General features: G+C 70.6%; 98 protein-coding genes, 1 tRNA gene, 2 pseudogenes and 1 riboswitch (2 of these 102 cut by a window edge). Of the genes and pseudogenes, 57 read left to right on the plus strand and 44 right to left on the minus strand.

Annotated features, from left to right (window positions below; genetic code table 11):
- The 5 genes from K318_RS0102145 to K318_RS0102165 all read left to right on the plus strand — a co-directional run.
- A protein-coding gene (locus tag K318_RS0102145; RefSeq protein WP_029088258.1) for a sarcosine oxidase subunit beta family protein crosses the window boundary here: on the plus strand, window positions 1-903 show its 3' portion. The gene continues 315 nt to the left of window position 1, outside the view; only the last 903 of its 1,218 coding nucleotides appear in the window; its start codon lies beyond the left edge, outside the window; the stop codon is at window positions 901-903.
- 40 nt (window positions 904-943) lie between these two features.
- Window positions 944-1,327, plus strand: coding sequence for a sarcosine oxidase subunit delta (locus K318_RS18720; protein ID WP_051297342.1), 384 nt, complete (start codon window positions 944-946; stop codon window positions 1,325-1,327).
- Complete coding sequence (locus K318_RS18725) at window positions 1,324-5,046, plus strand: sarcosine oxidase subunit gamma family protein (RefSeq protein WP_084499508.1); 3,723 nt, start codon at window positions 1,324-1,326, stop codon at window positions 5,044-5,046. The genes K318_RS18720 and K318_RS18725 overlap by 4 nt, the downstream gene beginning before the upstream one ends.
- Before the next feature lie 128 nt (window positions 5,047-5,174).
- Window positions 5,175-6,041 (plus strand): formyltetrahydrofolate deformylase, encoded by an 867-nt coding sequence (purU, locus tag K318_RS0102160; protein WP_029088259.1) that lies wholly within the window; start codon window positions 5,175-5,177, stop codon window positions 6,039-6,041.
- Between the two features lie 274 nt (window positions 6,042-6,315).
- Window positions 6,316-7,791 (plus strand): iron-sulfur cluster-binding domain-containing protein, encoded by a 1,476-nt coding sequence (locus K318_RS0102165; RefSeq protein WP_029088260.1) that lies wholly within the window; start codon window positions 6,316-6,318, stop codon window positions 7,789-7,791.
- A 212-nt stretch (window positions 7,792-8,003) separates the two neighbouring features.
- On the opposite strand, the gene K318_RS0102170 is transcribed toward K318_RS0102165, so the two are convergent.
- Both K318_RS0102170 and fdhA read right to left on the minus strand, forming a co-directional pair.
- Window positions 8,004-9,338, minus strand: a complete 1,335-nt coding sequence (locus tag K318_RS0102170; RefSeq protein ID WP_029088261.1) for an MFS transporter — start codon at window positions 9,336-9,338, stop codon at window positions 8,004-8,006.
- Complete coding sequence (fdhA, locus tag K318_RS0102175; RefSeq protein WP_029088262.1) at window positions 9,335-10,549, minus strand: formaldehyde dehydrogenase, glutathione-independent; 1,215 nt, start codon at window positions 10,547-10,549, stop codon at window positions 9,335-9,337. The genes K318_RS0102170 and fdhA overlap by 4 nt, the downstream gene beginning before the upstream one ends.
- 387 nt (window positions 10,550-10,936) lie before the next feature.
- Here fdhA and K318_RS0102180 point away from each other — a divergent pair, with 387 nt between their 5' ends.
- Together K318_RS0102180 and K318_RS0102185 are read left to right on the plus strand one after the other, a co-directional pair.
- Window positions 10,937-12,241 carry an aromatic ring-hydroxylating oxygenase subunit alpha gene (locus K318_RS0102180; protein WP_029088263.1) on the plus strand — a complete coding sequence of 435 codons (1,305 nt, stop codon included), beginning with the start codon at window positions 10,937-10,939 and terminating at the stop codon, window positions 12,239-12,241.
- The gene (locus K318_RS0102185) at window positions 12,238-13,773 is read left to right on the plus strand and encodes a ferredoxin reductase (protein WP_029088264.1); all 1,536 of its coding nucleotides are present in this window, start codon (window positions 12,238-12,240) and stop codon (window positions 13,771-13,773) included. Before K318_RS0102180 ends, K318_RS0102185 begins: the two co-directional genes overlap by 4 nt.
- A 160-nt stretch (window positions 13,774-13,933) precedes the next feature.
- On the opposite strand, the gene K318_RS0102190 is transcribed toward K318_RS0102185, so the two are convergent.
- The gene (locus K318_RS0102190; protein WP_051297343.1) at window positions 13,934-16,708 is read right to left on the minus strand and encodes a GcvT family protein; all 2,775 of its coding nucleotides are present in this window, start codon (window positions 16,706-16,708) and stop codon (window positions 13,934-13,936) included.
- Between the two features lie 234 nt (window positions 16,709-16,942).
- Between K318_RS0102190 and K318_RS0102195 the strand changes: the two genes are divergently transcribed.
- Complete coding sequence (locus K318_RS0102195) at window positions 16,943-17,674, plus strand: IclR family transcriptional regulator (RefSeq protein ID WP_029088266.1); 732 nt, start codon at window positions 16,943-16,945, stop codon at window positions 17,672-17,674.
- Between the two features lie 15 nt (window positions 17,675-17,689).
- Here the strand turns inward: K318_RS0102195 and K318_RS0102200 are convergent, their stop codons facing one another.
- Complete coding sequence (locus K318_RS0102200; protein WP_029088267.1) at window positions 17,690-18,046, minus strand: iron chaperone; 357 nt, start codon at window positions 18,044-18,046, stop codon at window positions 17,690-17,692.
- Between the two features lie 201 nt (window positions 18,047-18,247).
- Window positions 18,248-20,488, minus strand: coding sequence for a RecQ family ATP-dependent DNA helicase (locus K318_RS0102205; protein WP_084499658.1), 2,241 nt, complete (start codon window positions 20,486-20,488; stop codon window positions 18,248-18,250).
- A gap of 122 nt (window positions 20,489-20,610) precedes the next feature.
- A riboswitch (FMN riboswitch) is annotated at window positions 20,611-20,744 on the plus strand.
- Between the two features lie 136 nt (window positions 20,745-20,880).
- Between K318_RS0102205 and ribD the strand changes: the two genes are divergently transcribed.
- The 11 genes from ribD to K318_RS0102265 all read left to right on the plus strand — a co-directional run bounded on the left by ribD (window position 20,881) and on the right by K318_RS0102265 (window position 31,349).
- Entirely contained in the window at window positions 20,881-22,056 is a 1,176-nt protein-coding gene (gene ribD, locus K318_RS18730; RefSeq protein ID WP_051297344.1) for a bifunctional diaminohydroxyphosphoribosylaminopyrimidine deaminase/5-amino-6-(5-phosphoribosylamino)uracil reductase RibD, read from the plus strand.
- Window positions 22,057-22,059: 3 nt separating this feature from the next.
- On the plus strand, window positions 22,060-22,887 hold the full coding sequence (locus K318_RS18735; RefSeq protein WP_084499509.1) for a riboflavin synthase: 828 nt from the start codon (window positions 22,060-22,062) through the stop codon (window positions 22,885-22,887).
- The gene (gene ribB / locus K318_RS0102220) at window positions 22,884-24,332 is read left to right on the plus strand and encodes a 3,4-dihydroxy-2-butanone-4-phosphate synthase (RefSeq protein WP_029088269.1); all 1,449 of its coding nucleotides are present in this window, start codon (window positions 22,884-22,886) and stop codon (window positions 24,330-24,332) included. The genes K318_RS18735 and ribB overlap by 4 nt, the downstream gene beginning before the upstream one ends.
- Window positions 24,333-24,496: 164 nt before the next feature.
- On the plus strand, window positions 24,497-25,027 hold the full coding sequence (ribH, locus tag K318_RS0102225; RefSeq protein ID WP_029088270.1) for a 6,7-dimethyl-8-ribityllumazine synthase: 531 nt from the start codon (window positions 24,497-24,499) through the stop codon (window positions 25,025-25,027).
- Between the two features lie 132 nt (window positions 25,028-25,159).
- Complete coding sequence (locus K318_RS23325) at window positions 25,160-25,951, plus strand: hypothetical protein (protein WP_051297345.1); 792 nt, start codon at window positions 25,160-25,162, stop codon at window positions 25,949-25,951.
- Window positions 25,952-26,025: 74 nt separating this feature from the next.
- Window positions 26,026-27,186, plus strand: coding sequence for a phytoene/squalene synthase family protein (locus K318_RS18745; RefSeq protein WP_051297346.1), 1,161 nt, complete (start codon window positions 26,026-26,028; stop codon window positions 27,184-27,186).
- Window positions 27,183-28,916, plus strand: coding sequence for a phytoene desaturase family protein (gene crtI / locus K318_RS18750; RefSeq protein WP_035280178.1), 1,734 nt, complete (start codon window positions 27,183-27,185; stop codon window positions 28,914-28,916). The genes K318_RS18745 and crtI overlap by 4 nt, the downstream gene beginning before the upstream one ends.
- The gene (locus tag K318_RS18755) at window positions 28,913-29,290 is read left to right on the plus strand and encodes a lycopene cyclase domain-containing protein (protein WP_035280181.1); all 378 of its coding nucleotides are present in this window, start codon (window positions 28,913-28,915) and stop codon (window positions 29,288-29,290) included. The genes crtI and K318_RS18755 overlap by 4 nt, the downstream gene beginning before the upstream one ends.
- On the plus strand, window positions 29,287-29,766 hold the full coding sequence (locus K318_RS24150; protein ID WP_084499510.1) for a lycopene cyclase domain-containing protein: 480 nt from the start codon (window positions 29,287-29,289) through the stop codon (window positions 29,764-29,766). The genes K318_RS18755 and K318_RS24150 overlap by 4 nt, the downstream gene beginning before the upstream one ends.
- Window positions 29,766-30,665: a prenyltransferase gene (locus K318_RS0102255; protein WP_051297347.1), complete on the plus strand. Its 900-nt coding sequence runs from the start codon at window positions 29,766-29,768 to the stop codon at window positions 30,663-30,665. Before K318_RS24150 ends, K318_RS0102255 begins: the two co-directional genes overlap by 1 nt.
- 171 nt (window positions 30,666-30,836) lie before the next feature.
- Entirely contained in the window at window positions 30,837-31,349 is a 513-nt protein-coding gene (locus K318_RS0102265) for a GNAT family N-acetyltransferase (protein WP_035280183.1), read from the plus strand.
- Between the two features lie 15 nt (window positions 31,350-31,364).
- Here the strand turns inward: K318_RS0102265 and K318_RS0102270 are convergent, their stop codons facing one another.
- From K318_RS0102270 to K318_RS18765, 3 genes are all read right to left on the minus strand, one after another.
- On the minus strand, window positions 31,365-31,679 hold the full coding sequence (locus K318_RS0102270; protein ID WP_029088273.1) for a DUF2516 family protein: 315 nt from the start codon (window positions 31,677-31,679) through the stop codon (window positions 31,365-31,367).
- 155 nt (window positions 31,680-31,834) lie between these two features.
- Window positions 31,835-32,176, minus strand: a complete 342-nt coding sequence (locus tag K318_RS0102275; RefSeq protein ID WP_029088274.1) for a hypothetical protein — start codon at window positions 32,174-32,176, stop codon at window positions 31,835-31,837.
- 1 nt (window position 32,177) lies between these two features.
- Window positions 32,178-33,062, minus strand: coding sequence for an AzlC family ABC transporter permease (locus K318_RS18765; protein WP_051297349.1), 885 nt, complete (start codon window positions 33,060-33,062; stop codon window positions 32,178-32,180).
- Between the two features lie 67 nt (window positions 33,063-33,129).
- Here K318_RS18765 and K318_RS0102285 point away from each other — a divergent pair, with 67 nt between their 5' ends.
- Window positions 33,130-33,807: a helix-turn-helix domain-containing protein gene (locus K318_RS0102285; protein ID WP_084499512.1), complete on the plus strand. Its 678-nt coding sequence runs from the start codon at window positions 33,130-33,132 to the stop codon at window positions 33,805-33,807.
- Window positions 33,808-33,984: 177 nt separating this feature from the next.
- Here the strand turns inward: K318_RS0102285 and K318_RS18770 are convergent, their stop codons facing one another.
- Complete coding sequence (locus K318_RS18770; protein ID WP_245579735.1) at window positions 33,985-35,187, minus strand: FUSC family protein; 1,203 nt, start codon at window positions 35,185-35,187, stop codon at window positions 33,985-33,987.
- Window positions 35,188-35,326: 139 nt separating this feature from the next.
- On the opposite strand from K318_RS18770, the gene pepN reads away from it, so the two are divergent.
- Complete coding sequence (gene pepN / locus K318_RS0102295) at window positions 35,327-38,161, plus strand: aminopeptidase N (protein WP_029088276.1); 2,835 nt, start codon at window positions 35,327-35,329, stop codon at window positions 38,159-38,161.
- A 279-nt stretch (window positions 38,162-38,440) separates the two neighbouring features.
- Here the strand turns inward: pepN and K318_RS0102300 are convergent, their stop codons facing one another.
- From K318_RS0102300 to K318_RS0102335, 7 genes are all read right to left on the minus strand, one after another.
- On the minus strand, window positions 38,441-39,550 hold the full coding sequence (locus K318_RS0102300) for a C40 family peptidase (protein WP_029088277.1): 1,110 nt from the start codon (window positions 39,548-39,550) through the stop codon (window positions 38,441-38,443).
- 169 nt (window positions 39,551-39,719) lie between these two features.
- Window positions 39,720-40,808, minus strand: a complete 1,089-nt coding sequence (locus K318_RS0102305; RefSeq protein ID WP_029088278.1) for an LLM class flavin-dependent oxidoreductase — start codon at window positions 40,806-40,808, stop codon at window positions 39,720-39,722.
- A 134-nt stretch (window positions 40,809-40,942) separates the two neighbouring features.
- A complete protein-coding gene (gene gabT / locus K318_RS0102310) occupies window positions 40,943-42,307 on the minus strand; it encodes a 4-aminobutyrate--2-oxoglutarate transaminase (RefSeq protein WP_029088279.1) in 1,365 nt (454 codons plus the stop codon).
- Window positions 42,308-42,509: 202 nt separating this feature from the next.
- Entirely contained in the window at window positions 42,510-43,814 is a 1,305-nt protein-coding gene (ygfZ, locus tag K318_RS18775; protein ID WP_084499514.1) for a CAF17-like 4Fe-4S cluster assembly/insertion protein YgfZ, read from the minus strand.
- Between the two features lie 32 nt (window positions 43,815-43,846).
- A complete protein-coding gene (locus K318_RS0102320; RefSeq protein WP_029088280.1) occupies window positions 43,847-44,716 on the minus strand; it encodes a hypothetical protein in 870 nt (289 codons plus the stop codon).
- On the minus strand, window positions 44,713-45,498 hold the full coding sequence (locus tag K318_RS0102325; protein WP_029088281.1) for a heme-binding beta-barrel domain-containing protein: 786 nt from the start codon (window positions 45,496-45,498) through the stop codon (window positions 44,713-44,715). The genes K318_RS0102320 and K318_RS0102325 overlap by 4 nt, the downstream gene beginning before the upstream one ends.
- A 172-nt stretch (window positions 45,499-45,670) precedes the next feature.
- Complete coding sequence (locus K318_RS0102335) at window positions 45,671-46,450, minus strand: hypothetical protein (RefSeq protein WP_029088282.1); 780 nt, start codon at window positions 46,448-46,450, stop codon at window positions 45,671-45,673.
- 234 nt (window positions 46,451-46,684) lie between these two features.
- On the opposite strand from K318_RS0102335, the gene K318_RS18780 reads away from it, so the two are divergent.
- From K318_RS18780 to pstB, 8 genes are all read left to right on the plus strand, one after another.
- Window positions 46,685-47,560: a response regulator transcription factor gene (locus K318_RS18780; protein WP_084499515.1), complete on the plus strand. Its 876-nt coding sequence runs from the start codon at window positions 46,685-46,687 to the stop codon at window positions 47,558-47,560.
- On the plus strand, window positions 47,553-48,614 hold the full coding sequence (locus tag K318_RS0102345; protein WP_211233257.1) for a GNAT family N-acetyltransferase: 1,062 nt from the start codon (window positions 47,553-47,555) through the stop codon (window positions 48,612-48,614). The genes K318_RS18780 and K318_RS0102345 overlap by 8 nt, the downstream gene beginning before the upstream one ends.
- A 1-nt stretch (window position 48,615) precedes the next feature.
- Window positions 48,616-50,778, plus strand: a complete 2,163-nt coding sequence (locus tag K318_RS0102350; protein ID WP_029088284.1) for an RNA degradosome polyphosphate kinase — start codon at window positions 48,616-48,618, stop codon at window positions 50,776-50,778.
- Window positions 50,775-51,749 carry an NUDIX hydrolase gene (locus K318_RS0102355; RefSeq protein WP_029088285.1) on the plus strand — a complete coding sequence of 325 codons (975 nt, stop codon included), beginning with the start codon at window positions 50,775-50,777 and terminating at the stop codon, window positions 51,747-51,749. The genes K318_RS0102350 and K318_RS0102355 overlap by 4 nt, the downstream gene beginning before the upstream one ends.
- Window positions 51,750-52,048: 299 nt before the next feature.
- Window positions 52,049-53,140 carry a phosphate ABC transporter substrate-binding protein PstS gene (locus K318_RS0102360; protein WP_029088286.1) on the plus strand — a complete coding sequence of 364 codons (1,092 nt, stop codon included), beginning with the start codon at window positions 52,049-52,051 and terminating at the stop codon, window positions 53,138-53,140.
- 303 nt (window positions 53,141-53,443) lie between these two features.
- A complete protein-coding gene (gene pstC / locus K318_RS0102365) occupies window positions 53,444-54,376 on the plus strand; it encodes a phosphate ABC transporter permease subunit PstC (RefSeq protein ID WP_029088287.1) in 933 nt (310 codons plus the stop codon).
- A complete protein-coding gene (gene pstA / locus K318_RS0102370) occupies window positions 54,376-55,545 on the plus strand; it encodes a phosphate ABC transporter permease PstA (RefSeq protein ID WP_029088288.1) in 1,170 nt (389 codons plus the stop codon). Before pstC ends, pstA begins: the two co-directional genes overlap by 1 nt.
- 41 nt (window positions 55,546-55,586) lie before the next feature.
- The gene (pstB, locus tag K318_RS0102375) at window positions 55,587-56,366 is read left to right on the plus strand and encodes a phosphate ABC transporter ATP-binding protein PstB (RefSeq protein ID WP_029088289.1); all 780 of its coding nucleotides are present in this window, start codon (window positions 55,587-55,589) and stop codon (window positions 56,364-56,366) included.
- A 128-nt stretch (window positions 56,367-56,494) separates the two neighbouring features.
- Here the strand turns inward: pstB and K318_RS0102380 are convergent, their stop codons facing one another.
- From K318_RS0102380 to K318_RS18785, 3 genes are all read right to left on the minus strand, one after another.
- Window positions 56,495-57,505 (minus strand): inorganic phosphate transporter, encoded by a 1,011-nt coding sequence (locus tag K318_RS0102380; protein ID WP_029088290.1) that lies wholly within the window; start codon window positions 57,503-57,505, stop codon window positions 56,495-56,497.
- A 13-nt stretch (window positions 57,506-57,518) separates the two neighbouring features.
- Window positions 57,519-58,139, minus strand: coding sequence for a DUF47 family protein (locus K318_RS0102385; RefSeq protein WP_029088291.1), 621 nt, complete (start codon window positions 58,137-58,139; stop codon window positions 57,519-57,521).
- A gap of 521 nt (window positions 58,140-58,660) precedes the next feature.
- Window positions 58,661-59,353, minus strand: a complete 693-nt coding sequence (locus tag K318_RS18785; RefSeq protein WP_051297351.1) for a hypothetical protein — start codon at window positions 59,351-59,353, stop codon at window positions 58,661-58,663.
- A 145-nt stretch (window positions 59,354-59,498) separates the two neighbouring features.
- Here K318_RS18785 and K318_RS18790 point away from each other — a divergent pair, with 145 nt between their 5' ends.
- Both K318_RS18790 and K318_RS18795 read left to right on the plus strand, forming a co-directional pair.
- Window positions 59,499-60,629, plus strand: coding sequence for a hypothetical protein (locus K318_RS18790; protein ID WP_211233258.1), 1,131 nt, complete (start codon window positions 59,499-59,501; stop codon window positions 60,627-60,629).
- Between the two features lie 257 nt (window positions 60,630-60,886).
- Window positions 60,887-61,969, plus strand: coding sequence for a hypothetical protein (locus K318_RS18795; RefSeq protein ID WP_156913741.1), 1,083 nt, complete (start codon window positions 60,887-60,889; stop codon window positions 61,967-61,969).
- A gap of 207 nt (window positions 61,970-62,176) precedes the next feature.
- Here the strand turns inward: K318_RS18795 and K318_RS18800 are convergent.
- Window positions 62,177-63,575: pseudogene (locus tag K318_RS18800) on the minus strand (thiamine pyrophosphate-dependent enzyme).
- 279 nt (window positions 63,576-63,854) lie between these two features.
- Window positions 63,855-64,658, minus strand: a complete 804-nt coding sequence (locus tag K318_RS0102420; RefSeq protein ID WP_029088295.1) for a DUF1206 domain-containing protein — start codon at window positions 64,656-64,658, stop codon at window positions 63,855-63,857.
- 88 nt (window positions 64,659-64,746) lie between these two features.
- Here K318_RS0102420 and K318_RS0102425 point away from each other — a divergent pair.
- Window positions 64,747-64,819, plus strand: a tRNA-Lys gene (locus K318_RS0102425).
- A gap of 138 nt (window positions 64,820-64,957) precedes the next feature.
- A complete protein-coding gene (locus tag K318_RS25855; RefSeq protein WP_169721433.1) occupies window positions 64,958-65,302 on the plus strand; it encodes a DUF5615 family PIN-like protein in 345 nt (114 codons plus the stop codon).
- Here the strand turns inward: K318_RS25855 and bla are convergent.
- Both bla and K318_RS0102435 read right to left on the minus strand, forming a co-directional pair.
- The gene (bla, locus tag K318_RS18805; RefSeq protein WP_035280185.1) at window positions 65,250-66,173 is read right to left on the minus strand and encodes a class A beta-lactamase; all 924 of its coding nucleotides are present in this window, start codon (window positions 66,171-66,173) and stop codon (window positions 65,250-65,252) included. The genes K318_RS25855 and bla overlap by 53 nt on opposite strands.
- A gap of 17 nt (window positions 66,174-66,190) precedes the next feature.
- Entirely contained in the window at window positions 66,191-66,982 is a 792-nt protein-coding gene (locus K318_RS0102435) for an NAD(P)H-dependent oxidoreductase (RefSeq protein ID WP_029088296.1), read from the minus strand.
- A 164-nt stretch (window positions 66,983-67,146) separates the two neighbouring features.
- On the opposite strand from K318_RS0102435, the gene K318_RS0102440 reads away from it, so the two are divergent.
- Window positions 67,147-67,530: a winged helix-turn-helix transcriptional regulator gene (locus K318_RS0102440; RefSeq protein WP_029088297.1), complete on the plus strand. Its 384-nt coding sequence runs from the start codon at window positions 67,147-67,149 to the stop codon at window positions 67,528-67,530.
- Between the two features lie 102 nt (window positions 67,531-67,632).
- Here K318_RS0102440 and K318_RS18810 read toward each other — a convergent pair whose 3' ends face one another.
- From K318_RS18810 to K318_RS18820, 4 genes are read right to left on the minus strand one after another with little or no spacing between them, the layout of a single operon-like run.
- Window positions 67,633-68,736, minus strand: a complete 1,104-nt coding sequence (locus K318_RS18810; RefSeq protein ID WP_035280459.1) for a DNA alkylation repair protein — start codon at window positions 68,734-68,736, stop codon at window positions 67,633-67,635.
- Window positions 68,737-68,779: 43 nt separating this feature from the next.
- Window positions 68,780-70,330, minus strand: a complete 1,551-nt coding sequence (locus K318_RS0102450; RefSeq protein WP_029088298.1) for a tripartite tricarboxylate transporter permease — start codon at window positions 70,328-70,330, stop codon at window positions 68,780-68,782.
- Between the two features lie 3 nt (window positions 70,331-70,333).
- The gene (locus K318_RS18815) at window positions 70,334-70,945 is read right to left on the minus strand and encodes a tripartite tricarboxylate transporter TctB family protein (RefSeq protein WP_051297353.1); all 612 of its coding nucleotides are present in this window, start codon (window positions 70,943-70,945) and stop codon (window positions 70,334-70,336) included.
- The gene (locus K318_RS18820) at window positions 70,942-72,033 is read right to left on the minus strand and encodes a tripartite tricarboxylate transporter substrate binding protein (RefSeq protein WP_084499518.1); all 1,092 of its coding nucleotides are present in this window, start codon (window positions 72,031-72,033) and stop codon (window positions 70,942-70,944) included. The genes K318_RS18815 and K318_RS18820 overlap by 4 nt, the downstream gene beginning before the upstream one ends.
- 125 nt (window positions 72,034-72,158) lie before the next feature.
- Between K318_RS18820 and K318_RS25395 the strand changes: the two are divergent.
- From K318_RS25395 to K318_RS0102475, 4 genes and pseudogenes are all read left to right on the plus strand, one after another.
- A pseudogene (locus tag K318_RS25395) lies at window positions 72,159-72,548 on the plus strand (hypothetical protein); the annotation flags it as partial.
- Between the two features lie 79 nt (window positions 72,549-72,627).
- Window positions 72,628-73,566, plus strand: coding sequence for a sensor histidine kinase (locus tag K318_RS18825; protein WP_051297355.1), 939 nt, complete (start codon window positions 72,628-72,630; stop codon window positions 73,564-73,566).
- Window positions 73,559-74,416 (plus strand): response regulator transcription factor, encoded by an 858-nt coding sequence (locus K318_RS0102470; RefSeq protein WP_051297356.1) that lies wholly within the window; start codon window positions 73,559-73,561, stop codon window positions 74,414-74,416. Before K318_RS18825 ends, K318_RS0102470 begins: the two co-directional genes overlap by 8 nt.
- 82 nt (window positions 74,417-74,498) lie before the next feature.
- Complete coding sequence (locus K318_RS0102475; RefSeq protein ID WP_029088300.1) at window positions 74,499-74,888, plus strand: VOC family protein; 390 nt, start codon at window positions 74,499-74,501, stop codon at window positions 74,886-74,888.
- 105 nt (window positions 74,889-74,993) lie between these two features.
- Here the strand turns inward: K318_RS0102475 and K318_RS24155 are convergent, their stop codons facing one another.
- Genes K318_RS24155 through K318_RS18830 form a run of 4 tightly spaced genes read right to left on the minus strand, consistent with a single transcriptional unit; the run spans window position 74,994 to window position 78,700 of the window.
- Window positions 74,994-76,163 (minus strand): CaiB/BaiF CoA transferase family protein, encoded by a 1,170-nt coding sequence (locus K318_RS24155; protein WP_084499519.1) that lies wholly within the window; start codon window positions 76,161-76,163, stop codon window positions 74,994-74,996.
- Window positions 76,164-76,166: 3 nt separating this feature from the next.
- A complete protein-coding gene (locus tag K318_RS0102480) occupies window positions 76,167-76,649 on the minus strand; it encodes a MaoC/PaaZ C-terminal domain-containing protein (RefSeq protein ID WP_029088301.1) in 483 nt (160 codons plus the stop codon).
- 21 nt (window positions 76,650-76,670) lie between these two features.
- Window positions 76,671-77,519 carry a MaoC/PaaZ C-terminal domain-containing protein gene (locus K318_RS0102485; protein ID WP_029088302.1) on the minus strand — a complete coding sequence of 283 codons (849 nt, stop codon included), beginning with the start codon at window positions 77,517-77,519 and terminating at the stop codon, window positions 76,671-76,673.
- A complete protein-coding gene (locus K318_RS18830) occupies window positions 77,519-78,700 on the minus strand; it encodes a CaiB/BaiF CoA transferase family protein (protein ID WP_084499520.1) in 1,182 nt (393 codons plus the stop codon). Before K318_RS18830 ends, K318_RS0102485 begins: the two co-directional genes overlap by 1 nt.
- A 207-nt stretch (window positions 78,701-78,907) precedes the next feature.
- Here K318_RS18830 and K318_RS23335 point away from each other — a divergent pair, with 207 nt between their 5' ends.
- The 6 genes from K318_RS23335 to K318_RS18840 all read left to right on the plus strand — a co-directional run bounded on the left by K318_RS23335 (window position 78,908) and on the right by K318_RS18840 (window position 85,451).
- On the plus strand, window positions 78,908-79,549 hold the full coding sequence (locus tag K318_RS23335) for a TetR/AcrR family transcriptional regulator (RefSeq protein ID WP_051297358.1): 642 nt from the start codon (window positions 78,908-78,910) through the stop codon (window positions 79,547-79,549).
- Between the two features lie 224 nt (window positions 79,550-79,773).
- Window positions 79,774-81,411 carry an ABC transporter substrate-binding protein gene (locus K318_RS0102500; RefSeq protein ID WP_029088303.1) on the plus strand — a complete coding sequence of 546 codons (1,638 nt, stop codon included), beginning with the start codon at window positions 79,774-79,776 and terminating at the stop codon, window positions 81,409-81,411.
- A 1-nt stretch (window position 81,412) separates the two neighbouring features.
- Window positions 81,413-82,420, plus strand: a complete 1,008-nt coding sequence (locus tag K318_RS0102505; RefSeq protein WP_029088304.1) for an ABC transporter permease — start codon at window positions 81,413-81,415, stop codon at window positions 82,418-82,420.
- A gap of 20 nt (window positions 82,421-82,440) precedes the next feature.
- The gene (locus tag K318_RS0102510) at window positions 82,441-83,364 is read left to right on the plus strand and encodes an ABC transporter permease (RefSeq protein ID WP_035280189.1); all 924 of its coding nucleotides are present in this window, start codon (window positions 82,441-82,443) and stop codon (window positions 83,362-83,364) included.
- 9 nt (window positions 83,365-83,373) lie between these two features.
- Window positions 83,374-84,396 (plus strand): ABC transporter ATP-binding protein, encoded by a 1,023-nt coding sequence (locus K318_RS0102515; RefSeq protein WP_029088306.1) that lies wholly within the window; start codon window positions 83,374-83,376, stop codon window positions 84,394-84,396.
- Window positions 84,393-85,451, plus strand: a complete 1,059-nt coding sequence (locus K318_RS18840; protein ID WP_035280191.1) for an ABC transporter ATP-binding protein — start codon at window positions 84,393-84,395, stop codon at window positions 85,449-85,451. Before K318_RS0102515 ends, K318_RS18840 begins: the two co-directional genes overlap by 4 nt.
- 124 nt (window positions 85,452-85,575) lie before the next feature.
- Here K318_RS18840 and K318_RS24160 read toward each other — a convergent pair whose 3' ends face one another.
- The 3 genes from K318_RS24160 to K318_RS0102535 form a co-directional block, all read right to left on the minus strand.
- The gene (locus tag K318_RS24160) at window positions 85,576-87,096 is read right to left on the minus strand and encodes an amidohydrolase (RefSeq protein ID WP_169721435.1); all 1,521 of its coding nucleotides are present in this window, start codon (window positions 87,094-87,096) and stop codon (window positions 85,576-85,578) included.
- Window positions 87,097-87,209: 113 nt separating this feature from the next.
- Window positions 87,210-88,931, minus strand: a complete 1,722-nt coding sequence (locus K318_RS0102530; RefSeq protein ID WP_029088308.1) for a tetratricopeptide repeat protein — start codon at window positions 88,929-88,931, stop codon at window positions 87,210-87,212.
- Window positions 88,932-88,948: 17 nt separating this feature from the next.
- A complete protein-coding gene (locus K318_RS0102535; protein WP_029088309.1) occupies window positions 88,949-89,287 on the minus strand; it encodes a carboxymuconolactone decarboxylase family protein in 339 nt (112 codons plus the stop codon).
- Between the two features lie 187 nt (window positions 89,288-89,474).
- Here K318_RS0102535 and K318_RS0102540 point away from each other — a divergent pair, with 187 nt between their 5' ends.
- Complete coding sequence (locus tag K318_RS0102540; protein WP_029088310.1) at window positions 89,475-89,876, plus strand: DUF1801 domain-containing protein; 402 nt, start codon at window positions 89,475-89,477, stop codon at window positions 89,874-89,876.
- Here the strand turns inward: K318_RS0102540 and K318_RS18845 are convergent.
- Genes K318_RS18845 through K318_RS18855 form a run of 3 tightly spaced genes read right to left on the minus strand, consistent with a single transcriptional unit; the run spans window position 89,836 to window position 93,184 of the window.
- Window positions 89,836-90,657 carry a glycosyltransferase family 2 protein gene (locus tag K318_RS18845; RefSeq protein ID WP_051297361.1) on the minus strand — a complete coding sequence of 274 codons (822 nt, stop codon included), beginning with the start codon at window positions 90,655-90,657 and terminating at the stop codon, window positions 89,836-89,838. The two genes, K318_RS0102540 and K318_RS18845, sit on opposite strands and share 41 nt — an antisense overlap.
- Window positions 90,654-92,150, minus strand: a complete 1,497-nt coding sequence (locus K318_RS18850; protein ID WP_051297363.1) for a bifunctional PIG-L family deacetylase/class I SAM-dependent methyltransferase — start codon at window positions 92,148-92,150, stop codon at window positions 90,654-90,656. The genes K318_RS18845 and K318_RS18850 overlap by 4 nt, the downstream gene beginning before the upstream one ends.
- Window positions 92,147-93,184, minus strand: a complete 1,038-nt coding sequence (locus K318_RS18855) for an acyl-CoA dehydrogenase family protein (protein WP_035280194.1) — start codon at window positions 93,182-93,184, stop codon at window positions 92,147-92,149. The genes K318_RS18850 and K318_RS18855 overlap by 4 nt, the downstream gene beginning before the upstream one ends.
- A 298-nt stretch (window positions 93,185-93,482) precedes the next feature.
- On the opposite strand from K318_RS18855, the gene K318_RS0102560 reads away from it, so the two are divergent.
- Window positions 93,483-94,028 carry a hypothetical protein gene (locus K318_RS0102560; RefSeq protein ID WP_084499524.1) on the plus strand — a complete coding sequence of 182 codons (546 nt, stop codon included), beginning with the start codon at window positions 93,483-93,485 and terminating at the stop codon, window positions 94,026-94,028.
- A 72-nt stretch (window positions 94,029-94,100) separates the two neighbouring features.
- Here K318_RS0102560 and K318_RS18860 read toward each other — a convergent pair whose 3' ends face one another.
- Together K318_RS18860 and K318_RS0102570 are read right to left on the minus strand one after the other, a co-directional pair.
- Entirely contained in the window at window positions 94,101-95,537 is a 1,437-nt protein-coding gene (locus K318_RS18860; RefSeq protein WP_051297365.1) for a sodium:solute symporter family protein, read from the minus strand.
- Window positions 95,538-95,611: 74 nt separating this feature from the next.
- Window positions 95,612-96,472, minus strand: coding sequence for a MurR/RpiR family transcriptional regulator (locus K318_RS0102570; protein ID WP_029088312.1), 861 nt, complete (start codon window positions 96,470-96,472; stop codon window positions 95,612-95,614).
- Window positions 96,473-96,540: 68 nt separating this feature from the next.
- On the opposite strand from K318_RS0102570, the gene K318_RS0102575 reads away from it, so the two are divergent.
- Together K318_RS0102575 and K318_RS0102580 are read left to right on the plus strand one after the other, a co-directional pair.
- Window positions 96,541-97,767, plus strand: a complete 1,227-nt coding sequence (locus K318_RS0102575; protein ID WP_051297368.1) for a metal-dependent hydrolase family protein — start codon at window positions 96,541-96,543, stop codon at window positions 97,765-97,767.
- Window positions 97,768-97,969: 202 nt separating this feature from the next.
- Entirely contained in the window at window positions 97,970-98,719 is a 750-nt protein-coding gene (locus K318_RS0102580; RefSeq protein ID WP_029088314.1) for an IclR family transcriptional regulator, read from the plus strand.
- A 33-nt stretch (window positions 98,720-98,752) separates the two neighbouring features.
- On the opposite strand, the gene K318_RS0102585 is transcribed toward K318_RS0102580, so the two are convergent.
- Window positions 98,753-99,634 (minus strand): methylenetetrahydrofolate reductase, encoded by an 882-nt coding sequence (locus tag K318_RS0102585; RefSeq protein WP_051297371.1) that lies wholly within the window; start codon window positions 99,632-99,634, stop codon window positions 98,753-98,755.
- 156 nt (window positions 99,635-99,790) lie between these two features.
- Between K318_RS0102585 and K318_RS0102590 the strand changes: the two genes are divergently transcribed.
- Window positions 99,791-101,194, plus strand: a complete 1,404-nt coding sequence (locus K318_RS0102590; RefSeq protein ID WP_084499663.1) for a glycine cleavage T C-terminal barrel domain-containing protein — start codon at window positions 99,791-99,793, stop codon at window positions 101,192-101,194.
- Window positions 101,195-101,237: 43 nt separating this feature from the next.
- On the opposite strand, the gene K318_RS18865 is transcribed toward K318_RS0102590, so the two are convergent.
- Window positions 101,238-101,714: an OsmC family protein gene (locus tag K318_RS18865; protein WP_169721436.1), complete on the minus strand. Its 477-nt coding sequence runs from the start codon at window positions 101,712-101,714 to the stop codon at window positions 101,238-101,240.
- Between the two features lie 19 nt (window positions 101,715-101,733).
- Here K318_RS18865 and K318_RS0102600 point away from each other — a divergent pair, with 19 nt between their 5' ends.
- From K318_RS0102600 to K318_RS0102615, 4 genes are all read left to right on the plus strand, one after another.
- Window positions 101,734-102,162, plus strand: a complete 429-nt coding sequence (locus K318_RS0102600) for a hypothetical protein (RefSeq protein WP_029088317.1) — start codon at window positions 101,734-101,736, stop codon at window positions 102,160-102,162.
- A 160-nt stretch (window positions 102,163-102,322) separates the two neighbouring features.
- A complete protein-coding gene (locus K318_RS18870) occupies window positions 102,323-103,195 on the plus strand; it encodes a methionine ABC transporter ATP-binding protein (RefSeq protein WP_084499527.1) in 873 nt (290 codons plus the stop codon).
- Window positions 103,192-103,866, plus strand: coding sequence for a methionine ABC transporter permease (locus tag K318_RS0102610; protein WP_029088318.1), 675 nt, complete (start codon window positions 103,192-103,194; stop codon window positions 103,864-103,866). The genes K318_RS18870 and K318_RS0102610 overlap by 4 nt, the downstream gene beginning before the upstream one ends.
- A 40-nt stretch (window positions 103,867-103,906) precedes the next feature.
- The gene (locus K318_RS0102615) at window positions 103,907-104,707 is read left to right on the plus strand and encodes a MetQ/NlpA family ABC transporter substrate-binding protein (RefSeq protein ID WP_029088319.1); all 801 of its coding nucleotides are present in this window, start codon (window positions 103,907-103,909) and stop codon (window positions 104,705-104,707) included.
- A 27-nt stretch (window positions 104,708-104,734) separates the two neighbouring features.
- On the opposite strand, the gene helR is transcribed toward K318_RS0102615, so the two are convergent.
- A complete protein-coding gene (helR, locus tag K318_RS0102620; RefSeq protein WP_029088320.1) occupies window positions 104,735-107,053 on the minus strand; it encodes an RNA polymerase recycling motor ATPase HelR in 2,319 nt (772 codons plus the stop codon).
- A 272-nt stretch (window positions 107,054-107,325) separates the two neighbouring features.
- Between helR and K318_RS0102625 the strand changes: the two genes are divergently transcribed.
- The 4 genes from K318_RS0102625 (at window position 107,326) to K318_RS0102640 (ending at window position 111,233) form a co-directional block, all read left to right on the plus strand.
- Entirely contained in the window at window positions 107,326-108,000 is a 675-nt protein-coding gene (locus K318_RS0102625; protein ID WP_084499528.1) for a TetR/AcrR family transcriptional regulator, read from the plus strand.
- A gap of 154 nt (window positions 108,001-108,154) precedes the next feature.
- Window positions 108,155-109,294 carry a bile acid:sodium symporter family protein gene (locus tag K318_RS18875; protein WP_245579736.1) on the plus strand — a complete coding sequence of 380 codons (1,140 nt, stop codon included), beginning with the start codon at window positions 108,155-108,157 and terminating at the stop codon, window positions 109,292-109,294.
- A 98-nt stretch (window positions 109,295-109,392) separates the two neighbouring features.
- The gene (gene lepB / locus K318_RS0102635) at window positions 109,393-110,163 is read left to right on the plus strand and encodes a signal peptidase I (RefSeq protein ID WP_029088322.1); all 771 of its coding nucleotides are present in this window, start codon (window positions 109,393-109,395) and stop codon (window positions 110,161-110,163) included.
- Window positions 110,160-111,233: a heparan-alpha-glucosaminide N-acetyltransferase domain-containing protein gene (locus K318_RS0102640; protein ID WP_029088323.1), complete on the plus strand. Its 1,074-nt coding sequence runs from the start codon at window positions 110,160-110,162 to the stop codon at window positions 111,231-111,233. Before lepB ends, K318_RS0102640 begins: the two co-directional genes overlap by 4 nt.
- A 116-nt stretch (window positions 111,234-111,349) precedes the next feature.
- Here the strand turns inward: K318_RS0102640 and K318_RS23350 are convergent, their stop codons facing one another.
- Together K318_RS23350 and K318_RS0102650 are read right to left on the minus strand one after the other, a co-directional pair.
- Entirely contained in the window at window positions 111,350-112,489 is a 1,140-nt protein-coding gene (locus tag K318_RS23350) for a TlpA family protein disulfide reductase (RefSeq protein WP_029088324.1), read from the minus strand.
- A gap of 26 nt (window positions 112,490-112,515) precedes the next feature.
- Window positions 112,516-113,029, minus strand: the 3' portion of a protein-coding gene (locus K318_RS0102650) for a hypothetical protein (RefSeq protein ID WP_029088325.1). Its footprint extends 317 nt past the window's final position; 514 of the gene's 831 nt are visible here — the last part of the coding sequence; its start codon lies off the right edge, out of view; its stop codon occupies window positions 112,516-112,518.

Raw genomic sequence — 113,029 nt, forward strand, 5'->3', positions numbered from 1 at the left:
GGCGTGCTCAACGTCGCCCACACCCTCCAGGACGTCCGCGAGTCCCGCCGCCGCGTGAACGCCAATGTGCTCAACGGGGTGGACGCGGAGTGGCTCGACCCGCAGCAGGTCAAGGAGGTGTGCCCCATCATCAACATCTCCGACGACATCCGCTACCCCGTCATGGGCGCCACCTATCAGCCGCGCGCCGGCATCGCCAAGCACGATCACGTCGCCTGGGCGTTCGCGCGCAAATGCGATGAGATGGGCGTGGACATCATCCAGAACTGCGAGGTCACCGGCTTCGTCAAGGACGGCGACCGCGTGGTGGGTGTCGAGACGAACCGCGGCAGGATCGCCGCGGGCAAGGTGGGCCTCGCCGCAGCCGGGGACTCCTCCACGCTCGCGGACCTCGCCGGCTTCCGCCTGCCCATCCAGACCCACCCGCTCCAGGCGCTCGTCTCCGAGCTGTTCGAGCCCGTCCACCCCACCGTCGTCATGTCCAACCACGTGCACGTCTACGTCTCGCAGGCGCACAAGGGCGAACTCGTCATGGGGGCGGGCGTGGACTCCTTCAACGGCTACGGCCAGCGCGGCGGCTTCCACATCATCGAGGACCAGATGGCGGCCGCCGTCGAGCTGTTCCCCATCTTCTCCCGCGCGCACCTGCTGCGCACCTGGGGAGGGAACGTGGACACGACCTTCGACGCCTCGCCCATCGTCTCCCCCACCCCCATCGACGAGCTCTACGTCAACTGCGGCTGGGGCACGGGCGGCTTCAAGGGCACCCCCGGTGCGGGCTTCACCTTCGCCCACACCATCGCCACGGGCAGCCCGCACCCGCTCAACGCGCCCTTCGTCCTCGACCGCTTCGAGACCGGTCACCTCATCGACGAGCACGGCGCCGCCGCCGTCGCCCACTGACGCGCGCCCGGCAGCACGCAGATCCCAGAAAGGCCAACCCATGCTTCTCATCGACTGCCCCCACTGCGGGCCGCGCGACGAGGTCGAGTTCCACTACGGCGGCCAGGCGCACATCGCCTACCCCGAGGACCCGAAGGCTCTCAGCGACCGCGAATGGGCGGAGTACCTCTTCTACCGAGACAACCCGAGGGGCCCCTTCGCCGAGCGCTGGCAGCACTCGGTGGGCTGCCGCAAGTGGTTCAACGCCGTCCGCGACACCGCGACGTACGAGTTCCTCGCGATCTATCCGATGGGCGAGCCGGCCCCGGACCTCGTCTCGCTCGCCGCCGCGCGGGGCTCCGCCGCCGGTGCGCAGCCGTCCGGCGCAGGCAGCTCCGCCGCAGCCCCTCACCAGCCCGCACCTCTCGGGAGTGACAACGCATGACCACAACACGTCTGGGAGCCGAGCTCTCCCCCGGGCACGGCATCGACCGCAGCCGCCCGCTCACCCTCACGGTCGACGGACAGGCCGTCGAGGCCTTCGCCGGTGACACCGTGGCGAGCGCGCTCATCGCCGCCGGCCGCCCGCAGTGCGGCCCCTCCCTCTACCTCGCGCGCCCCCGCGGCATCCTGGCCGCCGGCGTCGAGGAGCCCAACGCCCTCCTCCGGGTCGAATCCACCGCACCCGGAGCGCCCTCGGAATCCATGCTCCCGGCCACGACGGTCGAGGCCCGTGACGGGCTCGAGGCGCACTGGCTGCAGGGCATGGGCGTGCTCGACCCCGCGGGCGACGGCGCCGTCTACGACCGCAAGTACGTCCACACCGACGTCCTCGTCGTGGGCGCCGGTCCTGCCGGTCTCGCCGCTGCGCGCGAGGCCGCCAAGACCGGCGCACGCACCCTCCTGGTCGACGAGCAGACCGAGGCCGGAGGCTCCCTGCTCTCCGGCCGCGGCGAGGAGATCGACGGCGGCGGGGCCGTGGACTGGGCGCGGAGCACCCTCGAGCGCCTGCACGGCCAGGAGGAGTTCACCTACCTCCCCCGGACCACCGCGATCGGCAGCTACGACGCCAACTACATCGTCGCGGTCGAGCGCCGGGCCGATGACGCCGAGGCCGCCGCCCGCCCCGGCTTCTCGCGTCAGCGGGTGTGGCACATCCGCGCACGCCGCGTCGTCCTCGCCACCGGGGCGCACGAGCGTCCCATCGTGTTCGCGGACAACGACCGGCCCGGCATCATGCTCGCCGGCGCGGTGCGCACCTACCTCAACCGCTATGCGGCCGCTGCGGGCGAGAGCGTCGTAGTCGCGACCACCAATGACAGCGCCTACGTCCTCGTCGAGGACCTCCGCGCGGCCGGCATCGCCGTCGCCGCCGTCGTCGACTCCCGCCCCGAGCTCTCCTCCCGCGCCCAGCAGGCGCTCGAGGCCACCGGTGTCCGCGGCGTCCTCGGCTCCGCCGTGGTCGGCACGGATGCCGCTCCGGGCGAGGCCTCCGGGTCCGGGGGCGCAGGCCGCCTCGGCGCGGTGCGGATCGCCCCGCTCGACGCCTCGGGCACGCCCGCCGGCCCCATCGAGGTCCTCGCGGCCGACACCCTCGCCGTCTCCGGCGGCCACTCCCCCGTCCTGCACCTCCACACGAACCGGAAGGGCCGCGTGGTCTGGGACGAGGAGATCGCCGGCTTCGTGCCGGAGGCCCCCGTACGGGACCAGGCCGTGGCCGGTGCCGCCAACGGCACAGGCACCCTCGCCGGTGCGCTGGCCGAGGGTGCGCGCGCAGGCTACGAGGCCGCCTCGGCGACCGGTCACACCGCCCCCCTCGTGGTGCCCGAGGCGCCCGCCGAGGCCCCTGCTGCGATCCGCCCCCTCTGGCTCGTGCCTGCGGTGGACGAGTCCGGTGCGGTCGCCGCGGGCGAGGAGCAGCTCTCCCCTGAGCTCTGGCTCTCCCACTTCGTGGACCTCCAGCGGGACCAGACCGTCGCGGACGTGCTGCGCGCCACGGGCGCCGGCATGCGCTCGGTCGAGCACATCAAGCGGTACACCTCGATCTCGACGGCCAACGACCAGGGCAAGACCAGCAGCGTCCTCTCGATGGGCGTCATCTCCTCGATCCTGGCCGGCGCCGGGGTCGCGGATGCCTCGCCCGGCTCCGTGGGCACCTCGTCCAACCGCCCGCCCTACACGCCGGTGCCCTTCGCCGCTCTTGCCGGGCGCCGCCGTGGGGAGCTGTTCGATCCCGCGCGCGTGACGAACATCCAGCCCTGGCACCTCGCCCACGGCGCGGAGTTCGAGGACGTGGGCCAGTGGAAGCGACCCTGGTACTACCCGCAGCCGGGTGAGGACATGGATGCGGCCGTGGCTCGCGAGTGCCTGGCCGTGCGCACCTCGGTGGGCTTCCAGGACGCCTCCACGCTGGGCAAGATCGAGATCCGCGGCGAGGATGCGGCCGAGTTCGTCAACCGCATCTACACCAACGGCTTCAAGAAGCTGAAGCCCGGCAAGGGCCGCTACGGGCTCATGTGCACCCCGGACGGCATGCTGTTCGACGACGGCGTGACCCTGCGGATCGCGGACAACCGCTTCTACATGACCACCACCTCCGGCGGTGCGGCCAAGGTCCTCGACTGGCTCGAGGAGTGGCATCAGACGGAGTGGCCCGAGCTGGACGCCGTCTTCACCTCCGTCACGGAGCAGTGGAACACCATCGCCGTCGCCGGCCCCCGGTCCCGCGAGGTCATCCGCCGCATCGCCCCGGAGCTCGACGTCTCCAATGCGGGCTTCGGCTTCATGGAGTTCCGCGAGACGGTGCTCTCCAACGGCATCCCCGCCCGGATCGCCCGCGTCTCCTTCTCCGGCGAGCTCGCATACGAGGTCAGCGTCGAGAACTTCTTCGGCCTGTCCGCCTGGAAGCTCGTCGCCGAGGCCGGCGCAGAGTTCGACATCACCCCCTACGGCACGGAGACCATGCACGTCCTCCGCGCGGAGAAGGGCCTCGTCATCATCGGCCAGGACACGGACGGCACCGTGACCCCGCAGGACGCGGGCATGGAGTGGGCCGTGTCGAAGCTGAAGAGGGACTTCATCGGGATGCGCTCGTACTCGCGTGAGGACACCGCGCGCAGCGACCGCAAGCACATGGTCGGCGTGCTGCCGGTGGACGGGCGGACCCGCCTGGACGAGGGCGCGCAGCTCGTGGCCGCCGGCACCCCGATCACCCCGGAGGCCGGACCGGTCCCCATGATCGGCCACGTCACCTCCTCCTACCACTCCCCCGTGCTCGGCCGGCCCTTCGGTCTGGCGATGGTGGAGAACGGCTTCAACCGCATGGGCGAGATCGTGCAGTCACCCGTGCTCACCGCCGGCGGCGTGGAGCTCGTGGACGTGGAGATCGTCTCCTCCGTGCTCTACGACCCGGAGGGGAAGCGCCGCGACGGCGATCCCGAGGAGGTGGCCGCCGAGACCGCCGCGCGCGAGGCGGGCGAGGCCCCGGCTCCTGCCGGCGAGCCGGTCTCCCACGACGCCGAGGCCGTGAGAGCCCTGCGCCGCTCCCCGGCCCAGGATCTCGCCGAGGAGATGGCCGCCGCTGCAGTGGCCGGCCCCTCGGGCGTCGCACTCCGCGAGCTGCCCTTCCTGCCGCAGTACGGTGTGCGGGCGGTGCCGGGCTCGGCCTCGGGAGCGCGTGTGGAGCGGGCGCTGGGCGTGGCCCTGCCCACCCGCGCGGGCCAGGTGACCGGGGACGCCGCCGGCCTCCACTGCATCTGGATCTCGCCGGACGAGTTCCTCGCGGTGGACGCCTCGCGGGAACAGGTCCACGGCGAGGCTGAGACGGTCGCCGCCGCTCTCGACGACGACCGCCCGGGCGCCGGGCGCCTGCCCGGCCAGGTCATGGACCTCTCCGGCAACCGCACCGTCCTCGAGCTCTCCGGACCCAGCGCGCGCGGGGTGCTGGAGAAGGGCGCTCATGTGGACCTGCACCCGCGCGCCTTCGCGGTGGGACAGGCCGCGTCCACACTCCTCGGCCCGGTTCCCGTCATCGTGCACCGGACCGGCGAGGAGACCTTCCGCATCCTGCCCCGCTCGTCCTTCGCCGAGTACATGGTGCGCTGGCTGCTCGACGGCATGCACGAGTACCGGACCGCAGCGGAGCAGACCGCGGCCGCCGGCTGACCGCTGACGGCCGGGGCGGTGCCCGGCGGACCTCTGCTCCGCCGGGCGCCGCCCCGGTCCCCTCCCCTTCTCCCTCCGACCCGGACGATGCTGTCCGGACACCACACCTCTCACCCAGGAGAACCGACATGGCTGCACAGACCGCCGACCGCGACTACGTCCTCACCTTCGCCTGCCCGCAGAGGGCCGGCCTTGTCCATGCGCTCACCGGCGTGCTCGTGGAGCACGGCGGCGACATCATCGAGCTCAAGCAGTTCGACGACCCGCGGACCTCGCGGTTCTTCTCCCGCATCCGCTTCTCCCTGGGCGAGGACGCGGATCCTGCGCGGGTGAAGGAGCAGTTCGCCGCACTGGCCGAGCAGATGGATGCCGAATGGAGCCTGCGGCCCACCGAGGAGAAGCGGCGCGTCCTCATCATGGTGTCCAAGTTCGGCCACTGCCTCAACGACCTGCTCTACCGCGCCCGAATGGGTGAGCTCAATGCGGAGATCGTCGCCGTCGTGTCCAACCACCCGGACCACCGCCAGACGGTCGAGTGGCACGGCATCCCCTTCTTCCACGTGCCCGTCACGAAGGACACCAAGCCCGAGGCGGAGCAGCGCCTGCTCGACCTCGTCGACCGCTTCGAGGTGGACCTCGTGGTGCTCGCCCGGTACATGCAGATCCTGTCGGACGAGCTCTCGCACGAGCTGACCGGCAGGGCGATCAACATCCACCATTCGTTCCTGCCCAGCTTCAAGGGGGCCAAGCCCTACCACCAGGCGTACGAGCGCGGCGTGAAGACGGTGGGCGCCACCGCCCACTACGTCAACGACGAGCTGGACGAGGGCCCGATCATCGCCCAGCAGGTGATCCCCGTGGACCACACCTACGGACCCGAGGACCTCGTGGCCGCCGGCCGCGGCTCCGAGTCCAAGGCGCTCGCCGACGCCGTGAAGTGGCACTGCGACTCCCGCGTGTTCCTCAACGGGGCGCGCACCGTCATCCTCTCCTGAGACACCATCCGCCGAGTGAGCGGTTCCTGTCGGCCCGAGCGCCGCAGCACGTCAGAAACCGCTCAACCGGTGGGTGAAGGAGGGCCCGAGGGCCCCTCCGGCCGCGTCTGTGACGCGAGTTGGAGGGGCCCTCGGCGTTCTTCACTCGCACGTCGTCCTGATCCTCGAGCGTGTACGCGGATTTGACGATGGCAGGCAGAAACTTTCACTTCTCTCGCACGTTCGCGGTGCGTACGGTGGCACCAGGAGGCCGGCGCAGGGAGGAGGACCGACGATGACGGTCAGCACCACGATGATGGCGATCCCCACGGCGGAGCGCATCCGCGGGCTGGAGATGCCGTGGAACCGCGTGCTCGGAGGGCTCGCCGCGGACGGCGCCGCGCTGGCCCTGGGGCCCTGGCAGCCGCAGGAGTTCACGGCCGAGTGCGTGGAGACCCGGCCGGAGGCCGGCAGGATGCTCAGCTGCGTCTTCCGCCGGACGGACGGGCTGCCGCTCACCTTCCGGGCGGGCCAGTACCTCAACATCGCGTTCCCGGTGCACGGACCGGACGCCGAGCCCGTCGAGCGCAGCTACTCCCTCTCGAGCTCGCCGACGGAGCCCTGGACGTTCACCCTCACCGTCAAACGGGAGGAGGGCGGACTGGTCTCCCGCTGGATCCACGAGCACCTGCACCCCGGGACGGTCCTCGAGGTGCTCGGTCCCGTGGGAGCCTTCCACCTGCCGGACGCGGACAGCCGCGCGCGCTATCTCCTGCTCGCGGCGGGCTCCGGCATCACTCCCCTCATGTCGATGGTCCGCGCCATCCGCTCGCTGCCCGGCCAGGCCGATGTCGTCATGCTCTACCACGGCACCGAGCCGGGCGCCTTCGCCTTCGGCAGCGAACTCGAGCACTGCGCGTACATGGATTCGCGCATCGACGTCTACTACTCCCTGGGCGACAGGCGGATCAGCGGCACCTGGGAGGGCATGGCGGGCAGGCTCACGGCCGACATGATCCGGGAGGTCGCCCCGGATGCGGCCGAGCGCGAGGTCTTCGCCTGCGGTCCCGGCGGCTACCTCGACGCCGCGGGCGCCCTGCTCCGCGAGATCGGCGTCGACGATGCGCGCGTCCACATGGAGTTCTTCACCGGCGGCGCACGGACCCGCGCGGAGTACCGGAAGGAGATCGCCTGGGCGAGCGAGTTCGCCGGGGATGCCGCCGAGGCCGCGGCACGGGACGGGAACTGGCAGCCGGCTCCGGAGGTCTACGGTCCGGAGGCCGAGGTCCCGGCACCGTGCGGCCTCGGCGCCCCGCTGGTTGGGACAGACCGCACAGGCTCAGGAGACGACGCGACTCGGAGGGACGGCGGAGACGGCTCCGCAGGCGTCGCGGACCGCGCGGTTCAGGGAGGCGCTGCGAAGCCCGCGGGCGGCGCGGGCTCCGGAGAAGACGCGGCTCGGACGGACGGTGCGGGCCCGGCGGACGGCTTCGAGACGGTGGGCGAGGGGTCGCTGACCATGACGTTCACCCGGACGCGGAGGAACGTCCGCGTCGATCCGGGGCAGACGGTCCTCGAAGCGGCTCTCGCCGCCGGGGTGCCCATCGGCGCGAACTGCGAGGAGGGCATGTGCGGCACGTGCAAGTCCGTCAAGGTCTCCGGCGAGGTGGACATGCACCACCAGGGCGGCATCCGCGCCCGTGAGATCAAGGCGGGCAAGTTCCTCCCCTGCTGCTCCACTCCCCTCACGGACCTCGTCATCGAGGCGTGAGCGGGCCGCGCAGCACTCGAGTGCGCAGCGCTCCCGCTCAGGCGCAGACCCCGCCGCCGGGACCGCATGGTGCCGTCGCACTGACACGTTTCCTCCGGGATACAGCACTCGGCCTCCGCACCGACACGCTGCAGCATGTCAGTGCGGAGGCCGAGTGCGCGGGACCGGAAGAGGCCCGCATGGACGGCGCACCGGACGCCGTACCCCGGGACTCAGTCCCCGTCGAGCGAGGCGAACTTGGTCTCCGGCGCCCAGAGGAACGAGGCCGCCAGGCCCACCGCCGGGAAGACCGCGGCGATGAGGAGCGTGGTCGTCACGCCCATCGTCTCGAGCGTGAAGGGGAACAGATACGTCGCCGAGGCCGCGCCCACACGGCTGATCGCCGCGGCGAAGCCCACGCCCGTGCTCCGGTAGCGGGTGGGGAACATCTCCGGCGGGTACACGTACTGGATGCTGTTGGAGGCGGTGATGATGAGCACGAACGCCCCGAACACCACCAGCGTGAGCATGAGCGGCTGATCGGGCCAGAGCCCCAGGTACAGCAGGAGGGCCGTGATCACCGCGAACGTCGAGATCACGAACGTGCGGCGCGGCAGCGCCCAGAGCAGCCACAGACCCACGGCCGCACCGGCGAGCTGCAGCCCGTTCATGACCAGGTCCGCGGAGAACCCGCCGCCCAGCCCCAGGCTGTCCAGCACCGGCCCGATGAAGGTGAAGATCGCGAACAGCGGTCCCACCTGGCAGAACCAGAACAGGCCGGAGTACAGGACCCGCCGCCAGTCGTTGTCCCGGAAGAAGCTCCGCAGCGAGGTCTCCTCGTCCGTCCCGCCCACGACCTCGGGCAGCGCGTACTGCTCGCCGAAGTGCCGCGTGACGATCTCCTGCGCCTCCGCATCACGGCCGCGGCTCTGCAGCCAGCGCGGGGACTCCGGGATGGCGAACCGGATGAGGAGCGTGATGAAGGCCGGGACCGCCGAGGTCGCGAGCAGCAGGCGCCACTGATCCGCGGGCCAGAAGTGCGCGACGACGAAGGCCGCGATGAAGCCCACGAACCAGAACGGGGCGATGCTGCCGAGGAACACGCTGCGCTTGAGCCGGGGCGTGAACTCCGCCAGCAGCGCGGTGCCCACCGCGTACTCCACGCCGATCAGCAGGCCGAGCAGCAGCCGCAGCGCCACGAGGTCCCAGGTCCCCACGACGAAGAGCTGGGCCAGCGAGACGACCACGAACCCCACGAGGTTCCAGAAGAACACGCGCTTGCGGCCGAACCTGTCCGCGATCCGCCCGAAGAACATCCCGCTCACGAAGATCCCGATGAGAGCGCTCGCCGCGATGAGGCCCTGATCCAGGGCGGAGAGCCCGAGTTCCTCGCCGGCGGGCCCGACGGCGCCGCCGATCACGCCGAGGATGTAGCCGTCGACGAAGATCCCGCCGAACGCCCCGATCGCCACGAGGACCACGAGCCGGTTGACCGGCGCGTCCTCGACCGAGATCGCCCCGGACGGGAGAGCACCGGTCCGGGGCGATGTGGTGGTGCGATCGCTCACCGCGCGATCATCCCGTGCGGGTCGATGACGAACTTGCGGGCGGCACCCTCGTCGAACGCGGCGTACGCGGACGGCGCCTCGTCCAGGGAGATGGGCGTGGCGCGCACGTTCTTCGCGATGCTCACCTTGTCGTGGAGGATCGCCTGCATGAGCCCGCGGTGGTACTTCATGACCGGGCACTGGCCGGTCACGAAGGTGTGGGACTTCGCGAAGCCGAGGCCGAACCGCATGGACAGCGAGCCCTGCTTGGCCGCCTCGTCCACCGCGCCCGGGTCGCCGGTCACGTAGAGGCCGGGGATGCCGAGGCTGCCGCCTGCGCGGGTGATCTCCATGAGGGAGTTGAGCACGGTGGCCGGCGCCTCGGTCCCGGCATCGCTGCCGTGGCCGCGAGCCTCGAAGCCCACCGCGTCGATGCCGCAGTCCACCTCGGGCACGCCGAGGATCTGCTCGATCTGCTCGATCGGGTTGCCCAGCGAGACGTCGACGGTCTCGCAGCCGAAGCTGCGCGCCTGCTCGAGGCGGTCCTGGTTGAGGTCGCCCACGATGACGACGGCCGCGCCGAGGAGCTGCGCCGAGGTCGCTGCGGCCAGGCCCACCGGGCCCGCGCCCGCCACGTAGACGGTGGAGCCCACCGTCACACCCGCGCCCACGGCGCCGTGGAAGCCCGTGGGGAAGATGTCGGAGAGCATCGTGAGATCGAGGATCTTCTCCAGCGCCTGGTCCCGGTCCGGGAACTTCAGCACGTTCCAGTCCGCATAGGGCACCAGCACGTACTCGGCCTGGCCGCCCACCCAGCCGCCCATGTCCACGTAGCCGTAGGCGGAGCCCGGCCGGTCAGGGTTGACGTTGAGGCAGATGCCGGTCTGGCCCTCCTTGCAGTTGCGGCAGCGGCCGCAGGAGATGTTGAACGGCACCGAGACCACGTCGCCGACCTTGACGAACTCGACGTCGCGGCCCACCTCGACCACCTCACCGGTGATCTCATGGCCCAGGACGAGCCCTGCCGGTGCAGTGGTGCGGCCCCGGACCATGTGCTGGTCGGAGCCGCAGATGTTCGTCGCGATGGTCTTGAGGACGACCCCGTGGTCCACCTTCCGGCCCACGTTCGCCGGGTTGACGCCGGGTCCGTCCTTGAGCTCGAACTCGGGGTACGGGGTGTCGATCACCTCGACTTTGCCCGGGCCCACGTAGCTGACTGCCCTGTTGCTCATCCTCGAGCCTCCGATCTGGAGATATATCAGTCTGAAGATCAGTGGGATATCCACCGTCGCGAGCAGTCTGCTGTGCCCCAGAGCACAGTGTCAAGCAGAAGGGGAGCGGCCTCCCGCTCGCGCCTCACACCGTCCGGGAGCAGGCCGCGGGCAATCTGCACGACTGCGCGGATGCGCATTCGTTCATGCACTCCCCCCGCACGGTTCCGAACTGAAATCTGCGCTTTTCCCACCGGCCGGCGATGCCTAATGTTGCGGTGTGCCGATGCACGCCCCCAGCGCTGCCGCATGCCCCGCAGACACCGGTGTCCGCAGCGGCAGCAGCGGTGCGCCGCATCGGCGCCGGCAGACTTCCGTTCCACCCCTCGCAACTCCAGGAGAGATCCCATGGCCCCTGCAGTGAACCTGACCCCCAAGACGCGAGGCCGCCTGACGGCCTCGCTCCCGGAGGCCCGCATAGAAGAGCTGCAGCGCCTCCTTGCAGAGCGCCGGGAGGGCTTCTCGCTCGAGGCCCCCTTCTACACGGATCCCGCCGTCTTCACGGCGGACATGGAGGGGATCTTCGGCCGCCACTGGGTCTTCGCCGCCAGCGTCGCCGAGGTGCCCGAGCCGGGCGACTACGTCACGGTGGACTACGGCCCGTACTCGCTCATCGTGCTGCGCAACGACGACGAGGGCATCAACGTCCTCCACAATGTGTGCCGCCACCGCGGCGCCCGGGTCCTCACGGAGGACAGCGGCACCACCGGCAACCTCGTCTGCCAGTACCACTCGTGGACCTATGACGCCGAGGGCACGCTCATCCACGCCTCGGCACCGGGCGAGGCGGACTTCGCGAAGGGCTGCTACAACCTCAAGCGGGCGCACTCCCGCGAGGTCGCCGGCCTCATCTTCGTCTGCCTCGCGGACGAGCCGCCCGAGGACTTCGACGAGACCGCCAAGATCTTCGAGCCCTACCTCGCACCCCACGAGCTGGGGAAGTCCAAGGTCGCCTACCAGCAGAACATCGTGGAGGAGGGCAACTGGAAGCTCGTCATGGAGAACAACCGGGAGTGCTACCACTGCGACGGCCACCCGGAGCTCGCCTGCTCGCTGTTCCCCACCTGGGGCCTCACCGACGGCATCATCCCGGCGCACCTCGAGGACGTCTGGCAGCGCAACCTCAACGCGCAGGACGCCCTGGAGGAGCGGTGCAGGCGCTACGGCCTGCCGTATGAGGTCGTCGAGGAGCTCGACACCCGCATCGCCGGCATCCGCATCTCCCGCGAATCCCTCGACGGCGCGGGCGAGTCCTTCTCCGCCACAGGCCGCAGGCTGTCCAAGAAGCTGCTGGGCGATCTGCCGGACTTCCGGCTTGGACGCTGCTCCATGCACCTCCAGCCCAACTCCTGGTTCCACTTCCTCTCCGATCACGTCATCACCTTCTCCGCCTTCCCCATCAACGAGCACCAGACGCTCGTGCGCACCACCTGGCTGGTCGCGGACGACGCGGTGGAGGGCGTCGACTACGATCTGGATGAACTCACCCACACCTGGAAGCAGACCAATCTGCAGGACAAGAACTTCGTGGAGCTCTGCCAGCGCGGTGCGGCGAGCCCCGCTTACGAGCAGGGTCCGTACATGCGCAGCGAGTACCAGGTCGAGGCGTTCATCAACTGGTACGTGCAGCGTATGAAGGAGCACATGGCATGACAGTCACCACGACCACGGCGATTCCGGACACCCTCCGCATCCGCGGCGTGGAGATGCCGTGGAACCGGGTGCTGCAGGCGAGTTCGGACGCCGCGGGAGCGGCCAAGGCCCTGGGGCCGTGGCACCCGCAGGAGTTCATGGCCGAGTGCGTGCAGACCGTGCCCGAGGTCGGGGACATGATGACGTTCGTGTTCCGCCGCACGGACGGGGCGCCGCTGGCCTTCCGCGCCGGCCAGTACCTCAACATCGCCTTCCCCGTGAACGGGCCGGATGCGGAGCCGGTTGACCGCAGCTACTCGATCTCGAGCGCGCCCACGGAGCCGTGGACGTTCTCCATCACGATCAAGCGCGAGGAGGGCGGCCGGGTCTCCGGCTGGGCGCATGAGAACGTGCGGCCCGGGACCGTCCTGGAGATGCTGGGGCCGGTGGGCGCCTTCCACCTCCCGGACGCGGACCGGCGGGCGCGCTACCTGTTCCTGGCGGCGGGCTCGGGGATCACCCCGCTCATGTCCATGATCCGCACCATCCACTCCCTGCCGGGGTACGCGGACATCGTGATGCTGTACCACGGCGCGGAGCCGGGAACCTTCGCGTTCTCCCGCGAGCTGGAGTACCTGGCCTCGGTCGACTCCCGGATCACGGTCTACTACTCGCTGGGCGACCGGAGCGTGCCGGGAACATGGGAGGGCATGGTGGGCCGGCTGACGGCCCCGATGATCGAGTCGGTCGCTCCCGATGCCAACGGCCGCCAGGTCTACGCCTGCGGTCCGGAGGGCTACCTCAACGTGGCCGGGGACCTGCTGCGCGATCTGGGCGTGGACGATGTGAGCGTGCACATGGAGTACTTCTCCGGCGACCGCCAGGTCCGCCTCGAGTACAAGGAAGAGGTGGCGCTGGCCGGGGAGATCGCGGAGGAGATCGCCGAGGCCGGGGACGAGTACTACGAGCAGCAGCCCGCCGCGTTCGAGGTCTACGGCCTCAGCACGGAATCGGATGCCGACGGCGGTCTGCCGGGTGCCGACGTCGCCGAGGCGAATGCCTCCTCCGCGGAGGCCTCGGCCACTCCTGAGGCCGCCTTCGACTGGAACGACCCGTCTCCGTCGACGGGGGCCCTGCCCCTCGTGATCGCTGAGTTCGACGACGAGGGCAACATCGTCGATCCTTCCGCGGCCGCAGCCGCTGGTGCGTCACCGTCCGCCGCTGCGAGCGGCGGGCAGACCGACGGAGCGGCCGGGGACGACGCCTCCGGGTTCGAGACCGTGGGCGAGGGCGCGCTGACCATGTCGTTCATGCGCAGCAGGCTCAATGTGCGGATCGGCGAGGGCGAGAACGTCCTCGACACCGCCAAGGCGGCGGGCATCCGGATCGCGATGAACTGCCAGGAAGGCATGTGCGGCTCGTGCAAGACCGTCAAGCTCTCCGGTGAGGTGGACATGAACCACCAGGGCGGCATCCGCGCCCGTGAGATCAAGGCGGGCAAGTTCCTGCCGTGCTGCTCGACGGCGCAGTCGGACCTCGTCCTCGACGCCTGACCGGAAGCACGCCGCGAAAGCTCAGGGCGCCCACGCGATTGCGTGGGCGCCCTGAGCTTTCGCGCTCTCCATGCCCCGCAGGCCCGACAAATGAGCGGTCTCTGTCGGTCCTGAGCTGCAGGACCGACAGAGACCGCTCACTCGACGGGCTGGGAGTGGCTCACCTCCGGATGCGCGCCATGCCGGCATCGTAGACCGGCTCCGCGAGCACCTCGGCGGTGTGCACACGGCCGAAGCGCATGATGCCGAGCTCCGTGCCCGGCTCCGCGAGCTCCGCCGGCACCCAGGCCAGGCCGATGACCTGACCGGTGACATAGCCGAAGTCCGCGCTGGTCACCCAGCCCACCGCCGCGGCGTCCGTGCCCACCTGCGCCCGGTTCTCCGCCGGACCGGCGAAGACGGGCGAGCCGGCATCGGGCCGCCCCGCGTCCATCCGCATCCCGAACGCCACGAGTCTGCGGCCGTGCGAGGGCTGGGCCGCGAGCGCCTCCTGCCCCACGAAGCCGCCGGGCTTCTCCATCCTGAGGGCGAAGCCGAGACCCGAGTCCTCCGGAGTGTCCTCACGCGTCATGTCCGAACCCCAGGCGCGGTAGCCCTTCTCCAGGCGCAGGCTGCCGAAGGCCGCGCGGCCGGCGGGGACGATCCCGTACGGTGCGCCGGCGGCCATGATCTCGTCCCACAGGCGCAGGCCGTGGGCGGCCTCGGTGTAGAGCTCCCAGCCCAGCTCGCCCACGTAGCTGACCCGCAGGGCGAGGACCGGCACCCCGGCCACCCGGATGCGGGCTGCGCGGAAGTACCGCAGGCCCTCATGGCTGATGTCGCCTTCGGTGATCGGCTCGAGGACGTCGCGCGCGTGCGGACCCCACAGGCCGATGCAGCACGTGGAGGTCGTGATGTCGTCGATGATGACGGAGCCGTCCGCGGGCGCGAGCCGGGTGAGGCGGTCGAGGTCGAGCGGCCCGTTGGCGCCGATCATGTATTCGTCCGCGTCCAGGCGGGCGACCGTGATGTCGGAGAGGATGCCGCCGTTCTCGTCGAGCATGAGCGAGTACGTGACCGCACCCGGCTTCTTGTCGATCTTGTTGGTGTTGAGCCGCTCCAGCCAGGCCGTTGCACCGGCGCCGCGCACGCGATAGCGCGTGAGCGAGGTCATGTCGTAGACGGCGACGCGGTTGCGCGTGGCCCAGGCCTCCGCAGCCGCGATCGGCGACCAGTTCACCTGGTCCCAGGCGTCGCGGCGGGGCACCGCGACGGGCACGATGGCGTCGAGGTCCTCGTCCAGGGCGGGATCGGGCACAGCGGAGCCGACCGAGGCCGCCGGACCGAAGGCCTTCACCGGCCGGGAGCGGAACTCGGGATCGCTGAACAGCGCAGCGTTGGAGGCGTGCCACAGCGGGCGCTCCCAGCCGTTCGCCTCCGCGAAGACGCCGCCTGCGTCCTGGATGCGGGTGTGGAAGGGGCTGGTCTTGAGCCCCCGGCTCACCATCGTGTCCTGGTGCGGGAAGTGGACGTCGTAGACCTCGTCGTAGTTCTCCGCGGCGCGCTCCCTGATCCAGCCGTCGCTGAGGAGTGCGGGGTCGAAGCGGGCGAAGTCCAGTCCGTGCGTGTCCAGGCCCGGGTCACCCGTGAGGATCCAGTCCGCGAGCACCTGCGCGCAGCCTGCGGACTGCGTGACCCAGATGGCCTGTGCGGCCCAGAAGCCCTCGACCTGCGGCGAGGGGCCGAGCATGGGCCCGCCGTCCGGCGTGAACGAGAAGACGCCGTTGAACTCGTCCTCGAGCGGGAGGTCCGCCACAGCCGGCAGCACGCGGGCGACCTCGGAGCGGCAGAACTCGAAGTCCTCCGAGGTGAATGCACGGGTGGCAGGCTCCTGCCCCGTCTCCAGCAGGTGTGCGGTGTCCGTGAGGTCCTGCGGTGCGACGGGGATGGGCCGGTGCTCGTAGGCGCCGATCCCGATCCGCTTGCCGAACTCCCGGAAGTAGAGCCCGGAGCCCTGGTGGCGGATCATCGGACGGCCCGCCTCGTCCTCGGCCAGCGCCGACCCGTCCGGTGCCGTACCGGGCAGCTCCGGCACCTCGGCCGTCCACGCGAAGCCGTGCTCCACCGGGTGCATGGGCAGGTTGAGACCGCCCAGCTTCCCGAGCAGATGGCCCCAGATGCCGCCGGTGGCGACGACGACGTCCGCGGGCAGCGTGCGGCGGTTCGCAGCCGCGCCCGAGGCGGCCTCGCCCTCTGCGGCCGCCTCACCGGCGGCGCCGCCCTCAGGCACGGCGTCCTCGACGACGACGCCCGTGACGCGTCCTGCCTCGACCTCGATGTCGACGACCCGGGTGAGGCCGAGGAGCCGGGCGCCCCCCTCCTCCGCGCGGCGGGCCTGGAACTCGACGGCGCGCTTGGAGTGGACGACGCCGTCGGTGGGCGTGTGCAGGGCCCCCAGGATCTCGGAGGTGTCGATGCCCGGCCAGAGTTCGGCGACCCTCTCCGCGTCGATGAGCTCCGCCGGCACGCCCCATGCGAGGGCGGCACCGTAGCGACGGCGCAGCTCCTGGAGCTGGCCCTCGGTGCTGGCGAGCTCGAGCCCGCCCACGCGGTCGAGGAGCCTGCGCCCGTCGAGCTCGAGTCCGTCCAGTTTGTCGAGGGTCCGCTGGGCCAGACGGCACATGGTGCGGGAATTGTTCTGGAAGACGAAGCCGGGCGCGTGCGAGGACGAGCCGCCCGTCTTGTAGAGGGGGCCCTGGTCCACGACGGTCACATCGGTGCACCCGCGCTGGACGAACTCGTCGGCCAGCGCCGCACCCACGACGCCTGCGCCGATGACGACGATGCGCGCGGAGGGATCGACGGGGGTGGGCTGGGGTGCGGAGACCCGCGCGGGGACTGTGAGCGCACCGCTGTGGGGGGTGGTACCGGCGGATGCTGCGGCGGAATCGGTCATGGCGCCTCCTTGACGGCGATGTCAGTGGGATGGGTCAGAGGGGATGAGCGGCCTCCCGAGGTGCGGCGGGACTCGCCCGCATCTCCGTCACCCGCCCACGCTCCTGTTGCATATAATGCAACAGGAGCGTATTGTGCAACCATTCAAGCGCGTGTGGGCACTGCCGTCAAGCGCTCTGCGCCCACGGGCGAGCATGGCGCGCTGTCACGCAGAGGAGAGGGGAGAGGAGCGGGCATGACGATCCAGTCGGTGGACCGGGCGCTGGAAGCACTCGAGGTGCTGGCCGGCGGGGCGGCCGGTGTGGGCGAGGTCGCCGAGCGGCTGGACGTCCACAAGTCCACCGCTTCCCGGCTGCTGGCCTCCCTCGCCGCGCACGGCCTGGTCGAACAGCAGGAGGCGGGCGGCGCCTACCGACTCGGCTTCGGGCTGGTGAGGCTGGCGAGCGCGGTGACGAGTCGTCTGGACTTCTCGCAGATCGCCCAGAAGCTGTGCGACAGGGTCGCCGCGGAGCTGAGCCTGACCTCGAACGTCGCGGTGCTCGATGATGTCTATGCCGTGAACGTCTCACAGGCCGTGGGCGCCGGGCTCATGGCCCCCCGGCACTACGTGGGCCTGCGCACGCCGGGGCATGCGACCAGCTCCGGCAAGCTCCTCCTCGCCCATGATGCGGCCGCCTCCCGCGCCGCCCTGGCAGGCGAGCTGGAATCCCACACCGAGCGCACGCTCACCGATGCCGGGGATCTGCGCGCAGAGCTCGCCCTCGTGCGCGACCAGGGCTGGGCGGCCTCGAACGAGGAATGGGAGCAACACATCACCGCGGTCGCGGTGCCCCTGCGCCTGCCCACCGGGGCGGTCGAGGCCGCGCTCACCGTCACGGGACCTGCGCACAGCCTCCCGGCGGGGTCGTTCGCCGAGGCCGCAGCCCGGATGCGAGTGCTCGCCGCCGCTTCGGGCAGATGGGTGTGACGGCGGCCGGGCCCGTCAGGTCACCGCTTCTGCGCGGGACGTCAGCGCCAGCCGCTCGACGAGCTCGTCCGGAATCGGCGTGCGCGGCGGGAAGGTGATCCCCGTCTTGGTCGCCTTGAATCCGGCGGCCGCGATCTCCTCGGCGTGCGCGGACAGGGCGCCCGGGCGAAGGTACAGCCCGCACTGCCTGCTGAACGCCGCATAGCTCGCGACGACCGTCCCGCCGAGCCTGAATCCCGGCATGTTGTAGGCGACGATCTCCTCCGCCTCCGGCAGGACGCGGGCGAGGACCTCCCGCAGGTGCTGCAGCACGGGCCGGAAGGCTTCGGGGGCCGCGGCGATATAGGCGTCGTGGTCGGCCGATGTCGTCATGGCGGGGCCTCGCTTCCGATCCCGGAATCGTCAGGGGCGCCGTCCGCCCCGCCTCATGATATCCCCGAGCACACCGGCGCGCCTCCCTCGCAGCTCCTTCCCACCCCATGGTCCGCAGCGCATGCCCGCACCCCATGGTCCGAACCGCATGGTCGGCAGCGCATGTCCGCACCGCCTCGCAGGGCCCGCCTGCCCCGGGCCTCACCCCCGCAGGGCCAGTGCGAAGGGGAGCACCGCCTGCGCACCGGCGAGGCGCAGCTCCCGGGCGCAGACGGTCAGCGTCCACCGGGAGACGACGACATCGTCGACGAGCAGCACCGTCCGCCCCCGCACCGCATCAGCCTGCTCCGGACTCAGTGCGAAGGCCGCGTGCACATCGCGCAGACGGAAGGCGCTGTTGACGTCCGGACTGCCCGTGTCATGGACCAGCTGGAGGTCCCCGAGGTCCTCCAGCTTCCCGGCGGCCGCGAGATTCGCTGCGAGAGAGCGCACCGTCGCCGGCCTCCTCCTGCTCGGCACCGCGATCACGCAGTCCGGCCTGCTGTCCCAGCGCCAGCCCTTGAGCGTCCGGATGCACAGACCCCCGATGTCATCCGGCACCGGGGCGTCGGGTGCCGTGGGGCTGAGGAACTCGCGCAGCCGCTGGCCCGCACCCAGATCAGTGAAGCGCGCGATCGCGCGTCCCTCCTCGGCACGCTCCTCCGGAGGGATCTTTCCCTTGAGCCCCACTCCCAGGTTCGTCATACCCGAGGGCCACTGCCCCCGGACCTCGATGGGCAGGCCCACACCGCCCAGCACCTCGCGCGCCCGATGCCGGGACTCGTCGCTCACCGCCTCGTCCCACCACTGCGCATCGCAGTTGTCGCAGCGCCCGCAGTCATGGGGGTCCGGGTCGTCGAGGGCCTCGGTGAGGAAGCGCATGCGGCACGTCGTCGCGGCCTCGTAGTCGAGCATCGCCTGCGCCTCCGCACGACGGACGGCGGCCACGTGCTCATAGCGCTCGGCGTCGTAGTGCCACCCGGCACCCGTCGACTCATACCCTCCCCGCACCCGCCTGACGGCGCCGTCCACGCTCAGCGTCTTCAGCAGCAGCTCGAGACGGCTGCGGCGCACGCCCACGCGCGTCTCCAGCGCGGGGACGGAGAGCACGCCCTCGGCCTCGAGCGCCGCCAGCACACCGTTCGCGTCCTCCTCCGCGGGCATGGAGGCGGTGGCGAAGTACTCCCAGATGTCCCGGTCCTCCGCCCCCGGCAGCAGCAGGACGTCCGCCGAGGCCGCGGCCCTGCCCGCACGTCCCACCTGCTGGTAGTAGGCGACCGGGGAGGAGGGCGCGCCCAGGTGGATGACGAAGCCCAGATCCGGTTTGTCGAAGCCCATGCCCAGCGCCGAGGTCGCGACGAGGGCCTTGAGCTCATTGGCCTTGAGCGCCTGCTCCAGGCGCTCGCGCTCCTCCGGGTCCGTGCCGCCGGTGTACGTCGCCACGTCCCAGCCCGCCTCACGCAGGGCGCGGGCGGCGTCCTGGGCGGCGGAGACCGTGAGGGTGTAGACGATCCCCGAGCCCCAGAAGTCCCCCAGGTGCTCTGCGAGCCAGGCCAGCCTCACGGTGGGCGGGCGCACGGGAGAGACGCCCAGGCGCAGCGAGTCGCGGGCGAGCGCACCGCGGATCACGAGGGTGTCCTCCCCCAGCTGCTCCGCGACATCGGCCACCACCCGGGAGTTCGCGGTGGCGGTCGTCGCGAGCACGGGGGTGCCCTCCGGCAGCTCGCGGATCATGGCGCCGATGCGCCGGTAGTCGGGGCGGAAGTCGTGGCCCCAGTCGGAGATGCAGTGCGCCTCATCGACGACGATCATGCCGAGGGAGTCCAGGAGCGCCGGGAGGACGGTGTCCCGGAACGTGGGATTGGTGAGCCTCTCCGGGGACACGAGCAGCACATCGACCGCACCGGCGCGCAGCTCCTCCTGCACCGAGTCCCACTCCGCCGCATTGGCCGAATTGAGTGTGCGTGCGACGACGCCGGCGCGCGCGGCCGCCGCGACCTGGTCCCGCATGAGCGCCAGCAGCGGGGAGACGATGAGCGAGGGTCCGCGCCCCGTCTGCCGCATGAGCTTGGCCGCGAGGAAGTAGACGGCCGACTTCCCCCAGCCGGTGCGCTGGACGACGAGCACCCTGGCGCGCCGGGCGACGAGCGCCTCGATCGCCTCGTACTGCCCCTCGCGCAGCTGTGCGTCCGCGCGCCCGGTGAGATGTGTGAGCAGGCGCGTGGCCTCCGCGTGCAGGCTGCTCTCCCCCTCCCCGGAACCGGACTGCTGGGCACCGGTCCCGGGAGCACGACGCTCGGCCTGCCACTCCGGGGAGCCCGGCTCGGGACCCCAGACCTGATGCTCGCGCCACTCCGCCGGGCCGCCCTGCTCCGCCCGGCCCTGCCCGTTCTGCGCGTCCATGCCGTTCACCCCGTCCGGTCTCCGACTGCTCTGTCCCTCCACTCTAGGAGGAGGCACGGACACAGCTCGCCCAGTGAGACACCGGACACACGGCTCCGCGCCGTCCTGCTACACTCCTGAGCACAGTGTTCCGGGGACGGTGAGATTCCGTACCGGCGGTGACAGTCCGCGACCTGGACCGGCTCCACGGCCGAGTCCAGCCGATTCGGTGGAATTCCGAGACCGACAGTGAAAGTCTGGATGGGAGGAACATCGTGGTCGCCTGGCGCACCCATGCGGATCACGGTCGGAACGGCAGCCGCCGCACCGCACCCTGATCAGCCCGGCGATGGCGCCGGCACCCGCCGAGCGGCACCTCCCGACATCCCGGTGGATGAGACCGGGAGAGACGGATGAGCCGCACACCGCAGCAGCCCGCGGTAGCTGCGCCCGCGCACAGCGAGACCGCACTCCGGCGCGCCATGGACGCCGCGCTCGCAGCCGCGCTCCGCGGCCCCCGGGGCGCGAATCCCCTCGTGGGCGCCTCGATCCTCGCCGCCGACGGCAGACTCGTGACCGGCCACCATGCGGGTGCCGGAACACCCCACGCCGAGGTCGCGGCACTCACCGCCGCCCGCTCGGCGGGCATGGACCTGAGCTCCGCGACGGCGTGCGTGACCCTCGAGCCGTGCAGCCACCACGGTCGCACCGGGCCGTGCGCGCAGGCGCTCATCGACGCGGGCGTGCCCGAGGTGGTCATCGCCCGCACGGACCCCAACCCCGCGGCCGCGGGAGGGATCGCCGTGCTCGAGGCCGCGGGCACCCGCGTCCGCACCGGGGTGGAGAGCACACGCGCCGGGGCCCTCAACGCACGCTGGCTGCGGGCCGTGGAGCAGAGGCGCCCGTATGTCACGCTCAAACTCGCGCAGAGCCTCGACGGCAGGATCGCGGCAGCCGACGGCACCTCGCAGTGGCTCACCTCCGCGACCTCACGGGCGAGGGTCCACCGTCTGCGGGCCGTCGCGGACGCAGTCATGGTGGGCACCGGCACTGCGCTCGCGGACGATCCCCGGCTGACCGCGCGGGCCCCCGAGACCCTGCGCTCGCCCGAGGCGGCCCAGCCCGTTCCCGTGGTCATGGGCATGCGCGAGCTTCCCTCCGATGCGCACCTGGCGCGCGATCCGCGCGCGGTGCGGCTGCGCACCCGCGATCCGCTCGCCGGCCTCAGGGAGCTGCGGCGCCGAGGGTTGGAGCACGTGCTGGTCGAGGGCGGTGCCGGGCTCGCCGGGGCCCTCGTCCGCGAGGACCTCGTCGACAGCCTGGAGGTCCACATCGCCCCCGTCCTCCTGGGCGAGGGGCTGCCGGCCCTCACGGGTCTGGGCATCGGCACTCTCTCCGCGGCCCCCCGCTGGGTGCCTGATCCCGCCGCCGACTGGGACTCGCACCGGCCCGGCCGCACGGACACGGACACGGACACGATTCTGCGGCTCATCCCCGCGGCCGCCTCGGCGCGCGGGCAGGAGCCCTCGCCCACGGCGCAGGCGGATCTCGCCGCCCCGCCCACGCAGCACCACACCAGGAGGGACTGACACATGTTCACCGGAATCATCGAGGAGACGGGGACGGTCACGTCGCTCGCACCCACCGGCCAGGGCTCGGCGGTCCTGACGGTCCGCGCGGGCGCAGTGCTCGACGGTCTCCCCGAGGGCGGCTCACTGGCCGTCAACGGCGTCTGCCTCACCCAGGCCTCCCCCGAGGCGTCCACGCCCCTCGCAGAGGCGTCCCCGGATCCGGCCTCACCGAGTGCTGCGGCTTCCGCTGCGCCGCCGGCACGCGAGTTCCGCGCGCATGTCATGGGCGAGACGCTCGCGCGCACCACCATCGGCGCGCTCACGCCCGGTGCCGTCGTCAACCTCGAGCGCTGCCCGCGGGCCGGGGACCGCTTCGACGGCCATATCGTGCAGGGCCATGTGGACGGCACCGGCATCGTCCTCGCCCGCGTGGACGAGGGCGACTGGGTCCGACTGCGCGTGAGCGTCCCGGCCCGCCTTGCGCTCTTCACCGCGGAGAAGGGGTCGATCGCCCTCGACGGGATCTCCCTCACTCTCACCGCCGTGAGCCCCGCGCGCCCGCACACCGCCACGTCCGCCGAGGCTGCCGGCCACTGGGTCGAGGTCGGGCTCATCCCGGCGACGCTCGAGGCCACCCGGATGGGCACGGTCTCCCCCGGCGACCCGGTGAACATCGAGGTCGACGTCATGGCGAAGTACGCCGCCCGCCTCGCGGAGTTCGCCGAGGCTGCGTCCGCAGGCGGGGCACCCGCAGAACCCGCACCCGGCGCGTCCCCCACCGGCGGCGCGGCGCCGACCGAAGCCGCTGCCGCCCCGACCGCCTCCACCCGTGAAGGAGACCGCTCATGATCCGCCTCGACCCGATCGACGCCGCACTCGCATCGCTCCGTGCCGGCAGGCCCGTCGTGGTCGTCGACGACGAGGACCGCGAGAACGAGGGCGACCTCGTCATGCCCGCGCTCACCGCCACGCCCGCGTGGATGGGTTTCGTGGTGCGCCACACCTCGGGAGTGGTCTGCGCGCCGATGCCCGCAGCACGCGCCCGGGCACTCGAACTGCCTCCCATGACGGCGGTCAACGAGGACGCCAAGGGAACCGCCTACACCGTCTCCTGCGATGCGCGCGAGGGCGTGACGACCGGCATCTCCGCCGCAGACAGGACCGTCACCGCGCACGCCCTCGCCGCGGCCCGACCCGATCCCCGGGCGCTCGCCCGGCCGGGCCACATCTTCCCGCTCATCGCCCGCGACGGCGGCGTCCGCGAGCGCCCCGGGCACACCGAGGCCGGCGTGGAGCTGTGCCGGCTCACAGGCCTCGGAGAGGTCGCGATCATCGCAGAGCTCGTCCACGATGCCGGCGAGATGATGCGCGCACCGGCCCTGCGCGAGTTCGCCGATGCCCACGACCTCACCATGATCTCGATCGCGGACCTCATCGCCTGGCTTGCAGCCCGCGACGCCGCCGAGGCGGAGGACGCGACGGGTGCCGGTGCCGCCTCGGGCGCGGCTGCCGGAGCCGAGGCGCAGCCCGCCGCAAGGGACCGCGCCGCACAGGGCTCAGCGGCTCCCGTTCCCGCTCCGGTGCCTGCGGGGGACGCAGGCACTCCGGACATCGCGGTCGTGGGCACAGCGCCCGTCGGCCTCCCCACCCCGCACGGCACCTTCGTCACCCGAGCCTGGCGGGAACTCGACTCCGGGGGTCTGCCGACGGGCCCCGAGCACCTCACCCTCGAAGCCCCCGGCGGGACAGGAGACGGACCCTCCCGGGCCGCGGATTCCTCGGCCCGGCTGGTGCGCGTGCACTCCGAATGCCTCACGGGAGATGTGCTGGGCTCCCATCGCTGCGACTGCGGCGAACAGCTCGAGGCCTCCCTCACCGCCCTCGCCTCCGCGGGAGGCCTCCTCATCTACATGCGCGGCCACGAGGGCCGCGGGATCGGGTTGTGGGAGAAGCTGCGTGCCTACGCCCTGCAGGACTCGGGCGCGGACACCGTCGAGGCCAATCTCCGCCTGGGTCACCCCGCCGATGCCCGCGACTACCGCGCGGCCGCCGCGATCCTGCGCGAACTCGACCGGGCCGAGGGCACGGCGGCACACGGCGACCTCGGTCGACCCGTGCGACTGCTCACCAACAATCCGGAGAAGATCAGCGGTCTGCGCGCGCTCGGGATCGACGTCGTGGAGCGCGTGCCGCTCGAGGTTCCGAGCCGGGCGGAGAACGCCCGCTACCTCGCGACCAAGCGCGACCGCATGCACCACCTCCTGAGCACCGCGGTCCTGGCCCCGGTCTCCTGAACCGGTGCTCTGAACCGGTCGCCTGGATCAGCCCTCCGGGCCTGCCGTCCGGGCCGGTTCACAGCATCGGCGACGGCTGAGTTCGCCCCCGGGTGTCACCGGCTCCGCTCCGATGCGCGCCCATTCCGTACACACTGCACAGCACGAGAAGGAAAGAGACACACATGGCACACCACGGAGCACCGACCGCGGCACTCACCCCCGACGACAGCGATGCGCCCGAGGACTCGCTGCGCACCCTGCGCCTCGGCGTCGTCGCGGCCTCCTGGCACGAGACGGTCATGGACGGGCTGCTGGACGGCACCCTGCGGGCAGCCGGGGATGCGGGCGTGAGCGCCCATGTGGTGCGCGCCCCCGGCAGCTTCGAGCTGCCCGTCATCGCGGCAGAGCTCGCGAAGCGCTTCGACGCGGTCGTCGCCCTGGGCGTGGTGATCCGCGGCGGCACCCCGCACTTCGACTACGTGTGCGATGCCGCGACGCAGGGACTGAGCCGGGTGGCGCTGGATTCTGGCACGCCCATCGGTTTCGGTCTCCTCACCTGTGATGACGATGCTCAGGCGCTGGACCGTGCCGGCCTCGCGGACCGCGGCGACGGGCAGCCGTCCGTCGAGGACAAGGGGTACGAGGCCGCTGCCGCCGCACTGGGGACGGCCGCTGTCCTCCGCCGCGAGCGCCGCCTCTCCGCACAGGGGTAATGCCGACTGCGGGTCACAATGCGGGAGCCTGGGGAGGAGCTGTCCACAGGCAGGAGCAGGCCCCTTCCCTCTCCGGTGCGCATACCGTAGATTCACTGGCACACCAGCCGGACCGTCGCGCACAATGGAGGTATGACCGTGTCAGCGGAGATCATCGCAACCATCGTCACCGCCGGTGGTCTGCTGCTGACGCTCGGCGGGATGACGGTCGCCGGGTTCGCGTGGATGATCCGCCGCATGGACGAGCGTTTCGCAGCGGTCGACGCGCGCCTCACCGCAGCCGACGCGAAGGAAGAAGCCCGCTTCGCCGCAGTGGACGGACGGTTCACTCGGACGGAGGAGAAGATCGACGCTCGCTTCACCCAGGCAGACGCGAAGGAAGAGGCGCGCTTCGCCGCGGTCGACGAACGTTTCACGGCAGTCGACGAACGCTTCACCCGAACCGATGAGAAGATCGACGCGCGCTTCACAGCCGCCGACGCAAAGGAAGAAGCGCGCTTCGCCGCAGCGGGTGAGCAGACCGAGGCCCGCTTCGCCGCAGTGAACGAGCGATTCACAGCTGTGGACAGCCGCTTCTCCGCCCTCGACGGGCGCATCGGTGAGCTCATCACGGGCATGGATGAGCGCTTCGCCCAGACCGATGAGAACACCCGGCTTCGCTTCGCGGCGGCCGAGGCGAAGGCGGAGGCACGGTTCGCCGCAGTCGACGCTCGGTTCACAACCGCCGAGGAGAAGGCCGAGACCCGGTTCACGGCGATCGAGGCGCGGACCGATGCCCGCTCCTCCATGATCGAGGAGCGCTTCGACAGACTCGTCGCCGGGCTGGACGGCCATATGAGCGAGCTGAGGAACGGGCTGACCGAGGTCAAGGTCGCCGTGGCACGGCTCGAAGGCCCGCACCCTCGGCTCGTGCTTCCCCACTGATCCCTCGCACGTTCCCCGGAACGGACTGCCGCACCCCTGCGCGGTGCGTCTGTGCCATCATGGACAATGGGGGCATGCGCCCACGCCCCAGCCTGTTCTTCCTGCCCTCCCGCAGCGCGGAGCGCACATCGGAAGGACGGTCCCGGACGCGTGCCCGCGAAGAGGCATCCGCGCAGGCCGCCGAACTCTACGACTCGGCGGCGAGGGCAGCCGCCCGCACCGTGATCAAGCGCTACTCCTCATCGTTCTCCCTGGCCTCCTCCGTCCTCCCCCGCGCCGTGCGCACCCACATCGAAGCGGTCTACGCAGTGGTCCGCGTGGCCGATGAGATCGTCGACGGGGCGTGGCCGGAAGCCCCTGCGGCACAGGTCCGCGCAGAGCTCGACGCCTTCGAGGAGCGCATCGCACACGCCGCCGAGACCGGGTTCTCCTCCGATCTCATCGCCCACGCGTTCGCCCGGACCGCCCGCCGCACCGGCATCTCCGCCGCGCAGTGGTCCCCGTTCTTCGCCTCCATGCGGGTGGATGCGCCGTCCACCGAAGCGGTGGATCCGGGACCGGCCGCGCCAGCCTTCCCCGCCGCCGCAGAGCCCGTGCCGGAGCCTCAGCCCGCCCCGCTGCCCGCACCGGACCTGTCCGCCTACATCCACGGCTCCGCCGAGGTGGTCGGCGAGATGTGCGTCCTCGCGTTCTTCGACGGAGCGCCGCTGCCCCCGGACGCGGAGCAGACGCTCATGCCGGGCGCACGCGCACTCGGCTCGGCGTTCCAGAAGGTGAACTTCCTGCGGGACCTGGCCCATGACTCCGAGGGGCTCTCCCGCAGCTACCTCACCTCACCGGGCCGCGCCGCCGCGGAGTTCACGGAGGAGGCGAAGCACAGGCTCGTCGAGGAGATCTTCACGGAGCTCGCGACCGCGTCCGAGGCCGTCGACCTGCTGCCCCCGCCCGTCCGCCCGGCGGTGTGGACGGCCTACGGGATCTTCGGCGAGCTCACGCACAGGCTTGCCGGCACCCCGGTGGACGGGATCCTCGCCCGGCGGGTGCGAGTGCCGGGGCCCGTCAAGCTGCGCTACGCGGCCCGCGCCACCGCCGGGCGCCCCGTGCGCACCTGGCCGAGCACGCCAGTGCGGTGCACCACGACGCCGAGCGGGCACGATCCGGAGCATCGCGATTCGGACCGGCACGGCTCAGAACGGCACGGCCCGGAAGCGGTCGACTCGAGCCCGCGTCCATGAGCAGCGTCATCGTCATCGGCGCGGGCATCTCCGGGCTCGCCGCGGCCGCGCTCATGGCCCGGGACGGGCACGAGGTGGTGGTCCTCGAACGCTCCGAGGCCGTGGGCGGGCGCGCCGGCAGGCTCGAGGACGGGGGCTTCGCCTTCGACACCGGCCCTTCGTGGTACCTCATGCCGGAGGTCTTCGACGCGTTCTTCCGGCGATTCGGCACGACCGCGGCCGAACAGCTCGACCTCGTACGCCTCGACCCCTCCTACCGCGTGTATCCGCACCACGGCGCCCAGCCGCTCAGCACCTCCGCACCCCTCGATGTCCGCGCCGACCGCACTTCGCTGCACGCGCTCTTCGAAGCCCGTGAGCCCGGAGCCGCAGCTGCCCTGGACGCGTATGTGGAGGAGGCCTCGGCGCTCTACGATCTCGCCTGTGCCCACGCCCTGCGCACGGACTTCGGACGGGAGCACCGTGGGCTCGCCGGTCTGCCCCGCCGCCTGCGCCACCTGTGCGGGCTGGCCGCGGACATTCTCGCCGAGCAGCCGGGCGAGCGGACCCGTGCGGCATCTGCGGAGCAGGCGGCGACCGCCTCGGAGCACGCCGAGGCGGACCACGGCCCCGCCCGCGCCTCGGCGGCGGCACAGCTGCTCCCCCGGCTCCCCGGGCTCCTCACCGGCTCGCTCCAGGACCTCGTGCATGCGCGCTTCCGCGATCCGCTGCTGCGCCAGATCCTGCTGTACCCGGCGGTGTTCCTCGCCACCGATCCCGCGCGGGCACCCGCGCTGTACCACCTCATGAGCCGCATGGACCTCGTGGACGGCGTGAGCTATCCCCACGGCGGGATGCACAGCCTCGTCAGTGCCTTCGCGGACCTCGCCCGGGAGGCCGGCGCGCAGATCCGCACCGGCGCGGAAGTGGTCGCGCTGCGCCCGGCGCACTCCCGAACGCGGCCGGGACCGCTACCGCGCAGAAGCATCGCCGAGGTCGTGGCCCGGGTGCGCGAACCCGGCACCGGCCGCACGCGCCTGGAGACCTTCGCGCCCGACTGGGTCGTCGGCGCGTGCGACCTCCACCACCTCGAGACGCGGCTCCTCCCCCGCGCCCTCCGCAGCGTGCTCCCGCGCGTCTGGCGGCACCGCGATCCGGGCATGGGTGCGCTCGTCATCATGCTGGGCGCCGAGGGCCGGATCCCGGGTCTCGCCCACCACTCCCTCTTCTTCACCGAGGACTGGGAGGGGAACTTCGCGAGCGTGTTCGGCGGACGGACGGCCCCGCTGCCGGAGCCGGCGAGCGTGTACGTGTGCGCGCCCTCCGTCACGGATCCCTCGGTGGCGCCGGAGGGCTGTGAGAACCTGTTCCTCCTCGTCCCCGTGCCCGCAGACCCCTCGCTGCGCGCCGGTCAGCGGAAGGTCGAGGAGTACGCGGATCGCATCGTCGACGCGGTGGGCGCACGCCTGGGCGTCCCCGATCTGCGCGCGCGGACGCGAGTGCGGCACGTGCGCGCCCCCGGCGATTTCGTACGGGACTTCCACGCGTGGTCGGGCACGGCTCTGGGACCTGCGCACACGCTGCGCCAGAGCGCGATGTTCCGCGATTCGGTGGTCTCGCCGCGAGCGGACAACCTGCTGCGGACGGGGGCCTTCACGGCCCCGGGCGTGGGCCTGCCCATGTGCGTCATGAGTGCGGAGAACGCCGTCGCGGCCCTCCGCGTGCTGAGCGGTGGGGAGCGGGGCCGATGAGTGCGTTCGAGCCCTTCGCGTACATGGCGTGCCTGCTCTTCAGCATGTTCGGGATGCTCATGCTGGACTGGAGGCACCGGCTGTTCTGGTTCGCCGATCCCCGGCGCGCCGCGGTCGTGCACACCGCGGGCGTGGCGACGTTCCTGGTGTGGGACGCCTTCGGGATCGGCTTCGGCGTGTTCTTCCGCGGGGAGACCCCCTATATGACGGGCGTCCAGCTCGCCCCCGAGCTGCCGGTCGAAGAGCTGCTGTTCCTCACCTTCCTGTGCTGGCTGACGATGAACGTCCACACGGGATCGGCCCGGCTGCTCGCGCATCGGCGTGCGAGGCCGGCCGAGCGGGCGCTCCGAGCCGAGCAGGGGGAGGACGCATGACGTACTGGATCATCAATGCGGGGTTCCTCGCGGCAGCCGCGGCGCTGTTCGCGCTGGCGCTGCGCGCGGACCGGCGGAGGCCTCGGGCCCGGCTCTCCCGCACGGCATCGCTCATCACCGCACTCGTCCTGCTCACGCTCACGGCGGTCTTCGACAACATCATGATCGCGGTCGGCCTCGTGGCCTACGGGGACGCACAGATCTCCGGCATCCGCCTCGGCCTCATGCCCGTCGAGGACTTCTCCTACACCGTGTTCGCCGTGCTCGCGCTGCCGGCGCTGTGGGTGCTGCTGGACGGACGGAGGCCGCGCGCAGGCGCACGGCCGGGCACACAGCCGGACGAGCCCCGCCCGGGCACGACGCCGCCGGAGCCCGAGCCCGAGCCCGAGGCGGAGCCCGAGGCGGATGCTCCCCCGCGGCCGGGGCACCCCCAGCTGGAGCACCCACAGTCCGGGCCCCCGAGGGACGAGCGCTGATGCCGAGGCCGGAACCCGGGCACCATCAGGCTCCCCTCACGCCGCGCCGCGCACTGCGTCACCTGCTCATGACCTCGCGACCGCTGTCGTGGATCAACACCGCATACCCCTTCGGCGCGGCATGGCTGCTCGCAGGGGGTGGGCTCGACGCCCGGTTCTGGGTGGGCTGCCTCTTCTTCCTCATCCCCTACAACCTCGCGATGTACGGGATCAACGACGTGTTCGACTACGAGTCTGATCTGCGCAATCCGCGCAAGGGCGGGGTGGAAGGCGATGTGCTGGACAGGCGGATGCACCGCACGGTGCTGTGGGCCTCCGCCCTCACCTGCGCGCCCCCGGCCGTCTTCCTGCTCGTGACCTCGCACGCTGCGCTCCTTCCCGTGCTCGGCCTGAGCCTGTTCGCCGTGGTCGCCTACAGCGTGCGCGGGCTGAGGTTCAAGGAGGTGCCCGTCCTGGATGCGCTGACCTCCTCGACGCACTTCTCCTCCCCCGCATGGTGCGCGCTCGCGGCGCTGGGCGTCTGGCCCACCGCGGCGGGATGGTGCGCGCTCGCGGCGTTCTTCGTCTGGGGTATGGCCAGCCAGGCCTTCGGCGCGGTCCAGGACATCGGGCCGGACCGGGAGGCGGGCCTCGCCTCCGTGGCGACGGTGCTGGGGGCCCGGACCACGGTCCGCCTGTCGCTGATCGGCTATGCGGTAGCGGGACTGCTCGCCACATGCACCGGCCCGATCACCGGCTGGGCCGCACTGGGTGCGGTCCCCTACCTCGTCTCCGTGGCCAGGTTCGCACGGATCACGGACGCCTCGGCGGCACAGGCACATCGCGGCTGGGCCACGTTCCTCTGGCTCAACTATGCGGTGGGGTTCGCGGTCACCCTGCTTCTCATCGCCCAGATATAAGCAACTAGCTTGTAGATCTGCGGATATGAGCGATCAGCTCCCTGTATGGGCGTGTTCGCACACCGGACCGCCGGGCCCACCACGCGAGTGCAGTGGAGCCGCCTGAACGGCGAGGTGCTCGTCCTCGCCGCGGTGGGACCCCTCCGCCTCTCGATGCAGTAGCCTCGCCTCATGGCACAGCTCACAGTGTCCGCGCCGATCCCGCAGCCCAACCCCGACGAGGTCCTGGTCGAAGCGCTCGCCCGCGTTCACGTGGACGGCTGGAGAGAGGCGTACGGCCACCTGCTGTCCGCGAAGTTCTACGGCGAGGAGGCACTCGCCTCACGACAGGCGATGTGGCGGAGCCTGCTCGCGCACGAAAGCGTCGGAGAGCGCGTGCGCATCGCCCGGGATGCGGGAAGCACAGTGGTGGGCTTCGCCATCACCGGTTCCTCACGTGATGCGGATCTGGGCTGCCGTGAGCTCTATGCCCTCTACATCCGGGCCGCGCACTACGGGAGCGGCGCAGGGCAGGCGCTCCTCGACGCGGTCCTCGGCACACAGCCGGCCTCGCTCTGGGTCGCGGCGGACAATCCCCGCGCGCGGCGCTTCTACGAGAAGAACGGGTTCCGCACCGACGGCGCGGCCAAGGACGATCCCGAGGCGGAAGGCCTCACCGAGGTGCGGATGGTGCGCCCGGCCTGACCTGGAGGGCGCGGATCAGCGCCTGCGACGGCGGGGATCCACCAGCCTGAGCTTGGGCCGCACATCGAGCCAGTACACCGCAGCGGCCACGAGCCCGGCGATCGAGAGCAGGCCCAGTCGCCCGCCGCCCAGCGGCGGCAGCGCGAGGAATGCGACGACGGCCGCAGCCACGAGGATGAGCGACCAGAACTTCTTCGACTTCTTGTCCGCAGCGCGGTACATCTCATCCGTGTACCGGAGCGAGGAGATCAGCGCCGAGACCGACAGCGCGAAGATCGCCACGACGATGGCGAGCATGAGGGTGTGCTGAAGGGAACCGAGCAGCTGCATGCGCACCAGCCTACAGACACTCCCTTGGAATTCGCCGGATCGGAGGCCTGCCGCGGCGCTGTCCGCTCGAGCCCATGGAGTGCGCAGTCCGGTCGGGTCCGCCGGCGAGCGCCGAGACGCCGGCGAGCGCCGAGACGCCGGTCGGCGATGCGCCCCTACCAGCTCCAGCCGCTCAGCCGGATGAGTGCGCACACCGCCATTCCCAGCAGCACGCACACCAGCATGGGCGCCTTCAGGAGCGAGGCAGTCATGCCGGCGCCCACGCCCAGGACATGTCCGGCGTCCGCGATGTCTCGCCCCGCATAGAGGCCTCCCGTCACCGCGACCGCGAGGATGAGCACGACGACCGCGCGGTCCATCCAGAGGCGGGCGGCCGAGACCTCGCCGTCCTCTCCGCCGGCCCGGGCCCGCGCGCCCAGCCGCACCCCCAGCAGCCGCATGAGGAAGGTGCCGCCGGCCAGACCGGCGAGCGCGAGGAGGAAGGGGATCGTCTCCATCTCAGCACTCCTCCCCGCGCGGCGCACCCGGATCCGGGCAGGCGCCCGCCGAGGCGCTCTCGGGTCCGTCGGCGCCCTCGGCCTCCGCAGAGCTCGCCTCCGCAGAACTCCCGGACTCCACGCAGCCTCCGGGCCCGACGGAGCCCTGGTGCCCCCCGGTGCTCCAGGGCTCCGCAGAACCTCCGGACACGGCGGCTCGACGGTGCCGCACCGCCGCATACCCCGCCGCGGGCAGCAGCGCGAGCAGCGCGGCGACGGAGCCGAGGCCCAGGGGCAGCACGGGCGTGGAGGCGAGCGCGAGGACGGCGCCTCCGGCCGCGGTGACGCCGAGGAACGGCGCGCGGAGGTCACCCGCCACCAGGCAGAACAGCAGGACGGGCAGGGCCGTGTCGAGGCCGAGCACCTCGGCGTCGATGACCGTGCCCAGCAGCTGCCCCAGGGCGGCCCCGCCCACCCAGCAGCAGAACAGCATGACGGCCGAGACGACGAAGCGGTACCAGCGCTCTCGGTCACCGGCTCCCACACGGGCGAACGCGGTCGTCTCGTCATTGGCGAGGTGCGCGGCGAACAGCGACCGCCAGCCGCCGGGCGCGTACTGCCCGATGCTCAGTCCGAAGGCGAAGTTCCGCGCATTCACGAGGAGCCCGCCCAGCACCGCCAGCAGAGGCGCGCCGCCCGCGGCGATGACGCCCACGAAGGTGAGTTCGGCGGCCCCGCCGATCGCGAGCGCCGCGAGCAGCACCGTCTGCCAGAGCGGGAATCCCGCCGCCTGGCTGATCGCACCATAGGACAGCGCGACGAAGAAGACCATGAGGTTCATGACCGCCGCATCCCGGAAGACGGTCCACGCGGACCCGCCGACGCGCGTTCTGTTGAGTGAACTCACGTTCCATATACTGTCCTCTGTCATGTGGTTCAGTCAAGAGAACGCGGCGGTCACTATGATGAACGCCATGGGACCAGCGCCGGAATCCGCAGACACCGCCTACCGCTCCGGGGGCACCGCAGAAGCACTTCCCGCAGGCACCGCACACTGCGTCGCCGCCGGGGTGCCGGACGCGAGCGGCGGGGAGGCCGCGGGCGCCGCCGCCCCCATGTCCCGGCTGGCCGCCGCCCTGCGGCGTGAGAGAGAGCGCATGGGCCTTTCCCTCTCGGAGACCGCCAAGCGCGCCGGCGTGGGCAAATCGACGCTCTCCCAGCTGGAGAACGGCAACGGCAACCCCAGCATCGAGACCCTCTGGGCGCTGGCGACCGCGCTCGGCGTGCAGCTCAGCCGCCTCATCGCCCCGGCGAGGGAGCCCCTCTCCGTCATCCGCCTGGGCGAGGGGATCGCGCTGCCCTCGTCGGCCTCGGAGTACTCGGCCACGCTCCTGACCGCCTGCCCGCCCGGCGCCCGGCGCGACGTCTTCCAGATCCGGATGGAGCCCGGTGCCCCGCGCGAGGCCCAGCCGCATCCCCCGGGCACCGTCGAGCACCTCATCGTCTGCGCCGGGAGCCTCACCCTCACCGCGGACGGGGACACGGTCACCCTGTTCGCGGGCGACTATGCCCGCCACGCCGGGGATGTCCCGCACACCTATTCGACGGCGGAACCGGGCACCGTGATGCTCACCATCGTCGAATCGCAGTAGGCCGACGGGCTCAGGACATATCCGGTGAACAGGCCTCCGAGCACGGATGACGCCCACTTTTCTCTCGAACACCCACCTGATCCGCAGAACAGCTGGGTGTCCACGCGAGAAGTGGGTGTCTCAGCGGAGTGAATGGACGCCTGCGTGAGACCTGGGCGTCCAAGCGAGACCGGGGCGTCATCGCACCTCACCACCAGGCCCCTCAGCACCCGGCCCCTCAGCTTCGGGCTCCTCCACGACACGCAGCGCTCCCGTCTCCGGCTCCACCTCGAGTGCGGGCAGGTGCGCGTTCGCCTCCTCGAGCGAGCATCCCGCCGCCTGCAGGAGGTCGACGGCCAGCGGGCGGAAGAGCAGGAGCATCGTCGTCTGCTCGAGGTCCGCGCGCAGCCCCGGCGCCGGACGCAGCGTGCGCGCGGCCGCGGTGAAGACCTCCTCGGCCTCACTCCGGTCACCGCCCTCCAGGAGCGCGAGGCGCAGTCTGCGCGCTCCCTCGGCCAGCTGGCCCGAGGCCTCGGCGAGGATCGGGTCCACCCTGCCGCGCTCCGTCGCCGTGACGGCGCGCCGGAGGATGACGCGGATGAGCCGCAGCGCGCGGTCGGCGAACTCGCATGCCCGGCCCAGACGCGAGACCTCGGCGGCGTACCTGCGCGAATTCGCGTTGATCCGGGCGGTCTCCTCGGAGATCCGCAGCGAGGCGCGCCAGGAGTCGACGTAGCCCTGCGAGTCGCGGGCCCGCGAGAGCGCCCGGCGTGCGGCCTGCGGGTCCTCGCGCCGGAGCGCGTCCTCCGTCTCCCGCAGCAGGCGGGCGAGCTCCGCGAGCAGCGCGGCCGCCTGGTTCCGCGGCCTCTTCCGCGCATCCGAGGGAATCACGAGCGCCATGAGGATCGCCGTCGCCACGCCCACCGCGGCATCGCCTGTGCGGCTGAAGGTGCCGGTCGCCAGCTCCGCGGGAACCGTGACCACGAAGATCGACTGGATGCCCAGCTGTGTGACGAAGATGGCCCCGGAATTGAGGAACATGCCCATGCACACGGCGAAGAAGAGGATGACGCCCAGCTGCCAGACGCCGCTGCCGAACAGGTGCACGAAGACGTCCCCCACCAGGACGCCCAGCACCGCCCCGCAGCCGATCTCCAGCGAACGCCGCAGACGCCTGTCCTGCATGGGGCCGATCCCCACCACGGCCGCGACCGCGGCGAAGAACGGATAGGCATGGCCGAGGACGAAGTAGCAGAACGAGTAGGCGGCCATCGCCGCGACCGTGAGCTGCACGATCTGGCCGAAGTTGATCTGGATCCGCTGCGTGCCCATGCGCAGACGCCCCATGAGGACGGGGCCCAGATCCGAGCTCCACTGCCTCAGCCTCGCGCTCAGGTCCACCGCGCTCCTCTCCCGTGCCGCCCGCTCCGCGCACAACTCTAGTGCGCCTCCCTCCGCCTCCGCTCCACACGCGCGCAGAGCTGCGATGACGCCGCCGTGCCGTGTGTGCAATGCTTCAGCAAGGCGCACAGGAGGAACGATGCCGCACACCATGTCGACGACAGCCGCGACCAATCTGACCAGGGCGGAGGCACAGGAGCGCAGCGCGCTGCTCCGGACCGGCCACTATGCGGTCGACCTCGATCTCTCCACCGCCGACGATCCGCACACCGCCGTCTTCGGCACTCGCACCACCGCGGACTTCACCGCGACCGCGGACGGGGAGACCTTCATCGACCTCATCGCGGCCTCGGTGGAGTCGATCACGATCAACGACGTGCCGCTCGATCCCGCCGTGGCCTTCGACGGCGCGCGCATCGCGTTCCCCGTCCGCGAGGGCGCCAACCGCCTCATCGTGCTCGCGCAGGGCCTCTACTCGCGCTCGGGCGAGGGCCTCCACCGGTTCACGGACCCCGCGGACGGGAACACCTACCTCTACACGCAGTACGAGCCCACGGACGCCCGCCGCGTCGCCGCCGTCTTCGACCAGCCGGACCTCAAGGCCGCCTACACCTTCCAGGTGCTCGCGCCGGCGGGCTGGACGGTCCTGAGCAACACGGCCGCGGAGCAGGTCACGGAGATCCCGGCCGGCGCCTCGGGCACGGACCCCGCCCGCGGTCCGATGCGCCTGCACCGCTTCGCCCGCACCCTCCCCGTCTCCTCCTACCTCACCTGCGTGTGCGCGGGGCCCTATGCGAGCGCGACGGGCACGCACCGGCACCCGTCCACGGGTGAGGAGATCGCCCTGGGCGTGTACGCGCGGCAGTCCCTGGCCTCCCACATGGACGCCGATGAGATCCTCACCGTCACGACCCAGGGCCTCGACTTCTTCCACGAGCTCTTCGGCATCCCCTACCCGTGGGGCAAGTACGACCAGATCTTCGTGCCGGAGTACAACCTCGGCGCGATGGAGAACCCCGGCCTGGTCACGTTCACGGACTCCTATCTGCATCGCGACCGGGCCACACGGGCGGACAGGGAGGCGCGTGCCAACACCGTCCTGCACGAGATGGCGCACATGTGGTTCGGCGACTACGTGACGATGCGGTGGTGGGACGATCTCTGGCTCAAGGAGTCGTTCGCGGACTACATGGGCGGTCTGGCCCTGGCCGAGGCCACCGAGTTCTCCGACGGCTGGGTCACCTTCGCCCTGCGCCGCAAGGACTGGGCCTACCGCCAGGACCAGTACCCCACCTCGCACCCCGTCGTCGCGGACATCCCGGACGTGGAGGCGGCCAAGCTCAACTTCGACGGCATCACGTATGCGAAGGGCGCGAGCGTGCTCAAGGCGCTCGTGGCCTATGTGGGTTGCGAGGCCTTCATCGCGGGCTCGCGTGCGTACTTCACCGCCCACGCCTTCGGCAACGCACAGCTCGAGGACTTCCTCGCCGCCCTCGACGCCGAGGCGCCCGGCCGGGACGTGCGCGCCTGGGCCGCGGCATGGCTCCAGACCCGCGGCACCTCCGAGCTGCGCCTGGAGGTCGAAGAAGGCGGCGCAGGCGGGGAGGCGTCTGCCGCCGAGGCGCAGGCTGTCATCTCCTCCGCCCGCCTCACCCAGCGCGACACGTTCGCGGACCAGGAGACCGCGCCCATCCTCCGTCCGCACCGGCTCACGCTCGCCGCGTTCGACTTCGCACCCGGGGCCGGTGCCGAGGCGGGCGCCGAGGGCGGAGTCCGGAAGGACGGCGGGCCGGCCGAGGCGGACGGGGTGCATGAGACCGGTGCACACGAGGCCGAGAACGGCGAACCGGACGGAACCGGCCTCGGCGACCGCCTCGTCCTCACCCGCACCTGGGACGTCGAGCTGACGGGCGCCTCCGCACCTCTGCCGCAGCTGGAGGGACTGCCGCGCCCCGCGCTGCTCCTGCTCAACCACGGCGACTCCGATTTCGCGAAGATCCGCCTCGACCCCCGTTCGACGGAGACGGCGATCAGCGGTGTGGGGCGGCTCGAGGACTCCATGGACCGCGCCCTCGTGCTCTCCGCCCTCGGCAATGCCGCGCGCGACGGCGAGCTGCCGGTGCCCGCCTACCTGCAGGCGGCGGCCGGGGTGCTCGCAGTCGAGGAGCACCCGGGCATCCTCGCCTCCGTCATGGCGACCGTGGGCACCGCGCTGAGCCAGTGGGTGCCGGTCGAGGAGCGCCTCGACGCCGTCGCGGCCATGCTCGAGTCCGCCCTCGAGGCCGTCTCGACGGTGCCCGAGGGCTCGGACCGGCAGGTGAGCCTCGCCCGGTTCGCCCTCGCGCTGACGGCGCGCACCACGGGGGCTGTCGTCGCGAACCGGATCACCCACGCGGGGCGCGCCTTCGCCTCGCACGTGCTCACGGTGGAGGTCGGGGACCCCCTCACGGAGACCGCCCCTGGTCTGCTCGCGGACCACGCCCTGCGCTGGGAGGCCCTGCGGACGCTCACGATCCTGGGCTGGGCCGAACCCGAGGACATCGAGGCGGAGGCGGCGCTCGACCGCTCGGGCTCCGGAGCGGTGAACGCGGCGAGCGTGCGCGCCGCCCGCCCGCTCGCCATCGCCCGCCATCGGGCGTGGGACGAGGCGACCGACGACCTCTCGCTGTCCAACGAGTTCATCTCCGCGCGCATCTCCGGCCTCACGGCACCGGCTCCCCACCCGATCCTCGAGGACCGCGTGACCGAGTACTTCGAGCAGCTCGAGCGCTGGTGGGCGAGCCGGCCCATCGAGATCTCCCGCCGGCTCGTCGTGGGCCTCTACCCGCGGTGGTCGGTCAGACCGCGCAGGGTGGCGGCGAAGACGGATGAGTGGCTCTCCGCCCATCCGGATGCGCCGACCGCGCAGCGGCGCCTGCTCATCGAGGTCCGCGACGACCTCGCCCGGGCCATGCGGCTCCGCGGCGAGTCCTGAGCCGTCGGGCCGGCGGAGGGTGAGCGCGGACCCCTGGGACCGGGACTCCCCGCCTCCGCGTCGACAGTGAACCGCCGCAGCACGGGTGAATCTCCGCTTCACAGCACTGTGCCTTCGCCTTCCCATGCTGCAGCGTGGGAAGGCGAAGGCACAGAGAGCGAGATCCGCGAGACCGCGAGACACAAACATGCTGAGCTGACGAACCGGGAGGCCACGGGCCCGGAGGAACCCTTGGGGGCCTCAGCCGGCTCGGATCCGCTCATGGGGAGCTGGAGGAGCTCACAGGTGGCGCTTGGCTCCCGCGAACTGGCCCCCGCGGTCCCAGGACTGCCAGTCGACGACCTCCACGTCCTTCGAAGCGTTGGGCGCGTGGATCATCTTCCCGTCGCCGATGTACATCCCGACGTGGTGGGCGCGACCGCTGCCTCCGCGGGCGAAGAAGAGGAGGTCGCCGGCCTCGAGGCTGGTCGAGGACACCGTGCGGCCGGTGTTCTGCTGGTCGCCCGCATCGCGGGGGATCTCGATCCCGTGCGCCCGGAACACCGTGTAGGTGAAGCCCGAGCAGTCGAAGCCGAGCGGACTCACGCCGCCCCAGAGGTAGTCGACGCCCTCGAACTGCCGCGCCGTCTCCACGAGATCGGCGCCTGTGGGCTCATCGAGCTCGAAGCCGTGGTCGGGATCCTCGATCCGCACATCGCCGATGGCGATCCAGGCCGCCCCGCCCGCGGGCAGGGCCACCCGGACGTCGTCCTCGTCCTGCGCGATGAGGGGCAGCTCCGCATTGATCGGCGCCGTGGGGGCATCGCCGTCGAACTCGGCGAACTGGACGTCCGCGAGCTCGGCGGACTTCGCGGTCACGACGGCCGCCGGCTGGTCCTCGCGGAGCTCGGCGAAGCGGTCGTTCTCCACGAGCTGCGCCGTGGGCACCCATCCCGGATACCCGTCCTCGCTCTTGGGCGTCTCCTGGTCGACGACGGCCACCTGCGCCCAGGAGCCGTCCACCTCGAGGATCTCGACCTCGGAGCCGTAGCCCGCCTGGGTCTCCACGAGCCCCGTGAGGCCGCGCCGGGTCTCGGTGCTGCGGTCGAGCGCCCTGTCCCAGGCCCTGAGGTCGGGAGAGGCGCCGAGCGCGGGCTCATCGACCTTGCGCGGCGAATCCTTCTCCGACCAGACGGTGGCGGTCGTCACGGAGACGAAGGCCGTGTCGCCCTTCTTCAGCTCGCCGTCGGACTCGAGGCGGAGCGCGCCCCCGTCGTCGGCACCTCCGGCCATCGTCTGCGGGGAGGCCGCTCCCGAGGCGCCGGGAGCAGTGGTCGAGGCCAGGGCGGGCTGCGCGGTCAGTGCCAGCGCGCACACGCCCAGGGCAGGCAGCAATGCTTTCGCTCTCACGTTCGTTCTCTTTTCGGTCTCGCACCGCTGTGCGGACGCGCGGGAGCGCACACCACGGCGATGCATGGGGGAAGACACCGTTCAGACACATGACGATACCGGCTCACCCCGCGGAGGGGAACCATTCAGCGCCGCGAGTCCTCGATCCGTCACCTGACCGGGCGCAGGCTCACGCCCGCTCGAGGTCGAACTCGCGGCTGAGCGCCTCGACCGTCCGCACGCGCGCGGGGACGGAGTCGATGGGATCGTCCGGACGGGCGCCGGCGATCGGCTGGATCATGATCTCGTCCACCTCGAAGTGCGCAGCGATGGACCGCAGACGCTCCGCGACCTCGGCCGCGGTGCCCACCGCCCACGTGTCCCACATGGACTCGCCGATCCTCCTGTGCCCCTCCGTCATCACGGACGCCACGTCCTCGCCCACGAGGCGCTGCGGCTCGAGCTTGGGGCCGATCCGCAGTGCGCCCATCTGGTAGACGAACGGCTGCACCAGCTCCCAGGCCTCCTCCGCGGTCTCCCCCACCGCCGCGTTCACCGTGACGAAGGTGCGCGGCTCGCTGCCGTGCTCAGTGGGGGTGAAGGACTCGCGGTACAGCCGGATCGCGGCCTCGGTCCCATTGCCCATGAAGTGGTTGGCGAAGACGTAGGGCAGGCCCAGCGCCGCGGACAGCTGCGCGGAGTAGCCGCTCGATCCCAGCAGCCACACCTGCGCCGCTTCGTCCACGCGCGGCGAGGCGTGCAGGACGTGCTCCCCGCCCCGCACCGGGATCGAGGCACCGGACGGGGAGAGCAGGGCGAGGATGTCGACGATGTGCTGCGGGAACTGCTCCACCGGGTCGAGGGGAGCACCCTGCGCATCGACCACCCGCGCCTCGCCCAGGTGCCCGCGCATCGCCGCCGAGGTATAGGGATCCGTCCCCGGTGCGCGCCCGATCCCCATGTCGATCCGGTCGCCGAACACCGCGGTCAGCAGGGCGAACCGCTCGGCCACCGCGAGCGGCGCGTGGTTGGGCAGCATGACGCCGCCCGAGCCCAGACGGATGCGCGAGGTGCCCTGCCCCAGGTGCATGAGCTCCACCGCGGGCTCCGTCGAGGCCACGGCGGGCATGTTGTGGTGCTCCGCGACCCAGTAGCGGGTGAAGCCCAGGCGGTCCGCAGCGCGGACGAGCTCGCGTGAGGCCGCGAGCGCCTGCCCCGTGGTCTGCCCCAGACGGACGGGGATGAGATCGAGGACGGAGAGGGAGAGAGGCGCAGTCATGTCCGCGACAACGTCCGCGGCCTGCGCTTTCATCCCCGCTCGCGTCTCAGTCCGCGCTCGTGTCTCACTCTGCTTCGCTGATCCGCCGGGACAGCGAAGCAGAGTGAGACATGCGCGGGAACGGAGACGCGAGCTCACCGCAGCGCGGCGGCGAAGCCCTCCTCGAGCACGTCGAAGGCCTCGTGCAGCAGCGCATCGGAGATCGTGAGCGGCGGCAGGAAGCGCAGCACATTGCCGAAGGTGCCCGTCACGAGGACGAGCACGGCGTTCGCCCCCGCGTGCTGGGCCACGGCCTTCGCGAGCTCCGGGTTCGGCTCGAGCGAATCGCGCCGGACGAGCTCGACGGCCTGCATCGCGCCCCGGCCGCGGACGTCCCCGACCTCCGGGAACTGCGCCTGCAGCCGTTCGCAGCGCTTCACGAGGATCTCGCCGATCTCCCGGGCGCGGGCCACGAGGCCGTCGCTCTCATAGGCCTCGATCGCGCCCAGTGCGGCGGCCACGGCCGCGGGGTTCCCGCCGTAGGTGCCGCCGAGGCCGCCCGCACCGACCGCGTCCATGATCTCCGCCCGGCCGGTCACCGCTGCGAGCGGCAGTCCGCCGGCGATGCCCTTGGCCGTCGTGACGAGATCCGGGACGATCCCCTCGTGCTCGGAGGCGAACATGGCGCCGGTGCGGGCGAAGCCGGCCTGCACCTCGTCCGCGACGAAGACGATGCCGTTGGCCTTCGCGTACTCCGCGAGCGCGGGGAGGAAGCCCTCGGCGGGCACGATGAAGCCGCCCTCGCCCTGGATGGGCTCGATGACGAGGGCCGCGACGTCATCGGCGCCGATCTGCCGGTCGATCATCTCGATGACCCGCGCGGCTGCGTCCTCACCGGAGACCTTGGTGCCCGCCGCCGCGTCATCGCGGTACGGATAGGACATGGGCGCGCGGTACACCTCGCCGGCGAAGGGGCCGAAGCCCTTCTTGTACGGCGCGGCCTTCGAGGTCATCGCCATCGTGAGGTTGGTGCGGCCGTGGTAGGCGTGGTCGAACACGACGACGGCGTTGCGCCCCGTGTGGACGCGGGCGATCTTCACCGCGTTCTCCACGGCCTCGGCGCCGGAGTTGAGCAGGACGGTGCGCTTCTCGTGGTCGCCGGGGGTGAGGCGGTTGAGCGCCTCCGCGACCTCGACGTAGCCCTCGTAGGGATTCACCATGAAGCATGTGTGCGTGAACGCGTCCAGCTGCTCCTTGGCACGGGCGACCACCCGGGGGTTCGCATTGCCCACCGTCGTCACGGCGATGCCGGAGCCGAGGTCGATGAGCTGGTTGCCGTCCGCGTCCCGGAGGACCCCTCCCCCGGCGGCCACGATGTAGGCCGGCAGGCTCGAGGCCACGCCCGGCGCCACCGCCCTCTTCCTCCGTGCCTCCAGTTCCCGGGAACGCGGCCCCGGGATCTCGGTGACGATCCTGCGTTCCTGCGGCAGCTGGTCTCCGCCCGTCTCAAGCACAGTCATGCCTCGAATCTATCGCGCGCCGTGAGCGCTGTCACGGGCACAGGTCGGTGCAGGAAGCCCATGAAGGTGCGCAGCGGCGTGCCGCACACCTCGGTTCCCGGTCACCACCCCCGAGCCCCACCCCCTGTGCCGCTGAACGCTCAGGTATGCCGGGGCGGGCAGCGGCGCAAGGGGTGGGAGGCAGGCGGCGCAGGCTCTCGCCTCAGCGACGGCGGGCGTCCACGTCCGCATTGCGCGGGGGTGCCGTGACGGCCTTCTCCTTCGACACCGCCACGATGGTCTCCTGCGCGGCCGCGATGAGCTCGGCGGCGTTCCCACCAACCGCAGTGCCCGCGTCCGAGGCGCCTGAGCCCTCGGCATCCGCGGCAGGAGCCGCCGCACCGCCTTCGCCCTCCGTCACCACGACCTGCAGCGGCGCCGCGGGGTCGAGGCTGCGCTTGACGAGCGCGAGCGCGATCGGCCCGAGCTCCCAGTGCAGCGCGGCAGTCGTCACATGCCCCACGGCGCGCTGGGCGCCGCGGACCTCTGCCCGCACCTCGGCGCCGGCGCGGGGAAGCACGTGACCGGAGCCGTCCAGGTGCAGGAACACGAGGCGCCTGGGCGGCTGGCCCAGATTGTGCACGCGCGCCACCGCCTCCTGCCCCCGGTAGCACCCCTTGGCGAGGTGCACGGCGGTGCGCAGGACGTCGAGCTCTCCCACGAGCGCCCTGTGGTCGACCTCGGGGGCGCCGGGCCGCCAGGCCTCCACGCGCAGGGCCTCCCAGGCATCGCGGCCCGCGACGGCGAGGTCCGCATGCGCCCACTCACGCAGGATGCCGCGCTCCACGACCGCGATCCGGAAGTCCAGGGCGTGGCCGGGGTGGGAGGCCGAGGCCGCGGGCGCTCCCGCGTCGATCTGCGCATAGGAGGCGGACCCCTCCCCGATCGCCGGCCAGGGGTCGTTCCACACGGCCGCCGCGTCGAGGTCCGCGGGAGGCGCACCGATGAAGCCGACCGCCTGGTGCGAGTCCGTGACATCGGCGATCTCGACGCGGAGCATGAACCGCATGCGGTCGAGGAAGTCCACGGCCTCGCCCGTCCGCACGTCCGAGACCGCCCACAGCGCCTCGCCGTCGTCCACGATCCGAAGCCAGCCCTCGATGTGCCCCGTGGGCGAGAGCACGAGCGTCTCCGTCGAGGTGCCCGGGGCCAGTCCGTCGACCTTCTGCGTGGTGAGCGAATTGAGCCAGGTGAGGCGGTCGGGCCCGGTGAGGCGCAGAACGCGCATCGCGGAGAGATCGGCCAGGGCGCGCCCCGTCGCAAGCGCCCGCTGCTCGCGCAGGGGCTCCGCGAAGTGCGCGACCTCGCCCCCGTGGGCGCCGGTGCCGTACACGGCCTCGGAGCGGGGGAACCGGAGGGAGTTCGGCAGGGGCGCCTCGGTCGTGGCCCGCTGCGGCGCCTCGGCAGGGGCGCCGCCCTGGTCCGCCGCCGCGCCCTCGCCGCGCTCCTGTCCGCTGTGCGTGCTCATCGTCGTCTCCTCGTCTCAGGGTCCCGGCTGGTTCAGAGTCCCGGCAGGTGCGGCACGGGCGGCAGGTCCGGGATCTCGGGCAGCTCGCCCGATCCGGGAATCCTGATCTCGGGCAGGTCGCCCAGCTCGGGCAGCCTCAAGCCCTCGCCGAGGCCGGAGCCCAGATCGCCCAGGTCCCCGAGCCGGTCTCCCAGCTCCCGTCCCCATTCGCCCAGCTGATCCGCCAGCTGTCCTCCCAGGCTCAATGCGTCGAGAGCGGTCTCGTATTCCGAGGCCTGCTCGCACGCACCCCGGACGGCCTCGGCGAACCGGGTGACGGAGCCGGCCACCTGGTCCATGAGCGGCGCGGTGTCGATGGCCTCGAGGCGGTCCGCGGCGCCGCAGAGCTCGTCGAGGGCATCGGCGCCCTCGCGGATGACCGTCTGTGCGCTATCCGCACTCTGCCCCCATCCGCCGGAGAGCTCACCGGGATTGCGCAGCCTGCCCGTCGAGAGGTCCACGAGGACGGCGGCGTCGATGAGCGTGGGGACCACGTCGTCGACGAGGGAGTCCGCGACATCGAGCGCCTCCGCGCCCGCAGCCGTGTTCTTCCGCACCCCCGGCACGAACTCGAGGACCGGCATGGGGAAGGCCGTCATCTCATCACGTGCCTCGTCGAGGGCGACGCGGACGGAGTCGAGGCTGTCCGAAGCGGCCTCGGGATCGGCGATGAGGTCGTCGAAGAGGTCCTCGGCGGAGGCGGAGGCTCCCTCAAGCGCAGAGCTGAGGCGCTCCACACGCTCCTTGACGACGACAGCGGAAGCGGCCGCGAGCAGCGCCAGCACGAGCACCACCACGAGGGCGGAGACGAGTGCGCCGCGCAGGCGGGCGCGTCCCGCCGGCCGCGCCTCCGCGGCACTCATCCCAGCACGGAGGGGGTGACCCGGCTGAGCTGGGCGGAGGCGTGGGAGACGGCCTCGGTCCGCCCCGCGGCCATGTCCCAGGCCCACAGCAGATCGCCGTTCACGAGGCCGTACATGCGACTGGAGCTGCGGTAGTCCTTGGCCTGCGGCGTCCGCACCCCGCCGTCGGCGACGAGGTCCACGCGCGGTCCGGCGATCCGTCCCGTGTAGTGCTCCATGAGCCCGTGCGGGTAGGCGATCGAGGCCTCGATCGCGAAATCGCCGCGCTCGGTGCGCAGCTCCTCGACGGCCTCGGCAGTGGCGAAGGGGGAATCGGCGGTGGGCGGGAGCAGGCCCGGGCCGGTGTCATGCGCACCGCGCTCCCGCGCGAGCTGCCATATGCCCGTCTCGACGCCCAGCACCGGCCCCACGACCGGCTCATCGGCTGCCTCAGGCGCGCCCGAGCCCGGCTCCCGCGATCCCGCCTCCCGTGCTTCTGCAGCTCCGGCGGGGTCTCCCGCGACCGCAGCACCCGTGGCATCGGCATCACCGGCAGTGCCCTCATCCCCGGCACCGGCCTCGGAGCCGTCCGCTGCCCCGCCCGAGGCCGGCTCCAGCAGCCAGGTCTCGCACCGGTAGAGCAGATAGGGCTGCTCGCCCACCCGCTCGAAGACGATGCGCTGCGCGATCTCGCGCTCCTCGACGTCCGGGTAGACGACGGCGCCCCGGCCCTCCCACGTGCCGATCAGCCAGGCGAGGGGAACGAGCTCGGGCTGCAGATCGACGGGGATCTCAACCGGCATGGGTCAGCGCTTGACCTTGAAGAGGTTGGTGACGACCTTGATCCCGACGGCCAGGGCGCCCAGGCCGGCGAGAACGACGAGTGCTTCGAAGAAGACGACGAGTCCGGAGTAGTCCATGCGCCCATCGTATCCCAGCCCGCGGACCTGTATGCGAGCGGTCCGGTCCGCGGCCTCAGCCCGCGCCGAGGACGCGGGTGAGGACGTAGACGACGACGCCGCCGAGCGCGATGGGGGCCGCCCCGAGCGTCAGCTGCACAGCGAAGTGCCGCGCCTTCTGCGTGCCGCGGGCCTGCGCCAGCTTGGCAGCCTGGAACTTGGAGTCGGCGACGAGGCCCAGCAGGCGGTCGACGGCGGCGGCCAGCAGGCCCATGATGGACCCGAGCACCGCGGCGGCGAGCAGGCCGAGATCGTCCTGCGTGCTGCCGAGGGTGCCGAGCAGGCCGCCCGTGAGCCCCACCGCCATCGCGAGCGGCGCGGTGAAGCGCGCGGGCAGCGGCAGCGCGGTCGCCGCGAGCGCGAGCACGAGGGCGATGAGGCCGGTGAGCACGCTGCCGTTGTCGGTGGGGAGCTTGTAGGCGGCCACCCAGGAGGCCGCGGAGAGGGAGATGACCAGGCCCGCCACCTGCGCGGAGACGTTCGCGACGGCGTGCGAGGCCCCGATCCCGCGCGCCAGGTTCTGCACGAAGGCCCACAGGAGTCCCACGCCGGCCAGGGTCGGGAGCCATTCAAGGTACGGCGAGGTCTCCGACAGCCAGGTCGCGGTCACCCCGGCGATGCCGAACAGCGCGAGCATGATCGAGGTGGAGCGCGGCTGAGGGGAATCGGTCAGGCGCGGCCAGCCGTAGGCCACGCCGAGCACGACGAGGCATGCCGCCGGCGCGAACACGGAGAACCCGAACAGGGCAGAGCCTCCGAGTCCCAGCGTCAGGCACAGGGCGATCACAACGCGCATCCATCTCAACACCCCTCCATCCTGCCTCATCCGGACCATCGCCCGCTCCGACGGGGGCGAGAGGCCTCCGCGGGCTCCCGTGCACGGCCTGCGAAGGCGCACCTCTCGATATACTGCCGAGGTCACCCGGAGCGCTCGGGTCCGGACCGGAGGGGCAGGTCCGGGTCTCCTGCACCGGAGACCCTCACACTGCCAGGCCCCGTTCCGACACGTGCCAGCCCGAAGGAGCCCGCGATGCGCGTCCTGCACGTCACCCCGGGCGCCCGGCCCGCCACGGGCCCCGTGCTCCTCGCACTCGCCCACCTCCCCCACTCCGTCGCCCACACCGGGACGCGCATGGACGCGCTGGCCTCGGCGGCGCCCGCGGACGTGATCGTGCTCGACGCCACCGCGGACCTCACGGCGGCGGCCGGCTTCACGCGGGTGTGCGAGCAGGCAGGACGCGAGGAGCCCGTGCTGGCGGTCCTCACGGAGGGCGGGCTCATCGCCGCGAACCCGGAATGGCGCATGAGCGACATCGTCCTGGCCTCCGCCGGTCCTGCCGAGGTCGACGCCCGCCTGAGACTCGCCGCCGCGCGCGGGCAGCCCCCCGAGCATGCCGCCGAGGCCGCGGTCATCGAGGTCGGCCCGCTCCGGATCGACGAGGACGCCTATGTCGCGTTCGTCCGCGGCCGGCAGCTGGACCTCACCTTCAAGGAGTTCGAGCTGCTGCGGCATCTGGCGGCCAACGCCGGGCGGGCGCTCACCCGGCCCGAGCTACTCCAGGACGTCTGGGGCTACGACTTCTTCGGCGGCACCCGCACCGTCGATGTGCACGTCCGCCGCCTGCGGGCCAAACTGGGGGCGGAGCTCGACCAGGTCATCCATACGGTGCGCAATGTGGGATACCGTTTCTCGCCGGAGATCGCCGAGCGCGCCGCCGGTGCGCACCCGGGCGAATCCGCCGTCGGCGAGGAGGCCGCGGGTCCCTCGGAGACCGGATCGGCCCGGACGGACCCCGCCGGCCGGGACGCCGGACAGGGACCGGGATCGGAGGGGCCCGGGCGGAGGGAACGACCGGCGAGCACGGCACACGACGAGGAGGAGAGGAATGGGAGCGCACATGCCTGAGCGCCATGCAGAGGTCGAGGTGGTCCGGCTCGACTCGCTCGAACCGGCTGCGGACCTCCTCGCCGAGGCCGCCGCCGCAGACGGGATCGCACCGCTCTCCGACGGCCTCCTCGAGGCCGCCGCCCGCGGTGAGGCGCTCGTCCTCGCCCTCGCGGACCCGGCCTCGGGCGAGGAGCCCTCCTCCCCGGCCTCGGCCGAAGCCCCCGCCCTCGCCGGCGTCGCGGTCGCGGCCCTGCAGGGCACCCGCTGGGCCGCCGAGGCCGTCGTCGCGCCCCAGCTGCGCGGTGCCGGGCACGGCCGCACCCTCGTGACGGCGCTGGCGGACCTCCTCGCCGAGCAGGGCGAGCGCGCATGGTTCTGGTCGCACGGGGACCATCCCGCCGCTGCGCACCTGGCCGCCGAGGCCGGGTACGCCCGAGCGCGCGAGCTCCTCCAGCTCACGACGAACCGGCTCGCGGGGACCGCTGCAGAGGCCCCGGCGGAGTCCGGCGGGGCAGTCGCGGAGCCCGGCGCGGCCGCGGGAGCCACCGCCTCGCCCGACGACACGACCGCGGAAGCCGCAGCCCCCCTCTCCCTTCCCGCGCCGCAGGTGCCCGAGGGCATCGTCCTCCGCAGCGCCGCACCCGGCGACGCCGAGGACTGGGCGCGCGTGAACAACGCCGCATTCAGCTGGCACCCCGAACAGGGCGGTCAGCCGGTGTCCGGGTACGCCGCGCGCCTTGCCGACCCCGCCTTCGACCGGGACTCCGTCGTCATGGCCGAGCGCGCCGCGGACCACCGCCTCGCGGGATTCCACGAGACGAAGATGCACTCCGACCACCCCTCCGGCCTGCGGATGGGCGAGGTCTACGTCATCGCGGTGGACCCGCAGCTGCACGCCCGGGGCCTCGGCCGCGCCCTGCTGCTCGAGGGCATGCGCCGGCTCGCGGATGCGGGCGCCGAGGCGATCGAGCTCTATGTCGAGAGCGACAATGCGAGCGCGCTGCCCCTCTATCGCGGCACGGGCTTCGTCCGCACCGTCACCCATGTCAGCTACGCACCGCCGGAGGCCTGAGATGCCCTACGATGTCACCGCCTTCGGCGAGGAGCATGCGCTGCCCGCGCCCCACGACCGCTTCCTCGACCGCGAGCTGTCCTGGCTCGCCTTCAACCAGCGCGTCCTCGAGACCGCGGCGGACGCGGAGATCCCCCTCCTCGAACGCGTGAGCTTCCTGTCGATCTTCGCCTCGAACCTCGACGAGTTCTTCATGGTCCGCGTGGCCGGGCTCAAGCGCCGCATCTCGACGGGCCTCGCGGTGCCGTCCATCACGGGCGCGCAGCCGCGCGCCGTCATGCGATCGATCTCCAAGCACGCGCGCATGCTGGTCCGCCGCCATGCCGAGCTCCTCCGCGATGTGCTGCGCCCGCAGCTCGAGGAGGAGGGGATCTACCTCGTGGGGATCGACGCGCTCACCCGCGCCGAGCGCAGGCGGGTGGACGAGTTCTTCTTCACCGACGTCTTCCCGGTCCTCACACCGCTCGCCGTCGACCCCGCGCACCCCTTCCCCTACGTCTCCGGGCTCTCGCTCAACCTCGGCATCCTCCTGCGGCATCCGCGCACCGGCGTCGAGCACTTCGCCCGGGTCAAGGTCCCGCCCGTGCTGCCGCGCTTCTTCAACGTCACCGAGCCCGGCGGTGCGGACGATCCGCGCCCCATCGGCCCGGACAGCCCCGGCCGCTTCGTCGCTATCGAGCACATCATCGCCGCACACCTCGGCTCCCTCTTCGAGGGGATGGAAGTGGTCTCCTCCTCCTGCTTCCGCGTCACCCGCAACGAGGACCTCGAGGTCGAGGAGGACGATGCCGAGAACCTGCTCAAGGCCCTGGAGAAGGAGCTGCTGCGCCGGCGCTTCGGCCCCGCGGTGCGCCTCGAGGTCACGGAGGACATGGACCCGCGCGCCCGCGAGCTGCTCGTCCGCGAGCTCGGCATGGACGAATCGGAGATCTACGAGCTCCCCGAGCCCCTGGACCTGCGCGGGCTGAGCGCGCTCTCGGCCATCCCCCGCGAGGACCTCCACTTCCCGCGCGCCGTGCCGGTGATGAACCGCGATCTCGCGGCGGAGGAGTCCTCCGACCAGCCCGACGCATTCAAGGCGATGCGGGAGAGGGAGATCCTCCTCCACCACCCCTACGAGTCGTTCTCCACGAGCGTGCAGGCGTTCATCGAACAGGCCGCCGCGGATCCGGACGTGCTCGCGATCAAGCAGACCCTCTACCGCACCAGCGGCGACTCCCCCATCGTCGACGCCCTCATCGAGGCGGCCGAGGCGGGCAAGCAGGTGCTCGCAGTCGTCGAGATCAAGGCCCGGTTCGACGAGGAGAACAACATCACGTGGGCCCGCAAGCTCGAACGGGCCGGCGTGCACGTCGTCTACGGCATCGTGGGCCTGAAGACGCACGCGAAGCTGTGCCTCGTGGTGCGGCACGAACGCGGACGGCTGGCCCGCTACGCGCACGTGGGCACGGGCAACTACCATCCCAAGACCGCCCGCCTCTACGAGGACCTGGGGCTGCTCACGGCGGACCCCGTGCTCACCCAGGACGTCACGAAGCTGTTCAACCAGCTCTCCGGCTACGCCCCGCGCACCGAGTACTCACGCCTCCTCGTCGCCCCCAACCACGTGCGCGAGGGGCTGCTCTCGCACATCGGGGAGGCCACCCGCAGGGCACAGCGCGGGGAGCGCGCCCGCATCCGGATCAAGGTCAACTCGATCGTGGACGAGAAGCTCATCGACGCCCTCTACCTCGCCTCGCGCGCGGGCGTCCAGGTCCAGCTGTTCGTCCGCGGGATCTGCGCCATCCGCCCGGGCATCGCGGGCCTGAGCGAGAACATCGAGGTGCGCTCGATCCTGGGCCGGTACCTCGAGCACTCGCGCGCGTTCGTGTTCGAGCACGGAGAGGACCTCGCGCACGCCGAGGCCCTCATCGGCTCCTCGGACCTCATGCACCGCAACCTCGACCGCCGGGTGGAGGCGCTCGTGCGCCTCGAGCGCCCCGAGCACATCGCGAAGGTGCGGGAGATGTTCGACCTCGCGTTCTCCGACGGGACCGCCCACTTCTGGCTGGAGCCGGGCGGACAGTGGGCCCGGCGGACGCACGATGCCGAGGGCGCACCCCTGCGCGACTACCAGGACACCCTGGTGCGGGCCCACGGCCGCCGCGGGGGGCTGCCCGCATGAGCCCCGCTCCGGTGAGCAACGCCGGGGAGTCCGCGCGCCTCGGCGCCGATGTCCTCGCCGGCGGAGGAGTCCTCTGGCGGCGAACGCCCGACGGCATCGAGGTCCTCCTCATCCATCGCCCCCGCTACGGCGACTGGTCGTGGCCGAAGGGCAAGGTGGACCCGGGCGAGACGCTGCCGGAGGCCGCCGTCCGGGAGATCCGGGAGGAGACCGGCTACCGGGTGACCCTGGGGCTGCCCCTGCCCAGCGCCCGCTACACCGTGGGCCGGAGGCTCACGAAGCACGTCTCCTACTGGGCCGCGGAGGTCACCGGCGGCCCTGCGGACGAGATCGCCGATCCGAAGGAGATCGACGAGACCCGGTGGGTGAGCCCCGAGCGCGCCGCGCAGCTGCTCACCCGCTACCACGACCGCGAGCAGCTGGACAGAGTCGTGCACGCGCACGCCACCGGCAGCCTCGGCGCATGGCCGTTCGTCGTCGTGCGCCACGGCAAGGCCTTCCCCCGTGCCAAATGGCACGAGACGGAGCAGGAACGGCCCCTGCTGGCCGTCGGCACGAGACAGGCGCTCGCGCTCACGGGGCTGCTGAGCTGCTGGGACCTGCGCAAGCTCGTCTCCAGCCCCTGGAAGCGCTGCGTCGCCACACTCAAGCCCTTCTCCGCGGCCACCGGCAGGTCCATCCGGCTGCGCGGCTCCCTCAGCGAGAAGGCGAATGCCGCGGATCCGGAGAAGACCGCGCGGGTGCTGCGGAAGATCCTCCGCAAGGGCGTCCCGGCCGTCGTGTCCACACACCGGCCGGTGCTGCCGACCGTCCTCGACGTCCTCGCGGAGTTCTCCCCCGCCGGCCTCGCCGAGCGGCTGCCGGCCGAGGACCCCTTCATGAATCCCGGCGAGATCCTCGTCGCCTACGTGCGCCCCGGCCCCGTCCCCCGCATCGTCGAGTTCGAACGGTACCGTCCCATCGACGCATGAGCGGAGGCGCGGGCGGTGCGCCGAAGCGCGGTGAGCGTGCCCGGAGTCCGCTGAGGTGCGGGCACGGGCCGGCAGGGGAACAGACCGGCAGAGGCACAGGGCTGGCGCATGAGCGGCATCACAGGCGCTTCCGCCTGTGATGCGATTGTGACCGAATCCTCGCGGTCGTGGGCCGTCATTCACCTTCCATTCACGTCCGCACACCTTCCGATACACCGAGCGCTCGTAGCGTGAGGCCTGCAGCCGGGGCGAGAGGATCCTCTCCCGGCACGACCTGAAGATGAGTGAAAGGCACTGACGTGAAGCTCAAGCGTTTCGGCACTGCTGCGGCATTCCTCGCCGTGGGTGCGCTCACCCTGTCCGCGTGCGGCGGAGGCCCCGAGGCCGGCGCCGGCAGCAGTGGCGCGGGTGAGGACTCGGGTGTCTCCGGCACCCTCATCGGCGGCGGCGCGTCCTCGCAGGAGGCCGCCATGACCGCCTGGAGCCAGGGCGTCACGGACGCGGCGGCGGGCCTGACCGTCAACTACGACCCGGTGGGCTCGGGCTCCGGCCGCGAGGGCTTCCTCAACGGCCAGTACACCTTCGCGGGCTCCGACGCCGCGATGGACGACGAGGAGAAGGCGCAGGCCGAGAGCGTGTGCGGGCCCGAGGGCGTCTTCCACGTCCCCGCCTACATCTCCCCCGTCGCGGTCGCCTTCAACCTCGAGGGCGTGGACACCGTGAATATGGACGCCGAGACCATCGCGAAGGTCTTCGCCGGCGAGATCACCACGTGGAACGACGAGGCCATCGCCTCCCAGAACGAGGGCGTGGAACTGCCCGACACCCCCATCACGGTGGTGCACCGCGCTGACGACTCGGGCACCACCGAGAACTTCACCGCCTACCTCCACGAGGCCGCGGGCGATGCCTGGGGCTTCGACGAGGTCGAGACCTGGCCGTCGGAGATCGCCGCCGAGTCCGCGCAGCAGACCTCCGGCGTCGTCTCGCTGACCCAGTCCACCGATGGTGCGATCACCTACGCGGACGCCTCGCAGATCGGCGAGCTGGGCACCGTCTCGGTGGGCGTGGGCGAGGAGTACGTCCCCTACTCCGCCGAGGCCGCCGCCTCCGCCGTCTCCAGCGCGGAGACGAACGAGGACGGCTCGGTCGAGCTCGACCGCTCCACGGAGGAGGCGGGCGTCTACCCGATCGTCCTCGTCTCCTACCACATCTACTGCCAGCAGTACCAGGACCAGGAGACCGCGGATCTCGCGAAGGCCTTCGCCGAGTACGTCATCTCCGAGGAGGGCCAGGACGCCGCGGCCGAGGCCGCCGGCAGCGCCCCGATCGACGAGGCGACCCGCGAGGGCGCCGCCGAGCGCATCGGCAGCATCGGAGTGCAGGGCTGAGACCCGCATCCGGCAGAGGGATCCGTCCCGGGGCCGAACTCCCCGGACGATTCTGCCGCCGGCTCACCTCCGCAGTGAGCCGGCGGCACCGCTGTGTCGGGGCATCGGGACGCATGCTCCCGCCAGGAACCGACGGCGCAGCCGCGCGCACCGGAGCCCCGGGTCCCCTCCTCCACCATCCGCTCCACCGGTCTCCGGGCCCCTGCCCGGGACTGCAGTACTCCGAAGGGAGTCACCGTGACTGAGAAGGTCACAGCACACAGCTCCAGCGCCCCTGCGCCGGCCCGCAGCGCCCCGAGCGGTCTGCAGACCGGCGGGACGGGCGGGGCCTCCGGCGACCGGGTCTTCTCCGGTCTCGCCTACGGCGCCGGCGGGCTCATCCTCGTGGTGCTCGCATTCGTGGCGATCTTCCTCGTCACGGAGTCGCTGCCGGCGCTCTGGCCCACGGTGTTCTCCGATCAGGATTCGATCAGCAGCGCGGACACCTTCCTCCAGTACGTCCTCCCCCTCATGGGCGGGACGATCATCGCCTCGATCATCGCGCTCATCATCGCGACCCCGGTCGCGGTGGGCATCGCCCTGTACATCTCGCACTACGCGCCGCGCCGCATCGCCACGCCCGTGGGCTACGTCATCGACCTCCTCGCCGCCATCCCCTCGGTGGTCTACGGCGCCTGGGGCATGGTCACCCTCGCCCCCGCGCTGGTGCCGATCTACGGCTGGCTGCACGAGCACCTCGGCTTCCTGCCCTTCTTCGCGGGAGACCCCTCGACCACCGGCCGCACGCTCGCGACCTCGGGCGTCGTGCTGGCGGTGATGATCCTCCCGATCATCACCTCCCTGTGCCGCGAGATCTTCGTCCAGACCCCCAAGCTGCACGAGGAGGCGGCCCTGGCCCTCGGCGCCACGCAGTGGGAGATGGTGCGGGCGACGGTCTTCCCCTTCGCCCGCGCCGGCATCGTCTCCTCGGTCATGCTGGGCCTCGGCCGCGCACTGGGCGAGACGATGGCCGTGACCCTCGTCCTCTCCCCCGGCGTCTTCTCGCTGAGCCTCATCACCTCCGGCCGCAATGCGACGATCCCCTCCGAGATCGCGCTGAACTTCCCGGAGGCCTTCGGCATGCGCCAGTCCGAGCTCATCGCAGCCGGCCTCATGCTCTTCATCATCACGCTCGCGGTGAACATGATCGCCCGCTGGATCGTGAGCCGCCACAAGGAATTCTCGGGAGCGAACTGATGTCCGCGAACACAATGACCGACGACAAGCCGGCCGCACAGGCCCCCGCGCGTTCGCTCACTGCCGGGCAGATGCCGCGCTGGGTCTGGTCCGTGACGGCCGGCGGCGCGCTGGCGGTCGGCGCCGGGCTGGCGGCGGTCCTGGGCGAGGGGTTCTCCGTCGCAGGCTGGGCCATCTTCTCGGCCGTCCTCTTCATCCTGGGCATGTACGTCATCACCTGGCGGGTCCAGAACCGGCGGCGCGCCGTCGACGGCCTGTGGCGGAACCTCGTGTGGGCGGCATTCCTGCTCGCGCTCGTTCCGCTGATCTCCGTGCTGTGGACGGTGCTCGCCCAGGGCCTGCCGACGCTGCTCTCGAACCCCGGCGTGCTCATCTACGACATGTCGACGACGAACGGCGCCACGGACATCGCGACCCAGCAGGACGGCGCCCGGCTGTCAGGCGGGTTCGTGCACGGTCTCATCGGCACCGTCATGATCACGCTGCTGGCGACGCTCATCTCCGTGCCGATCGGCCTCATGGCCTCCGTCTACCTCGTCGAGTACTCGCGCGGCGGCTGGTTCGCCCGCGCCATCACGTTCTTCGTGGACGTCATGACGGGCATCCCCTCGATCGTCGCGGGCCTCTTCGCCTTCGCCGCGGTCCAGCTGTTCATCACCACGTTCATCGGCGACGGGCCCGCCCAGCTGCAGATGGTGAAGATGGGCCTCTCGGCCGCGATCGCGCTGTCCGTGCTCATGATCCCCGTGGTGGTCCGCTCCACGGAGGAGATGCTCCGGGTGGTTCCGAATGAGCTGCGCGAGGCCTCCTACGCCCTCGGCGTGCGGAAGTGGCGCACCATCATGAAGGTGGTCCTGCCCACCTCGATCTCCGGCATCGCCTCGGGCGTGACGCTCGCGATCGCCCGCGTCACCGGTGAGACCGCCCCCATCCTCGTGACGGCCGGCTTCATCGCCTCGACCAACTGGAACCCGTTCAGCGAGTGGATGACGGCGCTGCCGGTCTTCATCTACCGTCAGCTCGTCAATCCCACCGCTCCCTCCGCGGCCGACCCCTCGCAGATGCGTGCCTGGGCCGCCGCCCTCGTCCTCATCCTCATCGTCATGCTGCTCAACCTGCTGGCCCGCATCATCGCGCGCGCGTTCGCACCCAAGAAGACCGGCCGCTGACGGCGTAGGCTCATCAGACAGAAGCAGAAGAAGGAACCCTCATGGCAAAGCGCATCGACGCAGTCGACCTCAACGTCTACTACGGCAAGTTCCTCGCGGTCGAAGACGTGAACATCAAGATCGAGCCGCGGTCCGTCACCGCCTTCATCGGCCCCTCCGGCTGCGGCAAGACGACCTTCCTCCGCACCATCAACCGCATGCACGAGGTGCTCCCGGGCGCCTATGCGGAGGGCGAGATCCTCCTCGACGGGGAGAACATCTACGGTCCCGGAGTCGACCCCGTCAACGTCCGCGCCGAGGTGGGCATGGTGTTCCAGCGCCCCAACCCCTTCCCCACCATGTCGATCCGCGAGAACGTGCTCGCCGGGTACAGGCTCAACGGCACGCGCATGTCGAAGTCCGATGCGGATGCGATCGTGGAGAAGTCCCTGCGCGGGGCGAACCTCTGGAACGAGGTCAAGGACCGTCTGGACAAGCCCGGCTCCGGGCTCTCGGGCGGACAGCAGCAGCGCCTGTGCATCGCGCGCACGGTTGCGGTGGAGCCCTCGGTGATCCTCATGGACGAGCCCTGCTCCGCCCTCGACCCCATCTCCACGCTCGCGGTCGAGGACCTCATCAACGAGCTCAAGGAGAACTACACCGTCGTCATCGTCACGCACAACATGCAGCAGGCCGCGCGCGTGGCGGACCGGACCGCGTTCTTCAACATCCAGGGCACCGGCAAGCCCGGCAAGCTCATCGAGTACGACGACACCATCAACATCTTCCAGAACCCGCAGAACGAGCAGACCCAGAACTACGTCTCCGGCCGCTTCGGCTGAGGTTCGGGCGCCCTCACAGCCCCGCAGAAGCTCGGGGTGCACGTGCAATTGCGTGTGCATCCCGAGCTTTCGTGCATGCATAACGGCCGCGGCGAGCTGCGCAGAGCGGGAGCGGGAGCGGGCCGCCGCTACACGCCTGCGAGCATGAGTGCGCCGGAGAACACCGCGCCCAGCAGTGCGGGGATGGGAATGCCCAGCACCCACACGGCGAGGACGGGTGTGAGGAAGCGGCGCCGGATGCGGCCTCGGCGGCCTGCGAGCTGCGTGCCGAGATTGGCGCCGACCACCGAGTAGACGAGCGAGACCGGCACGCTCACGGCGAGCGCCGAGACGAGCAGCGTCACCCCGGAGACGCCGTTGGAGATCGCGGACTTGAGGGGGTCGAGGGCGACGATCCGGCGGCTCACGGTCCGTGCGACGCGCCAGCCGGAGAGCAGCGTCCCCCCGGCCAGGGCCGTGGCCACGAGCAGGCGCACCGGCCAGCTCACCTCGAAGGGGTCCCCGTCCGTGAAGGTGGCCCCCTCGTAGGCGACGATCGCGAGCATGATGATGGCGCAGGACTTCTGCGCGTCCTGGAGGCCGTGGCCCAGCGAGAGCACGCCGGTGAAGACGGCGTTCGCGGCGCGGGCGCGGCGGAAGAGCGGTTTGGGCGCGGAATGCGCCGCGAGGCGGGAGACCACCGCCGTGCACAGCGCGGAGACGCCCAGCACGATGACGGGGACGGCCAGCAGCGGCAGGATGAGGCGGAGGACGAGGCCGCCGAGGTCGGCGTGGGCGCCGTAGGCCAGACCGGACCCCAGCACCCCGCCCACGAGGCTGTAGGTGGAGGAGACGGGGATCGCCACGACGTACGTGACGATGCCCCAGAGCGTGGCGGCGGTCATGCCCGCCAGCAGGATCGCGAGGAGGTCGTGCGGCTGGTGCGGGAACTCGATGATGTTCTCCGCCACCGTGACCGCAATCCCCACCCCCAGAAGCGCACCCAGGAAATTGAACACGGACGCCAGCGACAGCGCGATGCGCGGAGTGAGCGCACGGGTGGCGACCGCATTGCCCACCGTGACGCCGGCGTCGTGGAAGCCGTTGACGAAGGCGAAGACCGCCGTGACGATGACGACGAGGGAGAACAGGACCTCCATCAGCGTCCGGCCCTCACGATTCGCGCACGGCGATCTCCGCGACGACCTCCCCCACCGCGCGGAAGGCTCGCACCGCCTCGTGGAACGTCTGGCCCAGCTGGTTCGCGGCGGCGAGGTGGACGATGCCCCGCTTGGCGGCGGGAACGGCGTCCGAGATCTGCAGGCGCAGGGCCTCGGCGCGGTGGAAGAGGCGGTTCACGGAGTCCACGTACTCCCACTGGTCCGGCTTGACGGAGAGGCGCTGGAGCATCCGCTTGGTCTGGTCGGTCGCATCGGAGAGGACCGCGAGCATCTCGAGGACGCCCACGGGGAACTCGTCGAAGGCGGAGGAGGAGAGCGCGAAGGCCACGGATTCGAGGCGGTGCACCGCCTGGCACAGCTCGGAGGAGAGCCGGTAGAGGCAATCACGGTCGAAGGGGGTCGCGTAGTTCTCGCGCAGCGCCCGCACCACCGCGGCGGCGGCCCCGTCCGCGCTGTCGCAGACCTCCGCGAGGCGGTCCGCGGCCGCACGGCGCTGCTCGACCGGGATGCCGGAGAGCTCCGCGAGGATGAGGCTGCCGTCCTGGAGGGAATCCGCGAGTGCGGCGAAATGGGTGAAGTACACCGCCTGCTTCGACGGACGACGCAGTCTCACGCTCGCTCCATTCTGACGGTTCCGCGGCCCGGTCCCGGCGGTCGAGCCCGCGCAGCCTCACCGGAACTGTATTCGAAAGTCGAGGGGTGCCGGGCCGAGAGCGCCTCTCGGCGGTAGGCCGCTCGAAGCGGCTGATGTTGGAGCCCGGGGCTTCGAAACCCGGCACCCGTGCGAGCCGAAGCCCGCGCCCCCATCGTAACGTGCCGTGTCCGCGCTCGCAGTCCCCGCGGGGCGGAGTGAGAGCAGCCTCATCCCGTCCGGGCGTCTGCATCTCCCCCGGACGGCTGCGGAGCTGCCGGTGCGGAGCTGCCGGTCCTCCAGCACGGAACAGGGCGCGGATTCCCACATGAGGGCGGCGCGCCCTCGGATGCCGGCTGCGCCCGGAGCTGCTTCGCGCCTGCCCCTGAACGTCCCGGTGTCAGAGCGTCCGCGGCATGCGCCGGCCTCGCGGTGAGCCGCCTCGGGGTGCGCCGCCCTTCGCGGTGCGCCGGCCTCGCGGCGCTTCCTCCAAGGAGTTCGGCTCAGAGCGCGCCGGAGGCGTGCGCCCGCGAGGCGTGGAGCAGATCGGAGGCGAGCTGTTCGAACCGCTCGTTCCCGCGCGGCGCGCCCCCCGCGGTCCGGTGGGTTGCACTCTGGCCCGCGGAGACGCCCTCCCGGTCCGCCTCCTCGTCGAGGACGCGGCGACCGGCGGCGCACACCTCGGTGAAGGCCGCGGCGCGGAGCAGGGCCACGGCGAAATCACCGCGGAAGGCCCCGGCGAGGATCTCGTCCGCCGCGTGCACCACCTCGTCGGGACCCGGCGGGTTCTCGACCCCGGCCAGCAGCTCGGTGAGATAGGACTCGGAGCGGAAGCGGCCTCGGGTGCGGCCCACATCGAACTGCTCCGCGGCCTGCGAGGGCGCCGTCGTGATCCACTCGCGCAGCGCGTACAGCCTCCAGAGCACCCCGGGCAGGGAGACGGCGGGGGCTGACGCCCAGATCTCGGCGATCGCCTCGAGGCCGATGTCATCGGTGAGACGGACGAAGCGTGCGGTGGCGGCCTCGTCCCGCGCGGCGCGGCTGAGCTCGCCGGCCACGGACGGCCGGCCCTCCGTGGTGCCGTAGACGAGGAGCGAGGCGGCGGCGTGCGCGATCTCCGCGAGGCGCGCCGGATCGGGACGCTCGTCGAGGTGGTCGAGATCCGCAATGGGCAGGGGCTTGTGGTGAGCGCGCATGGTGCGGCCAAGGGTACCTGCCACAGCTGGGATACAGCCCGGACAGGTGCGGTTCCCAGGCCCCGCGCATAGGCTCACGGGGAGGCCGGTCCCACGGAATGCGTGCGGACGGGCAGGCACACGCGGGACGCTGATGGAGGGACACATGTCGAAGAGCGCGGCTCTCACCCAGGGGATCGGCAGGGCGACGCAGTTCGCCGTGACGAAGGACGGCGAGCTGCGGCCGCAGGCACGAGGGCTCCTCCAGCGGGCGCTGTCGGTCCAGCGGCCGGTGGTGCTCGCCTATGTGCGCACGGTGCGCAGGCGGCATCCGGATGCGAGCCCGGCGGAGATCGCGGACATCCTGCGCAAGCACTACCTCAACGTGGCGACCGGCAGCGGTGCCGCAGTGGGCGCCACAGCCGTGGTGCCGGGTCTGGGCACGGGAGCCGCGCTGGGTCTGGGCGCGGTGGAGACCGGAGGCTTCCTCGAGCTCTCCGCGCTCTACGCGCAGTCGCTGGCGGAGCTCCACGGGATGCAGGTGTCCGATCCCCAGCGCGCGAACGCCCTGGTCATGGGCCTCATGCTGGGCAGCGGCGGCAAGAGCCTCGTGAAGCAGTTCTCCGCGCAGACGCAGGGCGGGCCGCCCGTCACCTCGAACTGGGGTGCGCTCGTGACCCGGCAGATCCCGTCCGCCGTCATGGAGACCGTGGTGAAGAAGCTGCGGAACAAGCTGATCCGCACGTACGGAGTGCGCACGGGCGGCAGCTGGGTGCTGCGGGCGCTGCCGTTCGGGGTCGGGGCGGTGATCGGCGGCACGGCCAACCGGATGATGGCCGGCACCGTCGTGAAGAACGCGCGAGGCGCCTTCGGCGAGATGCCCGGACACTTCTCCCCCGAACTCGATCCGGCCTCGAGCACGCCGCTGCGGGATGCGGACATCGTCGCAGGGTTCCGGCACCTGCTGGAGGTGACCGCGCGGAAGCGGAAGGCCGCCGCCGAGGCGGAGGGCGCTGCGGGCGAGAACGCCGCGGGTGAGGGCGCCGATGCCGAGGGTTCCGGCGCAGACGGCGCCGCGGGCGAGGACTCCGGGAAGGCGGCCGTCTCCCGGACGGAGGACGGAGTCGAGGTGCGGGAATCCGGGACGGGAGGAGAAGCCTCGGCGAAGACCGGAGGCATCGCGGATGAGCACACTGGCACTGAGCCCGCTGGCACTGAGCGCATCGCCGAGACGGAGACCGTCGAGGGCGAGCCGATCGACACACCCCGCACCTGGCGGCCCGACGTGCGACTCTGACCCCCGCTCCGCTCTTCTCTCCTCACCTCTCCTCTCCTCTCCAACGTTCCCACCCCTTACGCCGCCAGCCACCCTTAGTGCGAAGGTTCCCACCCCTTACGCCGCTGTCCGCCCCGTCGTACCGGGACGGGCAGCGGTGTTTCGGGTGGGAGAGCTGCGAGCGTCCCTGTGCACACGCACTGTGGACGCGCGATGCGCTCATCCACAGTTTGATGCCTTCTGTTGAAGTTTGATGCGCTTTGCTGGACAGTGGACTCATGGTTCACATACTGCGCCGGGGCATGCTCGTGGAGATGGGCTTGAGCGGTGAGGCGATCACGGGAGCACTCACCTGCTGCCTCACCCGCGTGCGGCGCGATGCGTATGCGGTCAGGGTCCTCTGCGGTGATCCCTCCCATTCCGCGCTGCGGCGCTTCGCGGACGACAACAGCCTCCTGCGCATCAGCGGGAAGCCCGGTCTGCGCGGAGACGTGGCGAAGCTGCAGCTGCGCATCTCCGCCCTCCGCGGCAGCGAGCCGACCGGAGGGGTCTTCTCCCACACCTCCGCTGCGCTGATCCACGACCTGCCGCTCGTGACGGTTCCCGGTCCGTTCGTGGAGTTCATCGTGAGGGGGCGGTCCCGGACGCGCCGCGACATCCGCATTCGTGATCGGGCGCTCCCTGACGACCACGTGGAACGGAGGCACGGCTATCCGGTCACGACCCTGACGAGGACGCTCGCCGACGTGGCGCGGGACTGCGGAGCCGTGGTCGCGGTGCCCATGATCGACCACGTCCTCCACAGGGTGCGCAGCGCCCGCGGCGAGCACGGCCTCAGCCGCGAACCCGGCGGGTGGAGCGAACCCGGCATGCAGAGCGGAGGCAACGCTCTCACGGAACCGCGCCTCCGCACCGAACAGGACATCCGCAAAGCGGTCCTCGCGGCGGCCTCGGTCTGCGCACGCGCCTCGGACCGCCGGCGGATCGAGCGCCTGCTCTCCCGTGCGGACGCGCGGAGGGAATCACCGGCGGAATCGCTCTGCGCAGTGCGATTCGTCGAGCACGGCCTCGTGGGATTCGAACCGCAGGTGGAGATCCGCGATCGCAGCGACGCCTTCCTCGGACGGGTGGACTTCCTGCACAGGGAGTCACGGGTCATCGTCGAGGTCGAGGGGCTGGAGAAGTACACCCTCGACGGCCGCGATCGCGATGAGAGCTTCCAGGCCGAGCGGGTCCGCGAGTACAGACTCAGGAATCAGGGGTACTCGGTGCACCACCTCACGTGGAAGGACCTGTTCCGCGTCACTCCGTTCGAGGAGATCGGGGCAGCAGTGGCGGAGGGTCTCCGACGCGCCGGATGAGCCGTCGGCCGGTGCTCCCTCCCTCTCCGTGAGGCGAGCGCACTCGCCCCTTGAGCCGCCAGCCGCCCTTTGTGCGAAGGTCGCCACCCCTTATGCCGCTGTCCGCCCCGTCATATCGAGGCGGACAGCGGCGTTTCGGGTGGATGAGCGCCGAGGTGCCCCGTGCCACGCACCTTGCACCGCGCCTCGCACCACGCGCCTCGCGCCTCAGAGGAGCTGGCGCATGTTCGCCTTCGCGAGATCGATGAGCTCCGTGCCGCGTCCGGAGAGGACGGTGCGGATGGCGAACAGGGCGAAGCCCTTGGCCTGCTCGAGCTTGACCGAGGGCGGGAGGGTCAGCTCCTGCCGCTCGACCACCACGTCCAGCAGCGCGGGCCCGTCGTGGGCGAGGAACTCCTCCACCGTCCGCTCGAGGTCCGCGGGCCGATCGACGCGGAAGCCTCTGATGCCCACGGCCTCGGCGACGGCGGCGAAATCGGGGTTGTCCAGCCCTGTGCCGTAGTTGACGAAGCCCGCGGCCTTCATCTCCAGCTCGACGAAGTTGAGCGAGTCGTTGTTGTACACGACGGTCTTCACCGGCAGGGCGTTCTGCGTGACCGTGAGCAGCTCGCCGAGGAGCATCGAGAGACCGCCGTCGCCGGCGAGCGCGATGACCTGGCGGTCGGGGAACGCCGCCTGGGCGCCCACGGCCTGCGGCAGGGCATTGGCCATCGAGCCGTGCGTGAAGGAGCCGATGAGCCTGCGCCTCCCGTTCATCCGCAGGTGGCGGGAAGAACTGCGCGTAGGGGAAGTCCGTGCCGAGCATGACGAGCGTCTCCGCCGCCATCATCGCGTGGTACCCGGAGGAGAATCCCAGCAGACCGGTCATGCCGACGTCATAGGGGTTGTCGTGCTCGACGAACTCCTTGCCGCGCAGGGCGTGCACGACGGGCGCCTGCAGCTTCTCCGCGAGCGCCACGACCTGGTCATGAGCCCCCTCGGTGCCGGCGCCGGCGAGGATCGTGATCCGCGAGCACTCGTTGAGAGCTCTCGCGGCGGCGGCGATCTCCTCCGGGGCCGGGAGGACGGCGGAACGCGTCGGGAGGACGGCCTCGGCCTCGGCGTCCGTCTGCGCCAGCAGCACGTCACCGGGGATCACGAGCACGGCGGGACCGCGCTGGGTGAGCGCCTCGCGCAGGGCGATGCGGAGCAGCCGCGGCAGCTGGGAGGCGTGGGAGACGAACTCGGAGTACACGCTCGACTCCCGGTACAGGTCCCGCGGGTCCGTCTCCTGGAAGTAGCCGGTGCCGATCTCGTCGCTGGGGATCTGCGCCGCGAGGACGAGCATGGGCACACGCGAGCGCTTGGCGTCGTACACGCCGTTGATGAGGTGCAGGTTGCCGGGGCCGCACGAGCCCGCGCAGACGGCGAGCTCACCGGTGAGGGCGGCCTCGGCGGAAGCGGCGAAGGCGGCGCCCTCCTCGTGACGAGTGTGGATCCACGCGACCTCGTCGGTGGTGCGGAGGGCATCGGTGAAGCCGTTGAGGGAGTCTCCGGGGATGCCGTAGACGCGGCGGACCCCGCTGGCGGAGAGGGTGTCGACGATGTGCTGGGCGACGGTGGGCATGGCCTTCCTTCCCTGGGAGGACAGGACGCCCCGGGAGCCGCGGGCTCCCCGGGGGCGATCGGTGCGGGCGCACCGGGATCGCACAGCGGCGGAGGCCGGGGTGGGCACTCCCGGCGGCGGGGGCGCAGTGCCGCCTGTCCCGCGGGCCGGTGCCCGAGGCCGCCGTCGCCGTGCGGTCCTCGCTGGTCACCAGCCTACGCGGATGCGCCCGAGGCGCCAGGGGTCGTCACCGTGATGTGCGGCATGGGCGCGAGGCGGTCGTCGCACCGCCGCACCCGGTCACAGCCGGGCGAAACGGGCGCGGAAGCCGCAGAAGGCCCCGTAGGCGATGAGACCGAGGCCGAGGGTCAGCACGATGGCCGTGCCTCCGGGGATGTCGCGGAGGGTCTGCACCGCGGAATCGAGGGCACCGGCCTCGGAGGGGTCGTCCTGCAGCCCGGCCAGGCCGATGAGCACGCCGATGACCGACACGGTCGCTCCCTTCGCCACGAAGCCGATGACGCCGAGCGCGCTCACCGCGGTGCCGAGGGCGCCGGCGGGCAGCGACATCCTCGTCCGGAAGCTGCGGAGGGAGCCCATCGCCATGAAGACGAGCCCGCCCACGAGGAGTCCGAGGCCGATCACCGCGAGGACGACCGGACCGCCGGGGACGTCGAGGAGGCCGCGGCTGGCGTTCTCCGCGGTCGCGTCCCCGTCGCCGCGGCGGCCGAGGGCGGTGAAGGCCGCGACCGCGCCGGTGAGCAGGAAGACCGCCCCCTGCCCCCAGCGCGAGAGGCGCACGCCCCACTTCTTCGTGCTGTCCGCCCGGGACTGGGTCCAGCCGTCCAGGAGGTGGAAGATGCCGAGGGCTGCGAGCAGAGCCGTGAGCACCCACAGTGAGAGGGAGCCCAGCGGATTCCCGGCGAGGGAGGACAGGGCGCTCGTCTGGTCGCTGTCGCCTCTGCCTGTGAGCCCGATCGAAACGGCGATTCCGCCCACCAGCGCATGCACAACACCATTGGCGGCGTAACCGCCGCGCGCGAGGGCCCGGAAGGCGGTGCTGCCTTCGGCGGAACGCGCAGCCGACTTCGCAGAGCTGCTCACAGGCCCGAGCTTAGCCCGGTCGCGCTCAGTCCGGTGCCCCTGCGGGAGGGAGGCGCACGAGATCCCGAGCCTCTTGTAGACTCTGTGCGGGCCTATAGCTCAGCTGGTAGAGCAGCGGACTTTTAATCCGCGGGTCGTGGGTTCGAGCCCCACTGGGCCCACGCGTCATCTGCAGGCGGAGGACATTCGCACGGCACTCGAGTACGCCACGGCAGCCGTCGAACCCGAGACGTATCTCCCTCTCACCAGACCCGCATCAAGCTTCCCCTCGATCCGATCCTCTCCCGCACATCGTCAGTGTGCTGGAAGGCGAGGAGATCGCGGTTGCTCACATCCGCGACTTCGAGATGCGGGACGCGACCGAAGAGAAGATACTGCGCCTTGCGCGTGCCGAGGGATTCACAGTCGTCCCGCGGGACTCACACTTCACGTCTCTGCTGACGGAGACGCGAGCCCACCGACACTCGATGACCGGGGAATCGTGCGCCGTCGAGGAGCCGAGTGGTGGAGGGCCGAGACCCAGGTCCGATCGCGAATCCAGACCTGCGGCCGGCGAGTTCCGCGCTCTTCTCCAGCGTGCTCTTCACAGCGTCAGCTGTCCTCCCGCAGTGTCTCGACGGCCACCTGGGCGGCCTGGGCGATGAGCCGATCGTCGTAGTCGGCATCCTGCTCCTCGCGCGAGGAGTATACGGCGATGACGATCGGCTCTCCCTCCTCGGGCCAGACGACCGCAATATCGCCTCGGCTTCCGTAGTGTCCGCCTCCGGACTTGTCAGCCACCTGCCAGGTGTCGGGGACACCCGCCTGGACGAGAGTCTCACCGGTCTGGTTGGACTTCATCCAGTCCGTGAGCATCGCCCGCTCCTCGGCGTCGAGCGCATCCTCGAGGAGGTACTCGCGCAGGCTGCCGGCGGCAGCGGCGGGCGTGGTCGTGTCTCGGTCATCGCCGGGAGCAGCCTCGTTGAGGTCAGGCTCATCGCGTTCGACGACCGTCACCTCGTCACCGATGGCTTCGAGCTGCCCGTCGAGGGCATGAGGTCCGCCGATCGCATCGAAGACGTAGTTCGCCGCAGTGTTGTCGCTCACGACCAGCGCGGCTTCCGATGCCTCACCGAGGCTCATCGTCTGCCCGACGCGGGTCTCGGCGACAGGGGCATGTTCGAGGATGTCGGCCTCCTCCACCGCGACCTCCTCCTGCATGACTTCAACGCCCTTGCTGTCGAGCAGCGCCCCGACTGCAAGAGCCTTGATCGTCGAGGCGTAGGCGAAGCGCTCATCCTCGCGCCATCCCACAGTGTCTCCGGAGCCGGTATCGACGGCGTGCACGCCCAGACGCGCGTCGAAACGGTCCTCCAGCGCGCTGAACTGCTCATCGGCGTCGAGTGCGCGAGAAGAGGAGGAAGGACGGTCCGACGAGGGCTCGCCAGTGTCAGCGGCCTGGGGCGAACAGCCCGTCGACAAGGTGAGGGTCACCAGACTGGACGCGACGAGGGCGGTGCGCAGCACGTGTGACATATGACAAAATCCTATCCTCAGTCCTGGTGATGGATGGCCAGATCGGTGCGCCCGGGATGGATCTCCGGACGCAGGGCTCGACTGCGCCTGCCGTAGTCGCCGTCCAGCAGCCGCCGGAAGGGTCGAGCGGGCTCCTCGGCAAGGCCTTTGATCCGGCTGATCAGATGATCGGCATGGTCGTCCCACCCGCTGGCGTCGTCAGCGTCATGGACGACATGGAGGCCCAAGGCCTCGATTCCCACGTACCAGAGTGCGCCATGGGTGAGCGGGAACAGCAAGGACTCCAGATCACCGCTGAGTCCACGAGGGCCCAGGGACCGCGCGTCATCGCCGGCGGTCACGATGATCAGGGCTCTTCGTCCCGCCAGCATCCCATCTCCGTACCGACGGGGAAGGCCCGTCACCTCGTCGACATCCCCGTGGGCGAAACCGGTCTGGAGCACACGATCGAGCCAGCCCTTGAGCATCGCCGGGGGCGCGTACCACCACAGTGGGAACTGGAGCACGAGCAGCTCAGCGGAGGCGAGTCTCTGCTGCTCCCGGCGCACCTCGGGCTGAACGTCGCCGCGCGCGTAGGCTTCACCCAGCTGTGCAGCGAGGTTCCCCGGAACTGCCGCTGAGCCACCCCAGTCGGATTCCCCGAGGGCCGGAGTGAAACCGTCGGCGTAGAGGTCTGCGACGGTCACCTGGTACCGGTCGGAGAGAGCCGCGCTCCCGGCGTGCAGCAGTCTCCGGTTGAGCGAGTCCGCACGGGGATGGGCGTAGACCCAATGCGCGCGTCCTGCCGTGGGTTCGTGGGCGAAGGACATGGAAGAGCACTCTCGTTTCGTGGTCGCGCGCCGCGAGGTGGTCGAACGTCTCCGGTCGACCTCCCCGAGTCTGGGTGGGCGCGTATGGCGGACCGACTCCGGGAAGATGCCGGTATAACATTGATACTTGGTAGATGCAGGACACTTCAACGAGACCAGGTTTCATGACCGATACCACCTCTCCCGGCGACACCGGGCACGGCGAGCTCCAGATCGAGGCACCGCATCGGGAACTGCTTGACCAGGTGCTCGACAAATGGTCACTGAGCGTGCTGAACGAACTGTGCGAACAGCCGCGCCGGTTCAACGAGCTGCGGCGAGGGATCCCCGCCGTCACGCAGAAGTCACTGACCGCGACGCTGCGCAGACTCGAACGCAACGGCATCATCGCCCGCGAGCTGATCAGCACCCGTCCGGTCGCCGTCGAGTACCGGATCACCCCGCTCGGCACGACCCTCCGGAAGCCGATCGACACCCTCCTTGCGTGGGCAGACGTCTGCCTGCCTCGCATCGAAGCAGCCAGGAAGGCGTTCGACGCTCAGGAATGAGATCTGATCAGCGGTGCACCCGGACCGCGCCCGAGCGCTCCTGGCCGCGCAGCGGGGACGCGAGAGGGACGGCCGCAGGCGCCCTGCCTCGCCTCGCAGGCGTCAGTCCGCGGTCGCTGCCGCGTCGTCGGCGATGACGTCGACCACGGTCTCGCCGAGGACGCGTCCGTTGACCTGCACCTCGATCCGGTGCGGGCCCGGGCGGATCGTCCGGATGGAGACGTGCCCGAACCGGTGCCGCCGGGAGAAGCGGACGGGCCGATCTGCGGGGAGGTCGCGGACGGACAGCTTGAACACCTTCCCTGCCTTCGGGCCGCGCACCCCCTGGTAGTGGACCACGTAGTCGATCACGGCCTTCATCGCCGCACCCGCCTGCAGGGTGAACTCGATCGTGGTCGCCTCACCGATGGGGACCGAGGACGGCGAGCAGACGAGGCCCGCGATCCCGACCGGGGCATCGGGGTCGAATCCGAGGATCGCCAGCGCTTCGGAATGCCCCCGCTTCACGAGCGTGCGCAGACCATGGCGCACGACGAAATCGTCCTGCACCGCTCCCGCAGACCACCTCCGGGCCTTCTCGAGCGCGAGCCCGGGGTGATCCTTGCTGATGTCGTTGAGGTGATTCGCCACAGAGCGGCGGACGTAGGGCGACTCGTCGTCCGCCAGAGCGTCCAGGAGCTCCACCGCCGGAGCGGGGTCGGCGATGAGCCGCGACAGCCGCTGTCCCCACGGCAGTCGCGGCCGCGTGCCCTCCGAGACGAGTCGGCGAACGTGCTCGTCGGGATCGCCGACCCACGACCGGAGACGGTCCATCGTGAGATCGAAGTGGGCCTCGAGGAAGGGGCGGATCGCGAACTCTGCGGTGTGCCGGGGAGTGAGCGCGGCGAGCAGCGGGAGCCCGATGTCGGGCCGGTCCAGCATCGCCGCGGCGACGTACGCATTGACGGGCATGGAGTCCCATCCCCGAAGCCCACCGTGGTCCAGAGCAGCGCGGATCACCCGCGCGGCGCCCTCCGGGGCGGCAGGCATCACCGCTGAGAGGGCCCGTGCGATCCAGTCGATGCGGGCCTTCAGCTCGAGTTCGCCGAGGCCGTCGGTAGCCAGCTGCTCGAATGCAGCCCCGTCGAACGACGAGGACACACCCGTGAGATCGCCCGCGAGGCGTGCGATGAGCTCCGGAGACAGTTCGTCCTTGAAATCAGCCATCACCACCCCCGACGTCAGGGTACCGGGCACCGATCGGCACGACTCAGCCCTTCGCCTCCGCCGGGGCCTGAGCGGCAGCCCCCTCCGGCGCCTCGGCCGCGGCCTTCCGTGCCCGCACCCGGTTCACCACCGAGAACGCGAGGACGAGGAGGAGCACAGCGTAGAGGACGACGGCGATCGGGCTGCTCACGAGGACCGTGAAGTCGCCGTTCGCGCTCATCGCGGCATCGCGCAGGCTCGTCTCCGCGAGCGGTCCGAGGACCATGCCGATGATGAGCGGGGCCAGCGGCACGTCGACCGCCCGCATGAGGAATCCGACGAGCCCCACTCCGAGCAGGAGCAGCAGGTCGAACGTCGAGCCCGAGGACGCGTAGATGCCCATCGCGCAGAAGAGCGTGATGCCCGCGTAGAGGAACGGCCGCGGGATGAGCAGGAGCTTCGCCCACAGCATCGCGAACGGGAGGTTGAGGATCAGCAGGACGACCATCGCGATGAAGAAGCTCGCCAGCAGCGCCCACACGAGGTCCGGCGACCGCTCGAAGAGGAGCGGACCGGGCTGCAGACCGTACTGCCGGAACGCCGCGAGCATGATCGCGGCCGTCGCGGACACGGGCAGCCCGAGGGCGAGCAGGGCGCCCATCGACATCCCTGTCGTCGAGTTACCGGCGGCCTCGGGAGCCGCGAGGCCCTTGATGGCACCCCTGCCGAACTGCGGGTTCCGCCGCCGCGCATCGAGGCGCTTCTCCAGCCCGAAGGCGAGGAAGGTGGGGATCTCCGAACCGCCCGCCGGCACGACGCCGAACGGCAGCCCGATGGCGGTGCCCCGCATCCAGGCGGGAGCGGCCTCCCTGAACTCGGATCGGGTCAGCCACGGCCGGCCCTTGGGGCGGATGAGGCGCCCGCCCCGGACATGGCGGTCGAGGCACCCGACATAGATGACCTCGCCGAGCGCGAGGATCGCGACGGTCACCGTGACGAGGGAGACGCCGTCGAACAGGTTCGGCGAGTCGAGCGTGAAGCGCGGCGCGCCGGAGACCCCGTCGATGCCGATGACGGCGATCCCCAGACCGATGAAGAGGGACGCGAGCCCCTTCACCATGTCGTCGGTGACGACGGTGGAGGTCGCGGCGAACGCGAACACCGCGAGCGCGAAGAACTCCGCCGGGCCGAACTTCGCGGAGAACTCCGCGAGCACGGGAGCCGCGAACACCACGACGACGGAGGCGATGAACCCGCCGACGAACGCACCGATCGCGGCTGTCGCGAGTGCCTTCGCCGCCCGCCCGTCGAGCGCCATCCGGTGCCCCTCGAACGTCGAGACGATCGCCGAGGCCTGCCCCGGCGTGTTCATGAGGATCCCCATCGTGGAATCCCCGAAGAGCCCGCCGAAGTACACGCCGGCGAACATGATGAAGGCGGCCGTGGGCTCGAGCGCGAACGTCACGGGCAGGAGGAGCGCGACGGCCATCGAGGAGCCGAGCCCCGGGAGGACGCCGACCGCGGTGCCGAGGAGGCATCCGATGACGACCCACATGAGGTTCGTCAGCGACAGGGCTCCGAGGAACCCGTCACCGAGAAGCTGCAGTGTCTCCATGTCTCAGAACCCCCATCCGAGGACGCCCGACGGCAGGGACAGCCCCAGCAGCATGTCGAAGGCGATGTATGTGAGCGAGCTCAGCGCGAGCCCGACGACGACAGTGGCGACGAGCCGCCGCTCGCCGAACCCGCGGGCCACGCACCAGAAGAGCAGCGCTCCCCCGATGACCCACCCGAGAGTCGTGAGCAGCAGCGCGAAGCCGAGGAATCCGCCGACGATCCAGGCGAACGACGCCCAGTCGAGGGCGGGCCGCCTCTCCGCGGCGGAGTCGGCCCCGGGACCGGTCTCCGCGCCAGGTGAGGCTGCCGCACCGGAGCCCGCGCCCGAGGCGACGGCCACGGCGGTGCGGGCGAGCGCCTCGGCGGGTGCCTGGGCTCCGACGGACGCCTCCGCCTCGGCGGCGGAGGCCCGAGCGCCCTCCCCCTGCCTCCGCGCGCGGAGAGCGCTCACGGCCAGGAGCACGGCGAAGAGGATGAGACCTGCCGCGATGAGGCTCGGGAAGAAGGCGGGACCGGGGAACGAGGCGCCCTCCGGGACCTGCATCGTCACGATGCCGTGCACGAGATATCCGGCGAACGCGAGGAGGAACGCCGGCATGAGGAAGTCCTTCACTGTCCCATCTCCTCGTAGAGTGCGGCGATCCGCTCCTCCTCCGCGGCGAGGAACTCGTCGAGCTCCTCCCCGGAGACGATGCGGGAGGCCCAGTGGTACCGCTCGACGGCGGCCTGCCATTCGTCGGTCGCGAGCGTCTCGCCGATGAGCGCCTCGAGCTCGGCGGTCTCCCCCGCCGTGATCCCGGGCGGGGCCGAGAGGCTGCGCCAGTTCGAGAGCGTGATGTCATAGCCCTGCTCGCGGGCGGTGGGGATGTCCACCCCCTCGATGGGCTCCTCCGCGACGAGGGCGAGCGCCCGCAGACGCCCTGACTCGATCTGATCGATGTTGTCGGAGTAGCCGCCCGTGGCCGCGGCCGCGGTGCCGTTGAGGAGCGCCTGGATCGCCTCCCCGCCGCCGTCAGAGGAGATGTACGTCGTCTCGACGGGGTCGATGCCGGCCGTCACCGCGAGGTCGGTGACCACGAGCTCGTCGAAGGACCCGCCGCCGGTCCAGGGAAGCGCGGCCGGATCCTCCTTCCACGCCTGCACGAGGTCGTCGAGGCTCTCATAGGGCGAATCCGCGGGCACGACGACCACGTCGTACTCCTCGAAGAGGACGGCGAGGTTGGTGACGTCGTCGAGCGTTGTCGCGGTGTCGTACTGGAGCGTGGCCGCGAGGAGGCCCGTGCCGCCGACCATGAGGTTGTTCGCGCGCCCCTCCAGATTGGTGAGGTTGCCGAGGGCGATCGTGCCCCCGGCCCCGGGCATGTTGACGACCTGCACGTTGTTGACGAGCCCGTTCGCCTTCTGCGCCTGCTGGAGCTCCCGTGCGACGGTGTCCCAGCCGCCGCCGGCCGCGGCAGGGGCGATGAGGGTCATGGACGCCTGCAGATCGCCGCCCGCGGATGCGGAGCTCACGGAGCCGTACACCGCGGTCCCGACAGCGGCGACGGCGACCGCGCCGCTGATGACCCGCAGCAGCGTGCGGCGGGTGGGGGACGCCTCGGGAGCGGCGGGGGACGCCTCGGGAGCGGCAGTCGAGGCGGAGGAATCCGCGGAGCTCCGGGGCTCCGGCGCGTGCGGGGGTGGGGACCCGGATGCGGGCATGTCGTCACTCCTTCGTGGGACTCCGTGCGGACGACGGTGTCGGTGCACGGCTGCGGGGGAATATCGTCGTCTAGGATGCAACGGCCCACCGCACCGGAAGGTGCGCGGAGGATTTGTGCTCATTGATGCACACGGACAGGAAGGGGGTGGAGCACGTGGCTGCGGACCGCGGTGCGACTCTCGCACGGTTCCTTCTCCTCCTCGTGCCGCCGCTCCTCGTGGTCGTGTGCGTGGGCGCCGTCGCCGCGATCGCGGCGGGCGTGCAGCGCCAGAGCATCCGCGATGCGGCCGCCGAGCGCGTCATCGACGTCGCCGCCGGCTTCACCGAGCTCGACCAGGTCATCGGCGCGCTCGAAGGCCTCGCGGACCCGCACGACCCAGCCGAACGCGCCCGGGTGACAGGCGAGCTGCAGCCGCTCGCAAGCCTCGTGGAGCAGTCCTCCGGGGTGGACTACGTCGTCGTCATCGATCCTGCCGGCCTGCGCCTCACCCACCCGACCCCCGCAGAGCGCGGCCGCCCCGTCTCGACCGACAGCTCCCGCGTCCTCGCCGGTGAGGAGGTCGTCGAGGTGCACGGGAACGATCGGGCGGACCATGCGCGCGAAGATCCCGGTCACCGACGAGAGCGGCGAGGTGATCGGTGCGGTCTCCGCGGGCATGTTCGAGTCGCGCATGACGGAGGACGTCGAGGAGGCACTGGGGACGCTGCTCTCATGGACGGCGGGCGCGCTCCTCGTGGGACTGGTCATCAGCTCCTTCGTGACCGCCTCGATCCGGCGCCGGCTCCAGCTGCACGATGAGGCGGCCCGCGAGATGGAGCGCCTGGAGCGGACGAGCGCCGCGCTGCGCGAACAGGCCCATGAGTTCAGCACCCGCCTCCACGTGGTGCGGGGGCTCGTGGCCCACGGCGAGGCCGCCGAGGCGCTCGACTACATCGACTCCGCGGTGTCGGTGACACAGGCGGCCGCGGACGAGACGGCCGCCGGCCAGCCGGTCCTGCGGGCCACGCTGGAGGCGCTGCGGGCCGAGCTCGACGTCCTCGGCGCCGCGCTGGAGACCTCCGTCGAGGTCGCCTCGCGCGTCGACGAGCCCGTGCTGCTCGTGCTGGCGAACCTGTGCCGGAACGCCGGCGAGGCGGGTGCAGCGCGCGTCCGCTGCGTGCTGCGGGAGGTCGATGGGGTGTTCCACGGTGAGGTCTCCGACGACGGTGAGGGGGTCGACCTGCGCAACCGGGACTCGCTGTTCGCGCGGGGGTTCTCCTCGAAGCCGGACAGGAGCGGCACGGGGAGGGGCATCGGGCTCGCGATGGTGCGGCGGGCCGTGGCCGAGCGGGGAGGGACGATCGAGGTGGGGACCTCGGCACTCGGGGGCGCGCGCTTCGCCTTCGGCATGCGCGCAGGCGACCCGGAGCGCGGGGACGGAGTGTGCGAGGGTGAAGCGCGCGAAGCCGCGGTGCACAGCGGCCGGGTGCACAGCGGCCGGGTGCGCGGGGACGGCGGGCGAGGAGAAGGGGAAGGAGGTCACGATGGCTGAGCGCTCAGGTGCCGCCCGCACCGGCCCGGACCGCCCGCTGCGGCTCCTCATCGTCGACGACGACCCCGGGGCGCGGGCCCTGCACGCGCGGTTCGCCGCGGGGCTGCGGGACTTCGTCGTCGCGGACATCGTCGGCACGGGCGCGCAGGCGATCGCGCGGGCCGGCCGCGGCGACATCGACCTCGTCCTCCTTGACCTCCGGCTGCCCGACGTGAGCGGGATCGAGGTGATCCACAGGCTGCGCACGCTCACCCGCGCCTCCCCGGACGTCATGGTCATCAGCTCCTCGCAGGACCGCATCACGGTGCGGCAGGCGCTCGCCGGGAGAGTCGCGGGATACCTCGTCAAGCCGTTCACGTACGAGGCCTTCGCCGAGCGTCTCGCGGTGTACCGGGAGGAGCGCCGTCGCCCGGGCGCAGAGCCGCTGCGGGAGACCGAACTCGCACAGGAGGAGATCGACCGCATGCTCGCCCCGGGTGCTGCGCGCCCCGGACCTCGGGAACACGGTTCCGCTCCGGCCGAGTCGCCTCCCGCGCATGAGGGGTCTGCGCGCGCACCCGCGCCGGGACGGTCCGGAGCGGGCGGGGGTGCGGCGGACGATCTCCCGGTGACGGGGTCCCCCGGTCCTCTGCCGAAGGGCATATCCGAGGTGACGCTCGCGAAGGTGCTCGCGGCGCTCGATCCCGTCGTGGCGAGATCCACGGCCGAGGTGGCGCACCGCTGTGCGGTCTCCCGCGCGACCGCGCGGCGGTACCTCGACCACCTCGTCACTGCGGGCAGGGCCGATCTCGCCCACCGCTACGGGAAGCGAGGCCGTCCCGAGGTGCTCTACCGCCTCGTCGCAGGCTGAGGCGCGTACCGGCCGAGGCGCGGGCCAGGCGAGGCGCGGCACCCCTTCCGCGGCAGCTCCGACGCGCCTACACTGCTCACGTATGAGCGGTCCCATTCAGACCACGCACATCGTCTTCGCCCTCGACTGCCCCGATGCCGCGGCTCTCGCCGGGTTCTACGCGACTCTGCTCGGCTGGGAGGTCGGAACGTCCGCCGACGATCCCGGATGGGTGACGGTGCGGCCTCCCGCCGGCGAGGCGGGCCACCACATCGCCTGCCAGCAGGTTCCGGACTACCGCGCCCCGGACTGGCCGGACGGGGAGGTCCCGCAGCAGGCGCACCTCGACTTCCACGTCCCGTCCATCGAGGACGCGGAGCCCCGGGTCCTCGCCGCCGGCGGTCGGCGGCATCCCGTGCAGCCCAGCGAGACCGGCAGCTTCGTCGTCTACCTCGACCCGGTGGGACATCCGTTCTGCCTGTGCCGGGCGTAGGCGCCGGGGCGGATCAACAGGACGACGAACGGGAGAATCAGCGCAGACAGGCAAGTGCAGTGTTCCCGGAGGCTTACGTCAACGGAACGAGCAGAGAACTGCGTGTCAGCCTTCCTCAGAACCTGAGCTGTTCGACAGGCTTCCGAGCACGGTGGAGCTGTGTTCACCGGCATCCGCGATGCGCGCCGACGTCGGACGGAGGTGATCACCCACTCGAATGGGATTCGCTGCAACCGGAAGACCAGCCCCAGCGCCTTGTCTCGATACTTCGATTCGCATCTCGCGCGCACCTGCCTGAGCGCTCATGAGCGCGTCAGCCGGACTCCGCACCACAGCTGCCGGGATCCCGTTGGAGGTAAGCAGTTCCACCACGGCGGCCGCAGTCCGACCCTCCAACCATGGCAGGAGAACCGGCGCCAGAAGCTCCCCATACGCCTCTGCCCGCTGTGCTCCCGATGCAAGGTTAACGTCCTGTGCCAGGTCGGGCGCGCCCATCACCGCACAAAGGCTCGACCACTGTCGATCGGTCACAACATCGATGCACACGAATCCGCCCTCGCACGAGTACACCCCGCTCGGACAATGGAAATTCACAGCGTCGTGGCCATCCTCGCCGCCCAACCACGCACCGTTGCTGCCAGCGGCCTCGTTCAGTGACAGCATGGAATCGAACATGGAGATGTCGACCCTCGTCCCAACACCGGTTCGCGCCCGCTCGAAGAGCGCCATGAGTATCCCGCTGAGTGCATGCAGCCCAGGGAACAGATCACCGACATAGGGACCGAGCGCTTCCGGCCCATTATCCCCCCGGCGATAGACCCCCGCCTCATACTCCGCGATGAGATTGAACGCAGGCCTGTCGCGATACTGAGACGGAGAATGACCGAATCCGGAGATGCTCGCATAGATCAAGCCGGGGTTCAGCTCCTCAAGCACAGCCTCGTCGAACCCGAGGCGGGCCAACGCGCCTGCACGGAAATTCTCCACAAGGACGTCTGCACGCCGAATAAGGCGAACCAAGTCCCCTCGACCCTTTTCATCCTTGAGGTCAATCTCAACACTCAGCTTCCCCCTATTCATCCGCATGAATGTCGCAGATATCCCCCCTTCCGAAAGGGGAAAAAGAGGAGCGAACCTCCGTGCAGGATCTCCGCCCAGAGGCTCGACCTTCACAACGGTCGCCCCTGCGTCTGCCATGAGCATAGTGCAGTAGGGACCCGACACGAATCGCGTGAGATCGACAACGAACAGACCGCTCAACGGACCAGACGACATCGATCAATCCTTCGGATTGATTCGGAGGAGATGGAGGACAGCTACCATGCAGGGCTTGTCCCTGCCTTCCACCTCCATCGTGTTCCGCGTCGACACGATGACGCCTCGAGCATGGGGACGAACATCCTCGATCACCGCTCGGACACGGATCCTCTCGCCCAGTATGAGCGGCGCGGTGAATCGCACGCCGTCGAGGCCATAGTTGAAGCCGTACTCCCGGTCGGACCCACGCCTCCCGTACTTGAAATTGAAGTACAAGAGCATGCTGACCATCCAGAAACCGTCCACCAGATCAGAGCCGAACGGATTATTCCGACTGATAGTGAGGTCTACATGCTCGGGATCGAGATAGGTCGAATGAGCGAACTCGCGCAAATGCTCCTCGTCCAGTTCGAACCACTCGCTCGTATAGTACTCGTCACCGGGCAGCAGGCCAGAAAACCTGAGAGTCCCATCCCGAGCCGCGCCCTCCGTCATGTCCGCCATATTTTCCTCCGCTTTCACAAGTCAGCATCGACCCAGCCGAACCACGCCTTGCGAGATCGCGGCGTCGCCATCCTGGTTGATCAGGGTGTAGTGAATGGTGTCACCATCGATGAAGGTCCGCAGCTCCACAGTCGAAGGACAGACGATCATCGCGCCGAGCCGTCCTGTGAATCCGAGAATTCGTCCGGGATCGCCGCCCGCCTCATTGTTGGTGATGCTGCTGAGCACATATGCGTAGGTGCCCGTGCCGTGCAGAATCAGTCCCGGCAGACCAGCAGCCTCAGCCACAGCGCGGTCTGTATGGATCGCCCCGTAATCTCGCGCGCACTCGGAGAAGTGGTAGAGCGCCAGAGCGGACAGGGGGATCGATTCGATGCGCGCCGGTGCGGCATCGGGGGCGTCCGGGACGGCAGGAAGCTCGGGGACCACGTCGTCCCCGCGCACGGCCACATCCCGGAAGATCGTCGAGGTGAACGAGGTCGCGACAGGCCTTCCGGCACAGGTCGTCTCGACCTTCACGGTGTACCTGCCCCCCGAACGCCGCGTGTCCACTCCGACCACGACCGCAGTGCTCTCAAGTGTGCATCCGCGCCCAAAGGTCTCGTGCAGAACAGTGTGGTTCCAGCTGTGAACTCCGCGACGACGCTCGGTTTCACTCAGACCGCCGAGCCTCTCGTAAAGATTCCCGATCGCAGCCCATTCGAGCTGGGACACATAGGTCGGATGCACCGACGGCACCGCGCCCCTGTTCTCGTAGTAGCGATCATTCTCGTCATACACGGACGCCGCATAGTTCATCGTCCACCTGTCTTCGACGATGTCACGCGCCGCATCCCCCACGGCACCGACCCAGACTGTCTCGAGCGGCATCAGCCGTGCTCCTTCCCTGCAGCGACCACGCCAAGGCCCAGCACTGACTTCAGCACCCAGTCACGATGCGCATCGAGCTCAGGTGCGGCGGCCGCTGCCTGCCCGTTCGCACCGTCCACCTTGATCGGATTCCCCACGGTCGTCACGACGACACCATCTTCGCCGCGGACGGGAACCCTCATCTCACGGGCGGTCGCCTGCTCGGAAGTGAGGGCCTCACCGGAAGCCCGGATCGCCGCACACGGCACGCGATGGCGCGTGAGGCCCGCCACTGCGCTGTCCCGCGTCTGCCCCGAAAGCCAAGCGTCGAGAGGAGGCTTGATGATCTCCTCGAAGCGCTCAACCCGCTGCGGACCGGTCTCCATGCCGGGCATCCTGAAGAGATCAGGCCTGCCGATCGCCGAACAAAAGCCCTCCCACTGCCCAGACGTCGTCACATCGATGCAGACATGCCCGTCCTTGACTGGGAAGACACCATACGGAGAGTAGAACGGGTGCGCAGATGGATCCCACTCCTCGCCGTAGATCATCGCGTAGCTGCTGCGCAGTTCGTTGAGGGAGAGCATGGAGTCGTACATCGCGATGTCGACACGACCGCCCACGCCCGTGCGCTGCTTCCGATGGAGGGCCATGAGCAGCCCGCTGAGAGCATGCAGCGCAGGGAACATATCGCCCACCGGCGGACCCAGCGGGGCGGGCGCGGCAGCGGGATCCCGCTGGAAGAAAACACCGGCCTCGTACTCCGCGACGATGTTGTATGCTGCGCGATCCCGCATGGGCGAGGCACTGTGCCCGAACCCGCTGATAGAGGCGTAGACGATCCCCGGATTGAGCTCGAAGACCCGCTGGGCTCCGAAACCCAGCCGCTCGAAGACGCCGGCCGCATAATTCTCGACGAGAATGTCCGCCCTCTCGATGAGCCGCTCGAGCAGGTCACGGTCATCACCGTCCTTGAGATCGAGCACGATGCTCCGTTTGCCCCTGTTCATGCGGAGGAAGTAGGTGCTCACCTCAGCACCACGGTCCGAGACGACCGCCGGCTCCAGGCTGCGAGTGTCATCCCCCTGCGGAGGCTCCACCTTGATCACCGTCGCGCCTGCGTCCGCCATGAGCATCGTGCAGTACGGTCCTGCGATGTACCGCGACAGGTCGATGACCAACAACCCTTCCAGAGGCGGCATCGAAGCCGCCCCATCCTCAGTGCCCACGATCCCGTCCCCTCTCCAGCGCGGCCCCTCCGCACATAACCAAGTAATAACTTAGATATATGCCTCCCGCCACGCCTTGTCAAGAGCTCGCACTGCATGATCGCCACACCAGCACACCCAGTTGCCCGCAGACAGCGGGGCGTGCGAAGGTTCGACACAACGAAGAGCAGAAGGCAGAGGATGACGACCGAATTCGAGGCCGCCGCAGACATTGCGCGCCCCCTCCGCAACCCGACCCAGTCCCGCGCACGCGCAACGTTCGCGAAGATCCTCGACGCCGCAGTCCACATCCTCTCGACGGAGGGACTGAGCAGCTTCAACACGAACAGGATCGCAGGGGAGGCGGGAGTGAACGTCGCCACGCTCTACTCCTACTTCGCGAACAAGGAGAGCCTCCTCGCCTACCTCGCAACGCGATTCGAGGACAAGCGGGCGGCATCCATCGAGCACAGAGCCGAACAGCTGGGGACGCACAGCAACTGGGAGCAGTGGTTCATCGACTCGATCGACGCGATGGTGGACTTCCGCCTAAGAGAGCCGGGAGGACTCGCCGTACGACAGGCCCTCATGGCCATGCCGCACCTGAACGAGATCGACCGCGAATCGACACGGCGTGCCACCGAGGCGAAGATCCCCGGCCTTCTCCAGATCGCCCCGCACCTCTCCGAGTCGACGGCACGCACCATCTCTCATATCTACACCCTCAGTGTCACCGCAGTCCTCGACGAGGCCTTCCAGAAATCACCCCACGATGAGCAGATGGTCGAACAGCTCAAGATCATGACACTCGCTTTCCTGCGCAACCACCTCACCCCAGCCTGACCCACCTTTCCCGACCGTGAAGGGGCCACACAGCCGCCGTTCGCCCCAGACGCACAGCACCACGCCGCGGCAGCCAGAAAGCAGTTCCCGCCCCAGTGTTGACCTCGACGCCGCACATGACTACTGTCTCATGTCAACGTAAGTAAAAACTTAGTTTTACTGCGTTTCCTCTGCATCCTCATCGGAGTTCCAACGACGGGCCTCCGCGCCAGGGAAGGACAATGATGACCTCATCCCCCATACACAGGAAGCTCCTCGCGGCAGGCGTCGCACTGGGACTCGCAGGGCTCGCCGCATGCGGGGCAGACGAGTCCGCCGGCGGCGACGGACAGACGTTCGTCTTCGCGTCCTCACGACTCCCGACCACGCTCGACGGCGCCTACATCTATGACAACGAGTCACAGCGCGTCATCTATCAGATCTTCGACCGGCTGACGAACGTCGAACCTGGAACAAGCGAGCTCACAGGCGAGCTTGCAACCGACTGGGACGTGAGCGACGACGGGCTCCGGCACACCTTCAATCTTCGTGAAGGAGTGAAATTCCACGATGGAACAGACCTCGATGCGGAAGCGGTCTGCTTCAACTTCGATCGTCTGTACGAACTCGAGGGACAGGCGCAGACCCTCGCCGAATACTGGAAGATCGCATTCAAGGGTTTCAAGGAGGACGCGGAGGGCAACTCCGGGGACAGCCGATACGAGTCGTGCGAGGTCGTCGACCCCACCACTCTCACGATCCACATCAACGAACCGTATGCTCCGCTGCCTGCGGCGGTGGCGAACATCGGATTCGGCATCGCAAGCCCCGCAGCTCTCCAGGAGTCCGGGTGGGCAGTCGAAGCATCCGGCGACTCGCTCGACTTCGTCGGCAAGTTCGGCACGGAGAACCCGGTGGGCTCCGGCCCATTCAAATTCGAGAGCTGGGATCCGGGAAAGAACGTCACTCTCGTGAAGAACGAGGAGTACTGGGGCGATCCGGCCACCATCGACACGCTCATCTACGTGCCGATCGACGACGGGCAGGCCCGCAGGCAGGCCTTGGAGAGAGGAGAGATCGACGGCTACGACAACGTCGCGCCCCAGGACGTCGAGGCCCTCACCTCCGCGGGATACGCCATGGAGGAGCGCCCTCCCAGCAACACCGGCTATCTGGCGATGAACCGCGATTTCGAACCGCTGGACGACGTCGAGGTACGCCGGGCGGTCTCCCACGCGATCAATCGCGATGCTCTGCTACAGGCCAATTTCCTCGAGGGCGCCGTCAAACCCACGGGTCTGCTTCCACCCGGCTTCACGGGGTCGGACGGCGACGTCCCCCAGTACGAGTACGACCAAGAGAAGGCGAGGGAACTCCTCTCAGGCGCCGATGCCGAGGACCTCAAGGTGGAGATCACCTATGCGACTGAGGTGACGCGCCCATACATGCCGGACCCCCAGGGCATCGCGGAGACGTTCAAGTCCGATCTGGAAGCGGTCGGCTTCGAGGTCACACTCGTGGGGCGCCCTTGGAGCCCGGACTTCCTCGGAGGCATCCGCAACGGTGAATCCATGATGTACATCGTCGGGCTCCTACCGGACATGTCGGACCCGGCGAACTTCATGACCCTGATGAATGCCGGGCCGGGCCGCTGGGGAACGATGCCAGACGAGCTCCTCGACCAGATCACCGCCGCTGAGACAGCACCTCCAGAAGAGCGCGAGGAGCTCTACCGCGCACTCAATGCGGCCGTCATGGAGGACGCCCCCATGGTCCCGTACGTCCACGCTCCGACACATCTCGCATTCCGCGAGGGCACGAGCGGCTTCGTTCCCTCACCGCTCTTCGCCGAGTCGATGGCGACGGTGGAGATGAGCGACTGACATGGGCCGCTTCGCAGCACGCCGGCTGTTCCAAGCGGTGCCGATCCTCATCGGTCTGTCCGTGCTGATGTTCGCCTGGGTCCGCGCCCTTCCCGGTGGCCCCGAACAGGCGCTCGTCCCCCAGGACGCCTCTGCGGCAGAGGTCGAGCAGGTGAGGGAGAGTCTGGGGCTCAATCGCCCCATCTGGATGCAGTACCTGGCATATCTCGGACAGGTGATCCGATTCGACTTCGGCACATCCCTCATGTCGAGGCAGCCGGTGCGCGCGGAGATGCTGGACCGCTTTCCGGCTTCCATCGAACTGGGAGTGAGCGCGATGCTCTTCGCGCTCCTCGTCGGGGTACCCCTGGGGTATCTTGCGGCCAAGCACTACGGAAGCGCCCTCGACCACGCATTCGTGACATCGTCGCTCATCGGCATCACGATTCCCGTGTTCTTCATGGCGTACCTCCTCAAGTTCGTCTTCGCGGTGCAGCTGGGATGGCTGCCCACGACCGGGCGTTCCAGCATCCGGATGGCGACAGAGCACCCCACGGGGTTCTACGTCCTCGACGGAATCGTCACGGGCAATCTCATGGCGAGCTGGGACGCAATCCAGCATCTGATCCTCCCGGCGATCGCACTGGGCTCCATCCCGCTCGCAGTCATCGTCCGCATCACCCGTGCCGCTGTGCTCGACGTCATGAATGAGGACTACGTGCGCACGGCCGAAGCCAAAGGGCTGCTGAAGAGGACGGTGTCCATCAGACACATCATGCGCAATGCCCTGATCCCACTCGTGACAGTAGCGGGTCTCCAGCTGGGTCTCCTTATGTCCGGCACCGTGCTCACCGAGACGGTGTTCGCGTTCTCAGGCGTCGGAAGCTTTGTCGCTGGAGCCCTGTTCGCGCGTGACTACCCGACCATCCAGGGATTCGTCGTGGTTATCGCTCTCATGTACATCCTGGTGAATCTGCTCGTGGACATCACCTATGCGCTCATCGATCCCCGAGTGAGGTCTGCCCAATGACCACTGTCTCTCCCGCTGCCATGGCTTCTGCCCAGACCGACGGCAACGGCTCACAGATGTCGGAACGACCGCGGACGAGGATCGGAGGCGGTCTCTGGCGGCAGGCGCTGTACCGGGTCCTCCGCAGCAAGTCCGCGATCCTCGGCCTCGCCCTCATCACCGCCTTCATCGCCGTTGCCGTCTTCGCCCCTTGGATCGCTCCCTTTCGTCCCGGCGACAACTCGTGGCTCGACCAGGTGCGCCCGGGACAGTACCCGGGCCCGTCGGCCGAGCACTGGCTGGGCATCGATCCTCAAGGGCGGGACGTGTTCTCGCGTCTGGTCTACGGCACCAGGCAGTCGCTGCTCATCGGTGTGGTGTCGGTTCTGCTCGGCGGTTCGGTCGGCGTGACGCTTGGCATACTTGCCGGCGCATTCGGCGGTTGGGTGGATGCCATCGTCATGCGCATCGTTGACATCATGCTCGCCGTCCCCAGCCTGCTCATGGCGATCGCCGTGGCCGCTGTGCTGGGTCCTTCCCTCACCTCGGTGATGGTCGCCATCGCGGTGACGAGCGTACCCATCTTCGCAAGGCTCCTGCGGGGGCAGATGCTGGGGCAGCGGGCAAGCGACTACGTGCTCGCGGCACGAGCGGCCGGGCTCAGGCGCAGCACGATCATCTTCAGCCATGTTCTGCCCAACTCCGTCACCCCCGTTCTCGTTCAGGGAACTCTCTACCTCTCCATCGCAATCATCGATGCGGCCGGTCTGGCATTCCTCGGACTGTCCAGTCCGGATCCCAGCACTCCTGAATGGGGCCGCATGCTCACAGACGCTCAGGACGCACTCGCCACCGCACCGCTGTTGGCCATGGCACCGGGCGCAGCCATCGTCCTCGCCGCTCTGGGGTTCACCCTGCTCGGAGAGCAGATGCGTGAGGCACTGGACCCGAAGTACCACCGATAGGGAATCGATATGGCACTCCTCGAAATCAGAGATCTCCGCATCAGCTTCATGCGCCGAGGGCGTCCTCCGGTCCGAGCCGTCGACGGGCTCGATCTCGACGTGGACGGCGGACAGACGGTGGGCCTCGTCGGTGAATCCGGATGCGGCAAATCGATCACGTCGCTCTCCGTCCTCGGGCTCCTGCCCAAGAGAGGGGTCGAGGTCAGCGGCAGCATCAGATACGACGGGATCGAACTGCTCAGCCTGAACGACGACGCCCGACGCAGCATCCGCGGCCGGGAGATTTCGATGATCTTCCAGGATCCGATGACCTCGCTCAATCCCGTCGTGCGGATCGGCGTGCAGATCACGGAACCCCTGCGTCGGCACAAGGGGATGACGAAGGGGGCTGCCATGGATGCAGCAGAGCGCCTGCTCAGGAGAGTCGGCATCCCCGCCCCCAGACAACGGCTGGGGGAGTTTCCCCATCAGCTGTCGGGTGGGATGCGGCAGCGGGTCCTCATCGCCATCGCCCTCGCATGCGGTCCCCGTATGCTCATTGCTGACGAGCCGACGACAGCTCTCGACGTCACCGTGCAGGCACAGATCCTCGACCTGCTCAAGGAACAGGTCGTGGAGAGCGGAACCGCCCTCATGATGATCACCCACGACATGGGCGTTGTCGCAGAGCTGTGCGACCACGTGACCGTGATGTACGCGGGTCGCGCAGTCGAAGCCGGGAACGTGCGGGATCTCTTCGCCCATCCCACCCACCGCTACACCGCCGGGCTGCTCGCCGCCATGCCCCGCCTCGAGACACCGCGGGACGCACCGCTCAATCCAATTCCCGGCAGCGCCGATCAGAAGCTCCCATGGGATGACGGATGCGCCTTCATGCCCCGCTGCGCCGCCGCGACTGCCGCATGCGGCCGAGGACTTCCACCGATGCAGTCCACGGGATGGAACGCGGTCGGAGGAGGTCTCGACGAAGAGCATCTCCATCGGTGCCTGAACCCCGCCCCCGCCCTCGCGAAGAAAGCGATGACGCCATGAACCTCCTGACCGTCCGCGACCTCAAAGTTCATTTCCCCATCATGCGCGGAGTGATCCGGCACCGGCAGGTGGGCACTGTCAAAGCCGTCGACGGTGTCGACCTCGATATCCGGGCCACCAGCACATACGGCCTGGTCGGCGAGTCAGGCTGCGGAAAATCGACACTCGGGCGAGCACTCCTGCGGCTCGTCGAGCCGACTTCCGGCAGCGTGCACCTGGACGGAACCGACATCCTGAGCCTCAGGGAAGAACCGCTGCGGCGAATGCGCTCTCGTATGCAGATGGTCTTCCAGGATCCCATGGCGAGCCTCAATCCTCGGCAGAGCGTGTACGCGACGCTCACAGAGCCTCTCGCAGCACACGGGATCACGATGTCAGCACATCAGCGACAGCTGCATGTGCGAGAGCTCCTCGATTCGGTAGGCCTCCCAGCCGACGCTGCGGACAAGTACCCGCACGAGTTCTCCGGTGGTCAGCGGCAGCGCATCGGAATCGCACGAGCGATCACTCTCAAACCTGATCTCCTCATCGCGGACGAACCGGTTTCGGCACTCGACGTATCTGTGCAGGCGCAAGTCATCAACCTGCTCGAGGAGCTGCAGGAACAGCTCCAGCTCACCTTCATCGTCATCGCCCACGACCTCGCCGTCGTCAGGCACATCAGCGAAACAGTCGGAGTGATGTATCTGGGCGGGATCGTCGAAGAAGGGGCTGCCGACGACCTCTACGTCCAGCCGATGCACCCCTATACGATCTCCTTGCTGTCGGCGGTCCCGATCCCCGATCCGGTCGCCGCCGATCGCCCGGAGCGGATCGTTCTCAGAGGCGACCTGCCGTCGCCGGCCGATCCGCCTTCGGGGTGCCGCTTCAACACCCGCTGCCCGTTCCGCCAGGAAACACGGTGCGGTGACGAACGGCCTGAGCTTCGCGAGGTGGCGCCGGATCACAAGGTTGCCTGCCATTACGCCGAGGCGATCCTCACCGGGGAGATCACTCCGCGTGTCGAGAGCCGCACGACCGTTCTCACGGGAGAAGGCCGCACCTCACCGCAGTGACTCCCGAAGTCCCCGGGGCGGCAAGCGTGCCGCCCCGGGGACTGTTCGCCGCCGGACGACACGTCCTGAGAACCGCGATCTGCACGATGCCTTCTCCTGCGGCAACGCGCAGAGGCCCATGCGTTCAGACCATTTCCCCGGACGGATCGTAGACGAACCGACCCGCGACCGCAGTTGCGGTGACGTCGATTTCCCTGATGCGATGGGAATCCACTGCGGTGGGATCGTGGGACAGCACCGCAAAGTCCGCGGCCATTCCAGGCTCCAGTGTGCCGACCCAGCCGTCCATATGAGCCGCATAGGCAGATCCGTGGGCATAGGCGCGCAGTGCCTGTTGCGCGGTGACTCCCTCATGATCGCCGAAGGCTGTTCCGCGGTCCGTTCGCCGGTTCACCATATCGTGAATGCCGCGCAGCGGATCGCCCTCTGTGCAGGGGCGATCGGAGCTGCCTGCAACTGTCAGACCACGGTCCAGATAGGAGCGCATGCGGTAGGTGCGACGCAGCTGGTCGTCGTCGAGCAGATCCCTCAGCCCCTCCCCCACGACCCCAACGAACCGTCCCTGCGGCGATGGCACGACGCCCAGCCGGGCCATCCGCTCCACCGCCTGCTCGCTCGTGACGGAGCAGTGTTCGATCCGATGGCGGACATCCCCCCGAGGGGAAGACTGCTGTGCTTCCTCGAAGCAGTCCAGCACGAAGTCGATCGCCGCATCGCCCTGTGCATGGACTGCGATCTGCCATCCGGCACGGTGTGCACCGAGAATCCTCCGGCTGACCTCGTTACGGTCGTAGAGTCCTTCCCGGTCCGCGAATGCGCCGTTCGGATATCCGCCGTTGAGTTCGGCGGTGCCGGCGAGGATCGATCCATCAGTGAAAAACTTCACCGGTCCCAGCCGCAGCCATTCGTCCCCGAATCCCGAGCGCATCCCTAGGTCGATCCCCATGGCCTCCTGCCCGCCCCTGTCTTGCCGAAGAGGGTGGAGAGCCGCGAACGACGGCATGAGGGTCGTGCGCACCAGCAGGTCGCCTGTCTCCCTCGCACGCTGGTACGCCCCCGCCTCCGCCTCTCCGTACCCCACGAGCCCAGCCCCGACACCAGCTTCCTGAACAGCAGTGATGCCTTCGGCAACATAGTTCCGATGAGCTCGGCCGATTGCATTCACGATGTCGTCGCCGCTGTAGGGCTGGGCCTGCTCCAACACGCATGCATGGGCGTGCTCCTCGAGCAGTCCCGACAGTCCGCCGTGCGCGTCGGTGGGAAGCGCTTCAAACTTCTCGAGTTCACGTCGGTTCAGGAGCTCGAGCACACGAGAGTTCACAACCGAAGCATGGCCTGACGAGGCGATGAGCCAGACCGGATGCTCAGGCGCAATCCGGTCGAGTTCAGCCAGCGTCGGCAGCGCTCGCCCGGCGCCCATCGGAGACAAACCGCTCCCGATCACCCAGCGGCCCCGAGGAGTCCGGTCTGCCGCCGCCCTCACGAGACTGAGTACGTCATCGACGGATGCGACCGAACGAAGCGGGATGCCGGCGAGCGAGGTTCCGTACCACGATGTGTGACAGTGCGCATCATGGAACCCTGGCACCACCGTCCGGCCTTCCAGATCGATGCTTCTGCAACCATGGAGCGGCTCGTCAGACACCGCAGCAATGCGCCCATCCTTTACCGCCAGGGACCGCGCCCGGGTCTCCGCAGCGTCTCCGACGAGCACAGTGGCATTGCGCAGAACATAATCGCACTCCACCGAAAGCCCCCTCAAAGCCCGTCCGCCTCTGCCCCGCAGCAGGGCCCCTCAGAAGAGGCCTCGCCGGGCGCGTCCGCCACGGAGAGTCGGCAGAAGCACGATGCGGAGATCGTCACATCGGAGCGCGCCGAGGCGAGGCGGAGCTGCTGCCCGATGATCGCCGCCTCGCCCGTCCTGCCCAGCCGAGTGAGGCACTCGTGATAGCCGTGGAGGCTCCACACATTGCCAGGGTGCTGATGCGAGCGCGGCACCGTGTCGTCGAGCCCGAGGTCGGCCCGGTAGACAGCGGCCGCCTCCTCGACGCGCCCCTGTTCGAGGAGCAGAGCGCCGTAGGCGTGCCGCGTGGGCTGCATCCACCCCCACGGCTCGTCGTACGGGAGGCCGTCGTCCAGGTCGATCGACCGGCGGAGCGCAGCGAACGCCCTGTCGCAGTCGCCTCGGCGGTACTCCAGCTCGCCCTCGAGCATGGCCGCCGCGACTGCGAGGATGTCGCGGCAGGTGTTGTTGAAGAGCATGCGCGATTCCGGCACGCGTGCGGCGGCCGCGGTGAACAGCTTCCGCTCCGCGGCGGCCGCGTCCACCTGTCCCGTCGCCGCGTATGCCACCGCTTTCGCGTAGTGCATCATCGCGGTCGTCACGCAGTACAGCTCGGGGTCGCGCGGCAGCTCCGCGTCGAGGATCGACTGCCATTCCCCGAACCGGATGAGGACGTGCATCCGCATGGGGAGGAAGCCCTCGAGCCAGTCCGCCATCGGCGGGACCTCCTCGCGGAGCAGCACCTCGGGCACCGCACGCTCGAGCCGCTCGCAGGTCTCGAGTGCCACCGCCCGCTGGCCGAGGAACATCGCCCCGTAGATCCTGAAGTGGTAGTCGTGGCACCGGTAGAGCGTGTAGAAGTTCATCGCCCCGGCACGGGCGGCGTACTTCTCGTCCGCCTCGATGGCGCGGGAGTTCGATGAGATGACGCGCTCGTAGTCACCGCACAGGACGTCCAGGTGGGTGGGCATGTGCTGGAGGTGGCCGGAGTCCGGGACGAGATCGCGCAACGCATCCGCGTACGGGAGCGCCTGCTCCGGCACGGCCGACATCTCCATGAGGTGGATGTACATGTGGAGCACTCCCGGGTGCTCCCGGCCACCCGCAAGGGAGAGCGCGTGGTCGAGGACCGCCCGCGCCTCGACCGCGTGCGAGCCCGGGGCGGGCTCTCCCGTCCGCTGGTCCCACAGCTCCCACGGGGTCACGTTCATGAGCGCATCGGCGAACAGCGCGGCGACGTCGAGGTCATCGCGGTGGGCCTCGTGCACACCCCGCATCGCCTCCACATAGCCGGAGTTCCAGATGGAGCAGTCCTCGACCGCCTCGGCCTGCGGATACCGGTGGCGGAGGGCCTCGATGAGGCCCCGCTCGGCGCTCGTGAGCCCGCCCGCGCCCGCTGCGGCGCGGTTCACGGCCGCGAACGCCCGCTCGAGGGACGTCGCGAGATCCACGGGGTCGAAATCCTGCCACGGCTTGTTGTAGTTGGGGCCGAGGGAATAGGCGATGCCCCAGTGCGCCATCGCCAGGTCGGGATCATGCTCGAGCGCCCGTTCGAAGCAGACGACGGCCTCTTCATGGTTGAAGCCATAGCTCCAGACGAGCCCACGGTCGAACCAGAGCTGCGCCGCCTCGCTGTCGGTCGTGACCGGGCGCGAATGGGACCCGAGGTCGTAGTAGTCATCGGCGCTCACAGTCACTGCGAAGGCTCTCCTTCCTACGACTCAGGAACCGCATCGAACATTCTCATCGCGAGCCCTCCATGAGCACCAGCCGCTCCGGCACGCAGTGCGGCGGCAACCAGAATCACCTCGGAAAGCTCCGCCTTCGACGCTCCCGCCTTCTTCGCACCTGCGACATGGTCCTCCATGCAATAGACGCACTGCGTCATGTGCGCGCAGGCGACAGCAATGAGCTCACGATACTTGCGCGGCACTGCACCATCTTCGATGCCGACTATCGCGTCAAGCCCCATCCAGGCAGCGAACTCGCGAGGCGCCGCCTTCCTCAGATCGCGCAGACGCTTCATATCCGATGAGTCGTGGTAGTGGGACATGGGCTTCCTCCCGGGAGCAGTGCACATGGAAAGCGATGCCTGCGAAACGGTCCAATTACCCATCATCGCAGTGACCACAATCACATCCTAAGGGGGCAATCGTTAAAATTCAAGTAAAAACTTGTAATTACATTCCCGCCGCAGTGCGGCCACCCCGTCCGACCTTGCCGCCCCCTAGGCTGGTGCCATGGCGAAGACGCACCCGCACATCGACGCTCCCACGCGTGCCCAGCTGACCGAGCTCGTCCGCGACCGCCCCCAGGAGCTCGCAGAGGTCTATCTCGCCCTGCACGACCTCGTGCTCTCGGTCCTGCCGGACATCCGGCACTCGGTGGATGAGGTCGATGCGAGCATCGGCTATGCCGCCCACCAGTACGGGTACAACGGGTGGGGGATGGCCGCCCTGACCCCCTACAGCCGGTGGGTGTCGCTCACCCTCCTGCACGGGTCGCAGCTGGAGGACCCCGCCGGCCTGCTGGTGGGAAGCACCATGATGCGCCACGTGAAGCTCTCGCGACCCGCCGAGGTGGAGGACGACGCTCCCGCGATCAGCGCCCTGCTGCGCGCGGCCGCCACCCTGCACTCATAGTCCTCGCCGCCGCGGCGGGCATGCCGGCCGCAGGAAGGCGGAGCTCCCGAGCGGGGGCCTCGGGCGCCCCGGCGGCGAGGGCGTCGAGGCCGCACAGATAGCGCGCGAACCCGCCTGGGGCCCGGCCCTCCCGCCGCGCGGATGTGACGACCCTGACGGTGTCCGTCGCGACCCAGGGAACTCCGGCCGCCTGCAGCCGCCGCACCGTGTCCACGTCCTCGGAGACGGGCAGCGGGCTGAAGCCGCCCACGGCCCGCAGCCGGTTGAGCCGCACCCCCAGATTGGCTCCGTGCACCGCGCTGTGTCCCTCCTCCAGCCGGTGCCGGGCGTGCCAGAGGCCGTACGACGGCGAGTCCGGGTCCTCCTCGGGGACGACCGTGCCGATCACGAGGTCCGCCCCCTCGGCGGCGAGCGCCGCCTGCCGGGTGAGCCAGTGAGCGGGCACCCGGGAATCCGCATCGGTGTGGGACGTCCAGATCCTCTCCGCGGGGAGGTCCGGCAGCTGTGCCGCGGCCTCGCGGACACCGGCGCTGCGCACCGCGCCGAGGTGCGGGAAGATGCCCTCGATGACCCGGAGCAGGAGGTGCGGATGCCTCTCCGCCGCCTCGGCGGCCACGCGCGCGCTCGCATCGGCGCAGCGGTCGAGCACCGTGACCACCAGGACCCGCTGTTCGCAGGCGGCGACGGCCGCGGCGAGCGAGCGCAGGCAGTCCCCGAGCAGCTCCTCCTCGTCGTGCACCGGCACGACCACCGCGAACGCCTCGACCAGGGGCACCGTCATCTGCGCGCCTCGCCGGAACGGCCACCGGTATGGAGAATCCGGCCGCCGGAAGCGGTGCCGGAACGCACATCGCCGCCGGACGCCGCAGCGGAGGCGGTGCCGGCATGGGGTCCCCGCCCGGAGGAGACAGGGTCGGCCGGGGACTCCCGGCTCCAGACCACGAGCTCGAAATCGGCATCGGCAGCCGTGAGGACCCGGGAGAAGGGCAGCCGGCGGTCGAGCAGCCCATGGACTTCGGACGCACTCAGCGGCCAGCCCACGAGAGGGTGCCGCCAGTGGCACGCCACCACGGTGCCCGCCCCGGAACCGGCGATGCGCTCCGCCAGGCGCAGCATCCGCCTCGGGCTGAGGAAGTACCCGATCTCAGAGACGACCACGAGCCCGGGTGCCTCCTCGGGCCATTCCTCAGGCAGACGGAGGCGCCGGAGCTCCACCCTCGGGTCCGTCACGACCGCCTGCGCCCGGGCGAGGGCCGAGGCCGATTCGTCGATCGCGAGCACCCTCTCGCACCGTGCGGCGAGCTCCTGGGCGAGCATGCCCGTGGAGCACCCGAGCTCGAACGCGGTCCCGTACCCCTGCGCGGGGAGGGCTGCGAGCGTGAGCGCCCGCTTGCGCGCCTCGTACCAGCGTGTCCGGGCGCCCCAGGGATCCGCGGATGAGCGATGCAGCGGCTCGAACGGGCTCTCCTCCCCGCGCTCCGGTCTGCAGAAGATCTCGAAGGCCCGCTCGAAGTGCTCGAGGACCTCCCGGCTCAGCAGAGCCTCGTCACCGGGGGCCGGGCTCAGCTGCGCGGTCTGCGAGGTGTGGAGTGCGACGGCCCTCCGCTTGCGCTCCCGGGCCTCCGGGCTCAGGTCCAGACGGACCAGCGGGGACCGTCCAGCCAGCCCGGCGAGGTCCTCGGGAGACCCCCAGTGCCACAGCCACAGCGGCGCCTCGAGGTGCTGCGCATCCGTCCGCCACGCCGCGCTCGCCGAGGCCTCGGCCACTGCCGCGTGGTCGGGGTGCCGGTCGCCCCTCCACGTGGAGACCAGCAGGGTGTCCGCTCCCCCGGCTCCTACCAGGCGCACGAGGGCCGCCGTCAGCTCCTCCCCGCGCTCGCCGAGGCGCCCGTCGCCCAGGTCCAGCAGGTGCAGCCCCGCTCCTGGCGCCAGCACACGGACGGCCTCGGCCACCTCATGCCGGCGCAGCCCGGCGAGGCGTGCGGGCGTGTGGGTGGGCGAGTGCGGATGGGAGGCCTCGCCTCCGCTCGCGATGACGACCTCGGTCCGCAGCCCCCTCCCTGCGGCCGTCGCGAGCAGCCCGCCGGCCATGAGGGTCTCGTCATCGGGGTGGGCGGCGACCACGATGAGCCTGCCGATCCCTGAGAGGTCCAGGGCTCCGGCGGAGGCGAGCGCCGCCTGCTCCTGCCAGACGGCCTCGGGCGTCCCCGCATCCGCGTGGCTGAAGGCGTCCTCGCGCTGAGCTCCGGGGGCAGCGCCCCTCTGCGCCGTCACTGAGCGTCCCAGACCGTCGGCAGACCGGCGAGGATCCCCTCTCCCACGGAGGCGAGGTCCCGCTCGGCCTTGTGCTGGCGCAGGTACACCTGGAGGTCCGCCACCCGCCGGGCATGCTCCTCCTCCTGTGTGAGCGGGCCCGGCCCGAGCGTGTGGGCGACGGCGGTGAGGACGGTCTCGCACGCATCGTGCACGATGCAGCGCACCCGCAGCGCCGCGGGCCAGGCATGCGGGTCGGCGCCGGACCGGTCCGCCTCGTCCGCGGCCTGCGCGAGCACCGCTCCGGCGGCATGGAGCGCCGCATCGCAGCGGCCGAGGTGGAGGAGTGCGATCTGATCGGGCTCGCGCTCCCGGAGTGCGAGGCGCAGCCTCCCGGCGAGCGCGCAGGCCGCTCCCCACCACACGGCTGCCACTCCGATGCCCCCGAGGGCGAAGCCGGGGCGGGAGAGGTACCAGTCCTCGCCGCCCACTGGGAGAGCGGGCACGGAGACGAGGTCGAGCGAGACGGTCTCGACGGCGCTGAGCCCCCGCGAGACCCACCTTCCCTCTGCGGGACGCACGCCGGGATCGTCCAGCGCCACCGCGAAGAGGGTGCGTCCCCGCTCGGAGGTCCAGGCGGTGACGAGGGCGTGGGACAGCGCTCCGGCGAGGGAGCACCAGGCCTTGCGCCCGTCGAGCCGCCAGCCGCGTGCGTCGCGACGGGCGGTGAGCCGGGCGCCCGGTCCCTCTGCGGCGAAGACTCCCCAAGTGGCGTCGGCCGGCACGGCGGGGGAGAGACCCGCCTCGTGTGCCTGCGCGAGGATCGCGAGGGCGTCGAGGTGCGGTTCGAGCGTGCGGGCGGCGGTGAGGTCGATGGCTGCGACGGCCGCCATCCCCTCCCACAAGCGGCGGGTGTTCCCTCCGCCCGGCATGCCGAGCTCCCGGGCGAGCGCGGGTGCCAGGCGCAGAGCGGCCACAGGATCCCCTGCGGCGGCCTGCAGGTCCGGTGCGAAACCGGGCGGGAGGGCGGCGGAGCTCTCAGCGGTGAAACCCATCACCCGGCTCACATTAGATCACCGCGGCCGGAGATCACCGCGGCCGGAGATCACCGCGGCCGGCCGGGCGGAGCTGAGCGGATGCCCGACTCGGCGAGTGCCCGCCTCGGCACGCGCCCGGGACCGACGCCTCGACGGCTTCCGTCCCGGACCTGCGCCCGTTCTCCCTCGTGCTCTCCCTGCTGCGCTCTCCGTGCCGTGCGACAGGCGACGCTCGGTGTGCGCCCCGCCGATGCCGGTCGCCGCAGCGCCGAGGCCCCGATGCCGCGTGCGGGGGCCGGACGGTACTGTGAGCGGCATGACTCGCAGCGAGGCGCAGGACGGTGCGCGCCACGGCGCCCCCAAGCGCGAACCCCCGGGCGCCCAGCCGCGCATCGGGCCGCGCGGCTGGGCCTGGCTCGGCCTGCTCACCGTGCTCGGCTACGCCGCATTCGCCGCCGTGCAGATCCTCGTCCTCAATCCCCGTGCGGCCGCTCCGGGCAGACCGCTCGAGCAGATCCGCGCCGAGGTCGCCGCTGCCGGGGAGTCGCTGGGCGCGACCACCGCCCTCGTCATCCTCTCCGTGGGCGCGGTCCTCGCCTTCGCGGGACTCGCGTTCGCCTACGCCGCGCCCCGGCTGCGGCGCACTCCGGTGGTGCTCTACTACCTGCTGCTCCTGGTGTGCGGTGCCCCGGGATACTTCTTCGCCTCATTCTCCGCGGGCATGGCGCTCGCGGACACCTACGGGATCAGCGGCGGCGATCACTCCCCGTGGTCGTTCGCCCTCTTCGCGACGAGCGGGGCCGCACTGCTCACCGCGCTCGTCATCGTCGTCGTCACCCTCGCCGGGCGCCTGCGCCGCTGAGCAGCTTCCCACCCGAAACGCCGCTCACCGCCCACGTACGGCGGGGCGGCCAGCGGCACTTGGGGTGGGGACCTACTCCACCCGCACGCCCTGCCGCTCCCGCGCCCGCTGCGGCACGGCCAGCGACACCGCCGCCAGCACGACCACCGAGATCGGCAGCGCGACGACGACGGACGCCACCTCCTCGACGGGGCCGAACACCTCCCACGCGACCGTCGCGGCCCCCGCGGCGATCATGGACGCGATCGCACCGGCCGCACTCGCCCGCTTCCAGAACAGCGCCGCGATGACGACGGGGGTGATGGCGGCTCCGTACATCGTGTAGGCGTACATCTGCAGGGCGAGCAGCGAGGGGAAGAACTGGACCATGACGTAGCCGAGCACCGCCACTCCCGCCACGGAGAGGCGGCTGATGAGCACCTCCTGCCGCCGCGCCCGCTCCGGGTCCGCCGCCGCCTCGCGCTGCCGGCGGCCGCCCGGACGGAAGACCAGGTCGTAGACGACGTTGCCGGAGCACGTGAGCAGATACGAGGACCCCGTCGTCACGATGATCGCGAGTGCGGCCACGAGGATCACGGCACCCAGCGTCTCCGGCACGAACCCGCCCGCGGCCAGCCCGAGGATCGCCATGTCCGGGCCCGAGCCCGGGTTGAGGATGCTCGCCGAGGAGGCCAGCAGGATGATGGGCCCCACCACCAGCAGCGCTCCCACGAAGAACACGAGGATTGCCCTGAACGCGGTCGCCGCATCCTTGGCCGCGCCGATCCGCTGATGCATGTTCTGGTCGCCGAGGATCAGCAGGAACAGCGGCAGGAAGTAGCCGAGGATCTGGAGCGGACCGAGCACGCCGGTCACGGATCGGAATGCGGGGTCGAGCTGGTCGACGTAGCCGCCGATCCCGCCGAAATCGGCCGCGAAGATCCAGACGAGGGCGCTGCCCAGCCCCAGCACCACGAGAGCGGAGGAGAGGAAATCCGTCCAGGCCACGGACTTCAGCCCGCCCGAGACCGCGAGGAAGCAGATGAGGACCAGCGCGATGATCGTCCCCTGCACCTCGCTCAGCGGCGTGATGAGGCTGAGGATGTACCCCGTACCCGTGAACTGGTAGGCGCCGATGCCGATGAAGGCCACGAGCACCAGCACGGTGCCGATCACCCCGGTGGCGGGCCCGTACCGCTCCCGCAGGAGCTCCGGGACGGTGTTGAAGGAGCTCTCCCGGATGCGCCGGGACATGAACCCCAGCACGATGATGGCCGCGAAGGTGCCCAGGAAGAAGAAGATCCCGGCGAGCGGACCGTTCGTGAAGACGAAGTTCGCCCCGCCGATGATCGAGCCCGAGCCCACGAAGGTCGCCAGGAGCGTGCCGCCCAGCACGAAGGTGGGCAGCGAGCGGCCGGCCATGATGAAATCGCCGCCGTCCCGGATCGCGCTCCTCCGGGAGAACCACGCGGCGACGCCGATCATGAGCGCCAGGTAGAGGGCGAGGACGACGATGCTGGTCGCGGACATGGGGAACCTCGGCGGTCGACGGCGGAACCGGACCAGTATGGTCACGCCCCGGACGCGATTGCAAACATCTTTGCCTACTCGGCGGTGATCCCCATCTCGGGCCAGAGCCCGTCGGCCTCGCGCAGCTGGGCCTCCGCGTGCCCCCGGTCGAGGTCCGCGAGCGCATTGAGCACCGCCTGCACCGCAGCGACCGCGGGGAGGGTCGAAGGCAGGTAGCGCGAGCTCTCGCTGGGGACGGTGACGACGACCTCGGCGAGCCGGGCCGCGGGCGTCGAACGGTCAGCGACGACGATGAGCGGGACCCCGCGCTCGGCGGCGAACCGAGCCAGGCGGAAGACGATCTCCGCCGTCTTCCAGACGGTGAAGGCGATGACGGCGTCCTCGGCCCCCAGCCGACGGACCGCATTCATCTGGGTGGAGGACGGGCCCCGCGGGAAGTCGACGTCGTAGCCGAGCAGCTGTCCGTTGTGCGCCAGCACCTCGGCCGGCCCCATGTAGGTGCCGGTCGCGAGGACCACGATGCGCCGCGCGGCCCGGATCCGCTCGGCCGCCCGCACGTACGCCTCCTCGTCGAGGCCCTCGGCCATCCCCTGCAGCGTGCGGATGTCGCCGCGCACCGCCGCCCGGGGCCCGGACCGCCCCGCATTCCCCGGCTCCCCGGCGGGTGCGAGCATGGTGTCCGCCCGCAGACCGGCGAGATAGCGTCCGCGGTACTCGAGGACGAACTCGGGCCACCCCGAGCTGCCCAGGAACTGCGCCGTGCGCGTCACCGTCGCGATGTTGACGTCCGCGGCCTCCGCCATCGTCCGCACGGTCGCGAAGGCGGCCTCCTGCGGCGCGGAGCGCAGCACCGCGATCACGCGCGCGGTCGCCGGCGGCACGCTGCGCCCGGCGACCAGCGCATCGATCCAGCCGGCGAGATGCTCACCCGTCATTGCAAAGTCCTTTGCATACGCTTACCGTGACTGAAACAGGTAACAGTCCGCGAAGGAAGGGGAACGCAGTGAAGCTCGATGCCCGCGTGACCGCAGTGACGAACGTGCGCGTTCTCGACCCGGTCGCGGAGACGCTCTCCGCACCCACCACCCTCCGGTTCAACGGCGATCGTATCGCGTCGGTGGGGACGGAGCCGGGCCCCGAGGAGACGGTGCTCGACGGCGAGGGGCGCATCGCCTCGCCCGGACTCATCGACTGCCACGTGCACGTGCTCGCGAACTCGCCGGACCTCGGGAGCCTGGGCGACGAATCGCCCGCCTACCTCACCGCCTGCGCGATCCGCACGATGCAGGGGGCGCTGCGCCGCGGCTTCACGACGCTCCGCGATGCAGGCGGCGCGGACTTCGGCCTCGCCCGCGCGGCCGCGGAGGGGCTCTTCGTCTCACCGCGCCTGTTCTTCGGAGGCAAATCGCTGTCGCAGACCGGAGGCCACGCTGACATGCGCGCGCCCGGCAGCGCACTCGTGGACAACCATCAGTGCTGCCCGCACATCGGCATGGTCTGCGACGGGGTCGACGAGGTCCGGCGCGGCGCCCGCCAGCAGTTCCGCACCGGCGCCGACCACCTCAAGCTCATGCTCTCCGGCGGCGTCGCCTCGCCCACCGACAGGGTCGACTCCACCCAGTTCTCCGATTCGGAGATCATCGCCGCGGTCGAGGAGGCCCGGGCTGCGAATCGCTACGTGCTCGGCCATGCCTACACCGCCCGCGCGATCAACCGTGGCCTGCGGCTGGGCGTGCGCTCCATCGAACACGGCAACCTCCTCGACGAGGAGACGGTGCGGCTGTTCGTCGAGCACGATGCCTTCCTCGTCCCCACACTCGTGACCTACCAGCGGCTCAAGGCCGACGGCGCGCGCCTCGGCCTGCCCGCGGCGAGCCAGGCCAAGGTGGACGACGTCCTCCATGCGGGACTCGGTGCGCTGCGCCTCGCGGACCGGGGCGGGGTGAGCATCGCCTACGGCTCGGACCTCCTCGGCGAGATGTGGGAGCACCAGAGCCGGGAGTTCGAGATCCGGGCGCAGGTGCAGTCCGCCGGCGCGATCCTCCGCGGCGCCACCACGACGGCCGCCCGCCTCCTGCAGGCCGAGGGCGAGCTGGGCGTCCTCGCCGAGGGCGCGTTCGCCGATCTGGTGCTGCTGGAGGCGAACCCCCTCGACGACATCACCGTGCTCGCGCGCCCGGAGGAGACCGTCCGCAGCGTCATCAGCCGAGGCGCGCTCGTGGCGGACTGAGCGACCCACGCCGCGCCTCCCACCCGAAACGCCGCTCACCGCCCACATACGGCGGGGCGGACAGCGGCACAAGGGGTGGGAAGTCGGGGCACGAGTGCGCCGCCACCGTCGGGCTGCGCTCAGCACAGGTGTCGCGCATGCGCGACAATGGACCGCACGCGGGAAGAGCGCGCCCGGACACACGAGCGACGAGGAGGCACGGATGAGCAGCGGCACCCAGTCCGTCGACCGCGCCGCCGAGGTGCTCACCTACGTCATCCGCGCCGAGGGCCCCGTCTCCTTCACCGCGGTCACCGAGCACACGGGCCTCGCACGCTCCACCGCCTCCCGCCTCCTGCAGGCCCTCGAACGCGGCGGGCTGCTCGAACGCAACAGGGACGGGCTGTTCCGCGGCGGTGCGCTGTTCGCGGAGTACGCCTCGCGCTTCGACCGCCTCCAGACCCTCGCCGCCGCCGCGCAGCCGGAACTCGAGCGGGTCGGGGAGGAGACCTCGGAGACCGTGACCCTGGGAGTGCCGAGCGGGGACACCGTCGTCCACATCGCCCAGGTGGACTCCGCATTCGTGCTGGGGGCAGTGAGCTGGGAGAATGTCGAGGTACCGGCGCACACCTCGGCCCTGGGGAAGGTCATGTACGCATACGGCGCCCTGCCGCTGCCGCAGGGCCGACTGGCGCGTCCCACCCACCGGAGCCTGAGGACCAGGGCCGCGCTCGAGGCCGATCTGGAGGGGGTGCGACGACACGGCTGGGCCGCGACCTCCGAGGAGTTCGAGGAGGGCCTCGACGCCGTCGCGGCCCCTGTGCGCTGGCCGGACGGCACGGTCCACGCCGCCATCGGCGTCTCCGGTCCGACCCTCCGGATCGGCGGCGGGCACGAGCAGCTGGGCGCGCTCCTCACCGATGCCGCGCAGGTGCTCTCGGCCACGATCGCGCGCCGTCGCGTCCAGCACTGAGCACCCTCCCGCCCGAGCGTGCAGCCGCACGCCTCAGCCGAGCTTCGCGAGCAGCCGCTCCCGCCATTCCTCCGTCGCCGCGACCTGGTTGAAGGTGTAGACGTGCAGGCCGCTGACCTGCACCTCGGGCCCCGTCAGCCGCCCGGCCAGCTTCCGCAGATACCGCTCGGGGCTGAAGCCGCCCGGGAGCAGGAGCCGGGCGAACAGCGAGGTGTTCTTGCTCAGGAAGCGAGTGGACTCCCCCACCCCGATCGCCGAGGCGACCTTCAGCAGCCGCGCGGGGTCCACCTTCCCCGGCACCCCCACCTTCACCGGCAGCGTCTCCCCGCGCTCGCGCAGCGCACCGATCCAGTCGGCGACCACCGCCGGATCGAAGCACAGGTTGCTCACGACGCAGTCGGCGTAGGGGCGCTTGTCCGTCATCGCGGCGATGGTCTGCCGATCGGGGATGTGCGGATGCGACTCCGGGTACCCGGCGATCCCCACCTGCGCGAATGGATTGCCCAGCTCAGCGAGGTCGCGGAGCAGATCGAGCGCCGAGGCGTAGTCGCCCGCAGGCTCGGGCGCGTCACCGGCGGGCACGAACACCTCCGTGACCCCGGCCGTCGTGAGACGCTCCACGATCTCCGCGAGCTCGCTCCGGCCGGCCACCATCCGCGCGGCGATATGGGGGACCGCACGGTATCCGCGCTCCTGGAGCTGTTCGACCGTGCTCAGCATGCGCTCGAAGCCGAGGCTCACGGAGGCCGTGACGGTGACGGTGCGCCCGGCCGGCAGGCTCCCCGCGACCACATCGGCGATCCCGGACGTGGGGAGCACCTCGAACCGGGGCGCGCTCAGCAGCTCCCGGAGGAGCGCGTCCCGCTCCGGTCCTCCCCGACGACGGCCGCCTCGTCCGCGGCTGCGAGTCCGCATACCCACCTCTTCCACAGCGTCTGCATCCTCCGGAAAATCCTGTGACGAGGGTCATGGCTTCCGGCTCGCATCCAGACTACACTCGGCGCATGGGACTCCAGTTCCATGATGCAGAACTGAATAGGGCAGCAGCAGAACCACTGGATGGTGAACCTGATGAGCACTTTCGAAGAAGAAGTGAACACCCTGCTGAACGGAGGCCCGGAGGCCTCCACACCCGCACCGGGAACGGTCCCGGACGTGGGTGAGCATCCCGTCGACAACAACGTCCCGACGGTCGACCAGAGCGACCGTCTCGTCCCCATCAACCTCCGCCAGTCCGGCCCCACGCCGGTCGAGGCCCTCATCGACACCCGCGTGCGCAAGTCCCCCTACTGGGAGCTGTCCATGCAGGCCGGCTGCTGGCGGGCCTCGGTGTACAACCGCATGTACCATCCGCGCGGCTACGTCCCCCGCGAGGAGGGCGGCATGATGGCCGAGTACGAGGCCCTCGTGCACCGGGTGACGCTGTGGAACGTCGCAGTGGAGCGCCAGATCCGGGTGAAGGGCCCGGACGCCGAGGCCTTCGTGAACTTCGTCATCACCCGCGACGCCGCGAAGATCCCGCCCATGCGAGCCCGCTACGTCATCCTCTGCAACGCGGACGGCGGCATCCTCAACGATCCCGTGCTCCTGCGGATCAGCGAGGAGGAGTTCTGGTTCAGCATCTCCGACTCCGACCTGCTGCTGTGGCTGCAGGGCGTCAACGTCGCGGGGACGTATGACGTGTCCATCGCGGAGATCGACGTGGCCCCCGTGCAGATCCAGGGACCGCTGTCCGTGGACCTCATGACGGACCTGGTGGGGCCGGCCGTCGCGGCACTCCCCTCCTACGGCCTCATGTCCGCGCGGATCGCGGGCTGCGATGTCGTCATCTCGCAGACCGGGTTCAGCGGCGAGAAGGGGTACGAGATCTACCTCTACGACGCCACGCTCTACGCGGAGCAGCTGTGGAACGCGGTGCTCGCCGCCGGGGAGCGGCACGGGCTGGCCGTCGTGGCGCCCTCGCACCACCGCAGGATCGCGGCCGGCATCCTCTCCTGGGGTCAGGACATGGACGTGGAGACCCTGCCCTTCCAGGTGAACCTCGCCTACCAGGTGCCGCGGAAGAAGGAGGCGGACTACATCGGCAAGGCCGCGCTGGAGGCAGCGCGGGAGCGGATCGAGGCCGGTGATCCGCCCTTCACCCACCAGCTCGTGGGCATGCGGCTGGGAGGGAAGCCCATCGACGACTACGCCCCGGACTTCTGGCTCATCAGCGCGGAGCCCGGCGGCTCGGCGGTGGGATACGTGACCTCACCGTGGTACTCCCCCGAACTGGAGACGAACATCGCGATGGGCTACGTCCCCGTGGCGATGGCGCGGCTGGGCACACCGGTCTGGGTGCATCTGCCGGATCAGTACGCGGAGACCCCGGGCACGCCGGTCTGGGGCGAGGTGGTGGACATGCCCTTCCGCCCCTCGGCCAACCCCAACCAGCGCGAGCGGCTCAAGGAGAAGGGACTGGACTCCGCCGTCTGAGGCACCTCCTCGGGCTGTCCGCTGCCCCCGCACCCCCGCAGGCTCAGGGCCTGCGGGGGTGCGGTGCCTCTCCGGACGGGGAGGCGGGCGGCGCGTAGGCCTCGGCGACCACCTCGGCCGCACCCCGCCCGGAGAGCAGCTTCGAGACGGGGCACCGCTCGTGGGCGGCAGCGGCGAGCGCGGCGGCCTCGTCCTCCCGCATCCCTGCGAAGGAGACGTATGCCCGCGGGAGGAATTCGAAGCCCGGCCCGTCCGCGGCGCGGCGCAGGGACACCTCGACGCGGACGGCGGCCTCGCGCCCCGGGGCCACCACCCGGCAGCTCGCGGAAAGGCAGGTGGCCCAGGCGAGCGCGAGCAGCTCCTCGGGATCGGTGGTGCCGGCCCGATCTTCACTCAGCGGCGAGCTCACCCGCACGCGCGTGCCGCGCTCCGTCCAGCTCGCACCGTCAACACCCTCGCGGTTCCGGGCGACCGCCGTGTACAGCACGGGGCTGCCCGCGTCCTCCTGCTCCGCATCCATGGGACGATAGTATGCGCGCATGGTCTCAGCGCAGCGATCACTGCTCCCGGCACTGCTCATCCCCCTCATCCTGGCCCTGTCCGGGTGCGGTGACGGGACGGTGGAGGATGCCGAATCGCTCGCCGATGCCTATGTCGAGGCCGGCGGCGAATGCGAGGAGCTGCAGGTGGAGGAGGGCGGCCGGCAGCTCGACGGTCCGCCGGATCCGTGGACCGAGGTCGGAGCGTGCTTCGGCGGCAAGCAGCTCTTCACGTTCGAGGACGAGGCCGGCCGCGACATCATGATCGACGGCCTCAAGCGCGTGGCCGAGGAGGACCCCTCACAGCACCGCGGCGAGCAGGCGATGTACGGCACCAACTGGATCATCTATCCGGCGCAGATCGAGGACGAGAAGGACATCGCCAAGGACCTCGACGCCGACTTCTTCTCCCTCTCCGCCACCAGCTGACGGACCGTCGCCCCCCGCCTCCCGAGGCGTGCGCAGGCATCCGCTCCCGAAGCGTGCGCGGCTCCAGGCCCCCGAGGTGTGCGCAACGCAACGTACCGTCGGCCCGGCCCCGGACATAGGCTGAGAGCGCCCTGACAGAAGCCTGCGCACGGAGACCGCCATCACCACTCAGCCCGCCGTCGAACTCCGGGGAGTCTCGCAGCGCTTCGCGACCTCCGCCGGGACCGTCACTGCGCTCGACGATGTCTCCCTCACGATCGCCAGGCGCGAGATCTTCGGCATCCTGGGCGAGAGCGGCGCAGGCAAATCCACGCTCCTCGACCTCCTGGGCGGTCTCAGGCATCCCTCGGAGGGACAGGTCCTCGTCGACGGCACCGATCTCGCGGACCTCTCCCCCAGGCAGCTCAACCGCATGAAGCACCGGATCGGCACGGTCTTCCAGGGCTTCAACCTCCTGGGCAACCGGACCGTCCGCCAGAACATCGAGCTGCCGCTGCGCGTACAGCGCCGGAGGGACCCGGAAACCGTCACCGCCCTGCTGGATTTCGTGGGGCTGGGTCACCGGGCAGACCATCACCCCGCGCAGCTCTCCGGCGGGGAGAAGCAGCGCGTCGCGATCGCCCGCGCCCTCGTCACGCGGCCGGACGTGGTGCTGTGCGATGAGCCCACCTCGGCGCTCGACACCCGCACCACCGAGCAGGTCCTCGGTCTGCTGGCCGAGGCGCGCGACGAGTTCGGCGCCACCCTCGTCCTCGTCACGCACGAGCTCGACGCCGTCAAGGCGATCTGCGGGCGCGCCGCCGTGTTCGAGCGCGGGCGGCTGAGGGACACGCTGACCGTGGACGGGGACAGGGCCGCGCGCACGGGCAGCTATCTCGAACAGGCCCGGATCGTCCTGCAGGGGCCCGAGAGCGGACCGCCATCCGCCGAGGCCGCTGCGCCTGTGCCGGCCGAAGCCCCCGCAGCCGAGGCCGGCACCCCGGCTCCAGCCGCTGCCCCAGACACTGCCCCTGCAGCAGGAGACCGCGGATGATCGCCGTCCTCACCGAGGTGTTCACCGAGTACGGCGACAGGATCGCACAGGCGCTCCTGGAGACCGGGTACATGGTGGGCTGGGCGATCCTCGCCGCGGTCGTCCTCGGGCTGCCGCTCGGCACGCTCATCTACCTCACCCGCCGCGGCGGGCCGCTGGAGAACCGCGCCGTATGGGCGCTCGCCGATCTCTACGTCACGGTCGTCCGGTCCTTCCCCTTCCTCCTGTTCGTCGTGTTCATGATCCCGGTGACCCGCTGGGTGTTCGGCACGACCTTCGGCACCACCGCCGCCTCGTTCCCGCTGGCCTTCGTCGCAGTGGCGATCTACGCCCGCCTCGTCGAGCAGATCCTCCTCGAGGTGCCCAGCGGCATCGTGAGGGCGGCGCAGGCCATGGGCGCGAGCACCGTCCAGACCGTCACGCGCTTCCTCTTCGTCGAGGCGCGCTCGGGGCTCGTGTACGCGCTCACCTCGGCCACCATCAGCTTCGTGTCCTATTCGACGGTGCTGGGCGTGGTGGGCGGGGGCGGCGTGGGCGACTTCGCCCTGCGCTACGGCTACCAGGAGTACCAGTTCGCCCTCATGTACGTGACGATCGTGCTCATCATCGCCTGCGTGCTGGTGCTCCAGGCGGCGGGACACATGCTCTCGCGGACGCTCGACAAACGATGAGACCCCACACACACCGAGACCCCAGCACAGAGGAGACCCCATGACCATCCGCACCCTCTCCCCCGCAGCCGCACTCGCCTCGGCGGCGCTCGTCCTCACCGGCTGTGCCGGGGGCGGGCCGGGAGACGGCGACACCGCGCTCACGGTCGCCGCGGCCACTCCGCCCATGACGGACGTGGTCGAGGCTGCGGCCGAGGCGATCGGCGACGGCTACACCATCGAGATGGTCGAGGTCGCGGACTACGTCCAGCCCAATGTCATGCTCGAGGCCGGCGAGCTCGATGCGAACTTCGTGCAGCACGTGCCGTTCATGGAGGAGTTCAACGCGGCCAACGGCGCCTCCCTCGTGGGGGTGCAGCCGGTGTACCTCACGGCGGTGGCCTTCTACTCGAAGGACCTCACGGACATCCAGGACCTGCCGGAGGACGGGCGCGTGACGCTGCCGGCGGATGCCTCGAACACCGGCCGTGCGCTGCAGATGCTCGCGGACGAGGGGCTCATCACCCTGGCCGAGGGCACCGAGCGCTTCGGGGCCGCACTCGAGGACGTCGCGGAGAACCCCCGCAACCTCCAGTTCACGCAGGTCGACCTCCTGCAGCTCAACGCCGCCTACGAGGAGGCCGACGCCGTCTTCAACCTGCCTGCCTTCGCCGGTCAGATCGACCTCAGCCCGTTCGAGGACGGACTCGTGGTCGAGGAGGACCCGCAGTTCGCGGTCACCCTCGTCACCCGCGCGGACGATGCCGACTCGCCGGAGACCGCCGCGCTCAGGGAGGCCTTCACGAGCGAGGAGGTCCGCCGGGTGCTCGAGGACGAGTTCAACACCCACACCGCGTTCTGAGGGCGGCCCGCTCCTCCGCACACCCGCTCACGTGACGAGGACCAGACGGCGCGTGGACCGGGTCATCGCGACGTAGCGGTCCACAGCGGCGGCATAGGCCGCTGAGCCCGGGGCCCAGCTCTCCGGTTCGACCAGCGCGACCACATCGAACTCCATCCCCTTGGCCGTCTCCGGTGTGAGGACCCGGATGCGGCGGGCCGCCTCGGCGGCAGGGGCGCCGCCCTGTTCCGCTGCCTCAGGGGCAGGGACACCGCCCGGCATCAGCACCTTCGCCGCCGCCTCCTCAGGAGCGATGACGCAGGCAGTGCCCTCGGCCTCCGTGCGCAGCCATGCATCCAGCAGCCGCCGCAGCCCGGCATGATCGGTGCGAACCACCGGCTCACCCGAGCGGCGCACGGAGCGGGGCACATTCGCCTCCGGCATGACGGCGCGGATGACGGGAGCCGCGGCCTCCATCACCTCGGCCGGGGTGCGGTAGTTGACGCTCAGCTCCGCAACCGTGACGCGGTCCATCCCGAGCGCGCCCAGCCGCTCCGCCCATGTGCCGGCGAACCCGCGGCGGGCCTGCGCCCTGTCGCCCACGAGCGTGAGACTGTGCGAGGGGCACCGGGACAGCACCATGCGCCACTGCGCATCGGTGAGCTCCTGCGCCTCGTCGACGATGATGTGCGCGAAGGGGCCGTCGAGGCTCCTCTCGGCCTCAGGCGCTCCTGCCGCCTGCGCACGCGCATCGGCTCCGTCGCCCTCCCCGGCATCAGGGTCCGTGAGAGCATCGCGCAGGTCCGCTCCGCGCAGCATCGACATGATCTGCAGGTCGCCGTCGTCGGCGGAGATGAGGTCGGCGGCGACCCGCTCGCGCTCCTCGGCCTCGGCGGCGCGCGCAGCGGCCCTGCGGCGGGCGTGCCGCTGCGCATCGGGATCGCCTATCCGCCGGTGCGCGGCGTCGAGGAACGGGAGATCGGCGGCCGTCCACGCCTGTGCGCGCTCGCGCACGAGGAGCCGTGCCTGCTCCTCGCTCAGGCCGGGAAGGCACAGGCGCGCGTAGTCCGGCACGGTCCAGAGGTCGCCCACGATCTCCTGGGGGCGCAGGAGCGGCCAGGCGCGGGAGAACGCGGTGCGCAGCTCCTCGTCCTGGGCGAGCGCGCTCCGGAACCGAGACAGCGAGGGCACCTCTCCGCCCGCGTCCACCGCGCGGTCGTGGAGGATCTCGACGAGCGCCTCCCACACCTGGTCACGGGCAGCGTTGTGGCTCGTTCCCGGCTCGCGTGCATCGAAGGCCTCCTGCCACACGGCGCGGTCGACCAGGAGGTCGGCCCACGGCGTCTCCGCCCACAGCGCCTCGGCGGGCGGCTCCTCGTAGATCGCCACGGCGGCCTCGAGCGCGGCGACCGGATCCGCGGACTCCTTCAGCCGACGCGCCTCGGGAGCGTCCTCCCCCGAGGCGGACTCCCCCTCCGGCACGAGGTCCGCGAGGGTGCACATGCGCACGCCCTCCTCGCCGAGTGCCGGGAGGACGTCTGCGACGTAATCGAGATACGGCCGGTGCGGACCGATGACGAGGACCCCGCCGCCGCGCCGCAGCCGGGGCCTGGAGTGCAACAGGTGGGCGGCCCGGTGCAGCGCCACGACCGTCTTGCCAGTGCCCGGGCCGCCGTCCACCACGAGCTGACCTGCGGCATCGGCGCGGATGATCGCGTCCTGATCGGCCTGGATCGTCGCGAGGACATCGCGCATCTGCCCGGTCCGTGCGGCCCCGAGGCCGGTGAGGAAGGCGGACTGCTCGTCGAGGGCGAGGGGCTCGGAGCGCTGCTGTCCCGGTGGGACGGATCCGGCAGGGCCCAGCTCTGGTGCACGCGCCTCGGATGCCTCGTACAGGGCCTCGTCCCAGAAGTCCGCGATGCGGCCGCCCGACCAGCGGTACCTGCGCCGGCTGCGCAGCCCCTGCGGATGCGCGAGGGTGGCGGAGAAGAAGGGGGCGGCCGCGGGCGCGCGCCAGTCGAGGAGCAGCTGTTCGCCCTCGGAGCCCAGGAGGCCCATCCGCCCGATGTACACGGGTCCGGAGCCGTCCTCCGGGACCATCCGGCCGAGGCAGATCTCCACGTCGAAGCGGCGCAGGAGCCGCAGCCGGGCGCTCAGCCGGTGGATCGCGAGGTCCCGTTCCAGGGCGGCCTCACCGTAGCCTCCGGGAGAGCGGCGGAGACCGCGGAGGCGAGCGCGCACCTGGGCCTCTCCCGCGCGGAGGGCCTCGGCGACGGCGGACAGCTGGTCCTGGTCGCGGGCGGTGAACTCGGGGGCGGTCTTCCACTCGAGGTGCGGTGGCAGGGCGAAGAAGGACGGAGTGTCCATGAGCAGCTCCAAAGGGCAGGTGAGGACGCGGCGGGGAGGGACGACGAGGTGCGGCTGCGCGCGGCGAACGCGCGGCAGGAGACACGATTCTCACCCCCTGAGGGGGCCTTGCGGCAAGGCCCCCTCCGTCCCGTATTCTGAATGTGCAAGGGGACAGCGGAGCACGGAGGCTGCGCACGGATCGGCCTCGTGCACCCTGAGGAGGACGTCAGCCGGCATCGCACCGGTGCGCGCACGGACCGGTCCGGAACCTGTGGCAGAGAAGGGGTTCCATGCGCATCCAGACATCCGGGGAGAGGGCTCGCGCGGCGGACGGGAGCGCCTCGTCCGCCGGTGCCCCGAGCATCCCCGGGGCACCGGACATCCCCGATGCCGAGTCCCTCACCCCCAGCGCTGCGCGGATCCTCGAGGTCGCCTCGGCGCTGTTCTACGAGCGGGGCATCCACGCGGTGGGGGTCGACACGATCGCGGCCGAGTCCGGGGTCACGAAGCGGACCCTGTACAACAACTTCCGCGCCAAGGACGTGCTGATCGCCGCGTACCTGAAGAACAGGCACCGCACGTGGTGGGCCTATCTGGAGCAGCGCATCGCTGAGGCTCCCGCGCCCAGGGCGCTCGTGCTCTTCGACGTCTACGAGAGGGACACCCTCACAGCCACCCGCGGCTGCGCCTTCCTCAACGCCGCGGCCGAACTCCCCGACGACCATCCCGGCTACGCGATCGTGCGACTGCACAAGAACTCGGTCGAGCGGCGGATCCTGGAGCTGATCCGGGAGGACGCCATCGGCCATCCGGACCCCGAGCGCCTGGCGCGGCACCTCTTCCTGCTCCTCGAGGGCACGTTCGCACACACCGGCGTGCAAGGGCCCGGGCTGCTCCGCGAGGCGCGCGAGATCGCGCACGAGATGCTCTCCGCGCCGGTTTCGGGTGAGCAGCCCGCCGGGTGAGCAACCCGCGGAGTGAGCGCTTTCTGTCGCCTCACGGCTCTGAAACCGACAGGAACCGCTCACTTGGCGGGAAGAGCGGAGGGGAATGCTCGGCCGTCCGAGTTTCGCCCGCATCACGGACAGGCGGCTTGTGCTGTGCGGTTCTGAGTATCGTGTGACCACTCGCGCACACGCGCCCCACCCGCCGCACCTCGTCGAGGAGAACATGATGTCCGCAGCCAGCAGAGAACCGGAACCCGCGAGGACCGCGACGGAGGCAGGCACGGTGCCGGACTCGGGCGCCCCGGGCACGGGCGCCCCGGGCACGGGCACCTCGAGCACGACGGCCGAGGATCGCAGCGGCTACTTCGCCGTCCTCGTGTTCCCCCTCCTCATCATCACCGGCGGCCTCGTGGGCTTCTTCTTCACCGACACGGTCTCCGCCGCAGCGCCCGCGGTGAACCCCATGCTCGGCGTCGTCATGCTCACGATGGGGCTGACGCTGCGGCCCGTCGACTTCGCACTCGTCGCCAAGCGCCCTGTGCCCGTCCTGCTGGGCGTCGTGGCCCAGTACGTCATCATGCCGCTCGTCGCCCTGGGCGTGGTCACGCTCCTGGGTCTGCCGCCGCTCATCGCCGCAGGCGTGATCCTCGTGGGCTGTGCGCCCGGCGGCACCGCCTCGAACGTCGTGAGCTACCTGGCGCGCGGCGATGTGGCGCTGTCCGTCACGATGACCTCGATCTCCACGCTCCTCGCACCGCTGCTCACCCCGCTGCTCACACTGTGGCTGGCCGGCCAGTACATGCCCCTCGACGGCGGCTCGATGGCGCTGACCATCGTCAACGTGGTGCTGCTGCCGGTGCTCGGCGGCATCGTCATCCGCATGCTGCTGCCCAGGATCACCGAGGCGCTGCTGCCCGTGCTGCCGTGGCTGTCCGTGCTCGCGATCTCCGTCATCGTGGCGATCGTGGTCTCCGGCAGCGCGGAGACGATCATCTCCGCCGGGCTCCTCGTGCTCGCGGCCGTCATCCTGCACAACATCATCGGCATCGGCCTGGGCTACGGCGCCGCCGTGCTCTTCCGGCTGCCTCTGCCCTCTCGCCGCACCACCGCGGTCGAGGTCGGCATGCAGAACTCCGGGCTCGCCGCGGGTCTGGCCGCGCAGTACATGGACCCGCTGTCCGCGCTGCCGGGTGCCGTCTTCTCCGTCTGGCACAACGTCTCCGGCGCGCTGTTCGCCACCCTGTGCCGCAGCCTCGACAAGCGGAAGGCCGCCGCCGAGGCCCGGGTGGGTGCCGCCGCTCCCACCGAGTGAGCACTAACTGTCGGCCGGCGGCCCGGAATACGACAGGAACCGCTCACTCGGTGAGTGCAGGGTGGGAATCATCCGACACATGAGAAACTGAACGCTCTATGGCAGATCACTCAGCGGCAGAGGGGCCCGGCCCAGCCATTCCCACACGCTCCCTCCCCCGGCGCATCGCGGGCCACCCCCTCGCGCACCTCGTCGCGGCGTTCCTCGTGCTCGGCCTCGTGCAGGCCTTCCTCGTCAAGCCGTTCATGGTGCCCTCCGAGTCGATGGAGGAGACGCTGCAGGTGGGCGACCGCATCCTCGTGAACCGCCTCGCGTATGCGCCGCCGTGGGCGAACAGCACCCCGGAGAACGGCGACGTCGTGGTCTTCCACACGCAGGACGAGCTGTGGCCCTCCACCGCCCCGTCCCCCGAGGGCGGCTTCCTCGGAAGTGCGAAGCACCTGGTCAAGCGCGTGGCCGGGGACGGACTGGGCATCGGCCCGGGGACCGAGGACATGCTCGTCAAGCGCGTCATCGCCGTGCCCGGGCAGACAGTGGAGTGCTGTGATGCGCAAGGGCGTCTGCTCGTCGACGGCGAGCCACTCGACGAACCCTATGTCCACGACGACCTGCCCTTCGTCCCAGGCGAACTCGACTGCGCCTCGGAGCCGCGGTCACAGCGCTGCTTCCCCCCGGTGACGGTGCCGGAGGGCATGCTCCTCATGCTGGGCGATCATCGCGCACGCAGCGCGGACGGGATCTCGCAGTGCCGCGGCCTCGACGCGGAGACCTCGGCCGGCTGCGTCCGCTGGGCCCGCACCGAGGACGTGACGGGCAGGACCGTCAGCATCATCTGGCCGCTGGGGCGGTTCGGGGGCCTGGGCTCATGAGCACGGCGCCCACGTCCCGCCTCACCTCCCTCGACACCGTGCGCGGATTCGCCGTCGTCGCCATGGTCATCGCGCACACCTCCCCGTTCGTCCTCCCCGCGCCGAGGCTGGTGGAGTACGCCGAGAGCATGCTCAACGATGTCGCGGCACCGCTGTTCGCCCTCGTGATCGGCGCGACGATCGCGCTCACCGGGCCCGCGCCCGAGGCCGCCCCGCCCGAGCGCACCCGCTACCGCCTGCAGACGGCGGGCAGGGCGGCGGTGCTCATCGTCCTCAGTCTGCTGCTGAGCCTGCGGTTCTCAGGTGTGGTCATCGTCCTCGAACACCTGGGCCTCGCACTGCTGCTCGCGCTGCCCTTCCTCTGTCTGCGCACGCGCGCACTCCTGCTCTGGGCGGCGCCGCTGCTGGTCATCGGTCCGGGGATCGTCACCGCCCTCCGGCTCGCGGCCCTCTCCCACCCCGCGCTCACCGCCCCGGCGAACCCGCTCACATGGCTCCTCGACCGCCTCGTGCTGGGGAACAGCTACCAGGCGCTGGCCTTCCTGCCGCTGTACCTCGGGGGGATCGTGCTGGGACGATGCGTGCTCCGGAAGCCCCGCCGCGCGCTCGCACTGCTCATCGCCGCGGTCGTGTGGTTCGTCCCCGTGGAGCTGTGGCGTCTGCTGGACATGCCCGGCACGGGCCTCCGCGGCGGCTACGTCGAGGTGCTGCGGGAGGCGCCACTGGCTCTCGGTGCGTTCGCCTTCTTCGTCTGGGTGACGACCGCGGCCTCGGCGCGGGCGGTCCTCTCACCCTTGACCGCGCAGGGGCGGATGGCGCTGAGCGTCTATGTGCTCCACGTGCTCATCCTCATGGGCGTGTACACCGCCCGGACCGCCGCCGTCGGCACGGAGCAGGCGGCATGGTTCGCTCCGCCGCTGGGCTGGTCGATCCAGGCGGGGCTCGTGCTCGTGTGCTGGGCGTTCGCCGCCGCGTGGTGGCGCGGGCTGGGCACCGGCCCGATGGAACGGCTGACGGGCGTAGCCGCCGGACGGCATCCGGTCCGTGCGCTGTGGGCGGTGAGGCGCTGAGCCGCCGCGTGAGCGTCTCTCTTCATTCCCGTCCTGGGTTCTGCCGCCCTACCTACAAGTAACGCGGCAGAATCCAGGACGTGAGCGGATCCGGCGAACGCTCCCGTCCTCGCGCTTCAGCGTGCAGCGCCGATGCTCGCCACGAGGCCTTCGATCTCCTGCAGGCCGTAGGCGATGGGCGAGGCCACGACGGGCTGCCCCTGCCCGCCCAGCAGCAGGGCCGCCGGGCTGCGCTGCACGCCCAGGCGGCTGATCGCGGAGGCCGATCCGTACCGGCACAGCGGCAGGAGCTTCGGGAACATCCGCTCCATCTCGCGCGGCGTGGACGAGGTGGCGATCCGCACCGCGATGCCGTCCAGCTCCTCATGCCACAGGTGCGCCCGCTCCGCGACGGAATGGCAGCTGCCGCAGCTCGTGCTCAGGAAGACGAGGAGCGTGGGCCGGCCGTCGCCCAGCTGTGCCAGTGTCTGCGTGATTCCGTTGGCCCCCACGAGCTCGGCATGGGGAATGGGCTCGCCGAGGCGCACCTCTCCCGGCCGCGCCGGGTCCAGACCCAGCGCGAGCGAGAGGGGCGAGAGGGGCGGCGGCTCCCAGCCGTCGTCGGGGCCGCCTGCCGAGGCGCCGGCGCCCGAGGCGCCTCGCGGTTCCGCGGAGCCGACCGCATCCGAAGGCCCACCGGCCGCAGGTGCCCGGACGGAGTCCCTGAGCAGCCCGCGGAGCACGAACTGCTCGCGCACGAGCACGAGGACGGCGAGCAGCGACCAGCCCAGGCCGAGCCCGAGGACGGAGACCGGATCGGCGGCGAGCATCGCGCCGAGGGCGGAGGGGCCGGACCAGGCGTGGAGGAGCGCGAGGCCGGAGGCGAGCATGAGCACGCCGTTGCGGACGAGCGACCAGCCGGTGATCCTGCCGCTCGCGGCGAAGGGGCCGAAGCATCCGCAGTCGGCGTCCTCACCGCGGCGGAGCACGGCGGCGAGGAGGAGGGTGAAGGCGATGAGCGTGAGACCCGTCGCAGCGGCGGCGAGGCTGCGGAAGGGTCCGGGCATCAGCACGAGCACGGCGGCGAGGAGGAGCTCCCCGAGCGGGAGCGCCCGGGCGATCCAGCGGTGCTGGAGGAACACCGGTACCCGCAACGTCATCATCGAGGCGAGTGTGGCGCTGCTGCGGCCGAGCTTGGCAGCGCCCGAGAGCGCGAAGGTGAATGCGAGGAGCCCCGCCGAGAACGCAGAGGCGAACTCGGCAGGGCTCATCGTCATGAGAGCAGGATACCTGCGCTCAGGGCTCAGGCGCCGGCCGGGGCGTCCTGACCGGGGCAGAGCTGCAGGGTGACCGTGAGGGCCTCGAGGGCCGTGCGCAGCGGTCCGGTGATGATGCTGAGGACAGCACCGATGCCGGGGATGCCCTCGACGGCGTCCAGGAGCTGGTTGACGAGGCCGAGCTCGCCCAGGCTGGTCTCGACGACGACGAAGTTCTGCGAGACCGAGTTGGGCTGACCGGGCTCGGTGGACGGGTTGTCCGTGCCGACCAGGCCGAAGGTGACGGTGCCGCCCACGGAGACGTCCACCGCATCGCCACGGAGGGTGATGTGCTGCTGCTCGCCCTGTGCGAGGTCGCGGTTGAGCTCGATGATCGCGTCGTCGCCGTTGATGGAGACGAGTCCCAGAGCATCCGCGCCGGCGCCGCCGAGGGCGTCCTCGAGCAGGGTGATGTTGATGAGGCCGCCGCCGGTGAGGGTGAACTGCGTGCCCGCGGGGACGGTGCCCTCGGCCGCCAGGATGGTGAAGCCGCGGCTCTCG

Source organism: Brevibacterium album DSM 18261, from assembly GCF_000426445.1.
GTDB lineage: Bacteria > Actinomycetota > Actinomycetes > Actinomycetales > Brevibacteriaceae > Brevibacterium > Brevibacterium album.

What these genes read in the sequence shown, in the direction of transcription:
- K318_RS0102625 (WP_084499528.1), top strand. Translation starts at nt 107,326, where the DNA reads ATGCGCATCCAGACATCCGGGGAGAGGGCTCGCGCGGCGGACGGGAGC.
- K318_RS18825 (WP_051297355.1), top strand. Translation starts at nt 72,628, where the DNA reads ATGCGCGCGAAGATCCCGGTCACCGACGAGAGCGGCGAGGTGATCGGT.
- ribH (WP_029088270.1), top strand. Translation starts at nt 24,497, where the DNA reads ATGGCACACCACGGAGCACCGACCGCGGCACTCACCCCCGACGACAGC.
- K318_RS0102205 (WP_084499658.1), bottom strand. Translation starts at nt 20,488, where the DNA reads ATGGACGCGCAGAACGGGCAGGGCCGGGCGGAGCAGGGCGGCCCGGCG.
- K318_RS23325 (WP_051297345.1), top strand. Translation starts at nt 25,160, where the DNA reads ATGACCGTGTCAGCGGAGATCATCGCAACCATCGTCACCGCCGGTGGT.
- pstB (WP_029088289.1), top strand. Translation starts at nt 55,587, where the DNA reads ATGGCAAAGCGCATCGACGCAGTCGACCTCAACGTCTACTACGGCAAG.
- K318_RS0102350 (WP_029088284.1), top strand. Translation starts at nt 48,616, where the DNA reads ATGCCCTACGATGTCACCGCCTTCGGCGAGGAGCATGCGCTGCCCGCG.
- ribB (WP_029088269.1), top strand. Translation starts at nt 22,884, where the DNA reads ATGATCCGCCTCGACCCGATCGACGCCGCACTCGCATCGCTCCGTGCC.
- K318_RS0102380 (WP_029088290.1), bottom strand. Translation starts at nt 57,505, where the DNA reads ATGGAGGTCCTGTTCTCCCTCGTCGTCATCGTCACGGCGGTCTTCGCC.
- helR (WP_029088320.1), bottom strand. Translation starts at nt 107,053, where the DNA reads ATGGACACTCCGTCCTTCTTCGCCCTGCCACCGCACCTCGAGTGGAAG.
- K318_RS0102470 (WP_051297356.1), top strand. Translation starts at nt 73,559, where the DNA reads ATGGCTGAGCGCTCAGGTGCCGCCCGCACCGGCCCGGACCGCCCGCTG.
- K318_RS23335 (WP_051297358.1), top strand. Translation starts at nt 78,908, where the DNA reads ATGACGACCGAATTCGAGGCCGCCGCAGACATTGCGCGCCCCCTCCGC.
- K318_RS18755 (WP_035280181.1), top strand. Translation starts at nt 28,913, where the DNA reads ATGAGTGCGTTCGAGCCCTTCGCGTACATGGCGTGCCTGCTCTTCAGC.
- K318_RS0102590 (WP_084499663.1), top strand. Translation starts at nt 99,791, where the DNA reads ATGAGCACTTTCGAAGAAGAAGTGAACACCCTGCTGAACGGAGGCCCG.
- K318_RS18785 (WP_051297351.1), bottom strand. Translation starts at nt 59,353, where the DNA reads ATGCGCGCTCACCACAAGCCCCTGCCCATTGCGGATCTCGACCACCTC.
- K318_RS0102505 (WP_029088304.1), top strand. Translation starts at nt 81,413, where the DNA reads ATGGGCCGCTTCGCAGCACGCCGGCTGTTCCAAGCGGTGCCGATCCTC.
- K318_RS24155 (WP_084499519.1), bottom strand. Translation starts at nt 76,163, where the DNA reads ATGTCGTCTGGTCCGTTGAGCGGTCTGTTCGTTGTCGATCTCACGCGA.
- K318_RS0102185 (WP_029088264.1), top strand. Translation starts at nt 12,238, where the DNA reads ATGACAGTCACCACGACCACGGCGATTCCGGACACCCTCCGCATCCGC.
- K318_RS0102190 (WP_051297343.1), bottom strand. Translation starts at nt 16,708, where the DNA reads ATGACCGATTCCGCCGCAGCATCCGCCGGTACCACCCCCCACAGCGGT.
- ygfZ (WP_084499514.1), bottom strand. Translation starts at nt 43,814, where the DNA reads ATGAGCACGCACAGCGGACAGGAGCGCGGCGAGGGCGCGGCGGCGGAC.
- K318_RS0102355 (WP_029088285.1), top strand. Translation starts at nt 50,775, where the DNA reads ATGAGCCCCGCTCCGGTGAGCAACGCCGGGGAGTCCGCGCGCCTCGGC.
- K318_RS0102165 (WP_029088260.1), top strand. Translation starts at nt 6,316, where the DNA reads ATGACGGTCAGCACCACGATGATGGCGATCCCCACGGCGGAGCGCATC.
- K318_RS0102265 (WP_035280183.1), top strand. Translation starts at nt 30,837, where the DNA reads ATGGCACAGCTCACAGTGTCCGCGCCGATCCCGCAGCCCAACCCCGAC.
- bla (WP_035280185.1), bottom strand. Translation starts at nt 66,173, where the DNA reads ATGTCACACGTGCTGCGCACCGCCCTCGTCGCGTCCAGTCTGGTGACC.
- K318_RS0102255 (WP_051297347.1), top strand. Translation starts at nt 29,766, where the DNA reads ATGCCGAGGCCGGAACCCGGGCACCATCAGGCTCCCCTCACGCCGCGC.
- K318_RS0102580 (WP_029088314.1), top strand. Translation starts at nt 97,970, where the DNA reads ATGAGCAGCGGCACCCAGTCCGTCGACCGCGCCGCCGAGGTGCTCACC.
- K318_RS0102335 (WP_029088282.1), bottom strand. Translation starts at nt 46,450, where the DNA reads ATGCGCGTTGTGATCGCCCTGTGCCTGACGCTGGGACTCGGAGGCTCT.
- K318_RS0102610 (WP_029088318.1), top strand. Translation starts at nt 103,192, where the DNA reads ATGATCGCCGTCCTCACCGAGGTGTTCACCGAGTACGGCGACAGGATC.
- K318_RS0102540 (WP_029088310.1), top strand. Translation starts at nt 89,475, where the DNA reads ATGGCGAAGACGCACCCGCACATCGACGCTCCCACGCGTGCCCAGCTG.
- K318_RS24150 (WP_084499510.1), top strand. Translation starts at nt 29,287, where the DNA reads ATGACGTACTGGATCATCAATGCGGGGTTCCTCGCGGCAGCCGCGGCG.
- K318_RS18830 (WP_084499520.1), bottom strand. Translation starts at nt 78,700, where the DNA reads ATGCCGCCTCTGGAAGGGTTGTTGGTCATCGACCTGTCGCGGTACATC.
- K318_RS18745 (WP_051297346.1), top strand. Translation starts at nt 26,026, where the DNA reads ATGCGCCCACGCCCCAGCCTGTTCTTCCTGCCCTCCCGCAGCGCGGAG.
- K318_RS18795 (WP_156913741.1), top strand. Translation starts at nt 60,887, where the DNA reads ATGGTTCACATACTGCGCCGGGGCATGCTCGTGGAGATGGGCTTGAGC.
- K318_RS0102270 (WP_029088273.1), bottom strand. Translation starts at nt 31,679, where the DNA reads ATGCAGCTGCTCGGTTCCCTTCAGCACACCCTCATGCTCGCCATCGTC.
- K318_RS0102615 (WP_029088319.1), top strand. Translation starts at nt 103,907, where the DNA reads ATGACCATCCGCACCCTCTCCCCCGCAGCCGCACTCGCCTCGGCGGCG.
- K318_RS18780 (WP_084499515.1), top strand. Translation starts at nt 46,685, where the DNA reads ATGCGCGTCCTGCACGTCACCCCGGGCGCCCGGCCCGCCACGGGCCCC.
- K318_RS0102535 (WP_029088309.1), bottom strand. Translation starts at nt 89,287, where the DNA reads ATGTCCCACTACCACGACTCATCGGATATGAAGCGTCTGCGCGATCTG.
- K318_RS0102345 (WP_211233257.1), top strand. Translation starts at nt 47,553, where the DNA reads ATGCCTGAGCGCCATGCAGAGGTCGAGGTGGTCCGGCTCGACTCGCTC.
- K318_RS18855 (WP_035280194.1), bottom strand. Translation starts at nt 93,184, where the DNA reads ATGGGTTTCACCGCTGAGAGCTCCGCCGCCCTCCCGCCCGGTTTCGCA.
- K318_RS0102510 (WP_035280189.1), top strand. Translation starts at nt 82,441, where the DNA reads ATGGCTTCTGCCCAGACCGACGGCAACGGCTCACAGATGTCGGAACGA.
- K318_RS0102585 (WP_051297371.1), bottom strand. Translation starts at nt 99,634, where the DNA reads ATGCGGACTCGCAGCCGCGGACGAGGCGGCCGTCGTCGGGGAGGACCG.
- K318_RS0102640 (WP_029088323.1), top strand. Translation starts at nt 110,160, where the DNA reads ATGAGCACGGCGCCCACGTCCCGCCTCACCTCCCTCGACACCGTGCGC.
- K318_RS18790 (WP_211233258.1), top strand. Translation starts at nt 59,499, where the DNA reads ATGTCGAAGAGCGCGGCTCTCACCCAGGGGATCGGCAGGGCGACGCAG.
- K318_RS0102285 (WP_084499512.1), top strand. Translation starts at nt 33,130, where the DNA reads ATGGGACCAGCGCCGGAATCCGCAGACACCGCCTACCGCTCCGGGGGC.
- gabT (WP_029088279.1), bottom strand. Translation starts at nt 42,307, where the DNA reads ATGACTGTGCTTGAGACGGGCGGAGACCAGCTGCCGCAGGAACGCAGG.
- K318_RS23350 (WP_029088324.1), bottom strand. Translation starts at nt 112,489, where the DNA reads ATGACGATGAGCCCTGCCGAGTTCGCCTCTGCGTTCTCGGCGGGGCTC.
- K318_RS0102500 (WP_029088303.1), top strand. Translation starts at nt 79,774, where the DNA reads ATGACCTCATCCCCCATACACAGGAAGCTCCTCGCGGCAGGCGTCGCA.
- K318_RS18725 (WP_084499508.1), top strand. Translation starts at nt 1,324, where the DNA reads ATGACCACAACACGTCTGGGAGCCGAGCTCTCCCCCGGGCACGGCATC.
- K318_RS18865 (WP_169721436.1), bottom strand. Translation starts at nt 101,714, where the DNA reads ATGGATGCGGAGCAGGAGGACGCGGGCAGCCCCGTGCTGTACACGGCG.
- fdhA (WP_029088262.1), bottom strand. Translation starts at nt 10,549, where the DNA reads ATGAGCAACAGGGCAGTCAGCTACGTGGGCCCGGGCAAAGTCGAGGTG.
- K318_RS0102195 (WP_029088266.1), top strand. Translation starts at nt 16,943, where the DNA reads ATGACGATCCAGTCGGTGGACCGGGCGCTGGAAGCACTCGAGGTGCTG.
- K318_RS0102480 (WP_029088301.1), bottom strand. Translation starts at nt 76,649, where the DNA reads ATGGCGGACATGACGGAGGGCGCGGCTCGGGATGGGACTCTCAGGTTT.
- K318_RS0102305 (WP_029088278.1), bottom strand. Translation starts at nt 40,808, where the DNA reads ATGACTGCGCCTCTCTCCCTCTCCGTCCTCGATCTCATCCCCGTCCGT.
- K318_RS0102275 (WP_029088274.1), bottom strand. Translation starts at nt 32,176, where the DNA reads ATGGAGACGATCCCCTTCCTCCTCGCGCTCGCCGGTCTGGCCGGCGGC.
- K318_RS18735 (WP_084499509.1), top strand. Translation starts at nt 22,060, where the DNA reads ATGTTCACCGGAATCATCGAGGAGACGGGGACGGTCACGTCGCTCGCA.
- K318_RS0102200 (WP_029088267.1), bottom strand. Translation starts at nt 18,046, where the DNA reads ATGACGACATCGGCCGACCACGACGCCTATATCGCCGCGGCCCCCGAA.
- K318_RS0102325 (WP_029088281.1), bottom strand. Translation starts at nt 45,498, where the DNA reads ATGCCGGTTGAGATCCCCGTCGATCTGCAGCCCGAGCTCGTTCCCCTC.
- K318_RS0102515 (WP_029088306.1), top strand. Translation starts at nt 83,374, where the DNA reads ATGGCACTCCTCGAAATCAGAGATCTCCGCATCAGCTTCATGCGCCGA.
- K318_RS0102450 (WP_029088298.1), bottom strand. Translation starts at nt 70,330, where the DNA reads ATGGAGACACTGCAGCTTCTCGGTGACGGGTTCCTCGGAGCCCTGTCG.
- pepN (WP_029088276.1), top strand. Translation starts at nt 35,327, where the DNA reads ATGCCGCACACCATGTCGACGACAGCCGCGACCAATCTGACCAGGGCG.
- K318_RS0102600 (WP_029088317.1), top strand. Translation starts at nt 101,734, where the DNA reads ATGGTCTCAGCGCAGCGATCACTGCTCCCGGCACTGCTCATCCCCCTC.
- K318_RS0102320 (WP_029088280.1), bottom strand. Translation starts at nt 44,716, where the DNA reads ATGAGTGCCGCGGAGGCGCGGCCGGCGGGACGCGCCCGCCTGCGCGGC.
- K318_RS18840 (WP_035280191.1), top strand. Translation starts at nt 84,393, where the DNA reads ATGAACCTCCTGACCGTCCGCGACCTCAAAGTTCATTTCCCCATCATG.
- K318_RS18860 (WP_051297365.1), bottom strand. Translation starts at nt 95,537, where the DNA reads ATGTCCGCGACCAGCATCGTCGTCCTCGCCCTCTACCTGGCGCTCATG.
- pstA (WP_029088288.1), top strand. Translation starts at nt 54,376, where the DNA reads ATGTCCGCGAACACAATGACCGACGACAAGCCGGCCGCACAGGCCCCC.
- K318_RS18820 (WP_084499518.1), bottom strand. Translation starts at nt 72,033, where the DNA reads ATGCCCGCATCCGGGTCCCCACCCCCGCACGCGCCGGAGCCCCGGAGC.
- K318_RS0102180 (WP_029088263.1), top strand. Translation starts at nt 10,937, where the DNA reads ATGGCCCCTGCAGTGAACCTGACCCCCAAGACGCGAGGCCGCCTGACG.
- K318_RS18810 (WP_035280459.1), bottom strand. Translation starts at nt 68,736, where the DNA reads ATGGCTGATTTCAAGGACGAACTGTCTCCGGAGCTCATCGCACGCCTC.
- K318_RS18720 (WP_051297342.1), top strand. Translation starts at nt 944, where the DNA reads ATGCTTCTCATCGACTGCCCCCACTGCGGGCCGCGCGACGAGGTCGAG.
- K318_RS0102570 (WP_029088312.1), bottom strand. Translation starts at nt 96,472, where the DNA reads ATGACGGGTGAGCATCTCGCCGGCTGGATCGATGCGCTGGTCGCCGGG.
- K318_RS0102440 (WP_029088297.1), top strand. Translation starts at nt 67,147, where the DNA reads ATGACCGATACCACCTCTCCCGGCGACACCGGGCACGGCGAGCTCCAG.
- K318_RS18845 (WP_051297361.1), bottom strand. Translation starts at nt 90,657, where the DNA reads ATGACGGTGCCCCTGGTCGAGGCGTTCGCGGTGGTCGTGCCGGTGCAC.
- K318_RS0102485 (WP_029088302.1), bottom strand. Translation starts at nt 77,519, where the DNA reads ATGCCGCTCGAGACAGTCTGGGTCGGTGCCGTGGGGGATGCGGCGCGT.
- K318_RS0102475 (WP_029088300.1), top strand. Translation starts at nt 74,499, where the DNA reads ATGAGCGGTCCCATTCAGACCACGCACATCGTCTTCGCCCTCGACTGC.
- lepB (WP_029088322.1), top strand. Translation starts at nt 109,393, where the DNA reads ATGGCAGATCACTCAGCGGCAGAGGGGCCCGGCCCAGCCATTCCCACA.
- crtI (WP_035280178.1), top strand. Translation starts at nt 27,183, where the DNA reads ATGAGCAGCGTCATCGTCATCGGCGCGGGCATCTCCGGGCTCGCCGCG.
- K318_RS0102435 (WP_029088296.1), bottom strand. Translation starts at nt 66,982, where the DNA reads ATGTCCTTCGCCCACGAACCCACGGCAGGACGCGCGCATTGGGTCTAC.
- purU (WP_029088259.1), top strand. Translation starts at nt 5,175, where the DNA reads ATGGCTGCACAGACCGCCGACCGCGACTACGTCCTCACCTTCGCCTGC.
- ribD (WP_051297344.1), top strand. Translation starts at nt 20,881, where the DNA reads ATGAGCCGCACACCGCAGCAGCCCGCGGTAGCTGCGCCCGCGCACAGC.
- K318_RS0102560 (WP_084499524.1), top strand. Translation starts at nt 93,483, where the DNA reads ATGACTCGCAGCGAGGCGCAGGACGGTGCGCGCCACGGCGCCCCCAAG.